Origin of the sequence: Psychroflexus salinarum, assembly GCF_042677225.1 — a bacterium.
Lineage (GTDB): Bacteria > Bacteroidota > Bacteroidia > Flavobacteriales > Flavobacteriaceae > Psychroflexus > Psychroflexus salinarum.
In genome coordinates, this window is the sequence record NZ_JBHTIV010000002.1 from 1 (window position 1) to 115,343 (window position 115,343).

The 115,343-nt window shown below is 34.9% G+C and carries 103 protein-coding genes, 2 other RNA genes and 1 riboswitch; of the genes, 60 read left to right on the forward strand and 45 right to left on the reverse strand.

Translation table 11 applies throughout. The features are described from left to right. Positions 1–177: 177 nt before the first annotated feature. Positions 178–903 (forward strand): MutS-related protein, encoded by a 726-nt coding sequence (locus tag ACFQ0R_RS00010; protein WP_449314334.1) that lies wholly within the window; start codon positions 178–180, stop codon positions 901–903. A gap of 112 nt (positions 904–1,015) precedes the next feature. Here ACFQ0R_RS00010 and ACFQ0R_RS00015 read toward each other — a convergent pair whose 3' ends face one another. Further along, positions 1,016–1,870 carry an HIT family protein gene (locus ACFQ0R_RS00015; RefSeq protein WP_379656314.1) on the reverse strand — a complete coding sequence of 285 codons (855 nt, stop codon included), beginning with the start codon at positions 1,868–1,870 and terminating at the stop codon, positions 1,016–1,018. Then, on the reverse strand, positions 1,858–2,973 hold the full coding sequence (locus ACFQ0R_RS00020; RefSeq protein WP_379656315.1) for an HNH endonuclease domain-containing protein: 1,116 nt from the start codon (positions 2,971–2,973) through the stop codon (positions 1,858–1,860). Before ACFQ0R_RS00020 ends, ACFQ0R_RS00015 begins: the two co-directional genes overlap by 13 nt. Before the next feature lie 281 nt (positions 2,974–3,254). Here ACFQ0R_RS00020 and ACFQ0R_RS00025 point away from each other — a divergent pair, with 281 nt between their 5' ends. From ACFQ0R_RS00025 to ACFQ0R_RS00040, 4 genes are all read left to right on the forward strand, one after another. After that, complete coding sequence (locus ACFQ0R_RS00025; protein WP_379656316.1) at positions 3,255–4,031, forward strand: DUF7829 domain-containing protein; 777 nt, start codon at positions 3,255–3,257, stop codon at positions 4,029–4,031. Between the two features lie 408 nt (positions 4,032–4,439). Then, entirely contained in the window at positions 4,440–4,838 is a 399-nt protein-coding gene (locus tag ACFQ0R_RS00030) for a hypothetical protein (RefSeq protein ID WP_379656317.1), read from the forward strand. Next, the gene (locus ACFQ0R_RS00035) at positions 4,828–5,025 is read left to right on the forward strand and encodes a hypothetical protein (RefSeq protein ID WP_379656318.1); all 198 of its coding nucleotides are present in this window, start codon (positions 4,828–4,830) and stop codon (positions 5,023–5,025) included. Before ACFQ0R_RS00030 ends, ACFQ0R_RS00035 begins: the two co-directional genes overlap by 11 nt. Positions 5,026–5,365: 340 nt before the next feature. After that, positions 5,366–5,986 carry a class I SAM-dependent methyltransferase gene (locus tag ACFQ0R_RS00040; RefSeq protein ID WP_379656319.1) on the forward strand — a complete coding sequence of 207 codons (621 nt, stop codon included), beginning with the start codon at positions 5,366–5,368 and terminating at the stop codon, positions 5,984–5,986. Between the two features lie 96 nt (positions 5,987–6,082). Here ACFQ0R_RS00040 and ACFQ0R_RS00045 read toward each other — a convergent pair whose 3' ends face one another. After that, on the reverse strand, positions 6,083–6,988 hold the full coding sequence (locus ACFQ0R_RS00045; RefSeq protein WP_379656320.1) for a hypothetical protein: 906 nt from the start codon (positions 6,986–6,988) through the stop codon (positions 6,083–6,085). A gap of 140 nt (positions 6,989–7,128) precedes the next feature. Beyond that, the gene (locus ACFQ0R_RS00050; protein ID WP_379656321.1) at positions 7,129–7,812 is read right to left on the reverse strand and encodes a DUF6799 domain-containing protein; all 684 of its coding nucleotides are present in this window, start codon (positions 7,810–7,812) and stop codon (positions 7,129–7,131) included. A 379-nt stretch (positions 7,813–8,191) separates the two neighbouring features. On the opposite strand from ACFQ0R_RS00050, the gene ACFQ0R_RS00055 reads away from it, so the two are divergent. Beyond that, positions 8,192–10,282: a M28 family peptidase gene (locus tag ACFQ0R_RS00055; RefSeq protein WP_379656322.1), complete on the forward strand. Its 2,091-nt coding sequence runs from the start codon at positions 8,192–8,194 to the stop codon at positions 10,280–10,282. Between the two features lie 202 nt (positions 10,283–10,484). On the opposite strand, the gene ACFQ0R_RS00060 is transcribed toward ACFQ0R_RS00055, so the two are convergent. Further along, a complete protein-coding gene (locus ACFQ0R_RS00060) occupies positions 10,485–10,904 on the reverse strand; it encodes an ABA4-like family protein (protein WP_379656323.1) in 420 nt (139 codons plus the stop codon). A gap of 347 nt (positions 10,905–11,251) precedes the next feature. Here ACFQ0R_RS00060 and katG point away from each other — a divergent pair, with 347 nt between their 5' ends. The 10 genes from katG to ACFQ0R_RS00110 all read left to right on the forward strand — a co-directional run bounded on the left by katG (position 11,252) and on the right by ACFQ0R_RS00110 (position 23,580). Then, positions 11,252–13,573, forward strand: coding sequence for a catalase/peroxidase HPI (gene katG, locus ACFQ0R_RS00065; protein ID WP_379656324.1), 2,322 nt, complete (start codon positions 11,252–11,254; stop codon positions 13,571–13,573). A 144-nt stretch (positions 13,574–13,717) separates the two neighbouring features. Next, positions 13,718–14,731 carry an endonuclease/exonuclease/phosphatase family protein gene (locus tag ACFQ0R_RS00070; RefSeq protein WP_379656325.1) on the forward strand — a complete coding sequence of 338 codons (1,014 nt, stop codon included), beginning with the start codon at positions 13,718–13,720 and terminating at the stop codon, positions 14,729–14,731. Positions 14,732–14,874: 143 nt separating this feature from the next. Beyond that, on the forward strand, positions 14,875–17,370 hold the full coding sequence (locus ACFQ0R_RS00075; protein ID WP_379656326.1) for a TonB-dependent receptor: 2,496 nt from the start codon (positions 14,875–14,877) through the stop codon (positions 17,368–17,370). Positions 17,371–17,396: 26 nt separating this feature from the next. Beyond that, on the forward strand, positions 17,397–18,350 hold the full coding sequence (locus ACFQ0R_RS00080) for an alpha/beta hydrolase (RefSeq protein ID WP_379656327.1): 954 nt from the start codon (positions 17,397–17,399) through the stop codon (positions 18,348–18,350). Further along, complete coding sequence (locus tag ACFQ0R_RS00085) at positions 18,350–19,258, forward strand: glycerophosphodiester phosphodiesterase (RefSeq protein WP_379656328.1); 909 nt, start codon at positions 18,350–18,352, stop codon at positions 19,256–19,258. The genes ACFQ0R_RS00080 and ACFQ0R_RS00085 overlap by 1 nt, the downstream gene beginning before the upstream one ends. 190 nt (positions 19,259–19,448) lie before the next feature. Beyond that, an RNA gene (gene rnpB, locus ACFQ0R_RS00090) (RNase P RNA component class A) lies at positions 19,449–19,774 on the forward strand. Between the two features lie 182 nt (positions 19,775–19,956). Continuing rightward, positions 19,957–20,520 carry an RNA polymerase sigma factor gene (locus ACFQ0R_RS00095; protein ID WP_379656329.1) on the forward strand — a complete coding sequence of 188 codons (564 nt, stop codon included), beginning with the start codon at positions 19,957–19,959 and terminating at the stop codon, positions 20,518–20,520. Then, complete coding sequence (locus ACFQ0R_RS00100) at positions 20,507–21,166, forward strand: hypothetical protein (RefSeq protein WP_379656330.1); 660 nt, start codon at positions 20,507–20,509, stop codon at positions 21,164–21,166. The genes ACFQ0R_RS00095 and ACFQ0R_RS00100 overlap by 14 nt, the downstream gene beginning before the upstream one ends. A gap of 89 nt (positions 21,167–21,255) precedes the next feature. After that, entirely contained in the window at positions 21,256–22,377 is a 1,122-nt protein-coding gene (locus ACFQ0R_RS00105) for a TonB-dependent receptor (RefSeq protein WP_379656331.1), read from the forward strand. 366 nt (positions 22,378–22,743) lie between these two features. Further along, positions 22,744–23,580: a bacteriorhodopsin gene (locus tag ACFQ0R_RS00110; RefSeq protein WP_379656332.1), complete on the forward strand. Its 837-nt coding sequence runs from the start codon at positions 22,744–22,746 to the stop codon at positions 23,578–23,580. Positions 23,581–23,826: 246 nt separating this feature from the next. Here ACFQ0R_RS00110 and ACFQ0R_RS00115 read toward each other — a convergent pair whose 3' ends face one another. Both ACFQ0R_RS00115 and ACFQ0R_RS00120 read right to left on the reverse strand, forming a co-directional pair. Further along, positions 23,827–25,290, reverse strand: a complete 1,464-nt coding sequence (locus tag ACFQ0R_RS00115) for an aminoacyl-histidine dipeptidase (RefSeq protein WP_379656333.1) — start codon at positions 25,288–25,290, stop codon at positions 23,827–23,829. A gap of 575 nt (positions 25,291–25,865) precedes the next feature. Then, complete coding sequence (locus ACFQ0R_RS00120) at positions 25,866–26,621, reverse strand: SDR family NAD(P)-dependent oxidoreductase (RefSeq protein WP_379656334.1); 756 nt, start codon at positions 26,619–26,621, stop codon at positions 25,866–25,868. 102 nt (positions 26,622–26,723) lie between these two features. Here ACFQ0R_RS00120 and ACFQ0R_RS00125 point away from each other — a divergent pair, with 102 nt between their 5' ends. The 7 genes from ACFQ0R_RS00125 (at position 26,724) to ACFQ0R_RS00155 (ending at position 34,127) form a co-directional block, all read left to right on the forward strand. Then, positions 26,724–27,683: a calcium/sodium antiporter gene (locus ACFQ0R_RS00125; protein WP_379656335.1), complete on the forward strand. Its 960-nt coding sequence runs from the start codon at positions 26,724–26,726 to the stop codon at positions 27,681–27,683. A 58-nt stretch (positions 27,684–27,741) separates the two neighbouring features. Next, complete coding sequence (locus ACFQ0R_RS00130; protein WP_379656336.1) at positions 27,742–28,848, forward strand: DUF2891 domain-containing protein; 1,107 nt, start codon at positions 27,742–27,744, stop codon at positions 28,846–28,848. After that, complete coding sequence (locus tag ACFQ0R_RS00135) at positions 28,845–30,068, forward strand: Nramp family divalent metal transporter (RefSeq protein ID WP_379656337.1); 1,224 nt, start codon at positions 28,845–28,847, stop codon at positions 30,066–30,068. The genes ACFQ0R_RS00130 and ACFQ0R_RS00135 overlap by 4 nt, the downstream gene beginning before the upstream one ends. A 79-nt stretch (positions 30,069–30,147) precedes the next feature. After that, positions 30,148–31,881 carry a gamma-glutamyltransferase gene (gene ggt, locus ACFQ0R_RS00140; RefSeq protein WP_379656338.1) on the forward strand — a complete coding sequence of 578 codons (1,734 nt, stop codon included), beginning with the start codon at positions 30,148–30,150 and terminating at the stop codon, positions 31,879–31,881. A gap of 112 nt (positions 31,882–31,993) precedes the next feature. Then, complete coding sequence (locus ACFQ0R_RS00145) at positions 31,994–32,470, forward strand: DUF1905 domain-containing protein (RefSeq protein ID WP_379656339.1); 477 nt, start codon at positions 31,994–31,996, stop codon at positions 32,468–32,470. 217 nt (positions 32,471–32,687) lie between these two features. Beyond that, positions 32,688–33,071 (forward strand): DUF4377 domain-containing protein, encoded by a 384-nt coding sequence (locus ACFQ0R_RS00150; protein ID WP_379656340.1) that lies wholly within the window; start codon positions 32,688–32,690, stop codon positions 33,069–33,071. 324 nt (positions 33,072–33,395) lie between these two features. Then, complete coding sequence (locus ACFQ0R_RS00155) at positions 33,396–34,127, forward strand: hypothetical protein (protein WP_379656341.1); 732 nt, start codon at positions 33,396–33,398, stop codon at positions 34,125–34,127. Between the two features lie 433 nt (positions 34,128–34,560). Here the strand turns inward: ACFQ0R_RS00155 and ACFQ0R_RS00160 are convergent, their stop codons facing one another. The 3 genes from ACFQ0R_RS00160 to ACFQ0R_RS00170 form a co-directional block, all read right to left on the reverse strand. After that, positions 34,561–34,800, reverse strand: coding sequence for a hypothetical protein (locus tag ACFQ0R_RS00160; RefSeq protein WP_379656342.1), 240 nt, complete (start codon positions 34,798–34,800; stop codon positions 34,561–34,563). Continuing rightward, complete coding sequence (locus tag ACFQ0R_RS00165) at positions 34,797–34,970, reverse strand: hypothetical protein (protein WP_379656343.1); 174 nt, start codon at positions 34,968–34,970, stop codon at positions 34,797–34,799. Before ACFQ0R_RS00165 ends, ACFQ0R_RS00160 begins: the two co-directional genes overlap by 4 nt. An 83-nt stretch (positions 34,971–35,053) precedes the next feature. Beyond that, entirely contained in the window at positions 35,054–35,881 is an 828-nt protein-coding gene (locus ACFQ0R_RS00170) for a hypothetical protein (RefSeq protein ID WP_379656344.1), read from the reverse strand. Between the two features lie 562 nt (positions 35,882–36,443). Between ACFQ0R_RS00170 and ACFQ0R_RS00175 the strand changes: the two genes are divergently transcribed. The 7 genes from ACFQ0R_RS00175 to ACFQ0R_RS00205 all read left to right on the forward strand — a co-directional run bounded on the left by ACFQ0R_RS00175 (position 36,444) and on the right by ACFQ0R_RS00205 (position 46,248). Continuing rightward, positions 36,444–37,751, forward strand: coding sequence for an aspartate aminotransferase family protein (locus ACFQ0R_RS00175; RefSeq protein ID WP_379656345.1), 1,308 nt, complete (start codon positions 36,444–36,446; stop codon positions 37,749–37,751). A 142-nt stretch (positions 37,752–37,893) separates the two neighbouring features. Then, a complete protein-coding gene (locus ACFQ0R_RS00180) occupies positions 37,894–38,826 on the forward strand; it encodes a carbon-nitrogen hydrolase family protein (protein WP_379656346.1) in 933 nt (310 codons plus the stop codon). A 15-nt stretch (positions 38,827–38,841) separates the two neighbouring features. Next, on the forward strand, positions 38,842–39,240 hold the full coding sequence (locus ACFQ0R_RS00185; RefSeq protein ID WP_379656347.1) for a VOC family protein: 399 nt from the start codon (positions 38,842–38,844) through the stop codon (positions 39,238–39,240). Between the two features lie 5 nt (positions 39,241–39,245). Beyond that, positions 39,246–41,990: an aminotransferase class I/II-fold pyridoxal phosphate-dependent enzyme gene (locus ACFQ0R_RS00190; protein ID WP_379656348.1), complete on the forward strand. Its 2,745-nt coding sequence runs from the start codon at positions 39,246–39,248 to the stop codon at positions 41,988–41,990. A gap of 4 nt (positions 41,991–41,994) precedes the next feature. Then, positions 41,995–43,656: a biotin carboxylase gene (locus ACFQ0R_RS00195; protein WP_379656349.1), complete on the forward strand. Its 1,662-nt coding sequence runs from the start codon at positions 41,995–41,997 to the stop codon at positions 43,654–43,656. 11 nt (positions 43,657–43,667) lie between these two features. Further along, complete coding sequence (locus ACFQ0R_RS00200) at positions 43,668–44,807, forward strand: C45 family autoproteolytic acyltransferase/hydolase (protein WP_379656350.1); 1,140 nt, start codon at positions 43,668–43,670, stop codon at positions 44,805–44,807. 82 nt (positions 44,808–44,889) lie between these two features. Then, positions 44,890–46,248 (forward strand): NAD-dependent succinate-semialdehyde dehydrogenase, encoded by a 1,359-nt coding sequence (locus ACFQ0R_RS00205; protein WP_379656351.1) that lies wholly within the window; start codon positions 44,890–44,892, stop codon positions 46,246–46,248. Between the two features lie 144 nt (positions 46,249–46,392). Here ACFQ0R_RS00205 and ACFQ0R_RS00210 read toward each other — a convergent pair whose 3' ends face one another. After that, positions 46,393–46,827: a hemerythrin domain-containing protein gene (locus ACFQ0R_RS00210; RefSeq protein WP_379656352.1), complete on the reverse strand. Its 435-nt coding sequence runs from the start codon at positions 46,825–46,827 to the stop codon at positions 46,393–46,395. A 307-nt stretch (positions 46,828–47,134) separates the two neighbouring features. Here ACFQ0R_RS00210 and yjjX point away from each other — a divergent pair, with 307 nt between their 5' ends. Further along, positions 47,135–47,662 (forward strand): inosine/xanthosine triphosphatase, encoded by a 528-nt coding sequence (yjjX, locus tag ACFQ0R_RS00215; protein ID WP_379656353.1) that lies wholly within the window; start codon positions 47,135–47,137, stop codon positions 47,660–47,662. Positions 47,663–47,727: 65 nt separating this feature from the next. On the opposite strand, the gene ssrA is transcribed toward yjjX, so the two are convergent. Next, positions 47,728–48,129: a transfer-messenger RNA gene (gene ssrA, locus ACFQ0R_RS00220) on the reverse strand. Between the two features lie 282 nt (positions 48,130–48,411). Here ssrA and ACFQ0R_RS00225 point away from each other — a divergent pair. Further along, positions 48,412–49,617 (forward strand): NAD(P)-dependent oxidoreductase, encoded by a 1,206-nt coding sequence (locus ACFQ0R_RS00225; RefSeq protein WP_379656354.1) that lies wholly within the window; start codon positions 48,412–48,414, stop codon positions 49,615–49,617. A gap of 248 nt (positions 49,618–49,865) precedes the next feature. Here ACFQ0R_RS00225 and ACFQ0R_RS00230 read toward each other — a convergent pair whose 3' ends face one another. From ACFQ0R_RS00230 to gcvT, 4 genes are all read right to left on the reverse strand, one after another. After that, positions 49,866–50,489, reverse strand: a complete 624-nt coding sequence (locus tag ACFQ0R_RS00230; RefSeq protein ID WP_379656355.1) for an NAD(P)H-dependent oxidoreductase — start codon at positions 50,487–50,489, stop codon at positions 49,866–49,868. Between the two features lie 85 nt (positions 50,490–50,574). Continuing rightward, positions 50,575–50,859: a 4a-hydroxytetrahydrobiopterin dehydratase gene (locus ACFQ0R_RS00235; RefSeq protein ID WP_379656356.1), complete on the reverse strand. Its 285-nt coding sequence runs from the start codon at positions 50,857–50,859 to the stop codon at positions 50,575–50,577. A 53-nt stretch (positions 50,860–50,912) separates the two neighbouring features. Then, positions 50,913–51,719: a sugar nucleotide-binding protein gene (locus ACFQ0R_RS00240; protein WP_379656357.1), complete on the reverse strand. Its 807-nt coding sequence runs from the start codon at positions 51,717–51,719 to the stop codon at positions 50,913–50,915. Between the two features lie 98 nt (positions 51,720–51,817). Next, on the reverse strand, positions 51,818–52,900 hold the full coding sequence (gene gcvT, locus ACFQ0R_RS00245; RefSeq protein WP_379656358.1) for a glycine cleavage system aminomethyltransferase GcvT: 1,083 nt from the start codon (positions 52,898–52,900) through the stop codon (positions 51,818–51,820). 176 nt (positions 52,901–53,076) lie between these two features. Here gcvT and ACFQ0R_RS00250 point away from each other — a divergent pair, with 176 nt between their 5' ends. Further along, positions 53,077–53,724, forward strand: coding sequence for a response regulator (locus ACFQ0R_RS00250; RefSeq protein WP_379656359.1), 648 nt, complete (start codon positions 53,077–53,079; stop codon positions 53,722–53,724). Here ACFQ0R_RS00250 and ACFQ0R_RS00255 read toward each other — a convergent pair. After that, on the reverse strand, positions 53,717–54,400 hold the full coding sequence (locus tag ACFQ0R_RS00255) for a hypothetical protein (RefSeq protein ID WP_379656360.1): 684 nt from the start codon (positions 54,398–54,400) through the stop codon (positions 53,717–53,719). The genes ACFQ0R_RS00250 and ACFQ0R_RS00255 overlap by 8 nt on opposite strands. Beyond that, complete coding sequence (locus ACFQ0R_RS00260; RefSeq protein ID WP_379656361.1) at positions 54,397–55,824, reverse strand: S41 family peptidase; 1,428 nt, start codon at positions 55,822–55,824, stop codon at positions 54,397–54,399. The genes ACFQ0R_RS00255 and ACFQ0R_RS00260 overlap by 4 nt, the downstream gene beginning before the upstream one ends. 97 nt (positions 55,825–55,921) lie before the next feature. Between ACFQ0R_RS00260 and ACFQ0R_RS00265 the strand changes: the two genes are divergently transcribed. From ACFQ0R_RS00265 to ACFQ0R_RS00285, 5 genes are all read left to right on the forward strand, one after another. Continuing rightward, entirely contained in the window at positions 55,922–56,431 is a 510-nt protein-coding gene (locus ACFQ0R_RS00265; RefSeq protein ID WP_379656362.1) for an RNA polymerase sigma factor, read from the forward strand. Next, the gene (locus ACFQ0R_RS00270; RefSeq protein ID WP_379656363.1) at positions 56,418–56,849 is read left to right on the forward strand and encodes a hypothetical protein; all 432 of its coding nucleotides are present in this window, start codon (positions 56,418–56,420) and stop codon (positions 56,847–56,849) included. The genes ACFQ0R_RS00265 and ACFQ0R_RS00270 overlap by 14 nt, the downstream gene beginning before the upstream one ends. Positions 56,850–56,856: 7 nt before the next feature. Next, positions 56,857–57,390: a DUF4252 domain-containing protein gene (locus tag ACFQ0R_RS00275; protein ID WP_379656364.1), complete on the forward strand. Its 534-nt coding sequence runs from the start codon at positions 56,857–56,859 to the stop codon at positions 57,388–57,390. 2 nt (positions 57,391–57,392) lie between these two features. After that, positions 57,393–57,929 carry a DUF4252 domain-containing protein gene (locus ACFQ0R_RS00280; RefSeq protein ID WP_379656365.1) on the forward strand — a complete coding sequence of 179 codons (537 nt, stop codon included), beginning with the start codon at positions 57,393–57,395 and terminating at the stop codon, positions 57,927–57,929. Between the two features lie 79 nt (positions 57,930–58,008). After that, on the forward strand, positions 58,009–58,377 hold the full coding sequence (locus tag ACFQ0R_RS00285; RefSeq protein WP_379656366.1) for a DoxX family protein: 369 nt from the start codon (positions 58,009–58,011) through the stop codon (positions 58,375–58,377). Here the strand turns inward: ACFQ0R_RS00285 and ACFQ0R_RS00290 are convergent. Both ACFQ0R_RS00290 and ACFQ0R_RS00295 read right to left on the reverse strand, forming a co-directional pair. Beyond that, the gene (locus ACFQ0R_RS00290) at positions 58,374–59,069 is read right to left on the reverse strand and encodes a hypothetical protein (protein ID WP_379656367.1); all 696 of its coding nucleotides are present in this window, start codon (positions 59,067–59,069) and stop codon (positions 58,374–58,376) included. The genes ACFQ0R_RS00285 and ACFQ0R_RS00290 overlap by 4 nt on opposite strands. Positions 59,070–59,074: 5 nt before the next feature. After that, positions 59,075–59,662 carry an acyl carrier protein phosphodiesterase gene (locus ACFQ0R_RS00295; RefSeq protein WP_379656368.1) on the reverse strand — a complete coding sequence of 196 codons (588 nt, stop codon included), beginning with the start codon at positions 59,660–59,662 and terminating at the stop codon, positions 59,075–59,077. Between the two features lie 101 nt (positions 59,663–59,763). Here ACFQ0R_RS00295 and glmM point away from each other — a divergent pair, with 101 nt between their 5' ends. Beyond that, positions 59,764–61,149 carry a phosphoglucosamine mutase gene (gene glmM / locus ACFQ0R_RS00300; RefSeq protein WP_379656369.1) on the forward strand — a complete coding sequence of 462 codons (1,386 nt, stop codon included), beginning with the start codon at positions 59,764–59,766 and terminating at the stop codon, positions 61,147–61,149. Positions 61,150–61,257: 108 nt separating this feature from the next. Here the strand turns inward: glmM and ACFQ0R_RS00305 are convergent, their stop codons facing one another. Next, on the reverse strand, positions 61,258–62,130 hold the full coding sequence (locus ACFQ0R_RS00305) for a lysophospholipid acyltransferase family protein (RefSeq protein ID WP_379656370.1): 873 nt from the start codon (positions 62,128–62,130) through the stop codon (positions 61,258–61,260). A 55-nt stretch (positions 62,131–62,185) separates the two neighbouring features. On the opposite strand from ACFQ0R_RS00305, the gene ACFQ0R_RS00310 reads away from it, so the two are divergent. From ACFQ0R_RS00310 to ACFQ0R_RS00330, 5 genes are all read left to right on the forward strand, one after another. Beyond that, the gene (locus tag ACFQ0R_RS00310) at positions 62,186–62,833 is read left to right on the forward strand and encodes a rhomboid family intramembrane serine protease (RefSeq protein WP_379656371.1); all 648 of its coding nucleotides are present in this window, start codon (positions 62,186–62,188) and stop codon (positions 62,831–62,833) included. A 70-nt stretch (positions 62,834–62,903) separates the two neighbouring features. Beyond that, positions 62,904–63,458, forward strand: a complete 555-nt coding sequence (locus ACFQ0R_RS00315; protein WP_379656372.1) for a PASTA domain-containing protein — start codon at positions 62,904–62,906, stop codon at positions 63,456–63,458. A gap of 37 nt (positions 63,459–63,495) precedes the next feature. After that, positions 63,496–64,533 (forward strand): RluA family pseudouridine synthase, encoded by a 1,038-nt coding sequence (locus ACFQ0R_RS00320; protein ID WP_379656373.1) that lies wholly within the window; start codon positions 63,496–63,498, stop codon positions 64,531–64,533. An 87-nt stretch (positions 64,534–64,620) separates the two neighbouring features. Continuing rightward, positions 64,621–65,382: a peroxide stress protein YaaA gene (gene yaaA, locus ACFQ0R_RS00325; RefSeq protein ID WP_379656374.1), complete on the forward strand. Its 762-nt coding sequence runs from the start codon at positions 64,621–64,623 to the stop codon at positions 65,380–65,382. Positions 65,383–65,388: 6 nt separating this feature from the next. Then, entirely contained in the window at positions 65,389–65,844 is a 456-nt protein-coding gene (locus ACFQ0R_RS00330) for a PH domain-containing protein (RefSeq protein WP_379656375.1), read from the forward strand. Here the strand turns inward: ACFQ0R_RS00330 and ACFQ0R_RS00335 are convergent. Continuing rightward, complete coding sequence (locus ACFQ0R_RS00335; RefSeq protein WP_379656376.1) at positions 65,829–66,188, reverse strand: DUF779 domain-containing protein; 360 nt, start codon at positions 66,186–66,188, stop codon at positions 65,829–65,831. The two genes, ACFQ0R_RS00330 and ACFQ0R_RS00335, sit on opposite strands and share 16 nt — an antisense overlap. A 119-nt stretch (positions 66,189–66,307) precedes the next feature. Continuing rightward, positions 66,308–67,807 (reverse strand): aldehyde dehydrogenase family protein, encoded by a 1,500-nt coding sequence (locus ACFQ0R_RS00340; protein ID WP_379656377.1) that lies wholly within the window; start codon positions 67,805–67,807, stop codon positions 66,308–66,310. A 111-nt stretch (positions 67,808–67,918) separates the two neighbouring features. Between ACFQ0R_RS00340 and ACFQ0R_RS00345 the strand changes: the two genes are divergently transcribed. Then, on the forward strand, positions 67,919–68,833 hold the full coding sequence (locus tag ACFQ0R_RS00345; RefSeq protein ID WP_379656378.1) for an AraC family transcriptional regulator: 915 nt from the start codon (positions 67,919–67,921) through the stop codon (positions 68,831–68,833). A gap of 119 nt (positions 68,834–68,952) precedes the next feature. Next, a complete protein-coding gene (locus ACFQ0R_RS00350) occupies positions 68,953–70,368 on the forward strand; it encodes an MBL fold metallo-hydrolase (protein ID WP_379656379.1) in 1,416 nt (471 codons plus the stop codon). Positions 70,369–70,419: 51 nt separating this feature from the next. Here the strand turns inward: ACFQ0R_RS00350 and ACFQ0R_RS00355 are convergent, their stop codons facing one another. Then, complete coding sequence (locus ACFQ0R_RS00355; RefSeq protein WP_379656380.1) at positions 70,420–71,109, reverse strand: phosphoadenylyl-sulfate reductase; 690 nt, start codon at positions 71,107–71,109, stop codon at positions 70,420–70,422. 131 nt (positions 71,110–71,240) lie between these two features. Here ACFQ0R_RS00355 and ytxJ point away from each other — a divergent pair, with 131 nt between their 5' ends. Next, positions 71,241–71,645 carry a bacillithiol system redox-active protein YtxJ gene (gene ytxJ / locus ACFQ0R_RS00360; protein ID WP_379656381.1) on the forward strand — a complete coding sequence of 135 codons (405 nt, stop codon included), beginning with the start codon at positions 71,241–71,243 and terminating at the stop codon, positions 71,643–71,645. Positions 71,646–71,666: 21 nt separating this feature from the next. Here ytxJ and ACFQ0R_RS00365 read toward each other — a convergent pair whose 3' ends face one another. Further along, complete coding sequence (locus ACFQ0R_RS00365) at positions 71,667–74,723, reverse strand: T9SS type A sorting domain-containing protein (protein ID WP_379656382.1); 3,057 nt, start codon at positions 74,721–74,723, stop codon at positions 71,667–71,669. 342 nt (positions 74,724–75,065) lie between these two features. Between ACFQ0R_RS00365 and ACFQ0R_RS00370 the strand changes: the two genes are divergently transcribed. Beyond that, positions 75,066–75,533 carry an ankyrin repeat domain-containing protein gene (locus tag ACFQ0R_RS00370; protein ID WP_379656383.1) on the forward strand — a complete coding sequence of 156 codons (468 nt, stop codon included), beginning with the start codon at positions 75,066–75,068 and terminating at the stop codon, positions 75,531–75,533. A 59-nt stretch (positions 75,534–75,592) separates the two neighbouring features. Here ACFQ0R_RS00370 and ACFQ0R_RS00375 read toward each other — a convergent pair whose 3' ends face one another. Further along, entirely contained in the window at positions 75,593–76,324 is a 732-nt protein-coding gene (locus tag ACFQ0R_RS00375; RefSeq protein ID WP_379656384.1) for a bacteriorhodopsin-like, read from the reverse strand. 96 nt (positions 76,325–76,420) lie between these two features. On the opposite strand from ACFQ0R_RS00375, the gene ACFQ0R_RS00380 reads away from it, so the two are divergent. Further along, positions 76,421–77,317 carry a Brp/Blh family beta-carotene 15,15'-dioxygenase gene (locus ACFQ0R_RS00380; protein WP_379656385.1) on the forward strand — a complete coding sequence of 299 codons (897 nt, stop codon included), beginning with the start codon at positions 76,421–76,423 and terminating at the stop codon, positions 77,315–77,317. On the opposite strand, the gene ACFQ0R_RS00385 is transcribed toward ACFQ0R_RS00380, so the two are convergent. The 3 genes from ACFQ0R_RS00385 to ACFQ0R_RS00395 are packed head-to-tail and all read right to left on the reverse strand — an operon-like array spanning position 77,311 to position 80,276. Continuing rightward, entirely contained in the window at positions 77,311–78,123 is an 813-nt protein-coding gene (locus tag ACFQ0R_RS00385) for an ABC transporter ATP-binding protein (RefSeq protein ID WP_379656386.1), read from the reverse strand. The two genes, ACFQ0R_RS00380 and ACFQ0R_RS00385, sit on opposite strands and share 7 nt — an antisense overlap. A gap of 1 nt (position 78,124) precedes the next feature. After that, entirely contained in the window at positions 78,125–79,147 is a 1,023-nt protein-coding gene (locus ACFQ0R_RS00390) for a FecCD family ABC transporter permease (RefSeq protein WP_379656387.1), read from the reverse strand. After that, positions 79,140–80,276 carry an ABC transporter substrate-binding protein gene (locus tag ACFQ0R_RS00395; protein ID WP_379656388.1) on the reverse strand — a complete coding sequence of 379 codons (1,137 nt, stop codon included), beginning with the start codon at positions 80,274–80,276 and terminating at the stop codon, positions 79,140–79,142. Before ACFQ0R_RS00395 ends, ACFQ0R_RS00390 begins: the two co-directional genes overlap by 8 nt. Before the next feature lie 114 nt (positions 80,277–80,390). Continuing rightward, positions 80,391–80,609, forward strand: a riboswitch (cobalamin riboswitch). A gap of 33 nt (positions 80,610–80,642) precedes the next feature. Between ACFQ0R_RS00395 and ACFQ0R_RS00400 the strand changes: the two genes are divergently transcribed. From ACFQ0R_RS00400 to ACFQ0R_RS00420, 5 genes are all read left to right on the forward strand, one after another. Next, entirely contained in the window at positions 80,643–82,478 is a 1,836-nt protein-coding gene (locus tag ACFQ0R_RS00400; protein WP_379656389.1) for a TonB-dependent receptor plug domain-containing protein, read from the forward strand. Between the two features lie 11 nt (positions 82,479–82,489). Then, the gene (locus tag ACFQ0R_RS00405) at positions 82,490–83,530 is read left to right on the forward strand and encodes a YncE family protein (RefSeq protein ID WP_379656390.1); all 1,041 of its coding nucleotides are present in this window, start codon (positions 82,490–82,492) and stop codon (positions 83,528–83,530) included. A 95-nt stretch (positions 83,531–83,625) separates the two neighbouring features. Further along, on the forward strand, positions 83,626–84,960 hold the full coding sequence (locus ACFQ0R_RS00410) for an O-antigen translocase (RefSeq protein WP_379656391.1): 1,335 nt from the start codon (positions 83,626–83,628) through the stop codon (positions 84,958–84,960). Next, complete coding sequence (locus ACFQ0R_RS00415; RefSeq protein ID WP_379656392.1) at positions 84,960–85,775, forward strand: glycosyltransferase family 2 protein; 816 nt, start codon at positions 84,960–84,962, stop codon at positions 85,773–85,775. Before ACFQ0R_RS00410 ends, ACFQ0R_RS00415 begins: the two co-directional genes overlap by 1 nt. After that, complete coding sequence (locus ACFQ0R_RS00420) at positions 85,765–87,372, forward strand: sulfatase-like hydrolase/transferase (RefSeq protein ID WP_379656393.1); 1,608 nt, start codon at positions 85,765–85,767, stop codon at positions 87,370–87,372. Before ACFQ0R_RS00415 ends, ACFQ0R_RS00420 begins: the two co-directional genes overlap by 11 nt. Position 87,373: 1 nt before the next feature. On the opposite strand, the gene ACFQ0R_RS00425 is transcribed toward ACFQ0R_RS00420, so the two are convergent. After that, positions 87,374–88,309, reverse strand: a complete 936-nt coding sequence (locus ACFQ0R_RS00425; protein ID WP_379656394.1) for a glycosyltransferase — start codon at positions 88,307–88,309, stop codon at positions 87,374–87,376. Continuing rightward, the gene (locus ACFQ0R_RS00430) at positions 88,306–89,190 is read right to left on the reverse strand and encodes a glycosyltransferase family 2 protein (RefSeq protein WP_379656395.1); all 885 of its coding nucleotides are present in this window, start codon (positions 89,188–89,190) and stop codon (positions 88,306–88,308) included. Before ACFQ0R_RS00430 ends, ACFQ0R_RS00425 begins: the two co-directional genes overlap by 4 nt. A gap of 267 nt (positions 89,191–89,457) precedes the next feature. Between ACFQ0R_RS00430 and ACFQ0R_RS00435 the strand changes: the two genes are divergently transcribed. Next, on the forward strand, positions 89,458–90,171 hold the full coding sequence (locus ACFQ0R_RS00435; protein ID WP_379656396.1) for a 2OG-Fe(II) oxygenase: 714 nt from the start codon (positions 89,458–89,460) through the stop codon (positions 90,169–90,171). A gap of 76 nt (positions 90,172–90,247) precedes the next feature. On the opposite strand, the gene ACFQ0R_RS00440 is transcribed toward ACFQ0R_RS00435, so the two are convergent. Continuing rightward, on the reverse strand, positions 90,248–92,386 hold the full coding sequence (locus tag ACFQ0R_RS00440; RefSeq protein ID WP_379656397.1) for a M3 family metallopeptidase: 2,139 nt from the start codon (positions 92,384–92,386) through the stop codon (positions 90,248–90,250). 10 nt (positions 92,387–92,396) lie between these two features. Continuing rightward, complete coding sequence (locus ACFQ0R_RS00445; RefSeq protein ID WP_379656398.1) at positions 92,397–93,086, reverse strand: cell division ATP-binding protein FtsE; 690 nt, start codon at positions 93,084–93,086, stop codon at positions 92,397–92,399. Between the two features lie 154 nt (positions 93,087–93,240). On the opposite strand from ACFQ0R_RS00445, the gene ACFQ0R_RS00450 reads away from it, so the two are divergent. Next, entirely contained in the window at positions 93,241–96,252 is a 3,012-nt protein-coding gene (locus tag ACFQ0R_RS00450) for a tetratricopeptide repeat protein (protein WP_379656399.1), read from the forward strand. 75 nt (positions 96,253–96,327) lie between these two features. Here the strand turns inward: ACFQ0R_RS00450 and ACFQ0R_RS00455 are convergent, their stop codons facing one another. The 9 genes from ACFQ0R_RS00455 to tamL all read right to left on the reverse strand — a co-directional run bounded on the left by ACFQ0R_RS00455 (position 96,328) and on the right by tamL (position 107,631). Next, on the reverse strand, positions 96,328–97,191 hold the full coding sequence (locus tag ACFQ0R_RS00455; RefSeq protein WP_379656400.1) for a sigma-70 family RNA polymerase sigma factor: 864 nt from the start codon (positions 97,189–97,191) through the stop codon (positions 96,328–96,330). Between the two features lie 168 nt (positions 97,192–97,359). Next, positions 97,360–98,559, reverse strand: coding sequence for a glutamate-5-semialdehyde dehydrogenase (locus ACFQ0R_RS00460; RefSeq protein WP_379656401.1), 1,200 nt, complete (start codon positions 98,557–98,559; stop codon positions 97,360–97,362). An 11-nt stretch (positions 98,560–98,570) separates the two neighbouring features. After that, positions 98,571–99,341, reverse strand: a complete 771-nt coding sequence (gene proB, locus ACFQ0R_RS00465) for a glutamate 5-kinase (protein ID WP_379656402.1) — start codon at positions 99,339–99,341, stop codon at positions 98,571–98,573. A 16-nt stretch (positions 99,342–99,357) separates the two neighbouring features. Continuing rightward, complete coding sequence (proC, locus tag ACFQ0R_RS00470) at positions 99,358–100,161, reverse strand: pyrroline-5-carboxylate reductase (protein WP_379656403.1); 804 nt, start codon at positions 100,159–100,161, stop codon at positions 99,358–99,360. 251 nt (positions 100,162–100,412) lie between these two features. Beyond that, positions 100,413–102,569, reverse strand: a complete 2,157-nt coding sequence (locus tag ACFQ0R_RS00475; protein ID WP_379656404.1) for a polyribonucleotide nucleotidyltransferase — start codon at positions 102,567–102,569, stop codon at positions 100,413–100,415. 139 nt (positions 102,570–102,708) lie between these two features. Further along, positions 102,709–102,978, reverse strand: a complete 270-nt coding sequence (rpsO, locus tag ACFQ0R_RS00480; protein WP_224454035.1) for a 30S ribosomal protein S15 — start codon at positions 102,976–102,978, stop codon at positions 102,709–102,711. Between the two features lie 99 nt (positions 102,979–103,077). Beyond that, positions 103,078–103,938, reverse strand: coding sequence for an acetyl-CoA carboxylase, carboxyltransferase subunit beta (gene accD / locus ACFQ0R_RS00485; protein ID WP_379656405.1), 861 nt, complete (start codon positions 103,936–103,938; stop codon positions 103,078–103,080). 16 nt (positions 103,939–103,954) lie between these two features. Next, a complete protein-coding gene (gene fbaA, locus ACFQ0R_RS00490) occupies positions 103,955–105,022 on the reverse strand; it encodes a class II fructose-bisphosphate aldolase (protein ID WP_379656406.1) in 1,068 nt (355 codons plus the stop codon). Between the two features lie 53 nt (positions 105,023–105,075). Then, positions 105,076–107,631 carry a translocation and assembly module lipoprotein TamL gene (tamL, locus tag ACFQ0R_RS00495; RefSeq protein WP_379656407.1) on the reverse strand — a complete coding sequence of 852 codons (2,556 nt, stop codon included), beginning with the start codon at positions 107,629–107,631 and terminating at the stop codon, positions 105,076–105,078. Positions 107,632–107,663: 32 nt separating this feature from the next. Here tamL and ACFQ0R_RS00500 point away from each other — a divergent pair, with 32 nt between their 5' ends. Beyond that, a complete protein-coding gene (locus ACFQ0R_RS00500) occupies positions 107,664–108,392 on the forward strand; it encodes a TrmH family RNA methyltransferase (protein ID WP_379656408.1) in 729 nt (242 codons plus the stop codon). A gap of 1 nt (position 108,393) precedes the next feature. Here the strand turns inward: ACFQ0R_RS00500 and porT are convergent, their stop codons facing one another. Both porT and ubiE read right to left on the reverse strand, forming a co-directional pair. Next, the gene (gene porT / locus ACFQ0R_RS00505) at positions 108,394–109,098 is read right to left on the reverse strand and encodes a type IX secretion/gliding motility protein PorT/SprT (protein ID WP_379656409.1); all 705 of its coding nucleotides are present in this window, start codon (positions 109,096–109,098) and stop codon (positions 108,394–108,396) included. Between the two features lie 2 nt (positions 109,099–109,100). Then, a complete protein-coding gene (gene ubiE / locus ACFQ0R_RS00510; RefSeq protein ID WP_379656410.1) occupies positions 109,101–109,832 on the reverse strand; it encodes a bifunctional demethylmenaquinone methyltransferase/2-methoxy-6-polyprenyl-1,4-benzoquinol methylase UbiE in 732 nt (243 codons plus the stop codon). 50 nt (positions 109,833–109,882) lie between these two features. Here ubiE and trkA point away from each other — a divergent pair, with 50 nt between their 5' ends. Beyond that, positions 109,883–111,283 (forward strand): Trk system potassium transporter TrkA, encoded by a 1,401-nt coding sequence (trkA, locus tag ACFQ0R_RS00515; protein WP_379656576.1) that lies wholly within the window; start codon positions 109,883–109,885, stop codon positions 111,281–111,283. 37 nt (positions 111,284–111,320) lie between these two features. After that, on the forward strand, positions 111,321–112,781 hold the full coding sequence (locus ACFQ0R_RS00520; protein WP_379656577.1) for a TrkH family potassium uptake protein: 1,461 nt from the start codon (positions 111,321–111,323) through the stop codon (positions 112,779–112,781). A gap of 53 nt (positions 112,782–112,834) precedes the next feature. Here ACFQ0R_RS00520 and ACFQ0R_RS00525 read toward each other — a convergent pair whose 3' ends face one another. After that, positions 112,835–114,295: a TonB-dependent receptor gene (locus tag ACFQ0R_RS00525; RefSeq protein ID WP_379656411.1), complete on the reverse strand. Its 1,461-nt coding sequence runs from the start codon at positions 114,293–114,295 to the stop codon at positions 112,835–112,837. Between the two features lie 108 nt (positions 114,296–114,403). Between ACFQ0R_RS00525 and ACFQ0R_RS00530 the strand changes: the two genes are divergently transcribed. Beyond that, positions 114,404–115,165, forward strand: a complete 762-nt coding sequence (locus ACFQ0R_RS00530) for an MBL fold metallo-hydrolase (RefSeq protein WP_379656412.1) — start codon at positions 114,404–114,406, stop codon at positions 115,163–115,165. The last annotated feature ends 178 nt before the right edge of the window (positions 115,166–115,343 follow it).

Consider the following 115,343-nt stretch of genomic DNA (forward strand, 5'->3'; position numbering starts at 1 on the left):
TTCTTTCAAATTGAATCTACTTTACAAGGTGAGTTTGGAATTTTTATTTGGGTGATTCTTGAGACTTTAAAAACAATTTTTCTACTTGAACCACTCGTACTATTTTGCGTTTTAAAAAAATTAGATACAAAAAGAGAAGAAATAGAATGTGTTTTTAAGTTTGTTGGGCATATAGATATGCTGATTTCCATAGCATCTTTGAGAAAAGGAATTGAATCATTTTGTATACCAAATATTAATGATGGTGACAAAATTATTGCTAATGATATTAGTCATCCCCTAATTTTAAATTGTACAATTAATAGTATTGAAATTGATGAAAAATCTATACTTCTTACAGGCTCAAATATGTCTGGAAAAACTTCTTTTATTCGTANTCTTACAATTAATACATGTTTTGCGAAATCAATGACTTTTCCATTGTTAAAAGTGTTTTCAGCTATCCGAATAAGTGATGATTTGATGAATGATAAAAGTTATTATTTTGAAGAGGTTTTAACTATAAAGGAAATGCTTAATGAGAGTGGAAATGGAAATAAAAACCTCTTTCTCTTAGATGAAATTTTTAAAGGTACAAATACAATAGAGCGAATTTCTGCTGGAAAATCCGTTTTATCAGCTTTAACAAAGAATAATAATAAAGTATTGGTTTCAACCCACGACATTGAATTAACTGATATGTTATCGGATGAATACGAATTATATCATTTTAGCGAAACAGTAAATGATAATAACATAGCTTTTGACTATAAGCTGAAAGAAGGAAAACTAAATAAAAGAAACGCAATTAGGATACTTGAAATTAATGATTATCCTAAAGAAGTTGTGAAAGAAGCAAATGGATTAGCTAAAGAACTAGACAAAACGTATTTGACAAAAAACACTACAGGCAACAGCACATAAAAAAAATAGCGGATTTAGTGCTGAAATGAGAGTTTTGGGTATTTTTAGAACCTAAAGTTTAACCGAAAAAATTGTGCATCTTAAGTCGCCACTTGTGTTATGCGCGGAAAGTTCAATACTCCTTCTTCTCAGGAATAACACCCCTAACTCCACCACGTGGATTTTCAACATCACCTTCATAACGAGGGATGATATGAATGTGTACATGAGAAATGGTTTGCCCGGCAGCTTCATTGATGTTAATGCCAATAGTAAAACCATCGGGATTGAATTGGTCTTGTAAGTCTGCTTTAATCAGGTTGACCAGAAACCAGCAGGCGGATTGCTCTCTAAAGCTGAGGTCGAAATAGTTGGATACTTTTCTTTTAGGAATAACCAAGGTGTGACCTTCAGAAACGGGAAACTTATCTCTAAAGGCAAAACAGCTTGCCAGTTCGCCAACTCCTTCTTTGGGTTCCAGGCGTTCAAAAAACGGACTGACTTCAGGTTTATTTTGGTTGAGATAGCAATACTGCTGGAATTCATAAATCTCCACATTGTCGTTTTTAAACACACTTTTAAAAGGCAAAATCACATTGGTTTGATAAGTGGGCACTTTATGAACAAAATGAGTTCTAAAACCAGCTTTTGTAATATCCCGTCTTACACTGAAGTAGGCTTTGCCTCCAAACTTTAAAAGTCTGGATACCTCATACAGGACTTTAGCCTGCTCCTGACTCTTAAGCACGTTCAGCACATAATGACAGAGAATGGTATCGTAAGTTTTAGTCGGATACTCAGGAAAATAATAGGGATCGTAGCCAATGACATCAATCCCTTTGGCTTTTAGTTCTTCTACATCCTTTCCAAATCCACAGCCAAAATCCAGCGTTTCACCTAGGATCAATTCCTTCTCGAGTAAAAGCCGAGTAGGGTAGGACATTTTATCCCTTTCTTTGGCGGTGCGGTGTGAGTTTATATTTTCCATTCTTCAAAGCCTCTATTTTCAATCAAATAATTACAACTTTCTTGAAGTTGTTCTATTCCTTTTTCTTTCCAAACAGAAAAAGGATGATTTCCAAGAAGTGCAATTTGAATTTCCTTTTTAAATCTATTTGATTGCTCTTTGTAAATAATATCCCAATAATCCAAGATTAAATCTTTCTGCTTTTCTATCATTATTGGAGGAGGTATTTTATCTTTCTTGCTATTTCTATTTAGAGACGAACTTGAAGGCAATAAGTTCCATAAATCATTATTTTTCCAAACTGAGAAAGGTATAACATGGTCAACATCGTACTTATTTAGCTTTTTACCTGTCCAAACACAATAAACTTTTCCTGTTTTCTCAAGAATACTTTTGTATAATTTTTTAGATTCTAAAATATCTCTTTCAGTTATTGGACTTTTCAAAACTTCACTGAGTACTTTTTCAGTAGATAAATTATTATTAGACGCATTTACTGAGAATTCAGCCCATTGGAACAATATGGAATCTTGCCCGTTGATAAAACTGCCAAGAAGCTTAAAAGCTTCATAATATTCAATTGGAATAGAAAAACTACCAAAATCGTTAATCAATCGTTCAATATCGATACCAGATGAATTACTTAGCCGTGTAGTATTCTCACGAACGTAAACAGAATAGAATTCATGATTTATTGAGCGGCCAATATATCTCATTGGCATCTTTGTAATTGTGTTTCTCAATTCTTTAGTTAACTTAAAAAAATCAGTTTTTAAGTCAGCAGGAATACCTTTGTTTTTTAAATCGTTATAGAAAGCCGAGAAACCACCTCTACTTTTATAGTTTTCAATCAGTTTTATAAACTGAAGTTCAAAGGCTAGATTTGCATTACTGTTAATTTGAGGAATTTTAGTTTTTGATTCTAAAATTGGATAATAATACAAAAGCCACTTTTCGATTAACAGTCCAGTTGGAATGTGAACACGATTTTCACGAATATCTATATATGGAGAATTATCCTGAATGATATCAATTGTTCCACGTAACAAAGCAAACTTATAAGTACTGCTCTTACTATCGCGTTCGATGATTTTACTGATATTAGAGAATATCTTTCTGTCCATTAATTTTAAAATATTTATTTTAAGCTATAACCGGATAAAAAATTCAAAAAGAATCTGAATTTAAAATGGTTAAATATTTGCTTTAAAACTAACTATTTAAGAAGCATGAACAAAACATTTTCAAACTTATAAGTTCAATTATTAAAAATTAGATTTTATTTCATACCCACCACTTAAACTATTTAAAAGTTTGGTATTTATTTTAAATTTATGACAAAAAACACAAGCTAAATTCAAGATCAAACGTTGGGGCATAACACTAAAAATCGAGTAGAGGCGAAGTGATCACATGGAGGAAGTACATCGTAGATAAATATGTCGAGAACCTGGAGTTGAGTTTACTCGGCAAGCCTTATAACTCTGAGTATATTCATGACTTTAGTTTCAATACCGAGGAGCAGGCTTATCTGGAATCAAAGTTCAATCTCAAAGCATTTCTCAACACCGAGACGCCTTTGATTGCGCTTATGAATGCAGATAAAAAGGACTTGGTCAACCACTTTTTGCTTCACACTGAATTCAAAGTCAGTGTAAATGAAGTAAGACGAGATCAAACCTTGTTTACCTACTATACAGGTTATTACCTGAGTAAGCCAAAGGCTGACCTGAGCGAGAACTACCTGATGTATCAGTACGAAATGACTAGCTTGTTTTCTAAAGGCTATATGGTAAAGGAGCAAGATTTTGAGTTTATGAAGCCGTATAGAGACTATACAGATCCAAGGCAATTGAAGTACATCATGTTTGCCTCTTATGTGCTCAAACTGGATGATAAGAACTTAGTCTATAGTCTGTCTCGTCATATAGAACTTATCACCAGCCTCACCAGCGTCAAGACGGGAAAGCAAATCGGGTTTTACAAAACCGTGAAAGATCAGATCCTAAGAACCAGCCTTGCCAAGAGTGCTTACCAGAATGAAATTATTTCCTACATAAGAAAACACAGGAAAACAGAGTATAAAGACATTGAAAAGCGACTTCTTGAGGAGAGGTTGAATGTTTCGGAACGCATACAAAATCCAGAATTGCTCAGTGTTTTGAATCTGTTGAATTTGTGAAGTGACAGGCTTCTCTTCACTCTCAGTTCGATCACCGTCAGTTCGAGCCCGCCTGAGGCGGGCAGGTGTCCCGACAGGTTTTGTCGGGATGTATCGAGAACTCGACCTAACGGATGTATTTTTTCTAATTACTTGGTGTTCTAGTATAAACCCAGTTCTCGATACATCCGCCTGAGGCGGACACTCGAACTGACATTTCGAGAACTCGACCCAACGCATACTCAAATCTTCTATTTAAAATAATGCTTTGAGAAATCAGTTCCGCCTGTCTTACTTTTCGATACATCCGCTTGTGGCGGACACTCAAAGTGACAGGCTTCTTGATACAACCGCTTGAGGCGGATACCCCTTTGGATTAGTTTTAAAAAAAAACACTAACTTTCCCCACCCAATTTAACCCCATCCATCATGTCTATTGAAAACACAGAATCCCAGCTCAACCGATTTGACTATTCTTATGAAAGAAAGTCTGAGCTTATCGAAATCAAACTGGGTTTCGGATTGAGAATGAATGTCCATTTTTCAGAAGATGGAAATATCAAAATAGAAGACAAACTGGTGAGTTGGAATATTTTGACCGGCGTCCTGGAGATGAGTATTAAGGGGGCTATAATATACAATTTTATCGGAACGGTCCTTCTCGGATTTCTTTTCCTATTCTATTTCTTTTCCGATTTTGAAGCAGAAAAATTAAGTCTCTTAGTCATGTTTTTGATTGTTATTTTTTGGCAAATTGTTTTTACAAGCTTTTACTTGATAAAAGCCGGCCACATGAAACACACCTTAATACGTTGGAATGAAAACTAAAAAAATACTCCGTCTGTCTTTAGGGTATGCTATTGTTCTGGGGTTTATAGCTTTAGGTTTTTTTATATTAACTAACTCTGATAGCCTTTTAGGTCAAAGTATTGGCCTTTTAAATATTATTCTTTTTGTAGGCTTTATGATTTGGTCAGTTTACAAATTAACCAAAAGTTCTAAAGTGAAGTTATAATTTCAAGTTGAAGTTATTGATCTTAAAATCATAAGACTAATTCAAATTAAATTAAGAATAATATTGGATTATAGAAACATAGTTACTCATCTAACATCCTATGCAAAAAAAGAAATTTAATTACTGGCAGATTATGGCATTTATAATAGTCTTCATTATTGCTTATACCATTTTTTCGGATTGGGAGCAGTTTAAAAAGGGACTTTTAGGCATGGCACCTTAAGTTTACTGATAACCAGGGTAACGATTTTGACTATTTTGAAGAAATGAAACTTCCTTTTTTATCTTCGAGGCCCTGCTTAATTAATGTAATTTTGTATTCCACATAAATTATATAAGAATGCAAGATTTTGACCGTAAGTCCCACTGGGAAACGATATACAAAACCAAGGAGTTGAAGAACGTGAGTTGGTTTCAACCTACTCCCGAAACGTCCTTGAGTTTCTTTGAGCAATTTGAGCTGCCCAAAACTGCCAGAATCATTGATGTTGGTGGGGGTGATAGCTTGCTGGTAGATCATTTACTGGACAGAGGCTTTAAAGATATCACTGTGCTGGATATTTCTGCGGAGGCTATCGACAGAGCTAAGCAGCGCCTTGGCGACAAGGCTAAGCATGTCAGCTGGATTGTTTCCGACATCACTAAATTTCAACCTACAGAAACTTATGACTTCTGGCACGACCGTGCAGTATTTCACTTTCTGACGGAGGACAACGAGATTTCCACGTATGTAGAAACGGCTCAAAAGGCTATTAAGCAAGACGGAGTTTTGGTGATAGGAACCTTTTCTGAACAAGGACCTACTAAATGTAGTGGTATTGAGATCAAGCAGTATTCAGAAACCAGCATGACTGAAACTTTCAAAACCAATTTTGAAAAAGTAGACTGTGTGACTGTGGATCATACAACGCCTTCAGGTTCGGTACAGAACTTTGTGTTTTGTAGTTTTAAGAAGAAGTAAACTCTGGTCAGTTCGAGCCCGCCTGAGGCGGGCAGGTGTCCCGACAGGTTTTGTCGGGATGTATCGAGAACTCGACCCAACGTGAGCTAACATCTTTTAATTAAATTTATAACTAACACCTACCATCCAGTAAAAGGTGTTTTCAAGATCTTCTTCAAAAACGGTTGAATCTACAGTTAAAGAAGCTGGGTTTTGTGGAACTACCAAAACAGGTAGAAACGATAGTATAAAAGGCCTGGCCACATACCACATAGGGATACTAAACTCAAAGGCCATAAGACCAAACTTTTCACTTTCATTAAGAACAACTGTTGTGGTGGTTGGAGTTGTGCTGCCTCCAGGGCCTTGACCTGAACTTGATCCCTGACTTCTTTGACTGCCAAAGCGATTATTTATATAATACTCTTCATAGAAATTTTGAGAACCTAAAAAGACACCTACAGTCGGAGATATTTGAAAATCTCTTTTTTTAGTAATAAAATTATGGCTTATTTCAGAGGATAATATAAAATCTGAACTGCTGTTATTGTTGAAAAAGGTAGTGAGTGCTAGTGATACATCTATAACATCAAAATCGTATCCAGCTGAAGCAGTGATATCCGCTTCCACTTCAGAAATTACATTATAACTGTCTGTATTAAAGAAGTATTTGGTGACTGAGAGGTCGCCTCTAAATTTTTCGGTAGTAATTTCATACCCCAGAGTGCCTAAAAACAGATCGATTCTACTTTCATTTGATTTAGTAAGGTAAGAAAGGGATCCAGTTGCATAAAGACCAGTTTTGTTGTAATAGGTAATGGACGGAAAGGCATAGGGGGCGCTAATAGAGTCTTTTCTTCCCATATAAACCGCATCACTTATAAAATTTAATCCCAAATAAAAGTATGACTTAGCCTTAGTTTTGTCTCGCTTTTCTGAAGCTGTTGTAGTTTGACAATATGATGTATGGTAACCTACAATAAGCAATAACAGAACACTAAATTTTAAGAGATAAAATTTCATCTGTTTGTTTTTATGGGTTTTTACTTGATAGATGTTACACTTGTATCATCCTGCTTATGAGTATGAACTTAATTGTTAAGATTCCTAATTACGGCGAGTTTAAAAGGGATTTTTAAGTAAAAATCCCTTTTAATTCTCATTTAAGAACCGCCTTTTTTTTGTTGTTTCTTAATCTGAGTTTTCTGAAGCTTTCGAGGTTTTTTCTGAGCTTTATTTTTTAGGTTAGATGTATTATTGATCATTTTTCTATGTTGAAAACTGTTTTTAAACCGTTCACCATTCATATTTAAACATTCTCCGTCTTGAAGACGTGCGCGTTTACGATCTTGTGTCTGATAGGATCCATCCGGATTAACAGTGGTACCAGTGCTGAGTTTTAATTGTTCCTGAACTTTATCCTGTGTTTGGTTTCTGATTTCATAGACTTCACCATCAATAAGCATAATTTGATATCTGTTTTGGTTACGCTCTTTAATTTGTTCTTGAGTTAAGCCTTTGTTTTCCTGTTGAACTTTGTACCGATACTGATATTCATTTCGGTATTTCACCCCATCTTTATCCAGACATTCACCATCTTTCAGACTCAATATTTGATAGTCTTTGGTCTTGTAGGTTCCGTCAGGATTTACCGTGGTTCCATCATTTAAAATAATTTGATCCCTTAATCGGGTTTGGTCACGATCTCTGATGTGTAAAAGATCCCCATCAACTAACATAACACGTTCCCGATCTCTGTCTTGTGTTTTGTCCTGCATCTGGTCTTGTGCATTTATAGACGATATACCTATAAATACGGTTGCCGCTAATAAAATTAATGTTTTCATCACGCTTATTTTTTAGAATTAATATCATACTAAAGATACCCTTTTTTAATGTTTAATTAACTGATATTCATAGGTTTATGTTATTTTTTTTCTTCGCAGGTAGCTTCGATACGATTTTCTATCGAAAATCACTCAGCCCCCAGTTTTAAGTTGGTCATTGAGAGTCCCTTTCATTTGTGTCAGTTCGAGCGAAGTCGAGAACTTGACTTCATCAATTTTAATTTTTTTCACTACTCACTACTCACTACTCACTCAAAAACTCAGCTACCAATTCTAAATTATTAAAAGAAAAAAGAAAAACAGTGCGTGATCAACGAGCAACTAAAAACGAAAAAAATTTATGTAAATTCATCGCCAGAATCTTAAAATTCAGCAACTCATGAGAGGACTTCTTTTTAGTTTAAGTTTAATTACAACACTTGCCATTCAGGCTCAGGACTTTACAGGATATAGTGACAAAGACGCTAAGGCACAGGAACAACTTGAAGCTCAGTTTAGAGAGAACATAGATAAAACTCGGTTTAAAACCCATCTCAAAACCCTTACCGAAAATCCACATATTGCAGGCACACCAGCCAACGAAAAAGTTAAAGACTACATCGTTAAAAGCATGAGTCAGGCCGGACTGGATGTCGAGACCTATCCTTATGAAGTCTATATGAGTAGCGGCCCTGGCGAGTCTATGGTTGAAATTATTTCACCAGAAGCTATAGTTTTGGATCAGCAGGAAAATGCATTGGATGAAGATCCTTATTCCAGGCATCCCGAGTTGGTGAAAGGCTGGAATGCCTACTCAGGCAGTGGCGATGTCACTGCTGAGGTGGTGTATGCCAATTACGGCACCAAAGCTGATTTTGAAAAGCTGGAGGAGCTTGGTGTATCCGTTAAAGGTAAAATCGTTATTGCCCGTTACGGCGGTAACTTCCGTGGCTATAAAGCCAAATTTGCCGAAGCTCATGGTGCAGCAGGACTTATCATTTACACCGATCCTAAAGATTCTGGTTTTACACGTGGATTGGTATTTCCGGAAGGTGTGTATTACAACGATAGTGGCATTCAGCGTGGCTCATTGCTCACTGCCGACTGGACTGGCGATCCGCTGACGCCCTACGAACCGGCTTTGCCTAGAGATCACAAAAACGCTCCGGATCGATTAGACCCCAAAGATGCTGGCTTGCATACGATTCCTGTAACACCGATTTCCTATGGTGCAGCCGACCATATTTTTAAACACATGAAAGGTGAGGTTGTCCCTCAAAACTGGCAGGGTGGTTTGCCCTATACCTACAGACTTCAAGGGGCCGCTGACTTGAAAGTGAGGCTAAAAGTCGATCAGCCTAAAGAATTTACTGAAGTTTACAATATCGTGGGTACGCTGAAAGGAAAAACGCATCCCGATGAGTGGATTATACTGGGTTGCCATTACGATGCCTGGGCGTTTGGTGCCACAGATCCTAACTCGGGAACGGCTATGCTTTTGAGCCTGTCTGAAACTTTAGGTGAAATGGCTAAAAACGGTAAACGTCCAGATCGTTCTATTCTTATTGCACATTGGGATGCAGAGGAGCACGGCGTGATAGGGTCCAGCGAATGGGTGGAGCAGTTCAAGGATGAGCTCAAAGCCAAGGCGGTTGCCTACATCAATCTCGATGCGGCAGTATCGGGCAAAAACTTCAGAGCTTCTGCAGCACCAAGTCTTAAAACCATCCTCGCCGAAGCTACCAAAAAAGTCGATTATCCTTACTCAGATGAAACGGTTTATGAACACTGGTCAAAAGAAAATGACGAACCAAGCATTGGCAATTTAGGTGGTGGTTCAGATCACATCGCTTTCTATATGCACGCAGGAGTACCTTCACTTAGTGGTGGTGCCAGCGGACCAACCCTATACCACACCAACTACGATGATTTTTTCTTTTACGAAAACTTCGTCGATCCCGAATTCCAGATGGGGCCAACGGTGGAGGCCGTTATGGGAACGCTCAGCTTACGTCTGGCTAATGCCACTTTGCTGCCTTACGATGTGGTGAAATACGCTACAGATCTGGATGCGCATTTTAACCATGCTGAAGAACAGGTGAGTAGTTTTTATTCTGATTTTGCTGGGTTCAAGGCTTCAACCGCTGCGATATCCAGCTTACATACTTCTGCCAACTTAGTGGCGAAAGCCTTTGAGGAACGTCTTAAAAACCAAAAGATAAGCAGGAAAAAAACGAAAAAACTGAATGCTCTGCTCCTGGATCTCGAAAAAAGCTTTTTGTATTCTGATGGTATGCCTTACGGAGACTGGTACAAATCTCTCTATGCTTCTTCAGACCCGTTTAGCGGCTATGCCTCCTGGATTCTGCCAGGCCTACAGTATCAAATTGAAATGCAAAACAAAGAAAAGCTTTCCAAATGGGATGAAATCTACGCTAAAGCGATAAGAGACCTGGATCAGAAGCTAGTTGATATTTTGGAGAAAATATGAAGTTGAGCGGAATGAAATAGTCGTGAGTCACTGTCAGTTCTAGTGATTCTTTAGCCTTTTTTAAGCCGAAGAGTCACTTGAACCTGACTGTACTTAAACTATAATTTTTAGAAGGATTAATGTTTTTTAGACCAGAGGACTTCTCGATACTATTTAATGCTCAACCACTTCTTTAGTCTGTATGTAAAGCCATGACTAGCTCCTAGCTTAGTTTTCTGGTCTTAGTTACTTTAATAATAAAGTACAGCAGGTATCCAACGGGGCCAAACATAAAGCAGAGCAGCAAACACGGGATGATCAAGAAATGATTAATATTCTGCTTTCGCGATTGATTCAATACCCAGTTACCGACAAGTAAGTCAAAGACCAGGTAGTGTACCCATCCAGTGAGGACAGCTTCATCTGAGGAAAACATTGCCTTGATCCCTTCTAGCTTACTAAAAGACTCCATGTCAAAACTGCCTAAACCTTTGATCACATATATAAGATACACAACAGCCATAGCTGCCGAAAAGGTATAAATGACAGGGTTTCTCCAGGACTTACCAGGGAAGAAAATGAGAATTAACCAGGCTGGTAGGACAATAGTATTAACGATCTGAAATACATCTGATGCAGTCATAAGTCTTAGAATTTTGAATCTAAATTTACATATTATTTTACAGGTTTCGGTTTACTGTTAACTATTTGTAGAGTGTAGAGTCCTGAATAGGATTGACCGTTCTGCTTTATGTACTGATTTATTTTTTTATCATTTGTAAATAGTTTTAAACGGTCAACGCTATTTAAATCAGGTCGGTTCATTTCTCAGTATTAAAAATCTATTAAACTGACAGCTAAAGCATTGATTCAATAAACCTTCTAACTATTACAAAATCTTATTCTTTTATCAGAAACAATAATTTTATCTAACACCTAAATTTGATTTTTAGTTTTAAATTTGATATTCAATTCAAATTAATTTAACCTATGAAAAATTTACTAATTGCAGTATTCAGTTTGTTTACAGTAGCTGTTTTTGCTCAACAGAGTGCTGAAGCTGAATATAAGACCTGTCCAGTCACAGGGATTAAGATTAAAGTGAAGGATGGAGAGAATCCTCACGCCAGCATGCAGGCTAATGCAACGAAAGAGCCAGCTGAGACTGAAAAAACCAAAAGAACTGGTGGTAAAGATTGGTGGCCAAATAGCTTAGACTTAAGCATATTAAGACAGCATACTTCAAAATCAAATCCAATGGGTGAAGATTTTGACTATAGAGAAGCTTTTGCTGCACTGGATTATGAGCAATTAAAAGCTGATCTGGTTGAAGTGATGACGACATCACAAGATTGGTGGCCAGCAGACTACGGGCATTACGGTCCATTTTTTATTCGTATGTCATGGCACAGTGCCGGTACTTACCGAACTGCAGATGGCCGCGGAGGTTCCCGTGATGGTCAGCAACGTTTTGCACCAATTAATTCCTGGCCAGATAATGCCAACCTGGATAAAGCAAGACGATTATTATGGCCGATCAAGCAGAAGTACGGTAAGAGTTTATCATGGGCAGATTTGATGATCTTGGCAGGAACTGTTGCTTACGAAGACATGGGATTAGAGATCGCAGGATTTAGTGGTGGTCGTGAAGATACATGGGAGCCAGCCAGTACTGTATACTGGGGCCCGGAAGACGAGATGTTGGCTAATGATAAGCGTTACGACGTTGAAGGAAATTTGGAACGTCCATTAGCTGCTGTGCAAATGGGACTGATATATGTAAACCCTGAAGGCCCAGACGGAAAGCCAGATCCTGCACTTGCTGCAAATGGCATTCGTGAAACTTTTGGTCGTATGGGAATGAATGATAAAGAAACAGTAGCTCTTATTGCTGGTGGTCATACTATTGGTAAGTCACACGGTGCTGCTGAGGCAAGCCATGTAGGACCAGAACCTGAAGCTGCACCAATCGAAAATCAGGGTTTAGGCTGGATGAGCTCTTACGAATCTGGTAAAGCTGAGCACACAATAACTTCTGGACTTGAAGTGATATGGACTAAAACCCCGGCAGAATGGAGTCAGGGTTACTTTAAGTCTCTATTCGAAAACGAATGGGAATTGACTAAAAGTCCTGCAGGAGGTTACCAATGGATTGCAAGCGATGCAAAAGCTGATTATCCCGATGCTCATATTGAAGGTAAGTTTCATAAACCTACAATGTTTACCACTGACCTGACGATGATCAAAGACCCTGAGTATTTGAAGATTTCTAAATTCTTTTATGAGAATCCAGAAGAATTCAATAAAACATTTGCTCAAGCCTGGTTTAAACTAACGCATAGAGATATGGGGCCAAAGTCCACTTATATAGGACCTGAAGCTCCAGCGGAAGACTTTCTTTGGCAGGATCCAATTCCTGAGGCAGATTATGAAATGATCACAGCAACTGATATTGATGCTTTGAAATCTGAAATTTTGAATTCTGGATTATCAACTTCAGAACTGGTAATCACAGCATGGAATTCAGCTTCTACCTACAGAGATTCAGACAGAAGAGGTGGAGCAAACGATGCGAGAATAAGACTAGAGCCAATGCGCAGCTGGGAAGCAAACAATCCAAAACAATTGGATAAAGTGCTTTCAAAATATGAGTCAATTCAGAAGAAATTCAACAAGAAAAATTCAACTAAGAAGGTATCGATTGCAGATTTAATTGTTCTTGGAGGTAATGCAGCTATTGAAGATGCAGCAGAACAAGCTGGACATAATGTCTCAGTTCCTTTCACTCCAGGAAGAACAGATGCTTCACAAAAGCAAACAGATGTTGAGTCAATGCAATTGCTTAAGCCAATGGCAGATGGATTCACCAACTATCAGGGTAAGCGGTATACACTTTCAACTGAAGAGTTGATGGTAGATAAAGCCCAGTTACTTACTCTTTCAGCACCAGAAATGACTGTGCTGGTAGGTGGAATGAGAGCCTTAGGTGCAAATTATAACAATACCGACCATGGTGTGTTCACTGATAGAGCAGGGCAATTAACAAATGACTTTTTTGTAAACTTGCTGGATATGAGTACAAAATGGGAGGCTAAAGATGAGTCTAGACGAGTATTTATTGGAAAAGACAGATCTACTGGTGAAATGAAATGGACTGCAACTCGCGCAGATTTAATTTTCGGATCTAACTCTGAATTAAGAGCTTTAGCAGAAGTTTATGCTACTGAAGATTCAAAGGAGAAATTCGTAAACGACTTTGTAAATGCATGGTCAAAAGTGATGGAACTAGATCGTTTTGATGTAAGAATGTAAATTGATTGCATTTATTATCCCAAAAGCCCTGCAATTTCAGGGCTTTTTTTTTTGTTTATTTTTAAATAATAAATTTAAACTTTTCATGATGCTGTATTAACCTGGGTAAGCCTCAATTTTAAGTGCTTTAGAAAAAAAATAAGCATGAAAAAAATAGGTTTAAGTTTGATAGTAATTTTAGTTGGTTTTCTAGGCTTTTATGTCTGGGCTACGTCTGGAGAATTGAGTTCAACTAAAGACCGCTATGTGATTTATAACAATACAGATTCAGTTGAAATCGAAAAGGATACACTTTCGATTATGACTTTCAATATTGGTTATTTATCTGGGATGACCAATAATAAAGCTGTAGAGAGAAGCGAAAAATTATTTAATGACAACGCCAAGTCTTTATTAGATCTTCTAGGGAATGAATCTGTCGATATTTTAGCAATGCAGGAGATAGACTTTGCAAGTTCCAGGAGTTTTGATATCGATCAACTTGAACTTATTCAGCGAGAAGGTGAATTCAGTTTTGGAGCAAAAGCGATAAACTGGGATAAACACTATGTTCCGTTTCCGTATTGGCCTTTACCACTTCAGTATGGTAAAATCCAATCTGGTCAAGCCATTGCAAGTAAGTTTAAAATCTTAACAAACGCTATCGATATCCTTGAAAAACCAATAGATCAGCCATTTTATTACAATGATTTTTATTTGGATAGATTGATACAAACGTCAAAGATTTTAGTTAATGGAAGAGAACTGACTGTCATGAACATACACCTTGAAGCTTTCAGTGAAGAAACAAGAGCTATTCATCTGAAGGTTGTTTTTGAAAAATTTAAAAAACTCGCCTCTCAAGGACCAACTATTCTATTGGGAGATTTTAATGAATCTTTACAACCTCTGGAAACTTCGCTGATGCATCCTTTTTATAAGGACCCCAATTTTGGTCATGCGATTTCAATAGATGAGTTATCCAACTTTGGAGATGAACACTTTACATTTAGTGCTGAAATGCCAAAAGTAAAGATAGATTACATATTTTACTCTTCAGAATTTATTGAACTGCTAGAGGCAAAAAACATAAGGAAAACGAAATTATTATCAGATCATCTTGCAGTGATGATGCGATTTCAATTTAAAGAAGTTAATGAAAATTTATCTGTGCGTTAATTCAATATTAGCTTTGATCAAGTAAAGTGTTTTGCCTTAATATTTTATTAACCTTTTCTCGTCTTGTGTTAACGTTTTAATGCTTTTCTCTTAAAGTTGACTCGGTTCTGTACGTCTACTTTTGGGAAAAACAAAAAACAACTATGAAACAGATTTATTTATTCGCCGTGCTTTTAAGCCTATTTAGCTTTACAGGTTTTTCTCAAACCTATTCAATTTCAGGACAAGTGAGGGATACAGACAAAAACCTGATTCCTGGTGCTAATGTGATGATTCCTGGACTTAACAAAGGAACTGTAACGAGTGCCAACGGCAAATTTGAACTTAAAAATATTCCAGAGGGTAGTTATGATTTAAAGATTACCTATTTAGGTTTTGAAACTATAGAACAATTAGTGGAAGTGACCGATAATGTTGAGTTATCAATTTCGTTAAAAGAAGCAAACTATATGCTGGACGGAATTATGGTTTCAGCTCAGAAGCGCGAGCAAAAGAACAAGGACGTACCTATTGCAATCACTTCCTATGGAGGGAAATTCTTAGAAAGCACCAATACCTTTGAGTATGATGCACTTTCAGAATTTGTACCAGGACTGCAGATTCAAATACAAAGTGTGAATAATCCTGGTATTGTGATTCGCGGGATTACTTCAGATAGTGGGGATTCGCGTGTGGAACCAAGAGTATCTGTATTTCAGGACGGTGTGTCTATCAGTAAATCCAGAGGTTCTGTAGTCGAGCTTTACGACATGGAACGTGTAGAAGTTCTGAAGGGTCCGCAAGGAACCTTATTTGGCCGTGGAGCTCAAATTGGTGCTGTGCATCTGATTCAAAATAAAGCTAAAAATCAAAAATCAGGGTTTTTAAAGGCTGCTTACGGAAATTATAATCAACGTATCATTACGGGTCATGTCAACACTCCTGTTGTGGAAGATAAACTCTTCGTCAGATTGGCAGGAATTTACAACGCAAGAGATGGTTATATTGATAATCTATCTGGTGGTGATCTTAATGGAAAAGAAACTTTAGCATTCAGAGGGTCATTGAAATATTTGATGGGTGAAAAAACCACCCTTGATGTCATTGCAAACTGGCAAAGAGATACACCTCCCGGAACTTCATTTAAAAGTGGACGCTTTGCACCAATAGGAGGCGATACCAATCCTAATACATTTGCTGATCTTGAAAGAGGAGAGGAACTTGGAGTTGATAGAGATGTCTGGGGACTTACAGCAATACTCAAGCATGATATTTCAGAAAACTGGGATTTAACTTCAATAACAGCATACCGAGAATTTGACTCTGATGAGGCTTTTGATGCTGATGGTACAGTAGCTCCAGTTTTATTTTTCAGAGAACAATCGGAAGGGAAACAATTTAGTCAGGAATTAAGATTCAATTTTGACACCAATGAAAACTTTAGAGGCTTTGTTGGAGCTAATTTCTTTGCCGAAGATGGTTCTCAGTCTGTTCCATTAGAAATTAACGAACAGAGCTTTGCGGCTTTACTGCTGGCTCCAGATAATTTTTTAGTCAACGGGATACCAACATTAATTCCTAATATTCCAAATGATCCTGCTTTTGGTCCGTTAGCAGGTGCACCTTTACAAGAATTCAATACAGAGAGATCAACAAATTTTGGTGAAAATTATTCAGGAGACCTATTTGTAGATGGCTCTTATGATATTACCGGCAAATTAACTGCAACATTAGGTTTGAGAGCTACCTGGGAGAATATCAATGCTGGACTGGAAGTAGAAAACGCAGATCAGCCTGCGTTTTTGGGTAACTTTGTAGGAAGTTTTCCAAACAATATTTTTGCTCCTACCAACGGCAGGCGAAAGGCCAGTGAAAACTTCACCTCTGCAGTTGGACGTTTTGCCTTGAATTATGATTTTAATGAAGAAGTCTCTGTGTTTGGAAATGTTGCCAGAGGTAGAAGACCAAACGTGATCAACGTCACTGCTACAGATGTAAATGTATTATCGGATGAGACTGTATGGTCTTATGAGTTAGGTTTTAAATCCTTATTCTTAAATAACAGATTACAATTTGATGCGAATGCGTTTTATTATGACTACCAAAATTTCCAAACGACAATCGCTACGCTAGATCCAGACGATGGTTTAGTTATTATTCCAAACGATAGCGGTAGTGCAACCTCTTATGGCTTTGAAACCTCATTCCAATATGCAGTAAGTAAAGACATCAGCTTTTTCGCAAACTATGGTTACATAGATGCTACATTTGATGATGTAGATGAGGACGGAAATGAGCAGGCGCTTGCAGGCAATCGTTTCCGGCTAACTCCAGAACACTCATTCTCTCTTGGGGGAAATATAGATGTTTCTTTGACAGATCGTTTAGAAGCATTTTTCTTACCTACTTATTCTTACAAATCTGAAGTTTTCTTTGAAGAGACCAATTTACCTAACATTTCGCAAGAGGGTTATGGATTACTAAATTTAAGATTAGGTTTGAGATTAGATCAAACTAAAGAACTGACCTTTTTTGTAACCAATGCTTTGGATGAGGAATTTATAATAGATGCCGGGAATACAGGTGGAGCATTTGGAATTCCTACTTTTATCGCTGGTCCGCCAAGATTCTTTGGAGCTCAATTTTCAGTCAGATTTTAATTAGCTTTAACCATAAAAATAGACTTATGAAAATCACCTTAAAATTAATAGTCATGAGCTGGATGCTGTGGATTTCTCCACAGCTTTCCGCTCAATCTATATCAAATTATAGTATTGAAACCATAGATGAATGGATTGAAGAACAAGAAACCGAGATTTTAGATTTAAAGAAAGACAACAACGCTATGATTTCCTGGGCTAAAGAACCAGAGACATTAACAGATCTGGTGTTTGTATATCTACATGGTTTTGGGGCAAGTAGAATGGAGGCAGAGCCAGTAATTTCTAAATTAGCCAAAGAATTTGAAGCCAATGTATTTTATGCAAGGCTCAAAGGACACGGCAGAAGTGGAGTGGAAGGATTTGAAGAACTGACCAAAGAAAAATACTTGGCTTCAGCTGAAGAAGCCTTAGAAGTAGGTCGGCTTTTAGGAAAAAAAGTGGTGCTGATAAGTACATCAACAGGCGGAACTCTCAGTTTACATTTAGCTTCCAGGCATAAAGATATCGCTGGATTACTTCTGTATTCCCCTTTTGTAGGTCTCAAAAACCCTATGATGGCACAGATTACAACACCTCAAGGGAGAGAGCTATTCAAATCTATGATTGGAGGTGAAGTACAAAAAATGGATCGCCCAGAGCCTGAGTCAAATTACTGGTCAACCGAATATCATATCAATGCTTATGTTGCACTGATTGGCATGCTCAAAGAAACAATGACTCCTGAAACTTTTAAAGCTGTGAATTGTCCTGTTTTTATGGCGTATTATTATAAAAATGAAGAAGAGCAGGATAAAGTAGTTTCTGTATCAGCCATGATTGACATGTACAATCAACTTGGAACTCCTGAAGAATTAAAACATAAACAAGCTTTTCCAGAAACTGGAAATCACGTGATTGCCAGTGAATTGAGGTCCAATGACTGGGTATCCGTTTTAGAAGAAAGTCAAAAATTTATTCAAGATAAAATCAAAAAGTAATGAAATACCTTATCATGTTATTACTTACCTTACCAACACTAAATGCTCAAGCTCAAAACGGTAAAGCTATCTCAAAATCGACAACATATAAATTTGATCTGCAGGGACATCGTGGCGCAAGAGGTCTGTCTCCAGAAAATACTTTGCAGGCGTTTCAAAAAGCCTTGGAGCTTGGGGTGAACACGCTTGAACTGGATTTAGCTATTACTAGGGACAAACAGATAGTTGTCTCTCATGAGCCCTGGATGAATGCAGACATTTGTTTAGATGCCGATGGAAATGACATCGAAAAAGCTAACGAAAAGTCATTTAATATTTACCAAATGACTTATGAGGAGGTGAAAGCCTTTGACTGTGGGAGCAAATACAACCCTGCTTTTCCTGAACAAGACTTAGAGTCTGCCTATAAGCCACTTCTTAAAGAGGTCCTGCATATGGCAGATAGTCTAAGCAAAAATCATGGTCAAAAAATCAACTACAACATTGAACTAAAAAGCCTGCCAGAGGGCGATGACGTCTACCATCCAACACCAGCTGAATTTGTCAGGCTGGTCATGGGTCTGTTGCAACAGGAAACAGATATGAATCGGGTGAATTTACAGAGCTTTGATTTTAGGATATTACGAGAACTCAACACGTCCTATCCGGAGGTTAGGCTTGCTGCTTTGGTTTATAACTCAGACCTTGAGACAGCCCTGGCAGATTTAGGATTTGTCCCCGAGATTTATAGTCCGTATTTTCCGCTGGTAAATAAAAAACTGGTGAATGATGCTCACGACTATGGAATGAAAGTAATTCCCTGGACGGTTAATGAGTACGAGCAAATGAAAACTCAACTAAAATATGGTGTTGATGGACTCATCACCGATTATCCCGATCTAGCTTTGAAGTTGAGGAAAAAGAAGTAGTTCTGAGTCATCCAGGAGCTTTTAGGTAGTAGGGAATAGGAGTTAGGAAAATTAATAATTCTTAATTCAAAATTTAAATTTACATTTTCCAATCCACGAAAAACCCAAAACGCTTAACCAAAAACAGTCAACGCAAAACGAATACACGAATAAACCACTACCCATATCCCAAAATTAAACTTACTTTTGCGCTGCAGGTCGCCCTATCGCTGTCTCGTCCCGATAATTATCGGGACAGGAGAGAGGAAAGTCCGGACACCATAGCACAACATAGCGGGTAACGCCCGTCGTCCGCCTTTGGCGGAAAGGACCAGTGCAACAGAAAGCAAGTACAGTTCGGCTGTAGTGAAATCGGTAAACTCTATGTGGTGAAATGTTATGTAAACCAAGGCTTGAGGGTTGTGCGCCCAATCTTGGAGGGTAAACAGATCGAGATTTTTGGCAACAAAAATCCTAGATAAATGATAGGGACCCAACTATTGGGGACAGAATCCGGCTTATAGACCTGCTTTTTTTTCTTTTCTGAATTTGCTCAGTACTTATTTTACTACCTCCCGATAATTACCTCAACCCCCGTATAACCTATGAGTGGATGTTTGGTGAGGATGAAACTTAAAACGCTTTAAAAATAAATTTAAACCTTCAGGCAACGCTGAAGGTTTTTTTATCGTCTATATTTATAGACACACATCTCAACTGTGAAACTGATAAAACTACATAAAGACTTAGAGCAAACCATTCAGGACGCTCAGCGCCATAATCAAAAGGCACAGTATCGTCTTTACAAGCAGTTTGCTCCCAAAATGCTGTCGGTATGCAGACTTTATATTTCAGATCTTCACCATGCTGAAGATGTGATGTCCACAGCTTTTGTAAAAGTTTTTAAACATTTGAATAGCTACGAAAACAAAGGCAGTTTTGAAGGCTGGATCCGTAGAATTATGGTGAGAACAGCCATAGATTTTTTAAGACAACAGAAACGTATCGAATTTTCTACAGATGTTGTAGAACAATTTGAAGTGGTCGAGATGCCATGCCTCACCGAATGGTCTGTGGATGAACTCCAGGGCTTTATAGACCAATTGCCTGAGGGCTATAAATTGGTGTTTAGCATGCATGTGATAGAAGACTATTCTCACAAAGCCATCGCCAAAACGCTTAACATTACAGAAGCCACCTCGAGATCGCAGTTGTTTAAAGCCAAGCGACTGCTCAAAACTAAATTAGAAACATATAGATCCTCCTCTCATGGACAAGTTTAAAAGCGATATACAGCATAAATTCAGTCAGCGGAACCTCCAGCCTACGGATGAAGCCTGGGGAAAAATCACCGGAGAATTAGCCACTTCTCGCACAAATAAAACTAAAAGCCTTTGGCTTTGGAGCGGTATTGCCGCCGGGTTTATCGGGCTTTTAGTTTTACTTACCCCACTGTATTTTTCGACAAGCACTAATGAAGCTGTGGTAAATTCAGAAAAAAAGGAAAGTAATGGAATTGTTAGTGCAAGAGAAAGTATGGCTTTAGTGAATCAACTAAAAAGCAGAGGAATACAGGTAGCATCAATCAGGCTGCCGGAATCTAGAGTTATAATAAAAAAGGCTAAACCTATTAGCACCAATACCTTAACACCTACCCAGCTAAAAGCTAACACCTTATTAGCTGAAGTAGAGCAGGAGCTGGAAAAAGAGCGGTTTAGTCAGCAGAACTTAAATGAAGTGGAAGCTTTACTGGCTCAGGCAAGGACCGATTTATCTTCAGAAAAAGAGCAACAAATTTTTGATCAACTAAGCGCTGAATCTCTGCTTGCTGAGGTAGATCTTGAAAATTCAGACTCTTTTAAAGACAAAATATGGAAATTGATAGAAGTGAATTTTAACGAATTAAAGTCTAGCCTAGGTGCTAGATAACCAAATCAAATTACAGCTATGTTGGCGCCCTTTTTTAAAAGCATAACTGTTTTATTTATTCAATGTTTAACCTAAAAAAAAAAGAAACTATGCCTATAAAAATTACAATCATCTTAGCCCTTTTCGCCAGTTTATGGAGTCAACAGCTTCTAGCACAAAACAGAGATTTTTCGATCTTTACTGAGAATGAAACTTTAGAGTTAAAACAGCTTTTCAACAGGATTGAAACTGAAGAAAAGAGCTTTTTGAGCATGAAAGTGAGTAAAATCAATTCCCAACTGAAAAAGGGAGACCTTTCATCTCCTGAAGCTGAGGAACTCAAGATGGAGGCTGCGAAAGAGTCTGCTATAAACATAGAAGAAGCACAGGAATTACTCATTGACTGGGCTTCATTTCAAAAAAGGAAATATGGCGAAGTAGATTTTGACCAGTTTGAAGACTATGATTCTTATTTGTCAATAATTGATGAACTGGGTTTAAATCCGTCAAGTTTTACCTTTAATCTCTTTGAACTTTCATCTAAAAAGGAAGTTTCACAGGATACCTTAAAAAACAGAGACCTTCCCTATTCATCCAGAACAAGTGGTTCAGTGTTCTCGAGTTTGTCTTTCAATAATGCGGTTTTGGAGGGAGGAAGTATAGACGATACCCCCTTCAAATTTGGAGGTAGCCGTAGCTTTGAGATCGGTTATGAATGGAGTACGCGAATTTTTAAAGAAAGCAATTTCTTAAGGATTAATTATGGAGTTTCAGTACAGTTTAATGGACTCAAGCCAAAGAACAATAACATTTTTGTAGAAAATGGGCATCAGACCAATTTAGAGCCTTTTGAGTTTGATTTAGACAAATCAAAATTCAGAATGGATAATTTAATCGTTCCGGTTCATCTTCAGTTTGGAAGCTCAAAAACAACAGTTCTGAATAACGGTAATAAGCGCTTTAGCGATCATGATTTTAAAGTGGGTCTGGGTGGATTTGCAGGTATTAATTTATTGAATACTCAGAAGTTAAAGTACAATAACAGCCGAACTGATGTGAAGCTTCGTGAGCGGGATGACTTCAATACCAATGATCTTTTGTACGGCCTCAGTGCTTATATAGGTTGGGAGAATGTGGCGGTCTTTGCTCAATATAACCTCAATTCCATTTTCAGCGATAACCTGACCGACTTGAATAATTTCCAGATCGGTGTGAGAACGCATTGGGATTAAGTTGATAAAATCAAAACCCAAAAGGCTCCTGTTGAACAACAGGAGCCTTTTGGGTTTCTTCTTTTCTAGACTCGGCGAATGTGACTCATGAAGAAACTTCTTTATATTTGAATGTATTCCGCTCAATTCGCTGAGTCTTTTGTTGAAGCTTACAGTTCTGATAGCAGAGCATCCTGTTACTTTTTTAAAATTCATATTTCAATTTTTATTCAGTAAAACCCATGGAAGAAGTCTGTCTCACTATGCAATGCTGTGTTTTTTAGGTGATCTGTTAAAAGTCTTAAAGATTAAACAATCTACTTTAAATTTAACGTATTGAATACATTTTTTTTAAATTTAGGGTTACTAACACATAAGACAATAATTATGAACGAATTAAGAAATGCGAATTTTGAGAATTACATTGGTCTATACCAGGGGTTTAGCGAGATGGCTTACCAGATGGTTGCTCATGTTTTGACGCTGGGCTATGCAGTGATGCTGGCCGGTTTATTATACTTTGTACTAACTATCAAATCGGTAGCACCAAAGTATAGAATATCCTCTGTTTTATCGGTTGTGGTCATGGTTTCAGCGTTTTTACTGCTCTATGCTCAATCCAACAACTGGACCAGTAGCTTTGTTTTCGACGCTGAGAGGGGGCTTTACTTTTTAGGTTCGGGAGAAGATTTATTTAATAATGGATACCGTTATCTCAACTGGCTGATTGATGTACCGATGTTACTTTTCCAAATCTTATTTGTGGTCAGTTTGACCAAATCGAAATTTAGCAGTATTAGAAATCAGTTCTGGTTTTCAGGTGCGTTAATGATTATTACGGGTTATATCGGTCAATATTATGAAGTGACGAATCTTCCTGCTTTCTTTATCTGGGGTGCTATTTCTACCGCCTTTTTTATTCACATTTTATTCGTGATGAATAGGGTGATCAAAGAAGGTAAAGAAGGAATTCCTGATAAAGGTAAAAAGATTTTACAGGGCATTTGGGTATTGTTCCTATTTTCCTGGTTCTTATATCCAGGTGCTTATCTAATGCCACATTTATTAGGTGTCGAAGGTGGATTCTTTAATGAAGCTGGAGTTGTAGGAAGACAAATGACCTTTACCGTTGCAGATATAGCTTCTAAGGTCATTTATGGTGTGCTTCTAACCAATTTAGCTATGGTTTTAAGTAAATCTGAAGGGTATAAGCAAGAAGCTTAGTTCCGCTTAAATCTATAAAAAAAAGGTTCCGGCTTAAAGCCGGAACTTTTTTTTTCAGTCATAACTTATCATTCCGACGACAGGAGGATTTTTCTCTCTCGATAATCAAAGCTTCCTCAGTCGCTGCCAAGGCTTCTTCCCAGCCGTAGGTATGACAATCAATCCAGTACGTAAACATAAAGTTAACGAATAAATTCCCCTCCTTTGGAGGAGTTAGGGGGATTCCCTATTTGGATTTGGGGCTTTTTACCCCTTTACCGGTATTTGTTTCAAGACCTCTTTCGTCAGTTTCCAGAACTTTTGGGTACTGGAAATGCTGGCGCGTTCGTCTGGTGAGTGTGCTCCACGAATGGTAGGGCCAAACGAAATCATGTCCATCTCTGGATAGTGGCTGCCTAAAATCCCGCATTCCAAACCTGCATGGCACGCAGCGACATTGGCTTTTTCTTTATTTTGTTCCTGATAAATGCGATCGACTACTTTTAGAATATCTGAAGATGGGTCTGGCGCCCAGCCTGGATAATCTCCAGATAAGTCGATTTGAAAGCCAGCCAAATCAAAAGCGGAGGACAGAGAATTTACCAAATCATCTTTGGAAGATGCCAATGAAGATCTTGTGAGACATAAGACTTCAATCTTTCCTCCACCAAGTGCTATTTTAGCAATATTATTGGAAGTTTCTACCAAGCCTTCAATATCAGGGCTCATTCTATAAACGCCGTTATGGGCGGCGTAAATCGATTTTAAAAACGCATCCTGTACATCACTACTCATAATTTTCTTTGGAAGTTCGGTTTGTTCAAGATGGAACTTCATCTCTGGCTCGAGGCTGGCAAATTCAGATTTTATTTCAAAGAAAAGTGTGTTGAGTGTGTCTTCAAATTTGTCTTTTTGATCTTGATGAACAATCACTACGGCTTCACTTTCACGAGGAATGGCGTTTCTAAGTCCGCCACCTTCGATAGAAGCTACTCTAGAATTGACTGTCGTATACCCTGTGTACAAAAGACGATTCATTAGCACATTTGCATTAGCCAGGCCTTTGATGATGTCCATACCGGAATGTCCCCCCTGCAGGCCATTTAGCTTTAGTCTGTATGCCAAGGAGTTCTCTGGAATGGATTCTTCAATATAAAATCGAGTAGCAGTCAAATCTACTCCACCAGCACAACCAATACCGATTTCATCATCTTCCTCAGTATCCAGGTTAAGTAAAATCTCACCATCCAGAATACTGCCATCCAGTTCTTTGGCACCTGTCATTCCAGTTTCTTCATCTATGGTGAATAAAGCTTCCAAAGCAGGATGAGGTATATCATCGCTTTCTAAAATCGCCATGATAGTAGCGACTCCAAGTCCGTTGTCGGCGCCGAGGGTCGTGCCATCTGCCTTCACCCAATCGCCATCTACATGCATGCGGATGCCTTCGGTATCAAAATCAAATTGGGTGTCGTTATTTTTTTGGTGAACCATATCCAGGTGAGATTGTAAAACAGTGGTTTTACGATCCTCCATTCCCGATGTCGCTGGTTTTTTGATGATGACATTTCCTACTTTATCCTGAAGGGTTTCCAGCCCTAAAGATTTCCCGAACTGCATCATAAATTCAATGACTTGTTCTTCTTTTTTGGAAGCTCTTGGCACTGCATTCAAAGCAGAAAAGTGTTTCCAAATGACTTTAGGTTCAAGGTCTTTTATAGTGGTGCTCATATTTTTGATTTTTCACAAAGTTAAGACCCTAAGTACAATAGGATGGTAAGGAATTGATAAAATTACCTTGAGGTCGTGGTTTATTGTGGTAGTATCATATGGTGCTATGGAAAAATCTTGTTCTCGCCCTTAGTTTATCCTGAGCTAAGTAGAAGGGCTCGAACTGACATACTACGATCATCTGTGAAATGTCCCCTCGAGTGAATCGACTTGGTTTTTGGTAAAAAAAACCATGTTGATTTGTATCGAGAGCTTATAGGAGTGAAGAGCTTAACCTCTGTTCTCGATACAATCCCGACGAAATTGCCGGAATCACTCGAACTAACAAGGTTATCGATTCAATTTTATTCCATTTCGTATTAAAAATCACTCTAACAGACAGGCTTCACGATAAAATTTTAAAGACACTAAAACGATAAACAACATACGAGCAACTTCAGGTGAACGCTGAGGTTGATAGAAAACTTAATCATCAAGATTCCCTGTAAACTTCGGATCCCAGCATCGAGCTAACTTTAAGGCTTTAAGCTGGTGATATCGCAAAACTTATAAGTTATTTCGACATAAAATCAGTATTAACTGGATTTATTGATCATTCCGCTGCTGGCCTGGGCTGTAGGCATGACGACTAAATCTGCGATATTAACATGGTAAGGTCGGGTGACAGTGAAGTGAATGATATCGGCGATGTCCTCGGGTTGCAGGGCTTTATAACCTTTGTAAACTTGCTCAGCGCGGTCATCATCTCCTTTGAATCTCACTTTACTAAATTCGGTTTCGACCATGCCGGGATTGATGGCGCCAACGCGGATACCGTGCTCATTCAAATCCATGCGCATGCCCTGATTGATCGCATCTACAGCGTGTTTGCTGGCGCAATATACATTGCCTTTGGGGTAAACTTCCTTACCTGCCGTAGAGCCAATGTTGATAATGTGACCCTCTTTATTCTCGATCATAGTCTGGATGATGGGCTGAGAAACATAAAGTAAGCCTTTTACGTTGATGTCCAGCATTGCATCCCAATCGGCAGAAGAGCCGTTTTGTATGAAATCTAAGCCGTGAGCATTTCCTGCATTGTTGACTAGAATCTGAATGTTTTTAAATTCTAAAGGGAGGGAGTCTAAAGCTTCGTTTACCGCTTTTTGATCTCTCACATCGAAGTTAAGGGTGGTGACTTCTGTATGTGATGACAGTTCAGATGCTAGTTGATCTAAACGTTCCTGACGGCGACCACAGAGGATAAGCTTGAAGTTTTCTTTGGCAAATCGCCTGGAGGTGGCTAAACCAATTCCACTTGTTGCTCCTGTGATTAATGCTATTTTAGACATAAGTTTGTTTTTTTATAAAAGTAAGAAAAAGCTTTCAAATTTATAAGTTGAGTTGAATTTTGAATGGGACTTTCAGACTAATTTAGCTTTAAAATATTTGAGATGGTATTAGAAATACTTTTGGTGGTTTTAGGTTTTGTGCTGTTGATTTTTGGAGCAGATGCTTTGGTGAAAGGTTCATCAGCATTAGCCAAACGGCTTAAAATGTCTGATCTGGCTATTGGACTTACCATAGTTGCTTTTGGAACATCGGCTCCTGAGCTGGTGGTAAGTTCTGTTGCTTCCTTAAAAGGACAGTCTGATTTGATTTTGGGAAATGTCATGGGAAGTAATCTATTCAACTTAATGATGATTTTAGGCATAGTAGCTCTCATCAAGCCCATAACAGTTCAGAGGAGTATGGTTTGGATTGAAATCCCAATATCTCTTGCAGTAGTAGTTGTGCTTTACGTGATATCCAACTCTTTTTTTGGAAACGGAACTGGTCAGGTTTCCAGACTAGATGCAGTAATTTTACTTACTCTATTTGCAGGATTTATGTATTATATCTATCGAGGACTTTCTTCTGAAATAAGTGTAGATGTAGCCGACAATAATCCTGCTCAAAACTACACTACAACAAAAATGACACTTTTGATGGTGTTTGGTCTGACTGGTTTGGTTTACGGCGGTCATCTGGTGGTCACTAACGCCTCTGATATGGCTTTACAATATGGAATCAGTGAGAAAGTGATTGGCTTAACCATAGTCGCCGCAGGAACATCGCTGCCAGAACTGGTAACTTCGGTTGTTGCCGCCCTCAAGAAAAATGCTGACATCGCTATTGGCAATGTGATTGGTTCCAATATTTTCAACGTTTTATTGATTGTTCCGATTAGTGCTTTAATAAAACCTATTGCCTACAACTCATCTTTCAATTTCGAAATGTATTTGCTTGCCGGTGCTACTTTATTTCTGTTTATCGCTATGTTTAGTGGGAAAGCTAAACGCTTAGATAGGTGGGAGGCTTTGATTTTGCTTGTTGGTTTTGTGATATATACAAGTTATATGATTTCAAAATAAACTTGAATTTTGAATGAATTACTTGGTTTGATTAACTTGCCTGTCAAAATTGAAACTTATGAAATGGACTCTACTTTTTTTATTGCCTTTGTTGTTTTGGAGTTGTCAAAATTCACCTGAAACTAAAGGAGGGAGTAAATCACCTTTTGAAAATAAATCTTTTCCTGAATTTGGTACTGTTGAAGCTGAAGAATTAGCTGAACTCCCTCTGGAATGTATTACCCAGGAATTTCCTAATAAATTGGGTCAGGTGTTGGGATCTGAAGAAGATCTGGCAAGGCCAAAAGACTTACGTCCTGCGTTTTACGGCTGTTTTGACTGGCATTCTGCAGTGCATAGTCAGTGGTCTTTGGTGAAATTGCTGAAAGACTTTCCAGAACTGAAGCAAGCCGATAGCATCAGAAGTGCTTTATCTCAAAGACTTACTAAAGAAAACATTCAAAAAGAAATTGAATTTTTCAAAACGGAACACAACCAAAACTTTGAACGCACTTACGGCTGGGCCTGGTTGTTTACATTAGCTAAAGAACTCAAAACCTGGGATGATCCACAAGCTGAAGAATGGCTCAGTAATTTGATGCCGCTTGTAGATATTTTGGAAGTAAAAACACAGGAGTTTCTACCAAAATTGGTGTATCCTATACGAGTTGGGGAACATCCAAATACCGCCTTTGCTTTGTCAATGACTTTGGATTATGCGGAGGTATTTGAAAAACCAGAGCTTAAAGCTTTGATTGTCAAACGTTCAAAAGAATTTTACCTGAAGGACAAAAACTGTCCTATAGAGTGGGAGCCAAGCGGCTATGATTTTCTATCGCCATGTCTGGAAGAAGTTTCCTTAATGGCTAAAGTTTTGCCTGAAAACGAATTCCAAATTTGGGCAAAAGACTTTATGCCTGGTTTGTTTTCAAAATATTTTTCTCTGGATGTTGCTGAAGTTAGTGACAGAAGCGATGGTAAATTGGTGCATCTGGACGGGCTTAATTTTAGCAGAGCGTGGAACCTCTATGAACTGGCTGACACCTACGAAGCCTTCTATCATTTGAAAACCGTAGGGGATCAACATTTTGCCAAAGCCTATCCAAATTTATTTGGAGATACTTATGAAGGGTCTCATTGGCTTGGGACTTTTGCTCTATATGCATTAGATCAGCGTCCTGAATGATTAAAAAACTCACTTCTTACTTTGGTCCAGGAACATTTGTGGCGGCTGCATTTATCGGCCCTGGTACGATCACGATTTGTTCCATCGCAGGCGTTAGGTTTGGAACAGACCTGATCTGGGCGTTGGTGTTATCGATTCTAGCCACTATCGTTTTACAAAACATGTCAGCCAGAATAGGGCTGGTGACTCAAAAAGATTTAGGAACGGCCATGCGTCATGTGGTAAAGCATCCTGTACTGAAAAGTATTTTAATGTTTCTAGTGGTCATTGCCATCGTATTTGGTAATGCGGCTTACGAAGCAGGAAACATTAGCGGCGCTGTGATGGGGTTTTCGGTAATTTATGCAAAAACACAAGTCAGCATAGGAGGTCATCAATTGGATTATTTGCCACTGATTATTGGGGTGATTTGCTTCTTTATTCTGAATATGAACAGCTATAAGAAAATTGAAAACGTTTTGATTGTGTTGGTGGTGTTGATGAGTTTGTCTTTTTTGACAACGGCGATCATTACCAAACCAAGTTATCTGGCTTTATTAAAAGGGGTTTTTCTTTTCAAAATGCCTTCAGACTCTTTAACCACTGTTTTAGCTATTGTAGGAACGACCATTGTGCCCTATAATCTGTTTTTACACTCATCCATAGTTCAGGAAAAGTGGAAAGATTTAAAAGGGTTGAAGTTTGCTAAATTAGATTCGGCTATAGCCATCGGTTTGGGTGGTTTGGTCTCCATAGCTGTGGTGGTAGCTGCTTCCAGATTACCAAAAGATCAATTGCTTTCTATTCTGGATATGGCCGAAACACTTGAGCCTTTATATGGGGTGTATGCAAAATATTTACTCGGCTTTGGATTTTTTGCAGCGGGCATCACCTCAACCTTGACGGCAGCTTTGGCTGCAGCCTATGTGTTGAAGGGCTGTTTGGGTTGGCAGATTGATAAATCTCACCCAAAATTTAAATGGACCTGGCGAGGTATACTTTTCCTGGGAGTTTTATTTTCTTCCTTAGGGATCAATCCGATAGAATTAATTCAAATCGCACAAGTAAGCAATGCTTTATTGCTGCCTTTTATAGCGATTATACTTTTAGCTATCGTTTCCAATCAGAAATTGATGGGAGAGTTTAAAAATACCTGGTTGCAAAATGCAATAGGAATTTTAATTGTTTTGTTTTGCCTGTTTTTGAGTTTGAAGAGTTTTTTTATGATGTATAATGGATAGTAATACATTACTTGATCTTTAACTTTTAAGCACTTTTCAAGTCAAAAAATATGATTCTTAGCCTCTAAAAATTAATCTCATGAATTTATATTTCAAGTGTTTTAGCATTTTATCAATTAGTTTATTAATGACAAGCTTCACTTTTGCCCAAGCAGACAGGGAAGCGAATGGACTGAACTTTGCCTCAAGGTCTGAAGTTATAGGCCAACACGGGATGGTGGCCACCAGTCATCCCTTAGCCACTCAAATTGGATTGGATATCCTGAAGCAGGGTGGAAACGCCATTGATGCAGCCATTGCCGCCAATGCGGCAACCGGGCTTATGGAACCCACCGGAAATGGAATAGGAGGTGATTTGTTTGCTATTATCTGGCATGAGAAAAGTCAGAAGTTGTATGCGATTAACGCTAGTGGACGTTCACCATTAGGTTTATCCTACGATGACCTGCTTGAGGAGCTAGATGAAATCGATCGAGAAAGTATACCGCCTTATCATTTGCTTTCGGTCTCAGTTCCTGGAGCTGTAGATGGCTGGTTTGAGCTGCATAAAAAATTTGGTTCTCTACCGATGAATGACATTTTGAAATCGCCAATCGACTATGCTGAAAACGGATTTCCTGTGACTGAAGCTATATCCATGCGATGGAGATCCAGTGTGCCTTTTTTGAAGTCACAGCCCGGCGCTTTTGAAAGTACATTCACCATAGATGGCCGCGGCCCTCAGAAAGGTGAGATTTTCAAAAATCCTGATCTCGGCAACACATTACGTCTCCTGGCTGAAGATGGGAGAGATGCGTTTTACAAAGGGGAAATCGCCAAAAAGACAGATCAATGGATGAAAGATAACAATGGTTACTTACGTTATGAAGATTTTGAAAATCATCATTCTGAATGGATTGAACCTGTCACCACCAATTATAGAGGTTATGATGTTTATCAGGTAGGAGGTAACGTTCAGGGAACAGCTGTTTTACAGATGCTTAACATTTTGGAAGGCTATGACCTTCAGACCATGGGCTACGGAACGGCAGAAACTTTGCATGCTTTTATAGAAACCAAAAAGCTGGTTTACGAAGACAGAGCCAAGCATTATGCCGATCCAGATTTTCAGGATGTGCCTTATGATATTTTACTGTCTAAAAACTATGCTGCTGAACGCAGACAACTCATTGGAGAAACCGCTATGCAAGATGTCAGTACAGGAGTTGACGTCATTGAAAATGGAGATACGGTTTACCTCACAACAGCAGATAGTGAAGGCAATATGGTGTCTTTGATACAAAGTAACTTTAGAGGCATGGGAACAGGCTTCGTTGTGCCTGGACTTGGCTTTAGTTTTCAGAATCGGGGTGAATTATTTTCCACTGATCTGCAGCATCCCAATGTATATGAACCAGGAAAAAGACCATTTCATACCATTATTCCAGGTTTTGTGATGAAAGACGGTAAGCCATTTTTTAGCTTCGGTAATATGGGAGGAGCTTACCAGTCGATTGGTCATGTGAGTATCCTGACCAATATTATTGATTTTGGGATGAATATTCAGGAAGCAGGCGACGCTGCTCGATGGGATCATTCAGGGTCTTCAGAACCAACTGGATCAGTAAAGGATAAATTGAATTCCACAGGTCAAGTGAACGTAGAGTCTGGAATTCCATATGAAGTTGTTCGCCAACTCCGTGCTAAAGGCCACAAAGTTGAGGTGGGTAATAGTTTCTTCGGAAGATATCAGGGCATTATGAAGGACCACGAAAAGGGCGTGTATTACGGCGCTTCAGAATCTCGAGTCGATGGACAGGCAGCAGGGTATTAGGATTTAGGTTTGTCTTGTAAATAGCTGAGGTAGCCGGGTTTTATTACACAAATATATAAGTTGGCAATAATATAAATACTGAACTGATAAACATCAAAATAACAACAAACGAATGAAATACATCGTTAAAAATGAAAAGCTGACATTGCAATACACCCCTGGCAATGGAGCTTGGACATATCAATTGATTATACCAAACACAAAAGAAATTAAAGGCAAATGGGGTGAATTAAAAGTTTCAGGAACTATAGATGGCTACGAAATAAAGAACAAGAACTTAGGACCAGTAAAAAATTCTGATAAGAAAATGTCTGTGAATTCTGAAATAAGGAGCACAATACACAAAACAGGTGGCGACACTGTGATTGTGACTTTATATCTTGAAAATCAAACGGATGACAATGATAATGCAGAAATTCTTGAATGTTTCAGGGATGCTCAGGTAGTTACCATTTTTGAGAATTTGAGTAAAAATCAACGTGAAGATATTTTTACTGAAATTAATACTGTTGCGACTGACCATCAAAAAGCCGAAAAAATAGTGAGCATTATTGAAAAACTTGGGAATAAAATGTATGAAACTGAATAAACACTATTCCAATTCCGCTATGCTTTATAGATAGATATCTTATTGAGTTGAAAAATTTATTATTCAAAACAAATTGACAGCTCCACCTGACTTTGCCGGCAGGCAGGCTAGAAGACTCATACTCATTAGTCTCGCATTAAATTACTCAAATTGTTGATCTTAATATAACCCTTATATTAGATATACATTTTACCTTTAATTCATAGATAGATCACCAATGAAAAAACAACTCTTAGTTTTAATGATTCTTGCAACTTTAATGTCATGTTCTAATGATGATGACAACCAATCTCAAATTCTTGAAATGAGAGTGAATCATTTTCAGAATACTGGACCTAGATTAGTACCTGTTTTGACCTATCTTGTTCAAGAAGGAGATAATATTGGAACCGACAATTGGACTAAATTCTACTCGACAATTGACGGATTTAATTACCAGCCTGGCACAATCTATACTTTATCTGTGAAGGCAGAACCAATAGACAATCCGCCCGACGACGCAAGTTCTATAAAATATACGCTTTTAGAAATTCAGTCAACACAAGAAGTTGATAACGAAACTCTCTTTAAAATAGATTTGAAAATGGAGAAAATTTTATAACGACAGACAGGGGTTTAGAATTGCTCAATCAAATTAGTATTGACTGTAACAATCTTTGCATCGAATTAGATTCCATATTGCAGAATCAGGATTTTGTAACCGGAACTTTTACGAGAATTTCCGCTAATGAAATAAAATTAATAGAACTCAATTAAAAAAATGTTGCTTACAAAGAGTATCTTCGAAGGAGCATTGTGAGCTAAAACTAAAGGTTTAAGGTTGATTCTTTAAAATTACGACTATAGCGAAGTATGTTTTTATTTCACATGCCACTAGACAAAGCAGCAAAAAGACTTGGTACACAATTTTCACAAGCGTCAAAAAATGAAGGTTCTCTTCTATATCTTTATTATTCTATTTTCAACTCAAACCTTTAGTCAACAGCTTACCGGATACTTATATGATCAAAATGGCAGGGTGCCTAACTTTCCTATATCAAATACGACCCAGGATCTAAATTTAACCTCAAACTCAGAGGGGTATTTTGAAATCCAGGCAAACGCGGGTGATTCTATTGTACTTAGATCGGTAGCCTACAAAACCTATATTTTTGAAGTACAAGCAAATCAGATTGGTAACGACATTGTGATTGAATTGGAGCCTGATAATTTAGATGAAGTTGTTGTTTATGGCTATAAAATAGATAGCAATACCTTAAGCAAGAACCTGAAGAATAGTATACAAAAGGATATTATCAAGAACCCTACACTTTATGAACCCTCTAAAGGAAATATTGGTTACTTAATTCATCGTCTATTCGGCTTATTTAAAACAAATAAAAAATCTAAAGACCAGCCTGTAAAAGAAAGATTGTTGGAGACTCAAGATTTTATTTTTCTTTTTAAAAGTGATGAAATTTTGAATACAGCCTTTTTGGTGGAGGAACTTAAATTATCAGAGAAGTATCAACATCTCTTTTTGGATTTTTTGGGTTCTAAAAAAATGAGTTTTCACTATCTTGACAAGGATAAAAAATTGGAGCTGATAGATTTGATTTATAAATATCATGCAGAATATAAGTCAGTAATCAACTCCTCTAAAAGCGATGACCAGTAGCGAAAAATCCCTTATAATTCAGAATGCGTATTGCTTTGTCTACTTCAGGTGGACTTTTACATGACTTATAAACCTTTACTTTCATATTTTTCTAAATACCGGATCCAAATTTAGTTTCAACAGAATTACTTATTCCTTCATTTACGATCAAAGATGCAAATTGAATTCCAGGCCTTATCGATATGAATAATATTTGACTATTTTTTCTCTTTTGTAGCTATAAGTTGAATTTTCGAAGCATTCATTATATTGAGAAGCTATTTTTCTAAGATTTTTTTCTTTGTATTCCAGATTTCTAAATTGCGATTCTGATATTTTTTTACAATTTAAATGATTGAGTAACTGTTGTCTGAAATTGTTGTTTTGCCTTATTTTGTACTTGTCACCTAGATATTTTTTATATATAAGTTCTTCTGTTTTAACGTCTTGTGTTTTATAAAAAATAACGAGTGAAAGTACCTTTTGAATATGTATATAGATTAGCCTGACCTTCTTCCAAAACTTTCAGCAGTAAATGCTGTTCTTTAACGTTAGGAAGCCTATCTCTACTTAAGTCGGAGAGAGGGTTTTCTGAAATATCAATATCGACTTTTACAGATTTATATTTAGCTTGACCATAGATTTCGAAACCTGGAATATCATTTTGGTCTAACTTTCTTTGATTGGCAGTCAATGTTTTTTTATGACTATTTGTTCTGGATTATTTTTCCAGTCATAATCCTTAATAAACCCTGAGGTGGTGTCTTTAAAGGTTGAAATGTAATAGCTTTTCTTAAAAGTATCCTGAGCCAAACAATTAACACTAAAGAAAATAAGACTAATGGATGGAATAAGAGTTTTCATAAAATAGATGTATTAACAGAATCAAAATAACAAGTTCTTGGTGAGATTTGTGTTTGAAACTTTAGGACTTCAATCTAGATTTATTAGTTATTACTTTTAATAAATTTAAAATCTGGTTCAGAGGTTTTAAAGGCTTTCGGAATAAATGGATTTTCTAGTGTAAAGATTCTACGTTCATTTAATTTTAAATCCTCAATCAATGTTCCGTAATAAGAATTGAAAATTGAGTCCATAACCTCGTTTTTATTAATTCTTTCTAAACCAACGTCTAGTCGCTCAGCAAGCTTTTTTTGATTTGGGTTGACATAAAATACCATAGGAAATGGATAATAAAACAAGATCCCATCGTTTATTCCCAGGTTATCAAATTTTGATGCTCTTCTTTCAAAAACGCTCGAAATTTCATTTGCACCAAAGGCTGTGTAATCAAATTCTTTATTCGAGAGCCTTTCAAACAGACTATCTAAGTTGCCTTTTTCTAAAACCGAATATCCGTTTTTTTCAAATATTTTGACATCGCTCCAGGTTTCTGGAATGCCATGAACAAGTTGTTTCAATTTAGTTTCTGAAGTTTTTGTATTGAACTTATCTAAAGCGCTTTGATGGACGATAGGTATTCTGTAACCCAATAAGTTTTTAGCTAATGGTTTTTCAATAACAAAAATATCCTGGTCTTTAAACTTTTGGTTTCCAGCAATAGTGACCAATAAGTCATAATTTCTTTCTGTAAATACTTTAGATTCTTCATCACCTGGTAACTCTGTAGAGTTTTCTTCTATTTTACATAAACCAAAATCATTTTCAGTTGCTTTTAAGACAGCCTGTAAAATTTCTCTTTCGTAGTCTTTTCTGATTTGAGTACGATTACCACTCCAAAACTTTAGTTCCTGAGTATCTATTTTTTGAGCCATATTTTCATGTTTTTAATTTTATTAAAATGACAAGACGTTATAAATAAAGAGAATAAAATAAAATTGAGTAGTATCTTTATCGGTAAAATTAATGATCGAAAATATGCTTAAATATTAAATTTTAGTAGCTAGTAATGTTTTATTGAAGTCTTAAGACGCTTAGTCTTCCTGATAATTATGAATATATCTTCATTTAGCGCATGGAGAAATGATATTTAATTCCCAAAGAATTTCGTTAAATTATTTAACAAGTAACTAATTGGAGTTGATTTTAGCTTTAAGTAAAAATTAAAGTTTGATTTATAATTTGTAAGATATTAGCAATCAGTTAAATAAAATTTTTTAAAGTTGTTTGTCGATGACTGATTTATCAATGCATTAACAAGTTTTTTACCATAAATTTAATTAAAAATATTTTTTATTCTTGATTACTTAAGTAAAAGCAATTTTGAATAATAAAATTTAATTGTATATTGAGAGACCTCTAAATTAGAGATTGGGTTCAAACCATCTTATTACAATCTAAATTAAAAATTATAATAAATTGAATAACTAAAATTTTATGACTCAAGAGCAAACTAAATCTCAGGAGCTCCTTGACAGGAGAAGAAACATCGTAGCCAATGGCGTTGGTGTTTTCAATACAGCCACTGTGAAAAAGGCTGAAGGTGCAATAATTACAGATGTAGATGGGAATGAATTGATAGACTTTGCTGGTGGAATAGGAGTTGTAAATGCAGGTCATTGCCCAGCACCTGTTGTGAAGGCTATTCAAGAACAAGCAGAAAAATACCTGCACACTAGCTTTAATGTGGTCACTTATGAGCCATACATAAAGCTTAGCGAGGAACTTGCAGAAATTCTTCCACATGGTGATCATACCAAAGTTATGCTTATCAGCACTGGTGCTGAAGCTGTAGAGAACGCTATTAAAATAGCACGTCAGGCGACAAAAAGACCTGCTGTAATATGCTTTACCGAAGCATATCATGGCAGAACATTAATGGGCATGAGTCTCACTAGCAAAGTAAATTATAAATTTTCATCAGGACCTTTTGCTCCAGAGGTTTATAGGATTCCTTTTCCGAATTTTTATAAATATCGAGGTTCAAGGGATATGGAGGAATTTGTGGAAACAGAACTTCACAGACTTAGAGAAAGTGCTCATAGTATGGTTGACATCAATAGCGTCGCTGCAATTATTGTAGAGCCAATACAAGGAGAAGGTGGCTTTAATCCAATACCTCAGAAGTATCTTGAGGGCTTGCGTTCTTTTTGTGATGAGCACGGTGTTATGTTAGTTTTTGATGAAATCCAAAGTGGTTTTTGTCGTACCGGTCATTGGGCTAGCTGGCAACATTATGGAGTTCAGCCAGACTTAAGTACGTATGCCAAATCAATGGGTTCTGGACTTCCTATTGCAGCTGTAGTAGGTAGAGCAGAAATAATGGATGCTGCAGAATCTGGAACAATAGGAGGTACTTACATAGGTAGTCCAATTTGTTGCGCTGCAGCTATAGCTACCATTCAATTTATGAAAGACGAAAACCTTAATGATCGAGCCATACATATCGGACATATAATTACAGAACGTATGCAAGGCCTTAAAAAAGATTGTCCTGAAATTGGTGATGTAAGAGGTTTGGGAGCTATGATAGGGATAGAATTTGTTGAAGACAACGACCCAGGAAAACCTCTAACCGACTTATGTTCAAAAATATTAAAGGGCTGTGCTGAAGACGGTTTAATTCTCATAAGTGCTGGTACCTTTAAAAATGTTTTAAGAATATTATGTCCACTGGTCATAACAGATGAACAATTAAATAGAGGTCTAGATATTCTTGAAAATCAAATAAGAAAACATACTTAGGAATTTATATATTATAGTGCTTTGAAAGAAGCTATAATATAATTTGGTGTGCAAAATTTTCAATAATTATAGTGTGTTTAAATACAATGAATAAAACTAATTTGGGGAAATAATTTTCCAGACAACAAAAAATAAATAATATATGAATCCATTTGCAATAGCTGGAATCCAAATGAAGACTTCAGCGGTCGTCTCCAATGTGGAAATGATGAAATTGAAACTTGATATCACTATGAGTCTTTATCCCTGGGTAAATATGGTGGTGTATAGTGAATTATGTGGTTACGGTCCATTAACACATACTGCTCAAGAAATTCCAGGAGAATTTGAAAAAGAAATGCAGGCGATGGCCAAAAAACATGGTGTTTGGTTACTACCAGGTTCTATTTTTGAGAAAAGCGAAGGTAAAATTTACAATACTGCTACAGTCATAAATCCTGAAGGTGAAATTGTGACACGATATAGAAAGATGTTTCCATTCTATCCTTATGAGGTAGGAGTTACACCAGGTTCAGAATTTTGTGTATTTGATGTGCCGGGTGTAGCAAGATTTGGTTTATCCATTTGTTATGATATGTGGTTTCCAGAAACTGTACGTACTCTAGCCGTTATGGGAGCAGAAGTTATCTTACATCCAACTATGACTGGAACTATAGATCGAGATGTGGAATTGTCCATTGTAAGAGCAATGGCAGCCGTTAATCAATGTTACTTCTTTGATGTAAACGGATTGGAGTCTGGAGGTAGTGGAAGATCAATAGTTTGTGGACCTGATGGTAGAGTTATTTACCAGGCCGAAGGCAATGAAGAAATTTTTCCACTTGAACTCAATATAAATCGTGTTAAGAGGAGTCGAGAACTCGGTATATTACGTTTAGGTCAACCCTTAAAAAGTTTTAGAGATCATATTGGTCAATTCAATATATATAAACCTGGTGCTCAATTACCTTATCTAAATTCACTAGGTCCACTCATTAAGCCCACAAGATTAGATAATTTGACTGAGTTGAAGATGAAAGAGCATGAATATAAACCCCCACACAATCCGACTGGATATAAGGGATTTGGTGGATAATTTAAAAAAAAAGCAATGGGAGGAACATCACCTAAAATAAAGAAACAACAAAAAGATTTTATAAGTTGGTTTGAAATTCCAGCCATCAATTTTCAGCAATCTGTAAATTTTTACAACCAGATTTTTGGAATTGATATGGAAACCAATATTGATGATAATTATGCAATGGCTTTTTTTCCTGTTAATAATGGAATTGGAGGCTCAATAGTAGCTGGTCCTGGTTCAACACCCGGAGATTCAGGACCGTTAATATATCTAAATGCTGGAAAAGATCTCAACTTGGTCCTTGGAAATGTTGAAAACGCTGGGGGTAGAATTGTAATGCCGAAAACGCTCATAAACGAGGAGGCTGGTTGTTTCGCCATTTTTATAGATCCAGAAGGAAACAAATTAGCACTTTACTCAAGCCAATAATACTTATGATGAATTCAAAACTTCAAATTTCCAATTGTTATAATATCAATCAACTCCGTCTAGAGTCGTGGAATTCTTTAAAGCTGGAATCTTCAAAACTTGGCGAGAATTCTAAAGGTTCAACTGAAGAGAAGAATCAAATTGAAAAAGTCAAAAAACTTCTCAAAAAGTTAGAAAGTATTGAAAGCTACTTTGCTCTCCCAGGAATTCATAGATTAGGATTGTTATTTGAAATGATGGAAAGGCAAGAATACACTGCTTTTGCTCATAAAATTTCTGAAATCACCAAGCTTCTTGTAAGTGATAAATACCGGAGTAACCCCAATGCGTTAGAAGATGAGGAGTTGAGTACAGAACAGCTGGAAGCCATCGATAAATACGATGGAAAGGGCAAAAATTACTTTGAGGTTCTTTTTGTAGAGGACATTTCTCCACAGGAGGAGAATAAACTGAGAAGTGATATAAAAGAGGTCTGCACTAGTAGTGATCAATTCAATTATGGGGTGGTTGTTCAAAAAACCTTTGAAGATGCCATGATAGCGTTGAAGTTCAACAGTAATATTCAGGCAGTAGTTATACGTTACGCCCCTCCGTACAAATCCAAGAAAATTACTCCGGTACTGGAGCCTTTTGTTCAAAGTATTCTGGATTTAGACATGAATTCAAAATCAGAAATACGTTTGGGCCCTGTACTTGGCAGATTGGTCAAGAAATTCAGACCTGAGATTGATACGTATTATGTGACGGATACCTCCCTGGGAAACCTTAGAGATAACACCTTAAAAACCTTCGATAGAATTTTTTACAGAGCGGAAGATGTTCAGGAATTACACCTGACGATTCTAAGAGGAATTTATAAGCGATACGAAACTCCATTTTTTTCGGCCTTGAAAGAGTATAGTAAGAAGCCCACTGGCGTATTTCATGCCATGCCTATATCTCGTGGTAATTCAGTTTTCAAATCCAGATGGATCAATGATTTTGGAAATTTCTATGGAAGGAATATGTTTTTGGCTGAAACTTCTTCAACCAAAGGTGGATTGGACTCGTTACTTCAGCCTACAGGAACTTTGAAGACGGCTCAAAAAATGGCTAGTAAAGCTTATGGCTCACTAAATACCTTTTTTGTAACAAACGGAACTTCGACTTCCAACAAAATTGTGGTGCAGGCCTTGGTAAAGCCAGGGGATGTTGTTTTAATCGACAGAGATTGTCATAAATCTCATCATTATGGATTAGTACTCGCTGGTGCATATCCAGTGTATCTGGACTCCTATCCGATAGAAAAATATTCGATGTACGGAGCAGTTCCTTTGCAACAAATTAAAGATAAGTTGCTGCAACTGAAAGAGGCGGGGAGAATGGAATTGGTCAAAATGCTATTACTTACCAATTGTACTTTTGATGGTCTTGTGTATAATGTTGAAAAAGTAATGGAAGAGATTTTGGCTATCAAACCAGATATGATTTTTCTCTGGGATGAAGCCTGGTTTGCTTTTGCTGGTTTTACTTACAGCTACAAGCAGAGAACAGGAATGTATGTAGCCGATAAACTCAGCAAAAAATATAAAACGGATAAATATAGGATTGAATACGAAGAGCATATCAAGGGTTTAGAAAAAGGTGAAGTCCCAAAACTTCCAGATCCAGATAAGGTGCGTATAAGAGTGTACTCAACCCAAAGTACGCATAAAACCTTAAGCAGTTTCAGACAAGGCTCTATGATCCACATTTGGGATCAGGATTTCAGAAAGAAAACACAGAATACATTCATGGAAGCCTACATGACTCACACTTCTACATCTCCAAATTATCAAATTCTTGCCTCTCTGGATGCTGGAAGAAGGCAAGTGCAGTTTGAAGGCTATGAGCTTGTGGAAAAAAGTATAGAATTAGCCATGGTCTTTAGGGCAAAAGTCAATGATCACCCAAAATTGAAAAAGTATTTTGATGTACTGACTGTAGGCGATTTTATTCCCAAGGAATACAGGTCATCAGGCTTGTCGGAATATTACAACCCCAAGTCAGGCTGGAATAGAATGGATGAGGCCTGGAAAAATGATGAATTTGTTTTGGATCCCACTAAGATTACCATACACATAGGAAGAACTGGAGTGGATGGAGATACCTTTAAGAATAAGTATTTGATGGATCAGTTTAGTATCCAAATCAATAAAACTTCCAGAAACTCAGTTTTATTGATGACCAATATTGGTACCACAAGAGGTAGCATCACTTATTTGACAAATGCGCTGCTGAAAATTGCCGATGAGTTGGACAGAGAGGAATTGTCACTGACATCAAAAGAAAATAAAATACATCAGGCTAAAATCAAATCGTTAACGCAGGATTTCCCGCCTTTACCAGACTTTAGTTATTTTCATAATTCTTTTCAAGCGGTCCCCGGCGTTCCTGGAGGGAATATCAGAGAGGCTTTCACACTAGCCTATAGTGAAGAAAATTACGAATACGTCCCTTTATCGGAGTGCAAATCTACTTTAGAAGGCGGAAGAACTTTGGTAGCCTCATCCTTTATAATTCCTTACCCACCAGGATTTCCTGTTCTGGTCCCAGGACAAGTGGTAAGCGAAGAAATCATTCATTTCTTAACTGTTTTGGATGTGACTGAAATTCACGGATATTCACCAGAACTCGGGTTAAGGGTATTTAAAGACAGTGTTTTGAATAGACAACAAACAGTAACTTCCATGGGAAGTAATAAAAAGAAAAATTTAATCGATAAAAAATAAATTTATGGACTCAAAAGATAAAAAGACAGGAGATCAATCTCATTCTAAGCAGGCTACAATCACCGGAAAGGATGAGACCAAAATTCCAGTTCGTGGAGATCAAAAGTCAAAAAGTAAGAAAGAGTCAGCATCAACTAAAGCTGGTGCATCCTCCAAAAGTAAATCAACTAAAGTTTCCCCTGGAACTGTTCAAAAGAAAAGAGGAAGACCTAAAAAAGTTGAATTGAATGGCATTTCAGACATCAGAAGGGCTTTTCATAAAAATGAAGAACCTTTATATTTTATAAGTGCCACCAACTTCAATCTTTTGGGAGCAGATGAGTGGATAAAAGGATTTAGATTCATCACTTATATCGAATGTTTTGATGGACAACATCCCAATGTGTTTTCTCCAAAAAACGAAATCCCTCACGATGATTTTGAAGGTATAGAAGATATTAATAACTACTTGTTGCAACACCCGGAAGTGCAGGATTACATCAAGACCAGAAGTGTTGATGGAAGAGCAGGAAAGGCGATGTTCCTCATGTTTAACGAAGAAACCGAAAGACTTGCAGAAAAGCTAGGCTTGGAAATTATGTTTCCAAAAGCTGAAATGCGAACTTTTCTTGACAACAAAGTCAATACCAATAGAATTGCAGAGAAAGCAGGGGTCGCTTGCGTTCCTTACGTGCTTTCTAATGTTAAAAATTACGATCACTTACGTGAAGTTTCTGAGCATTTAGGTAATGAACTGGTGATTCAAACGCCTTTTGGAGATTCTGGTCATACCACTTTCTTTATCTCAAATGAAGAAGAATACCTTGAATATGCAGATGAAATTGAAGAAGAATCTGAGGTGAAAATCATGAAACGTATTCGTTGCAGAGGATCAGCTATTGAAGCCTGTGTCACGAGACATGGTACTATAGTTGCGCCATTAATGACAGAATTGGTTGGTTTTGAAGAATTGACCCCTTACGAAGGAGGATGGTGTGGTAACGAAATATACCCAGATGCCTTTACGCCAGAGTTGAGACAAAAGGCAGTCGATTACACACAGCTTTTTGGAAATCAATTGAGAGAAGAAGGGTATAAGGGTTATTTTGAGCTGGATTTCCTCATAGATCAAGATAATGGAGAGATTTACTTAGGTGAGCTCAATCCTAGAGTTACCGGGGCCAGTTCCATTACCAACCATGCTGTGTTTGCCTTGGCAGATGCTCCTTTGTTTGTTTTTCATATTTTAGAATGGATGAACATTGATTATGCTCTGGATGTTGAAAAATTAAACAAGCGTTGGTCAAATCAGCAAAACATAGATAGCTGGAGTCAATTGATTGTAAAACACACTACAGATACAATTGAATACGTTACCGAGTCTGCAAAATCTGGTATCTGGAAAATGTATGATACAGGTCACATTCAGTTTGATAGGATGGATACCCACAGACGTGCTGTACAAAATGAAAATGAAGCTTTCTTTATGAGAATAGCCAAAGATGGCGATTACCTTTATGAAGGCGCAGATATGGGAATTTTGGTATCCAGAGGCAGGATGATGACAGACGATTTTGAATTGAACGACAGAGCCAGAAACTGGATAAAAGCGATACGATCTAAGTTTTCTTCAGTTGTCGTTGAAGATAAACGCAAGTCGAATTTATCCGGATCTTTGACTAAATAATAAATCTCTATATGCAGATTAATTTTAAGACGATTTCAGAACCTGGTTTGCCTGGCTTAAAATGGCAAAACGTGTTCTTTACGCATTGGGAGGCTTATAAAAAGTGGTTAATTGAAAATGAGAACGATGTTCCAACTGCAGATTTGGAAACTTCTCAGTTAGCTCTAAAAACTTACATGCCAGAGATATGGCCGACTTATGAACGACTCTGTCATCTTGTGGATGCAGATGAATTAGCTGCTAAATTTCTCACGGGCTATCAGCCCCCATTTTATGTTAGCGGCTGCTCAAATGCGATTTTGGAAGGCGAGGATTTTCAACTCGTTCGAAATTACGATCATCATCCAGACCTGTTTGAAGGCGTTCAAATCCTTACCAAATGGAATCAAAAAAAAGTCATTGCGACGAGCGATTGTCTCATTGGCGTTTTGGATGGTATCAATGAAGATGGTTTAGTCGTTTCACTAACCTTTGGGGGAAGAAAAATCACGGGAAAAGGATTCGGGATTCCCTTTATTTTAAGGTATATTCTTGAATTTTGTTCCAATGTAGACGAAGCTATAGATGCTTTAATTAGAATTCCTTCTCACATGGCTTATAACGTGAGTGTCGCAGACAAGTCGGGGAGGTATAAAACCATAAGAGTTGCACCCAATGAAAAAGCCGTTGTAACAAATTCTGCATACACTACAAATCACCAAAAGAAAGTAGATTGGCCGGAGATCGCTAGGTTTAATAAAACGGTTGAAAGGTCTTTATTTTTGAGTCATTTACTGGAAGAAGATGATCTTTCAGCAGATGATTTAGTTGCTGCATTTCTCAGAAAACCTCTCTATAATGATCTTTTCAAAGAAGGGTTTGGCACTTTATTTACAGCGGCTTATCAACCTAATTCAGGTCGGGTTGAGTTGCATTGGCCAGACAAGAAAATAAGTCAAAGTTTTGATGATTTTGAGGAAAAGGAGGAGTGGATTCAGCTCAAGCAAAGAAAGAGAAGGGTAAAAAACAATCAGTTTGCAATGCCATATAAAGGCCATACTGCCAAAAACATAACCTATTCCAATCCTTATTTGGATAAAGTTGCACCAAAAAAATCCAAGGAAATTACAAAAGAGTTTTTAAAAGAAGTTTGGTCAACTATAAAGTCATAAATTTAATTGTTCATCAACCAAAACTTTTTATTCAAATTTGAAAATATTTCAAAATTGAATGAGTTTTTTAAAACTAAAGCAAATGAAATTTCAAAGCAAAAATCCTTACGATGGAAAAAACATCGCAGAATATACTTCACTTACTTCCGAAGAGCTTAATCAAAAACTAGAAGATTCTTCTGAAGCATTTAAGCATTGGAGAAAAACACCATTATCTGAAAGAACAGGACTTCTTAAAAAAGCAGGCCAAATACTTAGAGATAATGTAGATGAATATGCTGAGGTTATTACTTTAGAAATGGGGAAACCTATCTCTGAATCCAGATCTGAGATTGAAAAATGCGCCTGGGTTTGTGATTATTATGCAGAACATGCTGAAGAATTTTTGGCACATGAAGAAGTTAAAACCGATGCTTCAAAAAGTTATGTGCGACATGACCCGATAGGGACAGTGTTTGCCGTGATGCCCTGGAACTTTCCATTTTGGCAGGTGTTTAGATTTGCCGCTCCAACATTAACTTCTGGAAACACAGGCTTGTTGAAACATGCTTCCAATGTTTTTGGTTGTGCTGAGAAGATTGAAGAAGTGTTTATTAAGGCTGGATACCCTAAGGCTGTGTTTCAAAATTTGATCATTCACCACGATGAAACTGAAAGTGTTGTTTCTCACGATGCTGTGAAAGCTATTACACTCACCGGAAGTGAGAGAGCAGGTTCTTCAGTAGCTCAGTTGGCTGGTAAGTATATTAAGAAGAGCCTTTTAGAACTTGGAGGAAGTAATTCATTTATAGTTTTGGATGATGCAGATATAAATCAGGCTGTTGAAACTGCCATCAAAGCTAGGATGATGAATAGTGGTCAAAGTTGTATCGCTGCGAAGCGGTTTATTGTGATCGATTCAGTTTATGATGAATTTGTATCCAAATTTGTCAAAGCTGCAAGTGAACTTAAGTCTGGAAATCCTAGTTTAGACAAAACGCAAGTTGGACCACTCGCTCGAAAAGATCTCGCAGTTGAACTTCAGAAGCAAGTTCAAAAATCCATAGAAAAAGGGGCGGAATTATTGCTGGGAGGAAAGCAAGAGGAATGCTTTCATGAACCAACTATTTTGGGAAATGTAAGACCAGGAATGCCTGCTTTCGATGAAGAAACCTTTGGTCCACTAGCAGCTATGATCAAAGCTAAAACCATAGATGAAGCATTTGAGCTTTCTGAAAATTCAAAATTTGGACTCGGAGTCTCAGTATTTACGAAAAATACTCAAAAAGCTATGGAAATGGCAGATAGAGTAAGTGATGGGGCTTATTTTATAAATGAGCTTGTAAAATCAGATCCGAGACTTCCATTTGGCGGAACAAAGATTTCTGGCTACGGAAGGGAATTGGCGAGAGAAGGAATGATGGAATTTGTGAATAAGAAAACAGTTTATGTAAAAGTTTAACTGATAATATTTTATGAATAAAACGGTTAGATAAACTATAAAACCCCTGTAGACATTAAGTTTACAGGGGTTTTATATTAATTTGAATAATCCAAGATTCTATAATTGATGCAGTAGGGTGAAATAAGAAATAGGCACAGAAGATTATCTCATTTTCTTGATTTCCTTATTGTAATCTTCAGCAAGACTAGTTTTTTGATTATCGGTAAGAACTTTTCCTGCTACTTGGAAAACCTCATGTTCTTCTTCATCTAGATGATGAATTACCTTGTGCTCAAGTGCTTTTGCAATCTTTAACCAGTTAGACGCATTCATTTTTGTATTTTCCAGTTGCTCCATTAGTTCATCCATCTCGTGGTGTTCTGCAACACTATGTCTAGCTTTTTCCTGAGTAAGGTCTTTCTTTATTAGAGGTATGTAGAAGTGTCTTTCTTCAGCATCTGCATGAATTTTTAATTCATGTTTCAATTGATCAAAGATTTTTTTTCGTTCTTCAGTATCACCGTGGGTTTCTACCAATTTAGCAACGAGATGGCGCTGTATTTCGTGTTCCTGGCGTAAAGCTTCAAAAATTGTCATGATATAAGATTTTTGATTCAACTTCTAAGTTAGAAATTAATAGGTTAAGAAAAACTCAAATTTAGATTTCAACTGATAGTTTAAACCCGTTCTAAAGAAAAGTTATTTTTGTCAGTCTCGTTTATATTCACTTCCTGAAGTTCTCTTAATTCAAAATTTTGGTATGTTTAAAATTATAGCCGGGTGGTGTTATAATTCAAGCCTTTGGAGGCAGAAGTTTAAGTGTTGAAACTTTAAACGATAAGAGAAGGCAATTTTCCGTATTTAAAAAATATAAATAAAAAAAGACGTATAAATTCAAATGTTCATGAAAAAAGTAATTATCGCCTCAAAAAACCCTGTAAAAATACAGGCAGCAAAAAATGGATTGGAACAGATGTTTCCCAATCAGGAATTCGAATGTATGGGTGTATCTGTCCAGTCAAATGTGTCCGACCAGCCTATGAGTGATGAGGAAACCTTTCGCGGAGCAAAAAACAGAGCTGACAATGCTGTTAAAACTTACAAGGACGCCGATTTTTATATTGGTATAGAAGGAGGGATAGCAAATATCGAAACTGAAATGCAGGCATTTGCCTGGGTCTTTATTAAATCCAAAGAGAAGTACGGTAAATCCAGAACAGGAACCTTTTTTCTCCCTAAACAGGTGGTTGACTTGATTAAAGCAGGGAAGGAGCTTGGTGAGGCAGATGATATAGTCTTTAAACGCGATAATTCTAAACAAAAAAGTGGAGCAGTAGGCATTTTGACAGGAGGTACAATAAACAGAACAGGCTATTACACAGAGGCTGTCATTTTAGCCTTGATTCCTTTTAAAAATGAAGATTTGTATTAAAAATACAACCAAATTTGTCACCTATAAAACAAAACCCCCATATACACTGGGTATATGGGGGTTTTTTGTGGAGTCGGGGAGACTCGAACTCCCGTCCAAACAAGCAATTCAATAGTTTTCTACACGCTTAGTCTTCTCTTAGGTTTTCGAGATAAAGCTGGCTGAAGACCACCTACTTTATCCTTATCCTCAATTAGAATTTACCAAAGCATCAAGGCCCTACTTTGGCTATATTTACTTTACCGGTGCCTCTGTTGCAAACGCCGTAAATCAAGGCTTTTGCGAGACATCTTAGCCCGTTACCTTGTAACGGTTAAGCATATCCTACTGTGATTCGGATTATGCAGCCAAGGCGTAGTTATCTTCGCCGTTTAAAAAAGTGTGAAATATGAGATTTACGAGCTATATCCCAGCGCTCGGCGTGCTTACCATTCAATTGGTCTTGCTGTCAAAACCAAATCGACCCCAATTTAAATGTGTGAAGCATAACAATTGCCATCACGTCAATGAACATGTTTGTTTAGGCCTTTAACCTTTTAGGAAGCTTTTGCTTCCCAAAGTTTAGGACTATCCGCCATATCTTTTTCACCTTTAATTAAGTAGCAAAAAGTATGCCGTTTCTATCCCTAACGCAGGCTTACGTCAAATTAAGGCATCCGAGCAAAACCAGCGTTTCGTTTCCAAAACAGGAATGCGAAAATAGATATTAATCCTATATTTGAAGCAAAAATCATCTTAAAATAATTAATATGAAAATAGGACTTATAAAAGAGCGGAAAACTCCACCAGATAGACGTGTAGTGTTTTCACCACAAAAAGCCAAAGAAGTCCAGAGTCAGTTTAAAGATTTACAGTTCGTTGTAGAACCTTCAGACATTCGCATATTTTCAAATGAAACTTATGAACAGCAAGATTTAAGTTTGGAAAGTGACTTGTCAGATTGTGATATTCTACTTGGTGTGAAAGAAGTGCCTATTGAAGCTCTGATTCCAAATAAGTCCTATTTCTTCTTTTCCCATACTATCAAAAAACAACCTTACAATAGAGATTTACTTAAAGCAATAATCGATAAAAATATTCAACTTTATGATCATGAGGTTATAACGTCTAATAAAGGGGGACGACTCATAGGTTTTGGTCGTTATGCTGGCTTAGTTGGAGCGTATAATGGTTTTAGAGCTTTAGGATTAAGAGATAAACTTTTTGATTTGCCCAAAGTTGAGAGCCTGGATGATCTAGATGCCTTAAAAAGAGAATTAGGCAATATAAAAATCTCAAATCTTAAAATTTGTCTTTCAGGATTAGGAAAAGTCGCAAAAGGGGCTAAAGAAATTTTGGATTTTTTAAAAATTAAACAAGTCACTGTAGAGGAATTTCTGACTAGCTCTTACCAAGAACCTGTTTTTACTGTAATTAATGTGTTGGATTATAACAAAAGAAAGGATGGAAAGCCTGGTAAGATTTCCGAGTTCATCTTAGATCCAACGCCGTATGAATCGGATTTTATGAGATTTGCTAAAGTCACAGATTTCTTTATTGCGGGACATTTCTACGGTGATAATGCACCTTATTTATTTACCAGAGAAGATGCCAAACATCGTGACTTTAAAATCAATCTCGTTGCTGATATCAGTTGCGATATCGATGGCCCTGTTGCCTCAACCATAAGAGCTTCTACCATCGCATATCCGTTTTATGGTTACCATCCACAAACTGAATCTGAAGTTGCTTATGATGCCAAAGAGGCCATTACAGTCATGGCTGTAGACAATCTGCCCTGTGAATTGCCTAAAGACGCTAGTGAAGGTTTTGGACAAATGTTTGCCGAACACGTGGTTCCTGCATTTTTCAACAATGATTTAGATGGAATTTTAGAACGGGCTAGAATGACCAAAGATGGGAAACTAACCCCTAGATATGCTTATTTACAAGATTTCGTAGATGGGAAAGAATAATTTAAAATTTATAGCATAAATCTTAAACCCCACAGGTTTTAAAAACCTGTGGGGTCTTTCTACAAATCATTTTTTTGAATTTTTCCTTAGATTTTTCTAACAAAAATTAAGTAGTATTCCTAATGAGGTCAGAATTCAGAATAACCAAAATGAAAATTAAGTTTAATGTATGAATATAACACTTTTGGAAGTGAAGAAATAGTTCTTGACTCTTGAGATCAATTCAACCTTAATCTAAAATCTAACCTCTAAAACTCAATAATTGTCTCTTCCTGAGGTCGTCTCACTTTTTTGAAATCGGCAAATTTATCATCTTTTGCTCGATAACCTACTGGAAGAACTAGTGCTGAGGATATTCCTTTTTCTTTCAAATTTAAAATATCATCATAAGCATGACTTTCGAAACCTTCCATCGGGCAAGCATCAATTTTTTCTGCAGCGCAAATCGTTAGTAAATTCCCCATAGCCAAATAAGCTTGATTTATCCCCCAAGCTTTTATCTGCTGGTCATTTCTGTTGGTAAAATCTTTGATCAAAAAATCTCTAAAAGGTTTTACGATCTCATCTTCCGCTTCTCGAATTTCTTTTTGCAATTCAAAATTATGATTGATGAATTCCTCATCCACCGTGTTTTCAATACAAATTACCAAAACATGCGAAGCCGTTTTCACTTGAATTTGATTGTAACTATGCTCAAATAACTTATTTTTTAAGTCTTGGTTTTTAACGATAACCAGTCTTAATGGTTGTAGACCATAAGATGTAGGCGTCAAATTAAAGCCTTTTTTTAAAAGCTCAATTTTATTTGAATCTATGGATTTGGAATCGTCAAATTTCTTTGTTGCATATCTCCATTCTAAAGCATCAATCATATTCAAAATAATTTTTGAACAAATATAGAATTAAGATTCTTCCAGTGTTTAGCTATTGAAATAATTAACTCAACTTTTGTTAAAATTAGGCGGTAATGATTTCTTCAATTTTTTCTGCCAGTTTAAAGTCCTTGTCAGTTACCCCATCAGCATCATGAGTGGATAAAGAAATTTCAAGGGTGTTATAAACATTATACCATTGAGGATGATGCTGCTGTGCCTCAGCTTCAAAAGCAATTCTTGTCATTGCAGCAAAAGCTTCTTTAAAGTTTGCAAATTCTAGGGTAGTATGGATGGCATTTCCATTGAAAGTCCAGCCTTCAAACTTTTCTAATCTTGATTCAATTTCTGCGTCTTGTAATGGTTTCATAAAATTTAATTTTGAACACAAGTTACAATATTAGCTGTAGAATAAAATAGAGATTATGAAAGTTTCACAGAATTCTTTACAACTTCATCTATATTTATTTGTAAATTCTCAGGTAGTATGTTTTTCTTTGGAATAACAGCAATGTACCGGTCCTCGTTGGAATTATACACATTTTTGAATATTGGATTTTCAAGATTTAATCCTCTTAAGATGTCGTGCACCAATTCTTTATGATGAATCAAATCTTTACTACCAAGGTGATAAACTCCCTGTAGTTCTCTGTTGATTATGTAATGAATTTGCTGGGCAAACTTATCATGGGTAGTTGCATTCATAACGACGTTTGGAAAAACTTCAATAGGTTCTTTCAACTCATGCATAAGCTTCAGCTCTTTCAACCTAGGGGAATTATGCCCATAAATCATGGGAAGCCTTACAATATTATATAGATGATTAGGGAGCCTGAGTAATGCATTTTCTATTTTTATTTTAAACCTTCCATACACACTATCAGACAGTGTTTTATCATATTCATAAGATGGGTAGTTTGTAAATACATCAAATACGTTTGCGGAAGAAATAAAAATCAATTTTTTCTGAAATTTGATGAGGTAATCAATAATTTCAAAATGGCTGTGTATTTGTGCAGTGAAATCACCCCTTATAGCAGAAATAATTAAATCTGGGGCAAGTTCCTTCAACAGAAGACTTATAGTTTCAGTTTCTGTATCCCATTGAAACATTCTCTTATTGATGTCGTGAGCCTCGTTGTCTGTCGCATAAGTTCCATAAACATCGTAATAAGGAGATAGTTCCTTATAAAGGACGCTGCCTAAAAAGCCACTAGCTCCTAAAATCAATATTTTTTTTGAGTGTTTAATAACTTTGTGTTTTTTAAGTAAATAAATTGAGCCATTCCTAGTCTAGAAATGGCTCAATTCTCTAGCTTTTTATATAGCTAAGCTTTGTAAAAAGGAGGCTTTACAATAACTGCTTTTACTTGTTTTTTTCTAATTTGGATAAAAATTTCATTTCCAAATTTTGCATATTCTGTTTTTACATAACCCATGCCAATCGCCTTTTTGAGACTAGGAGACATAGTTCCAGAGGTGACATGGCCTATTTTTTCACCTTCAGCATTAAGAAGTTCATAACCATGTCTTGGAATTCCTTTGTCAGTAACTTCAAACGCAACTAGTTTTCTTGAAGGTCCATTTTCTTTTTCTTGTTTTAATGCTTCAGCATTGATAAAATCTTTGGTGAATTTGGTTATCCAGCCCAATTTAGCTTCAATAGGAGAAGTTGTTTCATCAATATCATTTCCATAAAGGCACATTCCCATTTCTAGTCTCAATGTGTCACGAGCAGCTAGACCGATAGGTTTTATACCAAATTCTTTTCCAGCTTCTAGTACAGAGGTCCAGATCTGCTCTGCATCTTTATTTTTGAAGTAAATCTCGAAACCTCCACTACCTGTGTAACCAGTGGCTGATATGATAACATCCTGAGCTCCTCCAAATTCTCCAACTTCAAAGTGGTAAAACTTAATGTCTGATAAATTTAATGGAGAAATACTTTGCATAGCCTCTACTGCTTTAGGCCCTTGGATAGCTAATAGAGAGTAATCGTCTGATAAGTCTAACAATTCAGCATCAAAAGTATTGTGAGATTTGATCCAGTCCCAATCTTTCTGAATATTGGAAGCATTGACAACCATCATAAATTTTTCTTTATGAAATTTGTAAATGATGAGATCATCTACAATTCCTCCTGATTTATTTGGCATGCAGGTGTACTGAGCCTGACCGTCAACTAGGGTAGAAGCATCATTGGAAGTTACTTTTTGAATAAGTTGTAGAGCTTCCTTGCCTTCAACAAAAAATTCTCCCATGTGTGATACATCAAAAACACCAAGATGCTGGCGAACAGTTTCATGTTCTTCATTTACACCTGTGTAAGATACTGGCATTTCATAACCTGCAAAAGGAACCATCTTCGCTCCTAATTTATGATGAATATGATTGAGTGCTGTAGATTTCATATGCAATTTTTTTTCGTTTGCAAATTTAAGATTAAAATAAAGATTGAGCGCTTATGAAATATTATTTCATCCTTTGGTAATTCTATTTAATTTTTTTTTAATAAGATATTTAAATATAGATGTAGTATTAATACTACTTTTTGTATTTTAGTGAAAATTTAAATAGCCAATTTAATTTGAAGAAAATATCAAAAATTATTTTAGCAGATGATCACGACGTTGTAAAACACGGAGTTGAGGCTATTATCCTTCAGAATATTTCTAATCCAGAAATTATAAAAGTTGCTTCAACTAATGAGTTGAGAAATCAACTTTTAGCTCATAAAAATATTGATTTAGTTATTTTGGATATTAAAATGCCTGGGGGAAACACTGTTGACATTGTAAAAGACATTAAATCTAATTACGAGGACACCAAAATACTTATGTATTCTGCCCATGATGAACCTCAATACGCTGTGAATTTCATAAGAAATGGAGCTGATGGTTATCTTAGCAAATCTCAGCCTTTACATAAAATAGCTTTAGCTATCAAGGTATTAGAAAATGGAAAACGTTTTATAGATGAAACTTTTGATGTTGATCTTATAAATAAAATGGGTGAAAATGACCTGTCATTATCCAATTTGCTTTCTCACAGAGAGTTTCAAATATTGTCATTACTAGCTGATGGGAAATCTAACATAGATATTTCTGATGAGCTCAATCTACAAAAATCTACAGTAAGTACATATAAAAAGAGAATTATGCAAAAGCTAAATATTGACAACAATATTGGACTGGTAGACGCATACAGAACAGACTTTAAGATTAAAGCTAGTTAGCTAAGTTAAGACTCAAACTAAGGCCTGTTTTTTCTTCTTTTAAACTTATCTCTGCATCCAAATAATCACATATAGAGTTTAAAATTTCTTTTTGTTTTAGACCTTTAATTTCACTTTCAACTAGTTTATAGGTTTCAGCTTTATCTATTGAGGAATTAAACCTAATTAACAATTTTTCTTCTTTTGATTCAATAACAATAGAATCAATTTTCAATTTCAGTTTATAAAAACAGACAAGTATGCTGCTTATTAAATATTTGTTGAGAATGAGGTCTGTTTTCAGCTCAGCTTTAAGTTGACCACTAATGAGATTTTTGTCAAAATCAATATCAAAATTCTCAAAGCTTGAAACGATGACATCCTTTGCAGGCCAAAATTCTTTTTGCTTTTCAAGTTTTGACCTGGCATCAGCAATTATCTGTATAGCTTCTTTATTTAGTTTGGAAGTTGAATTAGTGATTACTCTTGCAGTTTCTTTTAAATTTTTATCAGCTTTTTCATCTAACTGAGAGTTGAGAATTTCTGTTGAGAACTTAAGGTAACCCAAAGGGGTAGTTATGTCATGAGCGACAATCGAAACTAAAGATTTAAAATCATCTTGAAGCTTCAAAAGCTTTAGCTTCAAAATTACATGTTCTTCAAGATGCTTTATTTTTTTGAGTTTTTTAGAGATCAAAATGATAAAGAATTTGAATCTATGTACATCCGTTGGTATGATGGTTCAAACATTTGATTTTCTCCAATGATTTCAACGGGAATTCGATTTTTTTCTTGCCATGAAGAGGGAGCAAATCCAGGGCTTATTTCCTGTAAAGCTCTATTAAGTAAGACTTCCTGTACATTCCCAAGAGTGCCAAGGTTTTCGAAATTTTCACTTTGATTAATATCAGGTGGGAGACCATCAAAAAAATCTGTAAAACCATCTTTATTAGCTGTTTTAAGGATTAAAGGCTGGATAGCGTAAGTATGATTTAAATTTACATCTCTTCTTGAGTAGTCTGGGGAATCATATAATGTTGCTGAGCCTTCAAATTTTCCTTCGGTTGTGCTTCCAATTTGAACCACATTTATATATGGATTTAAAGCATTTATGAGAAGTTCACTAGCAGAGGCTGAAGATTCCGTGGTGAGAACATAAACTCTAGATAAATTTAAGCTATTGATTGTTTCTCCTGTAGAAATTTCATTGTCAAATATTAAATTTTCTTCCTCAAAATTTTCATTAAATATTTGCTTTGCAAAAATTTGACCATTGAATTGTCCAGTAATCATGCTTGATAAGTCTTTAGCAGTCTCTATACTTCCACCAGAATTGTATCTCAAATCCAAAACTAAATCGGTAATTCCTTCAGAAGCAAAATTTGAAAAGACAGTGTTCAGCTCAGCATTAAACGGTGTTCTGAAGTTATTGTACATTAAGTAACCAACCTTCAGGCCATCGACATCAAGAACTTTATGTTCATGGATAGGGTTTTCAGTAAGTTGAATTTTACTTAGGCTTACTTCTTCATCTCTAGATGTCAGCACACGATCTTGTAAATCTGCTAAACCAATTGTGTAACTATCTGGAGAAAGAAGAAGATTGAAATTTGTCTGTGGAGTAAAGAGATTACCATCTATTCTATTAAATATAACGCCACGTTCCAAACCTGCCACATCTGCGGGGGAACCTGGCACCACATATCTTATATAACCAAAAACTGTATTTGTTCCTTCATACTGAATTAAGCCAAATGCCATACCGTTAGACCTGGAAATACCATCCAGGCTTTGTTCCAAGGTTACAAAATCTGATACGATAAAGCTAAAACGATCTTGGTCTGCGAGAAGAGAGAAGAAAAAATCTACAGGAGAATCTATCTTGTTAAGAAAGTTTCTGTAATCTGTAATGTTATTATTATCAAAACGATCATTAGCCAAATCCGGAGAGTCACTTTTATACACATAAAATAAATTCATCGCTTTCCAAATGAAGTCTTTGATGTTTTCTTGATTGGCCAATTCATTTATGTTTGAAATATTATCATCTCTATCGTCTTGGCAAGAATAAAGAAGAAGTAGTGATAGCGAAGAAGCCACTATAAATCGGAATAATTTCATTTTCAATAAATATTTTAGATAAAAATAGTCAAATTTACGACAGATATGGATGATGTAACAAATCATTTATTGTGTCGTCTTCTATAAAATAGGTTTTATGACTTCTGAAATTTATTCGCAACAAGTTTTACCACTACAAGATAAAATCTTTAGGTTTTCTCGTCGCCTTTTATCTTCAGAAGTAGCAGCTAAAGATGCAACTCAGGACGTTCTTTTAAAGTTATGGAAGTTAAGAAAGCAATTAAAAGACATAAAGAATATTGAAGCTTATGCTATGACTACAACAAAGAATTTATGTTATGACGTATTGAAGTCCAAACACAATAGAACATTGGAACTCGTACATAGCAATTATACAAACGCTGGTTCTTCACTTACTTCAGAAATAGAGGCGAGAGATGAAGCAGAGATAGTTGCAAGATTAATAAGTGAGTTACCGGAACAGCAAAGGGCTATTATTCAGTTGAGAGATGTTGAGCAATTTTCTAATCAAGAAATTGAAGAAATAATGGGTTTGAACTCAACATCGGTACGTGTAGCACTTTCTAGAGCAAGAAAAAAAATCATTAATGAATTGAAAAAAACATCAGCTTATGGAATTCAGTAAAGCTTATATAAATAAGTTATTAAACTTATATGAAGAAGGAGAGACAAGTCTAGAGCAGGAGAAAGAGCTGAAGTTATACTTTTCTTCTGATGACTACGACAAAGATTTTGAAGCTTACGCTTTTCTTTTTAAGTATTTTGAAAAAGAATCTAAAACAATGAGTCCTCAACTGAAAACAAAAGATAAAAAATCCTCCAACCATTTTTGGATCAACATTGCAGCAAGCATTTGCATTGTTTTAGGGGGACTTTGGTATTACGAGTATTATGTAAATAAACAAGAAATGAAAGAAGCAAGGCAAGCTTTTAAAACCACTCAAAATGCTCTTAATTTTTTGTCTATTAATATGAATGAAGGCTTAGAAAAATTGGAATATGTAGAAGTATTCAGCACACAAAAAAATAAAATAATTAAATAATAAAGCTATGAAACGAATTAAATTATTAGGTCTTACCGTGGCCATCGCTTTTCTGAGTACCACAGTTGTAGCTCAAGATTTCAGTAAGTATGATAACGTGAGAGAGATTAACTCTATCGTGGTCAATAAAAGTATGTTTAAACTCATGAGTAAATTAGACTTAGATAGTCAGGATGAGGATGTAAAAGCTTATCTCGAACTTGTAGAAAATCTTGACGATATCAAGGTTTATACTACCGAAAGTCTTGAGTACGGGAAGCAGCTTCAATCTGATTTTGATGCTTTGAAGTCTAAAAACAATTTAGAAGAGCTGATGAGGGTTAAAAGTGATGGAAAGAATGTGAATTTTTACATTAAGCCAGGGAAGTCAGACGACTACGTGAATCAACTTTTGATGTTCATCAATTCTTATGAAGCATCAGATACTCAATCTGTACTTATGCTCATAAACGGTAATATCGATTTAAAAAACATCTCTAAGCTTACAAGCCAGATGAATATTCCAGGGGGAAAGTCTTTGGAAAATCTTAAAGACCAATAGTCATGAAAAAGATATTTTTAATAGCACTTATAGGTATTACGCTGGTGGCTTGTAATTCCAAACCAAGTCTTCAGGAATATCTTGTGGAAAAAGAAAATTCTACTGAATTTATTTCTGCAAGCCTACCAACAAATATTTTATTTCAAAATCTAGATAGCTTATCTTCAAAAGAGAAAAGTAGCTTACAGAAAATTGAAAAAATAAATTTACTAGCTCTTACAAAAAGTAAAGGAGCACCTATTCTAGTAAGAGAACGCGCAAATATTAAGACTATTCTCAATCAGTCAAACTATGAACCGCTACTGAATTTCAGTAGTGGAGGTAGAGAAGCCAGATTGCTTTATGCAGGTAATGATAGTGAAATCGATGAACTTATTTTTTTCGGATTTGATTCTGAAATGGGATTATTGCTATTGAGAATGAGGGGAAATGATGTTGAGGCCAGTGACATATATCAAATTACTCAATCTGCCCAAAAATTAAATATGAATGCTTTACCTGGTGGGTTTGGAAATCTTATTGGTAATCTAGAAAAATAAGAGGTTTTTTACATTAAAATTATGTTAGATTACCTTAATTTTTGAAAATTATTTGGATATTTATAAAAAATAATAAACTATGAGTACACTTATTATAATTTTCAAAATAATAATCGCACTAGGAATTCTAAATGTCTGGTTATTAAGATTTAACAAGAAGACAGAATGGCGTGGAGGAGGAGCAGGAAGTATGAACGAAGAATTTGAAAAATATGGGTTGCCAATATGGTTTGTCCCTGTAATTGGTTTTCTGAAACTTTTATTTGCAATTTTACTTATTGTAAGCATTTTTGAAACCGGTTACGATTTAGCTTTTATTGGCTCTGTTGGGATGGGAATTTTAATGATTGGTGCAATTGCAATGCATATAAAAGTTAATGACGAGTTGAAGCGTTCATTACCAGCGTTTTTAATGCTTCTGATGTCTGCAGTGATAGCATTTGCCTAGCGTTGAGTCTCTAGATTTGTAATATTGATTGGTATTCCAAGGACAGTTTTTTGAGTTGATACAATCATACCAGACTGGGTTTCGACCCAGTCTTTCCATTTTGCCTTCAGACCACCTATGGGGATTATTGAAACCCACATTTTAAAAGAAGTTGGTCTGAAATTTTCATCAACTTTCCATAAATAAGAATCACCAGGAGTCGAACCTCCAGAGGTATAAGTTACCAATAGGCTTTTACTACCATCTTCTTCTTCAACTATTCTTCTTTCAACATTATCTTCCATTAATTTATAAGGAGCTATCAGCCAAAAAGAATCATTATTAAAATTTTTGATTGAAGTTTTAATTAATTCTTCATGATCTGAATTTTTGGATTCAATTACTTCGCTTTTAGAATAGTCATCCAAATTCAATTTCACTTTATACTTATCAGATTTGACTATGACGTAATTTTCAGACTTATGCCATTCATAAGAATGTATTCCTGCAAATGTCCAACTTATCATTTTGGTATTTTGAAAGGCTTGATAATTTAATTCTTTCAGAATATTTTTTGCAAACTCATCAGCTTCAGCTCCCTGTTTGCCTTCAGGAAGTTTTTCTGATATGATAAAACCGGCAATAGTCAAAATCAGGATTAGGCTTAATAAAGCTATTCCGATGATCTTGAGGACTTTCAACAATCGTTTCATGAAATTTATTTCTGTTCGTTAATTTTTGATTTACAAAAAGCTCTTATATCTTCAAAGAAACTTTTAAATTCTGTTTCAAATTCATCTTGATGGGTCAAGTAGATTTCAACCCCTTTGTGAAGCTGAGTTTCGTGTTTGGTTTTGTTATTCATCTGCTTCAAGATTTTTGTTAAATCTTCGATATTAGCATAACTAAGTAACCAATTGTGTTCTATCATGTAGGGTACAACCTTGCTAATTTTTTCGGGAAGCAAATGTTCATTAGTTTTCAAAAGTAAATAGAATTCTTCAGCAAAAATTGGCAGCTTCACATCGCTATACTCACCCCAGTGTTTAGCTAATATGTGATCGTAAATCATATCTATTACTACACCATTATAATGTCTAAGTTTGTCGAAAAAACGGTGAGCTCCTTTAGAAACTAAAGGGTGGTGATCGGTAAAGTCATCTATAGCTCTATGAAGTAAAATTCCTTTCTGTATTTCTTCAGGATATTTCAGGTAAGATTTCCCTTTAATTTCATCTGCCATGAAATTTCCTAACTTTAGAAAGTCATCATTTCCGGAAAGATATATGTGAGCTAAATAATTCATTGCTCTAAAGTATATTATTAAGCAGTTTTAGCAAATATTTTATGAGTTAAATCTTTTGACTTGTATATTTACGACTAAAAAATTTCATCAAAACCAAAATTATGACACTTATTAAATCTATATCTGGAATTCGAGGAACTATAGGAGGAAAGGTAGGAGACAATCTAACCCCACTTGATGTGGTAAAATTTTCTGCTGCATACGGACAGTGGATAAAGACTCAAAGAAATAAAGATAACTATAAAGTCGTAGTTGGAAGAGACGCAAGAATTTCTGGAAAAATGGTACAATCTCTTGTTATGCAAACTTTATCTGGCATGGGGATTCATGTTGTCGATTTAGAGCTTTCTACTACACCAACTGTGGAAGTAGCTGTGAAAATGGAACATGCGGATGGAGGAATTATTCTTACAGCTAGCCATAATCCTGAACAATGGAACGCTTTAAAACTTCTGAATAAAGATGGTGAGTTTTTAAATGCAGAAGAGGGAGAGCAAATTTTAAAATTTGTAGAACTGGAAGATTTTGAATTTTCTGAAGTTGACGATTTAGGTAAAATCACTCATCATAATGCTTATATAGATCTTCATATTGAAGAGATATTAAATTTAGACCTGGTAGAAGTTGACCGTATTAAAGATGCAAATATAAAAGTAGTAGTAGATGCAGTAAATTCCACAGGGGGGATCTCTATTCCACCACTTTTAGAAATGCTGGGGGTAGAAGTTGTGAAGCTTTATTGCGAGCCTAATGGGGATTTTCCTCATAATCCAGAGCCACTAGCCAAGCACCTTACTGAATTGTCTGAAAAAGTAAAAGATCAACACGCAGATTTTGGTATCGCCGTAGATCCTGATGTTGATAGACTAGCTTTTGTTGATGAAAATGGTGAAATGTTTGGAGAAGAATATACCTTGGTAAGTATAGCGGATTATGTTTTAAGTAGAAAAAAAGGCTCAACTGTAAGTAATTTATCTTCTTCACGTGCCTTGAGAGACATTACAGAAAAGTATGGTTGTGAGTATTTTGCAAGTGCTGTTGGTGAAGTAAATGTTGTTGCCAAAATGAAAAAAGTTGATGCAGTAATTGGAGGTGAAGGCAATGGAGGTGTTATATATCCTGAGTTGCACTATGGGAGAGATAGCTTAGTTGGGGTGGCTTTATTTTTGAGTTTGCTTACTGAGAGAAAAATGAAAGTGTCCGAATTAAGACAGACTTACACTTCTTATTTCATGGCAAAAGAAAAAATTGAATTAACACCAGGCCTTAACGTAGATTCATTACTGAATAAGATTCAAGAAAAGTATCAAGATGAAGATATTTCATCAATAGATGGAGTGAAAATTGATTTTGAAACTAATTGGGTTCATTTGAGAAAATCAAATACTGAACCTATTATAAGAATATATACAGAAGCTAAAAGTCAAAAAGAAGCTGATGAATTGGCTCAACGCTTTATTGCTGAACTTGAAGAACAAAGCAAATAGCCAATTAATAACATTAATTTCAAGTAGAAGTTCCCATTACTTAGCTTTGAAGTAAAATAAGGTAAATTTAGATAGAATACCCCAAAGACTTTGTCCTGGGGTATTTTACTAAATTTTTCTATGTTTCCAGCGTTTATGTGTCCAAAGGTAATATTCTGGAGCTTCGTGAATTTGTTTTTCTAATAGTGTAAGAAAACGGTCTGTAATTTCGTAGTCTGGAATTAGTTTAGGCTGGTCGGTGATAAGCTCGAAACAACATTTATAATGACCACGCTTTACTTTAGAAATTTTAGTAAAAACGACTGCATGGTCTAATTTTTTAGCCATCATTTCTGCTCCTGTATACACAGGAACTTTTATTCCCATAAATTCTTTCCAATGAAAAGCTTTATCTCTTTTTGGAGATTGGTCTGATATAAAACCGCTAACAGTTAGTTCTCCTTTTGCATTGACATCGTTTAATACTTTTACTGTTTCTTTAGTAGTGATTAGAAAAGTATCATATTTAGCTCTAATACGTTTTACTAATCTGTCAAAATATTTGTTATTCAATCGCTTATAAATACCGTAACCCTTATGATTTATAAAAGTTTGTAAAATAAAAATCCATTCCCAGTTTCCATAGTGACCTAAAATCAAAATAACACTTTTGTTGTTTTTTTCAAGATCTGAGAAAATAGACAAATTCTCTAATTCAAAACGCTTCTCAAGTTCTTTTTTAGACATTGAAATTGATTTAATCGACTCAAATATCATGTCACATAAATGTTTGTAAAACTTCTTAGCGATAGCCTCATGTTGTGACTTTGAGTATTCAGGGAATGCAAGTCTTAGGTTACTAATAACTACTTTTTTACGATAAGCAAACAAATTGTAAACTAAGATATAAACGGCATCAGATAAGAGATAAATAACTTTAAAAGGCAGTTTTGAGATTACCCATAAAAATGGATACACTAAAACATAAATCAATAATTGCATTAAGGCTAATTTTGTGCAAAGATAGGTATATTTGGCCTTTTGAGATTCGAAAATTATGGGTGGACTAGATTTTATAGTGATTGCGATTATTGCAGCAAATGTTTTGATTTCTTTTAAAGGCTTTAATGATTATGACTTTTTCAATCGCTATAAATTTGAAGTGTCATCCATCAAAGCTGGTGATAAAATCAGAATATTAAGTTCTGCTTTCCTTCATGTAGATACAACCCACCTCTTTGTCAATATGTTGACATTGTATTTTTTCGCTTCCAGTGTTGTAGCTTTTGTAGGAGCTGGTGGTTTTCTTTTGGTGTATTTTGGAAGTTTGGTCCTAGGAAATTTACTCTCACTTCAGTTTCATAAAGATGAGTCCAATTATACAGCAGTAGGGGCCAGTGGGGCAGTAGTAGGTGTTTTGTATGCTGCTATTTTACTCCAGCCTGATATGATGTTAGGCTTGTTCTTTATCATTCCAATTCCAGCTTATGTATTTGGTATAGGCTATTTGTTTTATTCTATTTGGGCGATGAAAGCCCGAAGAGATAATGTTGGCCACGATGCTCATTTTGGAGGAGCTATGGGAGGTTATTTTATTACGCTTTTGCTTTCGCCTTGGGTTTTACAAGAACATTTGCTCATGGTAATCTTGCTAGCCATTCCTATTATTGTACTTTTTGTGCTTCAGAAGCTGGGGAAACTATAATTTTATATATTCACTTACGTTATTTTTTATTCTAGGTTTAGCATAGCTTATATTTGCAAATATTTTTCTTATGAAATTCTTCAAATTTATTTTTAGTAAAGTTTTTTTGCTTCAGTTAATACTAGCAATAGTGCTAATTTTTGTGTTAGTGTTTGGTACGCTAAAATATTTGGATATTATGACCAATCACAATGAAACTATCGTTGTTCCAGATTTATCAAAATTTGAATTGGACATTGTTGATAAAAAACTGGAGGAAATGAATTTGAGACGTGAAGTTTTAGATTCTGCAAATTATAACCCAAATTATCCACCATATTCAGTGTTGGATCAAGTTCCGAAACCAGGAAAGACAGTAAAGGAAAATCGTAAAATTTACTTAACACTCAATCCTTCTGGATATATTGATGTAGAAATTCCTAAAAACCTAATAAGAAAAACAAGAAGACAAGTTGAGCCAACTCTAATAGCTTTAGGTTTTGAGATAGGTGATATCATCAAGAAACCTGATATTGCTAAAGGTGCAATTTTAGAATTGAGACATAAAGGAGAAACCATAAAGGCTGGTGATAAGTTGCCTAAAACGAGTACAATAGACTTAGTAGTGGGAGACGGCAGTTTATAGACTGTTTTTTCTTATAAAGTTCTAAACCACAATCACAATGCAAGCACACGATAATCTAGATGAGAATGATGACCTTTATGAACATCATAGCTTTACAGCAACCAAAGGCCAAGAGCCACTGCGGGTAGACAAGTTTTTGATGAACTTCATTGAAAATGCCACACGTAATAAAGTACAACAGGCGGCTAAAGACGGCAACATCTATGTTAACGGCATTGTTGTTAAACAAAACTATAAAGTGAAAGCGGGTGACGAAGTAAAAGTTCTTTTGGCGTATCCGCCTTATGAAAACTTGCTTACTCCAGAAAATATACCTTTGGATATTGTATATGAGGATGAAGCACTTCTTGTAGTCAATAAACCAACTGGTATGGTAGTCCATCCAGGCCATGGAAATTATTCAGGAACGCTTATAAATGCGTTGATTTATCATTTTGATAATTTGCCAAACAACAGTAGTGATCGCCCAGGGCTAGTCCATCGTATTGATAAAGACACAAGTGGTTTACTGGTGGTTGCCAAAACAGAATCTGCGATGGCTCATCTCACAAATCAATTTTTCCATAAAACAAGTAAGCGAGAGTATGTTGCTCTAGTTTGGGGAAATATGAATGAAGATGAAGGAACTATTGAAGGAAATATTGGTAGAAACCCTAAGAATAGACTTCAAAATATTGTCTATTCTGGAGACGAAGTCGATCAGGGAAAGCATGCAGTTACTCATTACAAAGTCATAGAACGTTTAGGCTATGTCACTTTAATATCCTGCCAACTCGAAACAGGCAGAACTCACCAAATTCGTGTACATCTCAAGCACATTGGTCATACACTTTTCAATGATGAGCGCTATGGAGGAGATAGGATATTGAAAGGAACAACCTTTACAAAATATAAACAATTTGTAGATAATTGTTTTAAAATTCTTCCTCGTCAAGCTCTGCACGCAAAAACTTTAGCCTTTGAACATCCAGTTTCCAAAGAGTGGATGGAATTTGATTCTGAAGTGCCTTCAGATATTTCAGATTGTATAGAACGGTGGAGAAATTATGCTAAAAATAGCAAAGAGAATATTTAGGATAAGAGAAAGTAATAGTTTTATCTTATTTTATTATTTAGATTTATATATCACTTTTTAAAATTATTTTAATTTTAAAATAAAAAAATGAAATTAGTAGTATCTCCCGCAAAATCGCTTAATCAAGAAGATAAACTTCCAACAGATAAATACACAATACCTGTATTTGAGGAATTAGCTGGTAAAGTCAATCGTAAGTTATTAAGAATGACAAAAGATGAGATCGCTGAACTTATGAGCATAAGTGATAAACTTGCCGATCTTAATTATGGTAGATATCAAGAATTTGAAGATAAACATACTAAGGAAAACTCTAGACCTGCTATATATATGTTTGATGGCGATGTCTATACAGGGATAGATGCTTATACGATTCCAGAAGAGAAAATTGACAGATTGCAAGATTCCCTTAGAATTTTATCAGGAATGTATGGAGTCTTAAAACCTTTAGACCTTATGCAGCCTTATAGATTGGAAATGGGTACTAAATTATCCATTGAGTCTAATGAGGATTTATATGAGTTGTGGAAAGATAAAATCACTTCTCAACTCAATTCTGAATTGGAACAAGGGGAACTTTTTATAAATCTGGCCAGTCAAGAATATTTTAAAGCAATTGATTCCAAAAAGCTTGATGCTGAAATTATTAGTCCAGTTTTCAAAGATTTCAAAAATGGCAAGCTTAAAATTATAAGTTTCTATGCTAAAAAGGCTAGAGGACTTATGGTAAGATATATTTTGGATCATGACATCAATACCTTAGAAGGTATCAAGGGATTTGATTATGAAGATTATCATTTTTCTGAAGAACACACAACGAAGACATCGGAGCCTGTCTTTATAAGATAACTGTTAGTGAAGAAATTTAAAAGTGCAAAAGATACTAGTTCAAAAGCGATAATTTTAGGCTTCTCGCTTCTCTTTATGATTTTAATAGGAGAAAGTTTTCTTTTTGTTGATTTTTCTGTGACTTATATAATTGTTTTTGATTCTGTCATGTTGTTTATATGGTTGCTAATTCTTTGGATTTATTTTGATACAAGCTATAAGATAAAGAACAGAAAGTTAATTATAAGAAGCGGTCCATTTTACAGTAAAATCAAAATTAATTGCATCAAAAAAATAATTGTAGGTAAAACATCATCTTCTGGTTCCCAACTTGCTACAGCGAGAAAAGGTCTAGTTATTTATAATAATAAAGATAAAGAAACCTACATCTCTCCAAAAGACAATGCTGAATTTGTGGATTATATCATAGATATAAAGCCTTCAATTGAAATAGAAAAATACGAGCGTCACATATTGAAATAATGCTCTTCTTCTTTTGTGAGGAGTCTAGATTTAACAATAAATCTATAACCCTCTGGAATTTCTAATGAAAAGCTGGATCCTCTGCCTTCGGTTATATCTACAGTAAGATGTGTATGTTTCCAATATTCAAATTGTGCTTCATTCATATAGAATTTAACTCCGCCAATTTCACCCATAAAAATATCTGATTCATCTAGATAAAAATCTTCTTTGGGTAACAACATAGGTGAAGAACCATCACAACAACCACCACTTTGATGAAAAATGACTTTACCATGTTTAGTTTTGAGTTTCTTCAATAGTTTCTCTGCTTTTTCAGTTATATCTACTCGTGTATACGCCATATCTATTTTATAAAATTAAAAGCCAAACATCTCAATCTTTTAAGTTACTAGAATCAAATTCAGTATAAATTTAAAAAATCAAGATGTATGGTAATTATTATTTTAAATAATCCAATCTTCTAAAAGAAGCCAAGTTTGTTCTTATCGTAAGAGATGAGCATATTCTTGGCTTGGCGATAGTGATTGAGCATCATCAAGTGGTTTTCACGACCAAATCCAGATTTTTTATAACCACCAAATGGAGCATGAGCTGGATAATCGTGGTAACAATTGACCCAAACTCTCCCAGCTTTGATTGCTCTTGGAATTTGATAAAGTTGGTGAGCATCTCTTGTCCAAACTCCGGCTCCAAGACCATAAAGAGTGTCATTTGCAATTTCTAATGCTTCGGCTTCATCTTTGAACTTACATACTGCTAACACAGGGCCAAAAATTTCTTCCTGAAACACTCTCATTTTATTATGACCTTCCAAAATGGTTGGCTGAATATAAAAGCCATCGGCATATTCTCCACTGGCTTTGAAGGCTTCTCCGCCACAAAGAACTTTCGCACCTTCTTCCTTACCTATGTCCATGTACGATAAAATCTTCTCGTATTGATCATGAGATGCTTGAGCACCAATCTGGGTGTTTATATCGAAAGGGTCGCCCTGGATGATGGCTTTAGTTCTTTCGACAACGCGTTCCATGAACTTATCGTAAATATCTTCTTGAACCAAAAGGCGAGACGGACAGGTACAAACCTCACCTTGATTAAATGCAAATAGAACAGCACCTTCAATGCATTTGTCTAGGAATTCATCATCATGATCCATAACAGAATTGAAGAAAACATTGGGTGATTTACCACCTAGTTCCATTGTTACAGGGTTTAGGTTTTTGGAAGCATATTGCATGATGAGTTGACCCGTAGTAGTTTCGCCAGTAAAGGCAACTTTATTGACTTTAGAGCTTGATGCTAATGGTTTGCCTGCTTCAGGACCAAAACCATGAATGACATTTAATACTCCAGGGGGTAATAAATGACCTATTTTTTCCATTAGAAAAGTAGCTGAACTTGGTGTTTGTTCGGCAGGTTTTAACACTACACAGTTTCCTGAGGCTAGGGCAGGAGCTACTTTCCAGGCCAGCATCAACATTGGGAAATTCCAGGGAATAATTTGAGCGACTACACCTAAAGGTTCTTTTATGATTAATGACAAAGTGTTTTCATTTAGTTCCGTAGCACTTCCTTCTTCGGCCCTTATGACGGAAGCAAAATATCGAAAGTGATCTACAGCTAATGGAATATCCGCATTTACAGTCTCTCTTATAGCTTTGCCATTGTCATACGTATCAATAGCTGCAAACTCATTGAGATTTTCTTCTATAACATCTGCAATCTTTTGTAAAATAGAAGCTCTATGAGCTGCAGAAGTATTTCCCCAGGCTACTTTTGCTGCATTGGCAGCATCTATAGCCTTTTCTACATCTTCTTTTTGAGACCTTGGATATTTTGCAATTAGCTGATTATTGGTTGGAGATGTATTCTCAAAGTATTGACCACCAATGGGGTCTACAAATTCCCCGTTGATAAAATTGCCATACTTTTCTTTGAATTTTGGTTTTGTGTGATTCATAAAATAATGTATTTAAAAATTAGAATTAGTTAAATTTAGAGTATTACAGTTGATTATAATATAATAATACTACTTTTAAATATCATTATTCTCCTTTGTTTAAGAATGTCTATGAACTCCATTTTACAAACTCATAAAAGTCTAAGGAAGATTGAAACTCTGGTAGAAAACAGAACAATTTATTCTGCTGAATTTGCCGAGATGAATATTTATGAAACACATCAAAAAGCAGAGCAAGTCTATTTAGAATTTGATTTTCCTATTATAGCAACTATGATTTCAGGTAGAAAAGTCATGCATTTGAAAAATAAAGCGACTTTTGATTTTTTACCTGGCGAGTCTGTTGTTTTACCAGCAAAAAATAAAATGATCATTGATTTTCCTGAAGCAACTATAGATTCTCCAACACGATGCATGGCATTAGGAATCGATTCAGAGAAAATTCAAGAAACTATAGATATTTATCAAAATGCTACTGAGATTGAAGAAAGTTTTGCAATGAGCTCTAATTTGAATCTTTCTCCATTACATCTGAATAACAATTATCAAGTTCAACACCTTGTTGATAGACTTTTGCAAACTTTCACGAGTGGTCATAAATACAAAGACGCTCTTTTGGATGTGATGATCAAAGAATTAATTCTTCGTCTTCTTCAAACTAATGCGCGAGCAGCATTACTTGATGAAACTTCCTGTTTGTTTGATAATAACAGAATGGCTTTTGTCTTGAAATACATTCGAGAACATTATAGGGAAGATATTAGTGTTGAAAATTTAGCTGATAAAGCTTGTATGAGTTCCTCACATTTTTATAAGACTTTCAAAAATACTCTTGGAGAAACTCCTATGGAATACCTAAATGGTGAACGCCTGAAACAAGCCAAAAAACTTATCAGGACTTCGTCTTCTAAATTATCTGAAATTGCCTTTTCATGTGGTTTTAATAGCTCTAGTTATTTTAATACACAGTTCAAAAAACAAGAAGGGATGACTCCAAGTCAATTCAGGAAGACAATTTTACATTGATAGTATTCAAAAACTGATATTTATCATATAATACTGATTTTGAGTCTGTTTTGTAACTTTAGTATCTTTCGTTATTCTGCTTTCATCTTAATTTAGCTTCATAATAAAAAAAAGAAATTATGAAAGTTGAACAAATTTATACAGGATGTATTGCTCACGCAGCTTATTATGTTGAAAGTAAAGGCGAAGCTGCTATTTTTGATCCACTAAGAGAAGTGCAACCTTATATTGATAAAGCGAATGATGATCATGCTCAAATCAAATACGTTTTTGAAACACATTTCCATGCTGATTTTGTAAGTGGTCATTTAGATTTAGCCAAAAAGACTGGAGCAGATATAGTTTTTGGCCCAACTGCTAAGCCGAGTTTTGAAGCACTTATAGCTGAAGATAATCAAGAATTTAAAGTTGGAGATTATACTATTAAAGTGATCCACACTCCAGGACATACTTTGGAATCAACAACTTATTTGTTGATTGATGAAAATGGAAAAGAACACGGAATAATAACTGGTGATACCTTATTTATTGGAGATGTAGGTCGTCCAGACTTGGCACAGCATGTCATTGCAGACCTTACTGAAGAAAAACTTGCTGCTCATCTTTATGACTCTCTAAGAAATAAAATTATGCCGTTGTCTGATGATTTAATTGTATATCCTAACCATGGTGCAGGAAGTGCATGTGGTAAAATGATGAGCCAGGAAACTACAGATACTCTCGGAAATCAAAAGAAAACAAACTATGCTTTGCGACCAGATATGACCAAAGAAGAATTTATTAAAGAACTTCTTGATGGACTAGCACCACCTCCAGGTTACTTTCCTAAAAACGTTCTTATGAACATCCAAGGCTATGAAAGCATAGATGATATTATAGATAGAGGAGAACAACCTTTAGAACCAAATGCTTTTGAGGCCGCTGCAAATGAAACTATGGCTTTAATACTAGACACTCGAGAAGCTCAAGATTTTCATAAGGGATTCATTCCAAATAGTGTAAATATTGGATTGGATAATAATTTTGCTCAGTGGGTTGGAGAACTTATACCAGATATTAAGCAACAAATCCTTTTAGTTACAGATCCAGGGAAGGAAGAGGAGAGTATTATCCGATTGGCTAGGGTAGGTTACGACCACGCTATAGGTTATTTGAAAGGTGGTATGGATGCTTGGAAAGAATCTGGAAGGGAAATAGATACAGTAAATAGAATTACTGTAGAAGAATTAGAAAAAAGACTTAAGGATAATTCTGCAAAAGTTTTTGATGTACGAAAGAAAAGTGAATATCAATCTCAACACATAAAAGGAGCAGAAAACACACCATTAAATGAATTAAATAAACATCTGGCAGAATTTCCAGACAGTGAATTTATTATTCACTGCGAAGGGGGCTATAGAAGTATGATTGCTGCCTCTATATTAAAACAACGTGGGATCGATAATGTAGTCGATGTCATAGGTGGTTTTGAAGAGGTTTTGGAAAATGATGAGATTCCAAAATCAGAGTATGTTTGTCCTTCGACACTTCTGTAAGGTTTTGATTTTGTTAAATAAAAAAGCTCCAATTCATTGGAGCTTTTTTTATTATAAGTGTAATCCACACTCAGTTTTTGGATTGTTGTTCCAGCGTCCGCTTCTGTCTTTTCCTGGAACTGTACAATGTTTACACCCTATGGAATGATAGCCTTTACTTACTAAAGGATGAAAAGGTAGATTGTGTTTTTTTATAAAATTGTCTCTTTCTTCTTTACTGAAATCCAGGAGAGGGTAAAATTTTAATATTTCACCTCTTTGTTCAAAAATATCCAGAGAATTTCTGTGGTCACTTTGCCACTCCATTAAACCAGACACCCAAACTGTATATTTATTTTTAATTATTTCTAAAGGTTTTACCTTATTTATTGAACAACAGAAGTCGGGGTTTTTTGACCAAGTTTTATCATAAGTTGTAAACTCATGTTCATGTTTTAAAGCACTTACAGACTTTACATTAAGATTGTAAGTTTCAGTGAGTTTCTTTTTGTAGCTTAAGGTTTCATCAAAATGATAACCAGTATCTATAAAGTAAATAAGCTGATCTGTATTTATTTCAGAAAAAAGCTTTAGTAAGAAAGCAGAAGTGGCAGCAAAAGAACTGGTAACCATTACTTCAGCTTGATCAAAATCATCATATAAAGTTTTGATACGATCTAAGATGCTTAAAGATTTATATTTTTTATTTAATTGTTTTATTTCTTGACTGGAAACGATTCTCTTTTCTGCAATTTCACTCATTCTATCTCTAGATATTTTAACTTCGCGAATATAAGTAACTGATTAGTTTTAGGCTTTACTTTGTATTGATAACTTTGATACAGAATTTCTTAAACTCATTATTCAACAATAAATTTAAATACATAAGATATATGGGGTTTTTTGACCAACTTTTTAATACAAAATCTACTAAAACTACAGACGAGGCCAAAACTTCCAATTTTACCTGGAGAACATTGGAAGACATAACACAACTAGATGCAGTAGAAAAGCTTTCAGAAGAAAAATTGGTTGTTATTTTTAAGCATTCTGTAACCTGTGGTATCAGTAATATGGCTTGGCATCAATTTCAAAATGAAATTGATTTCAATAATGACGATATCGAGATGCTATATTTGGATCTTTTAGCACACAGAGATGTTTCGAATGAAATTACGAGACGTTTTCAAGTCTTACATCAATCTCCACAAATTTTGGTTATAAGAGATGGAGAAGTCCTTCATCACGCTTCTCATTCTGCAATAAGATTATCAAATATTAAGCACTTTTTATCTTAAGATAAGAAGTGCTTAGTTTGTTTAGTTATTTATGACAAGTTTTTTTGTAGTTGTGTAAGACCCGTTTGATAGCTTCACTAGATATATTCCAGTAGAAAGAGAACTTGTATTCAATCTTACTTCTGAATTAGATACGCGATTACTAGTGACCTTCATTCTTTTACCTATCATTGAATAGACTTCAGTCTCAATTTCATTACCTAAGATGGCATCATATTTAATATAAACAGCTCCAGTGCTAGATGGATTTGGGTATAATTGAAAATCGCTTTCAACCTCAATGTTTTCTGTTCCTAATGTTACAGGCTCAAAAGTGATTTCAAACCTATCTGAAGAGCTGGATTCTGAAATGGAGCTGTCCACATTAAAATCAAATTTATTATCTCCATCATCGAGCTTTAAAATATCGCCTGTATAATTGTCTTTTATATAAACCTCATAACCTTCGATTTCAGTTAAGCTAACAAGCATTGTGTAATCCTGACTAGTATAATTTCCAATCCAAAATTTTAATTTTTCACCTACCTCTGGATATTGTCTTTTTTCAATAGCTAAATAATTGGCTTGATTCGACAAAATACTGAATGACTCTTCATTATTCCAAACCTTTGTAGCGTCATTTTGATTCACCTCATTATCATAATTGTCATTGAATTTGAATCTAACTCCATCAACGATTTGACTATCTTTTTTTCTTATTAGAGTTAAATCAATTTTTCCGATTTGTTCAGGAATACTAAAGACTTCATTTGAAATTGAATTATCAGTTTTATGTTTTTCTTTGAAAACCAAAGATGGTTGATTTTGTTCACTAGCAGAAGGTGCAGTTTCAATAAATACAGATTGATTTGGTTGGATATATCTATAATTATCTTGTTTATTTGAATTTAAATTTTTTCCAGATGGTACATATTCAACAGGTTCAGAATCTAAATCTACAGTTATATATCCACCTCTTGTTTGTAGTGCTGGCGTCCAGGCGTAATAAAAATTTCGTTTCAAGTTTGAGGAACTTTCTATCATTGCTCTTTTTAAATCTACCTGAGCTTGATAAGGATTCCCAATAAGTGAAAATCCATTTGGTGTTTTGTTTAATTCATGAGAAAGATCTACATCACCAGTGACTATTTCTCCAGTACTTCGCAGTGTTGTAGAACCTGTATATGCAGAGTTGCTAGAATATATATTAGTACTTCTGTCGCCTCTTATAAGAATACTATAAGCTTTTCCTGCTTCTAATGTATTTTGATCTGTATTAGAAATCGCCAGCCAATTTCCTGAATTTATATTCCAGGTAAATAAAGAGGGATTGCCTGTTAATGAAGCGTCAAATCCTTTGTTTCCTTGTTTACTTCCTGTTATATGAGTTCCGTAACCTGGATTTGGATTTTTATTTGAATTGTAATTATTCTCTGTGTTGTTGACATTTTCTTGCCAGTTATCTCTAATGGATCCAGTAGTATTTACAGATGAGCTTAAATACCTGTATGCTCTATTAGAAGATGGTAAATAACGCTCAATCCTTACAGCGCCAATAATTCTGCTAGATCCTACTACTTCTTTAAGTATGGCAGTACGTGTGGAATCAGATTTAAAAGTGATCAGATTTTCTTCTGGAGTAGTTCCAGAATGATTGGTAATTAAATTTCCATTAAGCAATTCAATATTTTTATAAACATCTATTGAACCATTTTTTAATTCAACGTTGTCACTGTTGTCAATAATAAGAGAACCTACTTCAGCCTTAGAATTAAGATTAATAGTTTGAACTTGTTTACCATTAAACTCTATAATACCTTCTTTTGAATTCAATTTCCCTTCGATCTTTAAATCACCTTGAAGTTTTATAGAGCTTATGTTGTTAACTACAGCACCTTCATTTACAAAAATGTCATAGATAACAAAATCATCATTTATGGTTGGATTGAATCTAGTTTCAGGTATTAAAATACTACTTTTATTTGTTAGCTTACCTGACCAGTTATCAGAATCTTCTGCGACTACGGACTTTGAGCCAAGCCAAACGACAACATTAGAGTCGTTTTTGCACTTATCTTTTGTCACATTTCCATTTAATATCCAATTATTTGGAATTTTGTTAAAACGTTTTACGTAAATACTGCTATTAGAATTTGCTGAAATTTTCCCAGCGTAACCATTAAATTTTTTAATGTCAATAGAATTACAACTAAAATCTGTAAAAATCTCACCTCTTAAGGTAAGGTTTTCAAATTTTGCTTCACCCAAAAATTTAATTTTAGCATCGTTCTCTACTGTTGTGTTTTTAGAAAACTCTAAGCCAGCACTAGCCTTTAATAAGCCATTCCATAAGTTTACGTCTCCATCTATTTCCAAAAAACCATTAGCTATAGTTACTGCATCATTACTATTACTATTGTAACCTTCCTCAAATTTTAGCTCACCAGATAATTTTGCAAGATTATTATTTATTAATTTTTTCTTGAACTCTGATATTCCGGCTAAAGTTAACTCACCTTTATTATCTACATTACCGTTAAACACCACTTCTCCTTGTGAGTTGAAGGTCATGTTTTCACCAATATTTGTATATTCGTTTTGCTTAATTTCTATTATTGAAGTATAATCGTTGAATACATTTCCAGAATTGAAATTACTATATCCAATTACAACTAATTCAGAATTATTAAGGTTTTGAAGTGATCCGCCATTGAAAGTGAAAATAGATTCCATTTCACCATAATTAAATATTGAAGAGTTTTCATCTAATACCAATGATTGTCCAAATTCAAATGTACCGTAATTATAGATTGATTTGGAACCTTCAAAATTTAAACCATTAGATTTAAAGCTTACTTCTTCTCCAACGCAAAGAGTTATGTTGTTTCCTAATTTATTCCAGTTCATCTCATAGTCAAAATCTCCCTGAAAGCAAACCGTCTTATTACGAGATTCTTGATAATTATCATAAGGAAAACTGTCATTTTTATCAGTGATGACTACATCACAATTACAATCTGATTCAATAGTCTGTGAATAAGAATTTGTATAAATAATTCCAACAAAGAGAATCATAGTTAAATACAAAGAGTTTCTCATGATTGAATTTTTTTGCAAAAGTATGGTTTCATGCTACTTTAAGAATATTCAATATTGCCTCTGATATTTTATAATTGCCTTTTTAAAGTTAAATTTTTACAAATGTATTTATTAAGAAGTCAGTGTTTGAAGGTTATACACTACTATATCGTTTGCGTTATAAACCCAATTGACGATGTAACTCTATTTTTTTATTCAAAAAAGCAATATTAGTTAACTATAGTGCTATAGTATACTTTTATGTTCTACAATTTGATTTACTTATAGACATATTTTAATTCAAGATAAAATTTAGTTTAAATGAGCTTTATTTATTTTAATTTAAGCTTAAAAATTTTATTTATGTCCCAACAGAAATTAATAGATGCAGTAAAAAGTCAAAATTTGGAAGAAGTGAAAATAGTTTTAGAGCAACATCCTTCCCAGATTAATATGACAGATGAAAGGGGTTTTACTCCATTACTTTTCGCAACTTATATGGATAATTTGCAAATAGTTGAAAAACTACTTGAATATAACCCTGATGTAGATGCTCAAGATGTCACTGGAAATACTGCCCTTATGGGGGTAAGTTTTAAAGGAAATCTTGATATGGTGAAATTGCTATTAGATAATGATGCTGATATTAACTTAACCAATAAGAATGGAGCTACAGCCCTAATATATGCGGTAAGCTTTAATAGGCTAGATGTCGCCAAATTATTAATTGAGCACAAAGCTGACTTAACTATTAAAGATCAAGATGGACTTACAGCTAAAGATCATGCTAATAAGTTAGGATTTAAAGACATTGAAAAAGCAATTCATTAAAATTTAAACATAAAAAAAGCCGAATCGTGAAGATTCGGCTTAAATATATTAACACATTATTACTTAGAAGACTTAGTTGCTAGAGCAAATATGACAAGACCGAAGCCTATTTTATTTACTGCATCACCAATGTTATAAACAACATCCATAAAAGATGCATCAACACCAAAATCAAATCCAAATAAACCTCCAGGTGTACCCAAGATGTAACCTATTGGATAGATTGCCCATCCTACAAGTACAAACCAACATAGGATATTGTGTGCTTTCAATACTTCTCCTCCAGCTGAGGTTGCTAACTTTTTAGCTTCACCAAACCAAATGATGTAAACAATAATAAAGTAAGCAATACCTGAAGCTAGACCCCATTGCCAAGATAAATCTGGCTGCACAGCTTCTCCAAAGTAACCAGTTACAAGCATAACCACTGACCAGAAAATTAATTTCCACATCAACGATTTTTTAGCGCCAGCTACTCTTAAGATTAAGAAGAATTCAACACACATAAGTGGTACGGTCAATACCCAGTCTACATATCTAAAGAATGTAGGGGATTCTCCAAAAGCATCCCAGTAATCTCTCATGTAGAAATAGTGAACTGCTGCGATAAAAGTAATTAAACCAGATACTAGTACTGACGTTCTCCATTTTTTATCAAACTGGCTCAATGATAAAAAGAAGAAGGCAGAAGCGGCCATCATAGCCATACTACCTACAAAAAAAGTAAAACCAACGTAGTCGTCATTTGCGATCTTTGAGACGTCAGCCATTAAGTACATAAAAGTTCTCATAGTATTAAATTATTTAAGTTTGTTCAACCAAATGTATGTAAAAATTAAACAACTAATTTTGTATTTAAGAAATTTTTTAATTTATTTTCGCATTATATGAAACAGAATAACACTAAATTTTATAATTACATAATAATACTAACTTTTTTAGCTTTATCGGGTTCCTTGATTTTAAAATCTAATATTCAGTATCTTATAGCTTTGTTAGGGATATTTAGTTTTGGAATTTTACATGGTTCTAATGATCTTTTTGTTATAGAAAAATTAAGTAAAAAGCATAAACAAAACCAGTTTCTGAAATCTTTATTTACTTATTTAGGCATCGTCTTAGGATTTGTTGTTCTATTTTATTTCATCCCTTCAATTGCATTAATTGCTTTTATACTTATAAGTGGATACCATTTTGGGGAACAGCATTTTCATCATAAAATTTCGAATAAGGCATCCACTTTAGCAACTTTGTTTTATTTATGTTATGGTTTATTGGTGCTATTTCTGCTTCTTTATTTTAATGTCAAAGAAGTAATTGTAATTATTGAAGATATGACAGGTCATCATTTTCCTGAAGTTGTATTTTTTTATGTATTTATTTTTTCATTGATAATAAGTTTGAGTTTTTTCTTAATTTTATCCAGGACTAATCCCGATTTAAAAGCCTCATCATTTCGGAATATTTTCTATTTGATTATATTTTCTGCCTTATTTTACATAAGTGATGTAGTATGGGGATTTGCCACTTATTTTGTTTTATGGCACAGCTTACCATCCCTAAAAGATCAGATCAATTCGCTATATGGTAAGTTTGAAATCAAAAACTTTATTAAATACTTCAAAAAAGCATTTCCATATTGGTTGGCTTCCTTAATAGGCATGGCAGTTGTTGTTTGGCTGTTTAAGGACACAAAAAATTTCTTGTCCTTACTATTTGCATTTATAGCAGCCATAACGTTTCCTCATGTTTTCATTATGCGGAAACTCTTTAATCGTCATTGATTATCACTTATTTTCATTCTGAATGTTTTAGTGACTTCATCAAATACAATGAAATCTGCCGGGAATAAGCTTCTGAAAGCTCCTCTCTGAATTAATTCTGAAGGAGTTCCAAAACTCACTTTCTGTTCATTAATCAAGATGATTTTATCACACAGCTGAAGTGCTAGATTAATTTCGTGTGAAGCAAATAGAATGCTTTTTTGAGAAGTTTTTACGATAGACTTTAGCAATTGTAGGACGTAAGCTTTATGAAACATATCAAGATGAGTTGTAGGTTCATCCATCAAAATCAGTGGAGTATCCTGAGCCAATGCTCTGGCGATTAATACTTTTTGGAATTGCCCGTCACTCAATGAATCACACAATTTATCTTTCTTCTGAATCAAATCCACTTGGCTTAATGCTTTATTGACTTTTTCAATATCCTGCTCGCTTAAATGCCCCAGCCAATTGGTATAGGGATGTCTGCCTAAAGCAACCAATTCCATAACCGTCAATTGTCTGGAAACGGGTTCGTTGGTTAAAACTAGACTTAGAAATGCACCCAAATTATTATCATGAAGTTCTGATAAGAATTGACTGTCAATTTTTATATCTCCAGACAGGGAAGGGATTTGACCTGATAAAGTTTTTAGTAATGTAGATTTACCTGAGCCGTTGACACCTATTAGAGCTACAAGTTCTCCTGCTTTTATTTCAAAATTAATAGCTTCAGCAATAGATATCACGCCTTTTTTTTCTTTGTAACCAATGTTTAAAGAAGCAGTAGAGAGTAAAATTTTATCGCGATTAAATTCAGAAGACATATTAAAAATTGAGTTTGCGTTTCCTTAATAAAAGCCAAATCACCACTGGAGCACCAAATATTGAGGTGACTGCATTTATAGGTAATGTACTCTCAGTTCCTGGTAATTGGGCAATAATATCACATAATAGCATCAGTATTGCTCCGCCCAAAATAATACTTGGCAATAAAACTCTGTGATCGTTGGTAGGGATAAGTTGTCTTACTAGATGCGGCACAGCCAATCCTACAAAAGCTATAGGACCAGCAAATGCAGTAGCACTTCCAGCTAAAATAGAAGTTGAAATAATAATAAGAATTCGATTTCTTTTCAATTGAACTCCCATACTTCTGGCATAATTCTCACCAAGCAATAAAGCATTGAGATTTTTAAGACAAAAAACGGCAAAGCTTAATCCGATAAACCAGCAAAGAGATAAAATTCCAACTTCCTGCCAGGATAAATTGCCTAAACTTCCGAAAGACCAAAAGATATAAAGCTGAAGATCATCAGAACTGCTAAAATAAGCTAAAACGCTTACTATTGCAGAAGTAAGGCTTGCAACCATTAATCCGATAATAAGTAAAGTCATGGTATCTTTTACTCGCTGGGCGGTAGAAAGCACTGCCAGCATGACAAGTAAACTCCCACTACTAGCCGATAATATAATAGCCCATTTTGAAAATAAAAACTCACCTAAAAATCCTGATAATAAACTTGCTCCCATGATCAAAAAAGCAACACCCAAACTTGCACCGCTACTCAACCCAAGGACATAAGGTCCTGCCAATGGATTTCTAAATAAAGTTTGCATTAAAAGTCCACTGACGGCAAGGCCAGACCCAATAAGAATGGCAGTTATAGTTTTTGGAAGTCGATAATTTACAATGATATATTCCCATGTAGAGTTTTCAATCGATAAACCAGCCAGGCTTTTTAAAATATCTTGAAATGGAATGGAGACTGACCCCAAAGATAAGCTCAAAACGATCCCAACGAATAATACGGTGAATAATAAGATGTGATTTACAAATGATTTACTCAAGGCTTAAGGGCTTAAAAAAAGTGAATTCTTTGTTTTGTAAAAGTTTTGGATGGAAAATTTTGATCAAATCTTTTAGAATTAAATCCGGTCTGTTTGGACCCAATTCGTAAAATAAAACACCACCAGTTTCGCCAGTTGTTCTGGCCATTGTATATATATTTCTCTCTGAAAACGCTTTAAATTCTTGATAATGAATATTGCTTTCTAAAAGTTGTGAGTAGGAAGTAAACTGACCGGGAGAAATCCAGAATTCTGCATTCTTAGCATCTTCCAAAACCCTTTCAAATGAATAAGCTACACTGCCTTTACCTTTAGTGTTCTTGTAGATATAATTGGCATTGGCATCCTCAAAAAATTGACCATTCCAGCTTGTTCCATAGGGTAAATACCAGCGATCCTGATGCATGGCTCCAGAAATCACACTAGGGTTTTCTTCTGCTGATCCAGCTATTTTTTTCAAGGAAATATAATCTTCTTTTACATTATTAAACGCTTGGATAGAAAGTTCTAGTTTACCCAAAAATGCACCAAAAAATTTAATCCATTCTGCTTTTCCTAAGGCATCGTTTTCTAGCCAATCTCCATTATAAATGATTGGTATTCCTGATTTTTGAATTTGTTTTAAAGTTTTATTTTGCCCTTCAATAGCAAAGCTAAAAACTACATCAGGTTTTACAGACAAAAGAATCTCAGTGTTTAAAACTTCGTTTTTCCCAAGTTCTTTTATTTTTCCCTGTTTAATATATTTTCTAGCTTCTTTAGAAGAGATGAAATCGAGATTTGGGAAACCTACAAGTTTATCCAGTTTGTCAAGGGTTATAAGAGAGGGGATATGGGTCGTAGATGTAGTGACCAGGCTTTCAATCGGTAATTGAATTTTAGCATCGTAAGTTACGTTTTGAGGAATTTTACCGTCTTCTTCGACCAATACATAAACCAAATCTTTTTTAGCATTTTGCCAAGGAGAATTCACAATCACCTTTGTGAATCCAGAATATTTATGAATTTCAAATCCACTAGCATATTCAATTTCAACCTCAGTATAGTTTTTATTGTTAGTAGTGGACTCTTCTACTTTTTTACAAGCAAAAAAACATAAAATGACAATAAAAATTAATAGTGGTTTCATTTGAGTTGAAATTTTGACAAAAGTATGATTAATTATTTTGAATGTAATCCATCACTAATTTTCAGAATTTTGAAATTCGAGTTAGAAATGGTATGCTTTCTTTAAGAAATGTATACTTTTGCAATGCATTTTGGTTCTCAAAGGTTGTTTCAACTTTTGATGATTAAAAGGGAATTTCGTGAAAATCGAAAGCTGTTCCCGCAACTGTAAGCTAAGTACGCCTTAAAAGTGTATGATTTGTTCCTCAACTTCATAACCACTGTTCTTCAAAGTAGGATGGGAAGGTTGAACAAAGACGCAAGCCAGGAGACCTGCCTCAATGTGTAAATTTTAAACAAGACTTTCGGGATAAAGGTCAAGTGGTGTATGAGGTATTCAATAATTTTTAGCGTCTTGGCGTGTCTTTTTACAACGTTGGGTTTCGCTCAGTTTGATTCCATCCAGAAATTGGATGAAGTGTTTGTAGTAGATCGTCAAATCAATAGATTTTCTACAGGTCAGCTTATTTTTAATTTTTCCAGTTCAAATCTTCAAGACTCGCCTGGAACGTTAACTGATGTTTTACAACAAAACACTAGTATTTTCTTCAAGCAAAATGGCTTCGGAATGGTGTCTTCACCAACATTTCGTGGAACAACCGCACAGCAAACAGCTGTGGTTTGGAATGGATTCAATATCAATTCTCAGTTTAATGGTCAGACCGATTTCAATACATTACTTGTTGATGGTTTTGATGAGCTTTCTGTTAGACCTGGTGGAGGAAGTGTGATTTATGGAACAGGAGCAATAGGAGGGAGTATTCATCTCAAAAACAAGATGAGATTTAATGGAGAAACCAATCTAACTCTAAGCGCAAGAGCAGGAAGTTTTTCAACTTATCAAAACTTATTAAAAGCTTCAACTTCCAATGATAAATGGAGTTTATCCTTGGCTTTATCCCGACTTTCTTCTGAAAATGACTACGATTGGCCCGGGACCTCACGACAAAACTTAAATGGTCAATTTGAACATTATAATGCTAATTTAAGTATAGCCAGAAAACTGAATCAAAACAACAGAATAACTTACCACGGGATGTATTTCAACGGCGATAGAAATTTCTCGTTATTATTTCCATCAGATCCACCATCGGCCTATTTCAACGAAGACCACAGACATCTTTTGGAATGGGAAAGTCAGTTTTCTAAAGTAACTTCTGTCCTAAAACTTGCTTTTTTTGATGAGTTTTTTGAATATACTTCAGATTCCAGAAATCCAAGACCTACAGGAGCCTCAGCTCAAACTGCTCTTGCCCGTTATAGTATATTTTATCCTTATAAAAACTTTAATTTCAACATTCTCACAGAATATAATTATAGCACTGCAAGTGGAGATAATGTCTTATCTGAGAGCAGAAACATTGCCAGTTTTGCTTTTTTGACCAAACACCATTGGAAAAAATTGACTTCAGAAGTAAGTGTAAGACAGGAATATTCAGATGTTTACGATAGTCCATTTTTATTTAGCGGAGGCTTGAATTATAAGTTCTCAGAAGTGATTTCAGCCAAGGCAAATGTGTCTAAAAACTTTAGAATTCCAACCTTCAATGATTTGTACTGGGAGGGAAGCGGAAGTACAGATTTACTTCCAGAAACTTCTAATCAGGTAGAAGCTTCAGTCATACTTTCAGATGTTAACAATACACAGCAATTATCGTTTACTGGGTATTACAATGACATTACCAATCTTATTCGTTGGATTCCTAATTCAACTAATATTTGGCAACCCGAAAATGTGGATGAAGTCGAAACTTATGGACTCGAAGCCAACTTAAGCAGCAGTTATGAGTTTGGTATGCATACTTTTGACTTGAGATCGCTCTATGCCTATACGATTTCTGAAAATAAACAAACTGGCTTTCAACTTACGTATGTGCCAAAGCATAAAGTCACCAATAGCTTGACTTATAACATTGACCGATTTTCAGTAGATGTTCAAAATTTATACAACGGTGAAGTTTTTACAAGATCCAATAACAGTGCGGGTGATGTTTTGGAGGATTATTGGCTTTGGAATGCTGGGATTTCCTATGCATTTCCAAATCTTCAAAATTTAAAATTATCAGCTCAAGTCAAAAATATTGGAGATATAGCTTACCAAACCGCAGAAAACAGACCCTTGCCGGGCAGGCATTTTTTTATTCAAACGATAATTAATTTTTAAAACAAAAGTAAATGAACAAGTATTCAACCGTATTTCTAGCCTTATTCTCAATAATCATCTTCTCATGTAGCAGCGATGATGACAGTTCAGGTCAAGTTATTCCAGATGGTGATTTTGCAAACGGAACCCTTATTTTAAATGAAGGTACCAGTGCAGGAGGCTCTGTCTCATTTTTGAGCCAAGATTTACAAGAAATCGACAATTCTATATTTGAAGATGTAAATGCAGGAGAAGGATTAGGATTGTTTTTACAGTCTATATTTTTTGATGATGACAAAGCCTTTATTATTTCAAATGGCTCGAACATCATCACAGTTGTGAATAGATATACATTTGAATTGATTGGAACTATAGATTCAGACCTTAGTGTTCCGAGATATGGAACTGTTCATAATGGAAAAGCTTATGTTACCAATCAGGCAGATTTTACAACTACTGAAGATGATTTTGTAGCAATAATCGATCTTGAAACATTTGAAGTAGAGCAAACTGTAATAGTAGGAGCAATTTCTGAAAAGATAGTCAATTACAATGGTAAACTTTTTATACAAAATGCAGCTTTTGGCAGTGGCAATAGAATATCTGAATTCGACACTAGATCCAATACTATAGTTGAGACATTTACTGTTAGCGAAGAATTGAGTTCTATGCAACTGTACGAAGGGAATCTTTTCATTTTAGATATTGAAGGAGTAAAAAAAATAAATTTGGACAATCTTGAAGTTGAGGCGCTCTTTGAAAAACCAGAAAACTTAACATCAATACAAAATTTGAGAGTTGTTGATGACCAGTTTTACTATACCTCAGGAACTGAAGCTTTTTCTTCCGCTTTAGATGCTACAGAATTGTCATCAGTTCCAATTTTTGATTATGGTAGTGATTCAGCATTTGGATCGTTTTATGGTTTTGATGTAAATGATGATCAAATTTATGTGGGTGATGCTGGGGACTTTGCTTCCAATGGAACGGTCTTCGTGTATTCTACATCTGGTCAGCTTCTATCTGAAAAAACCGTAGGAAATACAGCACCGAACAGTTTTTACTTTCAATAGATTTAAAACCTTCATCCTTTTATAAGAATGGCTTTATGCAGACATGTGTAAAGTCATTTTATTTATGAGATTCAATTTTTTCAAAAAAAAGACTTATGTCTTTTAAAATTGTAATTTCGATAATTAAAAGATCCAACTCGAACGTGATAAAACGGCTAAAAACTGTCATCCAGCAATCTACTTTTTTGAAAGTTAGCTCTTTCAACAGTCTATCGGTGGTAGTTAAAATGATAGCTGGCTTAGGCGTTTCTAAACTCACGGCACTTTATCTTGGTCCACAAGGCATTGCTTTACTGGGGAACATGAGAAATGGCCTAGAACTGTTTCAAAAGTTTTCAACAGGTGGATTAGATAACGCAGTTGTAAAATATACCGCAGAATATAAAAAAGATTTAAAAATATTCTTTCCTTTTTTGTCAACCTTAATAGGGGTAGGATTTGCCGTTTGTGTTTTAACAATGGGTTTTATTTTTATTTTTTCTGAATATATCAATGCGCTTATTTTCAGTTCTAAGGATTTTGTTTTTGTAATCAAATTGTTGGCATTTGTATTACCACTTCATGTGATGAATATTTATTTGATGGCCATTTTGAAAGGCTTTAGTGAATTCAATAAAGTGATCAAAATAAATATAGCCTCTCATATTTTGAATCTTACATTATTTGCTATTTTACTTTATATTCAAGGTTTAGAGGGCGCCTTATTAGCTGTCGTTTTAGTGCCTTCTGCAATGCTTTTTTTTACATTATATCACGTAAAAATTTATTCTGAGAAACTAATGGCATTTTCGTTTAGCCAGTTTTCCACACCCATGCTAAGGAATTTGGGTCAGTTTGCATTTATGACTCTTATTTCTAGCGCTACTTTTCCATTTGTTTATCTGGGAATTCGTAATTTTTTGATAGATACTATTGGCGAGGCAGAAGCTGGTTTCTGGGAGTCCACTCAAAGAATATCAAATTATTATTTGCTCTTTGTGTTGTCGCTATTGAATTTATATATTTTACCAAAGCTTGCAGAAGCCCAATCCAAAGAAAAATTTAGAGACATTATTTTTTCATTTTATAAACAAATTTTGCCCATTTTTATTTTGGGTTTGCTTATCGTCTATGTACTAAGAGATTGGATTGTACGTTTAATCTTTTCAGAAGAATTTATACCAGCAACTGACTTATTTTTGTGGCAAATGGTTGGAGATTTTTTCAGAGTTTTAGCCTTGGTCATGGTGTATCAGTTTCACGCCAAAAAAATGATGTGGCATTATATCCTTACGGATTTATTTTTAGCCCTAAGTCTATATTTTTCAGCCTTATACTTTATATCCAAAGTCGGCCTGCTAGGTGTAGTTATAGGTCATGCAATAACATACATTATTTATTTTTTAATTATTTTATTCCTCTTTAGGAAGCCTCTTATTTATAATCAGTAATGAAAACCAACCCAGCATTGGAGATTTTGATTTCTACTATGAACAGAAAAGACCTTTCGTTCTTAGAAGCGATGTTTCCAGTCTTGGACTTAGAGCAATATCAATTACTTATCATCAACCAAACTAAACTTGATAAAGAATTAGTTTCTCATGATAAAAGAATTCGAGTTATCAATTCTAAAGAATTTGGGTTGAGTAAAAGTCGAAATCTAGCCATTGAAAATTCAATAGGAGATATTTTAGTAATTGCAGATGATGATATTGAATATTTACCTGGCTTTGAACAGATTATTCTAAAAGCTTATGAAACCTATCCAGAAGCAAGTTTGATTTCGTTTCAATTTTTGGATGAACATAAAAAGTTCACTAAATTTTATCCTAAAAACGGGGGTTATATAAAATCAACAAAACAGTTTTTAACTTCTTTTGAAATGACTTTTAAGTCAGAAGTCTTTCGAAAATATAAAATTTGTTTTGATGAGCGTTTTGGAATAGGGGCTACTTTCCCCTGTTCTGAAGAGCAAGTTCTAAGACATCAAATTTTAAAAAAGGGTCTTGGAGTTGCCTATGTGGCTGAACCTATTTGCATTCATAATGGCTTAACGTCTGGGTTAAAATTAAGTGCTGCTTCTATTTTAGAAGCCACCACAGCATACAAATTTATACAATACAATAACTTAGTGTATTTATGGTTAGTAAAATATGTTTTTTTTCTATTTAGACATACTCATATATCTTTTTTTGGTCAAATCAGAGCTTATCAAATGGGCGTGAAAGCAATTTCGAAACTTAAACGATTAAGAAATGAAGATTAATCTCAAGCCTTTTCTGTTTTGGATAGTTCCTGTATGGATTAGTTTTCTGTTCGAATTGTTATTTGCTGATTTTAGATGGTATAATTTCCAGAATTTGGTAGAGCATTTTGTGTATTTATCTTGTATATGGCTTGCTTTAAGTATGATTAAAATCCAAAAAGCAAAAGCCATTTTAAATTCACTAGCCTTTATTTTTTTTATCTATGGTTTGTGGTTTGAAACCTCCTTTTTCTATTTGTTCAGTACCTATTTTTCGGCTTCTTCTATTTTTATTTTTTTTGAAACCAATACAGCTGAAATTTCAGAATTCTTAAATCTTTATATTGATGTTAAACTATTAATTTTCAGTGGATTGTTGCTGGTTATTTTGATTTCGTATTTTATAAAAATCAAAAAACCTGCCTTGGTTTTGTCGAAAAATTTTCCCTTTAGTTTAAAAATAGGACTCATTATAATTTTTGTAGTTGGGCTCAAATGGAGTGGTTATATTGTAGCCAACTTTCCCTTTCAAGTACTGAAAGGAACACTAAGTTATGTTTACGAAACTTATAAATTTTCTGATCTAAATTTAGATCAGAGGCTTGGTCATTTTGAAAACGTTACATTCGGAGGAAATTCAGAATCTCACACCTTTGTCCTTTTGATAGGGGAATCAACCACCAGAAGACAATTGGGCATTTATGGATATGAAAGGGAAACTACTCCTTTGCTCTCTAAGATGAAGGAAGAATTATTGATTTATAATGATGTTATAAGTTCAGAGTCTCACACTATAGAATCCTTGGAAGATGCACTTATTTTTAAAGATTTTCAAAATAAAACTGAATCTTCTGTCATTCAACTTATGAATCAAGCTGGGTTTAAAACTTATTGGTTATCCAATCAAATGCCAATAGGAATGTACGAAACCTTCCTTACCAAAGTTTCCAAAGCTTCAGACCATTATATCTACACCAATACTACACGTTGGGGTTCTGTAACACCTTTTGACGAAGTACTACTCCCATACCTAGATAAGGCCCTGGAAGACGAAGCTTCTAAAAAATTTATAGTCATTAATTTTTTAGCAACGCATTCCAATTATAATTTGAGATATCCAGATCAATTCAAGAAATTTCAAGATAACCCCAAGACCCCTTTTCCTTCTAAAGAAAATTTTGAACTTATCAACCACTATAACAATTCTATTGTGTACTTAGACTTTTTGATACATAGCATCATAGAAAAAGTAAAGGCAAAGGATGATAGAAGTTATGTACTATATTTTTCAGACCACGGCGAAGAAGTTTTTTTTGAAAGAGAGTTTGTAGGACATGTTTCATCAGATATTCCTACAAAATCTATGTTTGAAATCCCGTTTTTTCTGTGGACTTCTCCTGAATTTGATTCAGTATATAATTTTGAATTTAAGCCGGACAGGCCATATTCTTTAAGTAGCTTTATCCATTCTTTGAGTGATTTATCTCAAATAGACTTTTCTAAACATGAAACACAAAAAAGCATTTTTTCTGAAGATTTTAAACCGAAGAAGAGAATAATTTCAAACGGTATTGATTTTGACCTTTATTTTGAAAGGCTGAAGGATTCTATGAACTAACTTATCTAAAAGCTGTTAAATAGATATTTTTTTTAATAAGCAGCAATTGAATCTTTTTGAAAAATCTCAAGACATTTGGTGAGAGTTTCATCAAAAACACTTGTTTTTGAGTAAGGTTGATTCGGTCAATGTCATTCACAACCGTTTTCCATAGCTCACTTCCATCCATTTTGCATCTTACAACTAATGCATACCTAAAAACATCTAGGTATTTTTTGAGGGATAGGTTGTCTTTTTCTAGGTCTTCAAATTTTGAAATAAAATACAAGCGATCTTCGTTGTATTTTGATTTGGCTAAGTTGTTTTCACTGTCTTTGTAATATCGCATGCCAACCCTAGGATGATAGGCGACTAAAAATTTTAAAGCGGCCCTGGCAAAAAAATCTAAATCCTGCGCTGTTCTCAATTTTGCATCGAAAGGACCAATCTCTTGAAACTTGTCTTTGCTAAAAGCAGCCGATGAGGTCCAAATAATAGGGTTGACCAAGCTGGATTCAAAATAATCACCTATAAGTTGTGGCTTACTACCTAAGTCAACGTTAAAATCTGCCTTGCGGATGGTTTTGTTCTGCATCATAATTTCATAAGCATCGCAATAGATACCAGCATCTGGAAATAATTCAATAAGTTGTTTTAGAGATTTTAAATGATGGGGGTACCAATAGTCATCAGCATCTAGCAAGGCGATGTATTGACCTTTAGCCTCAAAGATGCCTTTGTTTCTGGCTACCGAAACACCTTGATTTTTTTGAGAGATTACTTTTAATCTTGAATCTTTTACAGACTTTACTTTTTCTAGGCTACTGTCCGAAGAACCATCATTTATTACTATGATTTCAAAATCATTATATTCTTGTTTTAATACACTATCTAAAGTTTTTAGTATATAATTTTCTTTATTAAAAAGAGGGATAACAACAGAGAAGAAGTGACTCATTGTCTGTTGATTTTACAGAAATAGCCTAATTTATAGATATTGAATAAGGTCACAGTGTTTCTATCTGATGTCAATCTATTTCTGATATAATTTTCAAAACAAATGAATGTACGAGCGAAAATTCCTTCAAGTTTAAGAGATTTTATTTTTTCAAAAACATTCAAAATTTGAATTTCATCAGAGGGAATCAATTTTGAATCGTAGATAGTTTTCAAATTTCTTAAAGAAAATTCATTTTTATCAATAAACACAGAATCCTCATCTATGTCTTTGTGAATAACCGGATTGTTTATATGTTCTATATGACTTCGCTTTTTTTTCAATTCATATGCAAATAAAGTGTCTTCATGTCCGTATTTGGTGAGAATTTCATTAAATTTTATTTGCTCAAATAGCTCTTTCTTAATAAGTAGATTGTTTGTTAATGTTGATAAATAAGGCTTTTTTAAGCGTTCTACTACCGTTTTGTCTTCTTTGTAGTAGCCATATTTCCACCTCAATTTATTCTTATGTTCTATAGAATACTCATGCTTTCTTCCGCCATAAATGGCCTCAGTTTTTTTAGTGATTTTTGATAAATAGTTGGTCAAAAACGAATTGGAATTTGGCATTACATCGCAATCTAAAATAAGTAAATATTCAAAATTAGCATGTTCTGCTAATAAATTAATAATTCTGCCTCGACCTAAATTTTGGTCTAAATACCTATAATTTAGATTAAATTCTTGAGCTACTTTTCTATTTTCTTCAACAAAGAAACTTGAATGATCATCAAAAACTATGATTTCTATAGTTTCATTCAAGACCAAAGATTGATGATATAATTCTTTTATCAGTGGAGAAATATCAAAATTGTATGCAGGAATTAATATAGAAAGCATATCAAATTAGGTGTTTTTTTGGAGTACATGAGTGGTTGCATATCTCAGCCAGGTATTTTAAGGAGTATCTATGCAACATTTGAATTCATATTTGGTATATCTGTACAATTCTAGATTTTAACTAACTTTACAAAGTTAACCAAATTCATATGTGTTATTAAAAATCGACAACAAATAGCAAAGCATATTTACAATCATCTTGATAGCAATCGAGAAGAGATTGTACGTCAATTCCAAAATAATACAAATACGATCCCTTATTTCTATTTGGACGAGTTACTTCCTGTTGAATTTGCCAAACAACTTTTTGATGTGTTTCCAAAGAGTTCTGAGATGATGCATAAAAAAAGCATTAGAGAAGATAAGTATGTAGGTTTTAAAATGGATAAGTACAATGCAATGCTCGAGGAGTGCATCTATGCCTTTCAGGATTTAAGAGTTGTAGAATTGATTTCTGAAATATGCGGAATTGAATCAGCACTTCCAGATGAACATCTCTATGCAGGAGGACTCTCTAGCATGGGCAAAAATCAATTTTTGAATCCTCATTTAGACAATTCACATGATAAAGATAGAAAGCTTTGGCGAGTTTTAAATCTCTTATATTACATCACACCATCTTGGGAAAAAGCTTATGGTGGAAACTTAGAGTTATGGCCAAATGGATTAAATAAGGAAGCCATTACTATACATTCTAAATTTAATCGATTTGTAGTCATGGCAACACATCAAGAATCTCTTCATTCGGTTTCACCTGTTACACACGAAGGTTTTCGATGTTGCATATCCAACTATTACTTTTCAGAAAAACCATTTCGCGAGGACGATGAATTTCACGTCACATCATTTCGAGGGCGACCAGAAGAAGCTTTAAAAGATAAAATCTTGAAGCTAGATAGTAGCATTCGAATGGGAATTCGAAAAGTGTTCAAAAAAGGGATCATCAAGAATCCTCATGTTTACAAAAAAGATGAAGATTAATCCTTTGCGTTGGACTTAATTCCCAAGGGCTTACCTCAAAAATTCAAATGAATAGGACTGCATACTTTCAAATGCTTTAGTTTTCTTTTGGAACAGGAAAACCTCTATCTCTCATCAACGCATCAATTTCTGCATCTTTACCTCTAAATAATCTGTAAGCCTCAGCAGGATCAATTGCATTTCTTGGAGCAAAAAGGAATTCAACCAATTTGTTGGATAAGGTTTCATCATAAAATCCGCCTTCAGCTTCCGCGAAGGCTTCAGCTGCATCAGAAGTTAGTACATCTGCCCATAGGTAACCATAATAACCTGTGGCATAACCTTCACCTGAAAAGACATGTCCAAAGTGTGGAGAGCGATGACGCATCACCAATTCTTTTGGCATTCCTAAGTCGTCCAAAGTTTCCTTTTCAAAAGTTTTAGGATCTATTTCACTCGGATCTGTTGTATGATACTTCATGTCCATAATAGCTGAAGCTAAAAACTCAGTAGTGGCAAATCCCTGATTGAATTTTGAAGCTTTCTTTATTTTTGCTATAAGCTCTTTCGGCATCGGTTCGCCTGTTTCATGATGCTTTAGATAACTGTTGATCACTTCATCTGTATAAATCCATCTTTCTAGCAACTGAGATTGAAATTCAGTATAATCTCTTACACCACCATTCAATGTTGGATACTTTACATCTGCACTCAAGAAGTGTAAGGCATGACCGAACTCATGAAAGAAGGTTTCAGCATCATCCCAAGAAACCAAAACGGGTTCACCTTCTCCAGCTTTTACAAAATTTGAATTATTTGACGCCAGAACATTGGTTTCACCATCGAAACTAGTGTAAGAACGGTAAGTAGTTGCCCAAGCTCCGGATCGTTTTCCCTTTCTTGCATATGGATCTAGATAAAACAAGCCTACGTGACTACCGTCTGTAGATTTGGTAACTTCAAATACTTTCACGTTCTCATGAAATACAGGAACACTTCCATCTGTAATTTCAGAAAATTCAAAATCAAAAAGTCTTCCGGCCACATAGAAAATGGCATCTGTAAGATTGTCTAAAACCAGGTAATTCTTGACTTCTTCCGAGTCAAGGTCATATTTTTCTTGTCTTACTTTTTCTGCGTAATAGCGGTAATCCCAGGCTTCTATTTCAATTTCAGCATTTTCGTCGTTGGCTACTTCTTGCATATCCTCAACTTCTTCCTCAACTCTTGCTATTGCAGGAGGCCACACAGCCATCAATAAATTCATGGCATTCTCAGGATTTTTTGCCATTCTATCCTGAAGTCTCCATTGTGCATAATTATCATATCCTAATAACTTTACGCGCTCATCTCTAAGCTTCAATATTTTCTTTATCAACTCATTATTATCGTACTCATCTTCGTTATCACCTCTGGAGTAATAGTTTCTCCAAACTTTCTCACGCAACTCTCTTTCATCGGAATAAGTAAGAAAAGGATCCATAGAAGATCTCGTATTTACAATAGCATATTGGCCTGGTTTTTCTTGCCTTTCGGCTTCTTTTTTTGCAGATTTAATAAAAGAATCAGACAAGCCACTTAGTTGGTCTTCATTTAGAAAAGTGACATAGTTTTCCTCGTCGTGAAGTATATTGTTTGAGAAATCTGTATAATATTTAGATAATTCTTTATTGATTTCAGCATAACGGGCTTTGTCTTCATCATTTAAATTTGCCCCATTCATTTCAAAAGACTTATAAACTAACTCAACAACCCGTTGCTCTTGAGGTTTTAAGTTTTCTTCTAAACTATTATCGTGAACTGTTTTTATTCTTTCGAATAACTTCTCGTTTTGGCGAATTTTAGACTGGTAATCTGATAATTTTGGAGATAATTTTTGTTGAATTTCTCTGAATTTATCAGAAGATAAGTTACTACTCCAGATTCCATAGTATGTATAAACTCTGTCCACTAGTTTTCCAGCTCTTTCCATAGCTTCTATGGTATTTTCAAACGTAGCGGGTTCTGTAGAATTTGCAATATCCTGGATTTCTGAAAGATGTTTTTCTATAGCATAATCCATCGCTGGCTCCAGATCTTCAAGATTCATGGATTCAAAATTTGGAACTCCTTGATAAGGACCATCCCATTCTTTAAGAAGTGAATTTTCTTTCATTGAGTTTTCTTTAGATTTTTGTTTGCATGCTATACTTAATGTAAGCAAGCTCAATACGATTAGCTTCGAATAAATTTTCATAAATTATAGTTTATTGCTGTTGTTGTTTTTGGACGACTTCAAATAGGCGTTGACCATCACATTTTAAAGTTTTTGATGGAAACTTTAATAATAAGGCATAATCATGAGTTGCCATTAAAATTGTATTTCCGTTGGCATTAATTTCTTGAAGAACCTGCATGACTTCTACAGAAGTTTGAGGATCTAGGTTTCCAGTCGGTTCATCTGCAAGAATAAGTTCTGGATCGTTTAGCAAAGCTCTAGCGATAGCTACTCGCTGTTGTTCTCCGCCAGAAAGCTGATAAGGAAATTTAAAACTTTTAGTTTTCATACCTACTTTATCAAGAACTTCATCAATTTTTTGTTGCATCTTGGATTTGTCTTTCCAGCCAGTTGCTTTCAGAACAAAAAATAAGTTTTCATTTATATTTCTATCATTTAGTAGTTTAAAATCTTGAAAAACCACTCCAAGTTTTCGCCTTAAAAATGGGATTTGCTTGTCTTTAAGGTTTTTCAATTCGAACCCGACAATTTGTCCAAAGCCACTCTGTAAGGGTAAATCCGCATAAAGTGTTTTCATAAAACTACTTTTACCAGTTCCTGTTTTACCGATGAGGTAAACAAACTCTCCTTTTTTTATTTCGATATTAACATCGGATAAGATAAGAGTTTCTCTCTGAAATATGCTGGCATTACTAAGTTCAAGAATGGTTTCTGACATGTGAATTAATAGAAAAAAATTGTAGGCTATAAATATAGGATTATTTAGTTGAGCAATAAAAATCAATCTAAGATTTAGTTATAATTAAAAATAACCTTCAACGTTATATGTGTATATATTTTATCTTTGATTGATACTTAAAAAACGATTTACAATGCCTAAAATTTTCTTTGCATTTATTTTTATAGCTTTTACATCAGCTCAAGCACAGCAATCACAGAAATACGCGGATGCGCTTGGTAAATACCAGGAGGCAATTCAGTTCTACGATCAAAATCAATTTGAGATTGCTAGTAAAACTTTCCGTGAAATTTATTCTGAAATAGAAAGCGATCAGCTTAAAGCAAATATTGATTACTACATAGCTAAATGTGCTATCGAATTGGGGAAACCTAAAGCTGATGAGTTGATGGAAAGATTCATCGCCAATAATCCCACAAGCTTAAAAACAAACAAAGCATACTTGGAAGTTGGTAATTATTATTTTCAGAATAAAGATTTTAATAAGGCAAATGAATGGCTAAGTCAAGTAAATACGAGCTCACTTTCAAGAGATGAGCTTAAGACTTATCAGTTTAATTACGGGTATACAAATTTCAGAACCAAAAATTATAGAAAGGCTCAGCAATTATTTGATAATGTGAGAAACGATAAAGAGTACGGCGCTCAAGCCAAATACTATATTGCTTTTATCGCTTATGAAGAAAATGAGTATGAATCAGCTTCAGAACTATTTGATGAGGCCAGGAGTGAAGGGGTAAGAGGTAATAATATTTCTTATTTCCAAAGTGATATGAACTTTAAACTTGGGAATTTTGAAAAAGCTATTGACTTAGGCCTGGAACAATTGCCTAAATCTAATGTTAGAGAACGCTCACAACTTAATAAAATTATAGGTGAAAGTTATTTCAACCTGAAGCAGTATACCAAGGCAATTCAATACTTGAAAGAATATAGAGGGGATAGAGGGAAATGGAATAATACAGATTACTATCAGCTTGGCTATGCTTATTATGAAACCGGAGATTACGAATCTGCTATTGATGAATTTTCTAAAATTTTAGATGGGCAGGATGTTGTTGCTCAGAATGCTTATTATCACTTAGCCAAGGCATATTTAAAAACCGATAAGAAAACTCAAGCTCTTAATGCCTTCAAGAATGTCACTGAAATGAACTTTAATGATAGTTTAAAAAAAGATGCTTATTTAAACTATGCCAAGTTAAGTTACGAAATAGGAAATCCTTATAGATCTGTACCAGAAGTACTTCAGTCTTATATGGAAACATATCCTAGTTCTGAGGATGTAGATGCAGTCGGAGATCTTTTAATTGATTCCTACCTTACCTCTAAAAATTATGAAAAAGCTATCTCAATGTTAGAAGATAGCAAGGATTACAGCAATAAAGTCGCTTATCAAAGAGTAGCATATCATTATGGGATTGAACTTTTCAAGGACAATCAACTTCGAGAAGCAAAAGAGTACTTCAATAAATCTTTATCCGAACGCTTGGATTCTGAATATACAGCTAAAGCAACCTATTGGAAAGCTGAAGTCGATTATTCTCTTGGTAATTATGATGAAGCTCTTGTAGGTTACAAAGAATTTAAAGGGATGTCAAAAGCTGAACAGCTTCCAGAATATTATTCAATAGATTACAACATAGCATATTCTTATTTTAAAACAAAAAATTATAGATCATCTATCTCATTCTTTGAAGATTTTATTGAAGTGGAAAGACCATCACAAAGACTACATGATGCTCATGTAAGGTTAGGCGATGCTCACTTTGCACTTGGAGAATACTGGCCTGCAATGGAATCCTACAATAGTGCAATTGCAATGACAGAATACAAAAGCGATTATGCTTTTTTTCAAAAAGCGTATAGCTATGGATTTGTTGATAGAAATGAACAAAAAATTCAGAATTTGAATGCTTTTGTTGAAAAATACCCTAGCTCTATTTATGTAGATGATGCCTTATTCGAACTTGGAAATACTTATGTCGCCGAGCAGAAAGATGAACAGGCTATTAAGGTTTACCAAAGAATTTTATCTAATTATTCAAAAAGTTTGTATTATCCTCAGGCTCTTTCTAAACAAGCTCTGATTTACTATAATCAAGAAAGTTACAACGAAGCATTATCTAAATTCAAGCAATTAGTTAGAGAATTCCCGAATTCTCAGGAAGCTTTACAGGCCGTACAAACCGTACGTTTGATATATATAGATATTGGAGAGATAGACCAATATGCAAGTTGGGTGAATACTCTAGATTTTGTTGAAGTAGCAGATTCTGATATTGAAGAAGCCACTTATGAATCAGCCGAAAATAAATTTCTAGATAATAACACTCAAAAGGCAATTTCTGGATTCAAAACTTATTTAAAAGAGTTCCCTAATGGAAAAAATAGTTTAAAGTCAAACTTCTACTTAGCTCAATTACTTTATAATGAAGGAGATCTACAAGAGTCACTTCCATATTATAAAGCTGTAGTAAATAGTCGTTCTAGTGAATTCACTGAAGAATCATTAAGAAGGTTGTCGCAAATCTATTTATCAAATGAGAATTATGATGAAGCTATCCAAAACTTGTCAAGACTCGAAACCGAAGCTAGTTTTTCTCAAAACATACTTTTTGCCCAGTCCAATTTGATGAAAGCATATTATGAAACTGAAAATTATGATAAGGCTCTCATCTATGCTGAACTGATTTTGTCTAAAGATGTAAAGGATGAAGAAGTATTAAGTGATGCCAAGATATTTATTGCTAGATCTTCATTGAAAGTTGGTGATGAAAAGCGAGCAGAATCCGCATACGAGGATGTTTTAGATATGGCTACAGGTAAACTTAAAGCCGAAGCTTTATACTACGATGCTTATTTTAAAAACAAATCAGGTGATTATGAAGCATCCACAGCTGTAGTCCAGGATCTTACAAAAAATTATTCTAGATATAGAGAATTTGGAGTAAAAGGATTGTTATTGATGGCGAAAAACTTCAATGCTTTAGGAGATAATTATAATGCTACTTATATTCTTGAAAATATAATAAAGAATTTCGATTCTTTCCCTGAAGCAATTTCAGAAGCTGAGGAATTGCTTAAAAGTATAAAAACAGAAGCTGCAGAGACCAATTCTTCTGTTGAAGTAAATCAAAATTAATAAGAGTATATAACCATAAAAAAAGCCCTCAACGAGGGCTTTTTTTGTATAAGTTATTATTTAAAATCAAAAAAATTATCCTAAGTAAGTTTTGAGGATTGTACTTCTCGATGTATGTTTTAACCTTCTAACACCTTTTTCTTTGATCTGTCTAACACGTTCTCTGGTAAGTCCAAACGTTTCTCCAATTTCCTCAAGAGTCATAGGTTGTTGGTTTCCTAAACCGAAATAGAGTCTTATTACATCAGCTTCTCGAGTTGTCAAAGTTTCTAAAGCTCTTTCAATTTCTGTTTGGAGTGACTCATGCAATAAATCATTTTCTGGATTTGGAGATTCACCAAATTTCAAAACATCATATAAATTGGAGTCTTCACCTTCAATAAGTGGAGCATCCATAGATAGGTGACGACCAGAATTTTTTAATGATTCTTTTACATCATTAACCGTCATTTCCAATTCTTTTGCAATTTCATCTGGACTAGGAGGCCTTTGATGACGTTGTTCCAAAATAGCAAACGTCTTATTAATTTTATTGATCGATCCAATTTTGTTCAGCGGTAATCTCACTACACGAGATTGTTCAGCTAAAGCAGAAAGTATAGATTGTCTAATCCACCAAACAGCATAAGAAATAAATTTGAAACCTCTAGTTTCATCAAAACGTTTAGCTGCCTTTATCAATCCTAAGTTTCCTTCATTAATAAGATCTGGTAGGGTGAGCCCTTGATTTTGGTATTGTTTAGATACCGATACCACAAACCTTAAGTTTGCTTTTGTCAATTTTTCTAGAGCAAGATCGTCCCCAGCTTTGATTCTTTGAGCTAATTCTACCTCTTCTTCAGCTGTAATTAAATCTACTTTTCCAATTTCTTGGAGATACTTGTCTAGGGATGCAGTTTCTCTGTTGGTAACCTGCTTGGTAATTTTAAGTTGTCTCATTTAGATATGTCCTCGATTATCATTTATCTACATATCATTTTACGACTTAAAGAGAAGAAATGTTACAAGCGACTAATAAATATTTTGAATCAAATTCAAATTGAAATGAAAAGAGTCTGCTTATCATTGATAAGCAGACTCTTAGAATTGAAAAATAATTTATAAAAATTATTCTCTTATATGCCCATCACCCCAAACATAATATTTGTTGGTGACCAATTGTTTGAGACCTAAAGGACCTCTGTGGTGAAGTTTATCTGTAGAGATAGCAAGTTCTGCGCCAACTCCCATTTGTCCACCATCAGTAAAACGAGTGGAAGCATTCTGATAAACTGCAGCACAATCTATTTGTTGCATGAAATTCATCGCTTTATCGTTATCCTTAGTAATAATAACAGATGAGTGCCCACCTGAATATTTGTTTATTTTTTCGACTGCTTCATCAAAAGAATCAACAGAGCTTAAAACAATTTTTAAAGCTAAAAATTCTTCTTTCCAAGTATCTTCTGTCGGAAGAGTAGGGTAGTCTATAACATCTTTAACTTTATTATCAACTAGAATTTCAACATCGTATTCCTTGTCTAGAATTTCAGCTAATTCTTTCACTTTAGAATTAAAATCTGGAAGATGAGAATCAATTAGAACTTTGTCTAATGCATTACAACCAGAAATTTTATCAGTTTTAGCATTAATGATTACTTTTTTGGCAACATCCCAATCAGCATCAGGAGCAACATATAGGAAATTGTTACCACGACCGCTTATCAAAACAGCACAGGTTGCTGTTTTCTTGACAAAATCTATCAGTTTTTCACCACCTCTAGGGACAATCAAGTCCATTTTTTCAGGAGGATTACTTAAGAATTCTCTTGTTTCCTCTCTATTGAGGTGAAGCAGTTTAATCCAGTCTTTAGATAATCCATTTTCTTCTAAAGCTTGATGCCAGCATTCTTCAAGAATAATATTACTATGATTAGCTTCTTTACCACCTTTAAGGAATATTTTGTTATTTGCTTTAAAAGCAAGTACAGCAGCTTCGATAGTGACATCTGGTCTGGATTCGTAAATAATCATTATAGTTCCGAAAGGATCCGTTTTATTTACAATTTTTAAGCCGGTGTCTAGAGTTCTTTCAGAAATCGTATTTCCTACAGGATCTTCTTGTTCTTTTACTTCTTTGATAGCTTGAATCATGCTATCAACTTTCTTTTGATCAACAACAAGCCTGTCGTAAAGAGCTTGATCATTTCTATTGAAAGACTCTAGGTCTTTTTTATTTTCTTCAATTATTTCATTTCTTCTTTTATCTATAATAGTCATCATAGATTGAAGAACATTATTTTTGGTTTTAGTATCTAATAATTTCATATTCTTTTTTTTTAAACAGTAAATTTAGTACCAACTTCTTTGCCTTCAAGTATATCAATTATGACATTTTCGTCTTTACCATTAGCAATATAAGTAGGTATGTTTTTACTTGCTGTCATTTTTGCAATTTTGAGTTTAGACTCCATGCCGCCACGGCCTTCGCCTTCTCCTTTTTCGTTTTCTTGAACGTATTTTTCTACATCGTCGTGTACACGAACATGTCTTAATAAATCTGAATCTTCATGGTCTGGATGACCAGTATATAAACCTTCAATATCTGTGAGCATAATTAACATATCCGCTCCAACCAATTCTGAAACTAAACTTGCTAGTTCATCATTATCAGAAAACATTGACATAGATAATGATACTGCATCATCTTCATTTGCTATAGGAATAATACCTTCTGTTAATAAACCTTCATAGCAATTGATCATGTTTTCTCGATATTTACCAGGGGCAAAATCTCTTTTTGTTGCCAAAATTTGTCCACATCGCATACCGAAGTCATGAAACATTGTGTAATAATGTCTCATCATTCTTGGTTGTCCAACAGATGAATATACTTGGCGTCGAGTTGTTTTGTCTTCAGAAGAACAAGAGCCAAGAACTTCTTTACCAGCAATAGCTGAACCTGAAGATACGAGAATTGTTATGATATCTCTTTCATAAAGATAAGCGATTTGTCTGACCAAATTTTTAAGTATCGGTCCAACAATTCTATTATTTGTGTTGGTCATTACATTTGTTCCAACTTTAACTACAATACGTTTTTTATGCATTTTATCAGAGTTTAAGTTATTCATCACCAAGTTCTACTGCTCTATTAAATGCTGCATAAGCGGCATCCTGAATAAGCTGTTTTACATTGTTATCATCCATTGAATCTAGAGCTGCTCTAGTAGTACCTCCTTTAGAAGCTACTCTATCCATCCACTTTTCTGGAGATAAATCAGACTCATTAAATAAGTGAACAGCCCCTTCGAATGTGTTACTTACAAGCACTTTGGAATCGTTATCTGAGAATCCCATTTTTTTAGCTGCTTCCAACATTGAAGCCATGAAATAGAAAATGTAAGCTGGACCACTACCAGAAATACCAGTAGATTTATTAATGAAATCTTCATCTTTCACGCGTATAGATTGTCCAGTCGTATCTAAAAGATTTCTTATCATGAGAAGCTCTACTCTTGAGACTTCTTTAGATTCAGTATAAGATGTAACACCTTTTCCAACTTTTGCCGGAAGATTAGGCATAGTTCTCACAACTTTTTTCGCATTCAAACCATTTTGAATATTTTCAATAGTGACACCAGCCATCAATGAAACAAATATTTGTTGATCATTAATCATCGGTTTCATTTTCTCAAACAATTCTTCACTATGGTAAGGTTTTACTGCTATAAATACGACGTCTGCACCTGGTAAACAATCTTGTAGATTGTCGAAAGTGTCGTAATATGTTACTTCACTTAGTTTATTTAATAGATCTTTTGATATGTCATATATCATCAAATTTTTTCTGTTAAGTAATGGGGATTTAGCCATTCCTTCTGAGTAGGTTAACCCCATATTACCTGCTCCGATAACTAATACTTTCATTTTAATTTTTTAAAGATTTATAAAAAATAATTATAACGTAAAGTGCAATCATCATGCACAATTACTAATTTACTGATATTATCTTTTCATTTTGTATTATTAAACATGTTTTAAGAGAAAATATGTTTTAATGATACTAAGAATAAACAAAACCTATGGTTTATTGATGAAAATTTGTCAGTTGCGCTAGTTTGTCAGTAAAAAAAAACGGTTTAGAATTTTCTAAACCGTTTTTAAATAATAAAAATTGATTAAGACTTATTGTCTTCATCTTCTTTTTTTGGACTTCTTTCAGGTTTTGAAAGAAGTGCTTTTCTGGATACTTTAGGTTTTTTGGTTCTAGGATCTACTCCAAAATATTTCACATCCATTACATCACCAAGTTTTACAACATCAGCAACATTTTCGGTGCGTTCCCAGGCAAGTTCAGATATGTGAAGTAAAACTTCATTTCCTGGGGCATCGTTATATTCTACTACTGCTCCAAAGTCTAAAACTTTTACTACAGTAACTTCATAAACACTTCCTTTTTCTGGTTTGAAAGTAACTGAATCAATTTTGGCAAGAACTTTATCTATACCTTCTTGATTTGTTCCAAGGATTTCAACAATCCCTTCTTCTGTCACAGGATCTTCGTTGATAACGATTTCTGTTCCAGTAGATTTTTGTAATTCTTGTATTACCTTACCACCTGGTCCAATTAACGCGCCAATAAATTCATTCGGTATTCTTCTAGTAATGATTTTTGGAGCATGAGCTTTTACATTCTTATTTGGTTCTGAAATCGTATCAGTCAATTTCTCCAAAATATGTAATCTTCCAGCTTTAGCTTGTTTCAAAGCTTTTACTAGAATTTCATAAGGTAAACCTTTGACTTTAATATCCATTTGGCAAGCAGTAATTCCATCTGCAGTACCTGTGACTTTAAAGTCCATGTCGCCAAGGTGATCTTCATCACCTAGAATATCTGAAAGTACAGCATGACGATCTCCATCAGAAATCAATCCCATAGCAATACCGGATACAGGTTTTGTCATATCTATACCAGCATCCATCATCGCCATAGTGCCAGCACAAACCGTTGCCATAGAAGAAGAACCATTAGATTCCAAAACTTCAGAAACCACTCTTATTGTATAAGGATTACTTTCCGGGATCATTCCTTTAAGAGCACGTTGAGCAAGGTTACCATGACCAATTTCTCTTCTTGAAGTTCCTCTTATCGGGTAAGCCTCTCCAGTACAAAAAGGAGGGAAGTTGTAATGTAGATAGAATGTCTCTTCTCCTTGATGAGTAGGCATATCTATTGTATTGGCTTCTCTTGACGTACCAAGTGTTACAGTAGCAAGCGCTTGAGTTTCACCTCTTGTAAATATTGCAGAACCATGAACAGAAGGTAAATAATCAGTTTCACACCAAATTGGTCTGATTTCATCAGTTTTTCTTCCGTCCAATCGTATGCCTTCAGCAAGTGTAAGTTCTCTTACAGCTTCCTTTTCTACTTTGCTGAAGTATTTCTTGATTAGCTTCTCGTTTTCTTCCAATTCTTCTTCAGAAAATAATGCTAATACTTCTTCTTTAACGGCAGAAAATGCTTCTCCACGATCTCTTTTACTATGTCCGCCTTTAGCGATATCATATATTTTTTGGTAAGCAGCTTCGTGAACTTTTTTCTCGATAGCTTCATCCTCTTTCGCAGGATTATATTCTCTTACGGGTTTTTTACCAAAAGCTTCAGCTAATTTTATTTGAGCTTCAACTTGTTTTTTGATGTGTCCATGAGCAAATTGAATTGCTTCTGCCATTTCTTCTTCTGAAATTTCATCCATTTCACCTTCTACCATCATCACAGAATCTGCAGAGGCACCGATTATCATATCGATGTTTGATTCTTCCAATTGACTGCGGCTTGGGTTGATGATAAATTCTCCATTTACTTTACCAACTCTTGCTTCAGAGATAGCACATTCAAAAGGTATATCAGATAACTGAATCGCTGCTGAAGCAGCAAGTCCAGCTAATGCGTCTGGCATAACTTCTTCATCATGAGACATTAACTGAATCATGACCTGAGTTTCAGTTCTGTAATCTGAAGGGAAAAGCGGTCTTAATACACGGTCAACTATTCTCATTGTAAGAACTTCACCATCGCTAGGTCTTGCTTCTCTTTTAAAGAAACCGCCTGGGTAACGACCTGCAGCTGCAAATTTTTCTCTATAATCAACGGTTAATGGAAAGAAATCCAAAGTACTTTCTTTGTATGAAGATACTACAGTACACAATAACATAGCGTTGCCCATTTGAACAACTACAGAGCCGTGAGCTTGTTTTGCTAATTTTCCCGTCTCGAGCTTGATTTCTCTACCATCTCCGAGATCGATGATTTCACTAAATGTTTTTGGAATCATAAATAATGATTTAAAGGTTATACGTTTTTTCTTTAATATGTGTTGTTGCGTTGTAGTTTAGAAAAAAATGTAAAACCATTTGAAGTCGTTCCAAGGAACGCTTTTAAACTAAAAAAAGGGGCGAATTTGCCCCTTTGATTTATTTTCTTAATCCTAATTCTTTTACAATTGCTCTGTATCTCATAATGTCTTTTTTCATGAGATAGTCAAGAAGATTTCTTCTTTTACCAACCAATTTTACCAAAGATCTTTCAGAATTATAATCTTTTCTATTCGTTTTAAGGTGTTGAGAAATGTGCTCTATTCTCTGCGTCATCAATGCAATTTGACCTTCTGCAGAACCTGAGTCTTTCTCGTTCTTACCGTGTTTAGCAAATAATTTGCCTTTTTCTTCTAATGTTAAGTACATGCCAATATTATTTCAATAATTTTTATGCTAGAATAGGTTTTCTATTCAATCCTGCAAAAGTAATCTTTTAAATTTAATTGCAAAGTAAATCTTCCAAATTTATGCTCTTACAGGCTGATTCATAATAAGATCAATGTATAGATTAATCTTATTTTTTAGTTCCTTTCTGTGAGAAATGAAATCCAAAAAACCGTGTTCTTTTAAAAATTCTGAAGATTGAAAACCTTCTGGTAAATCCTTACCAGTTGTATCTTTTACAACTCTGGGTCCTGCAAAGCCAATAAGTGCACCTGGTTCAGAAATATTTATATCTCCTAGCATGGCAAAAGAAGCTGTTGTACCACCCGTTGTAGGATCTGTACATAAAGAGATATAAGGCAATTTTGCATTTGCAAGTTGAGTAAGCTTGATAGATGTTTTTGCTAATTGCATAAGTGATAATGCTGCTTCCATCATTCTAGCTCCGCCAGATTTTGAAATAATTATGAGTGGACAATTATTCTTAATAGCATGATCTACAGCTCTCGCTATTTTTTCACCTACAACAGATCCCATTGATCCACCAATAAACTTGAAATCCATAGCTGCAATTACAACTTTTTTCCCTTTAGACTTTCCAATACCTGTTCTGATAGCATCATTAAGACCAGTTTTCTCTTCAACCTCTTTTAATCTGTCCTTATATTTTTTGGTGTCCTCAAACTTTAAAGGGTCCTTAGATTTCAATTTAGTATCTAATTCTTCAAATTTCCCGTTATCGAAAAGAATATCGAAATACTCTGTACTGCCTATCCTTACATGATAGTCATCTTCAGGACTTACAAAAAAGTTCTTCGCAAGTTGTTCTGCATCGATTATTTTTCCAGTTGGAGATTTATACCACAAGCCTTTAGGAACATCTTTTTTGTCCTCAGTTGCTGTTTGAATTCCTTTTTTCTTTCTCTTAAACCAAGCTGCCATAGTCTATTGGGCTAAATTATAATGTGTTGATATTATTTAAATCTTTGAAAGCTTTTTCTAATCTAGTTATGAATGTTAATTCACCTTCTCTTAACCACTTTCTAGGGTCGTAATATTTTTTATTTGGAACATCATCACCTTCAGGGTTACCTATTTGAGTAGATACATAATCCGCATTAGTTTTCATGTAATCTCTTATGCCTTCTGCGAAAGCATATTGTAAATCCGTGTCGATATTCATTTTGATGACGCCGTAGCCAATAGCTTCCTTTATTTCTTCAACTGTTGATCCACTTCCTCCGTGGAAGACAAAGTCAATATGATTTTCTTCTACCTTGTAATTTTTGGTAACATATTCCTGAGAATTTTTAAGAATTTTTGGAGTAAGTTTTACGTTACCTGGTTTGTAAACACCATGAACATTTCCAAAAGCAGCTGCTATTGTAAATTGATCTGAAACTTTACTTAATTCTTCATAAGCATAGGCAACTTCTTCTGGTTGAGTATATAACTTTGAAGAATCTATATCTGTATTGTCAACTCCATCTTCCTCGCCACCAGTAACACCTAGTTCTATTTCTAATGTCATCCCCATCTTTTTCATGCGTTCTAGATAGGTTTTACATATTTCTATATTCTCTTCAATTGGTTCTTCTGAAAGGTCAATCATATGAGAACTGTATAATGGTTTACCGTGAACTTTAAAGAATTTCTCTCCTTCGTCTAGTAATCCATCAATCCAGGGTAAAAGTTTTTTTGAACAATGATCTGTGTGGAGTATAACAGTAGCTCCGTAAGCCTCTGCTAAGTCATGAACATGTTTTGCACCAGTAGCGGCTCCTTTTATTGCTGCAAGTTGATCATCATTTGATAAGCCTTTTCCAGCATTGAACTGAGCACCTCCGTTTGAAAATTGGATAATAACGGGAGAATTTAACTTAGCTGCTGTTTCAAGAACTGCATTTATAGTATTAGAACCCACAACATTTACAGCCGGTAGGGCATAATTATTATCTTTAGCGTGTTGAAAGATTGCCTGAACTTCTTTTCCTGTAGCCACGCCTGGCTTTATATTATGACTCATAACTTTCAGTATTTTAATATTATTGAAATGTAAAATTAATAAATATAAATCTACTAGAATGGATAATTGATTCCGAAGTTGAAAACAACATTATTGAAATTGTAATCTTTAAACCATTTTGATCCCTCACTTCCAGGGTTATAAGTTTTAAATCCCAAATCCATTCTTATAACAAAGAACTCGATATCGTAGCGTAAACCAAAGCCAGACGCAATGGACAATTCGCTTAAATCTTTTAAGCCATCGAAGGTAGCTGCAGGATCCTCAACATTATCAAATACATTCCAAATATTACCCGCATCTATAAATAATGCGCTATTCAAACTTCCGAACAGATTAAACCTATACTCAGCATTAAAAGATAATTTGAAGTTAGCTTCATTAAAATCATTAACTGCATTTGTGCTTCCTGGGCCTAGATCATAAGGCCTCCATCCTCTGTTATCATTTGGGCCACCACCAAAAAAACTTCTTGGAAAAGGAATAGAATTAGCGTTTTTATAGGGAATCGCAATTCCTCCGTAAGCACGAGTTGCAATAACTTGTTGATTGCCTAAATCCCAATGTTTGATGAAATTAAGCTCTGTTTTAACATATTGAGAAAACTGAACACCAAAAAGTCTGTAATTTCCTGCTTGTGTTTCCTCAAGTTTTAATTGATCTGCAAACAAAGACAGTAAATTTCCTGCCCATTCTATTTTACCACGGAATTGGGAAAAATCTTCGTCGTAAATATCTCGTCTTGAACTATAATCGTACGTAAAATTTGAGGCTACAATAAGATTATTTTCAGTTAACCTTTCTCTTCGTTCAATAAGTGAATTTGCGACTTGTTGATCTTCATTATTCAAATTGATGTTCTGATCGCGGATGTCTCTAATAAATCCTTGCGTTCCTTCAGGTATTATTAAATCCAATTGGCCTTCAGAGTTTTCAAAAAGAAAATCAGGATTGACATCGTTTATGTTGTTTCTTGAAATCTGATTTAATTCTGAATATGAATTTCTAAATACATTGAAGAAGTTTTCAGCATTCAAATTATTTACAAACTGAATGTTCATTAAATCAAATTGATAAGATGTTCTGTCTTTTGGTTTCCAGCGGTAACCAAAAGTTGCATTTAGGTTTCTTCTATCCAATCCAATATTTTGCTGCGTGCTGAAACCAACGCTGGCAGATGTAAAGGGAGACATGGTATTCTTTATAAGTGAACGAGTAGGAAAAGGAAAAATGATTCTAGGGAAATTCAGCCTCAAATCTGCACCATATTCTAAAATATCTAGAAATTGATCTTCTGAATTACCAAGGTCTCTTGAGGAACCAAAATTTCCTCTTCCAGAAAGCTCAAGTGTTTCTGCTCCTCTAAAAATATTTCTCGACAATACGGAGGTATTAAAACCAACACCAAATTGCTGAATATTACTCTGACTTATATCAATGCTGAAATTTGTTGAAAACCTCTCTTTTGGGGTAAGTAAAACATTTGCAATTAATCCAACGCCTGTAGAATCTCTAGGGTCTTCTTGGTAAAGAATATTCGGGTACTTGAAAATGCGTGTTTCAGATATTCTATTGTTGGTTCTTGCTCTGTCGATATCTCTGTAAATGCTGTCTTTTTTGATAAAAATGAAATCAGATAATACCTTAGGGTTTAGTTTTAAATTACCAAATGAGTATATATTAGAATTTTTATACCTCACAGAGTCTTCAACTTTCGTTGTTGTTCCATCATAATCTGCAAATACATTTACTTCACTGATCCTGTGAACTTTAAAAGGAGTAGAGGCAACAGTATCAGCAACATCTACTAGTCGGTTTTGTATGTTGAGCTCTAGGTTTATTTTTTGATTGTTATTGAGTGTATCAGCATAAAAGGAAATGAATTCTTTTTCAAAATGATAGAGACCATTATTTCTGAAAAAGGTATTAATGAAATCTCTGTCATTATTAAACTCTTCTGTATTGTAGGGTTTTCCGATTTTTATCTTATTTCTATTTTTTATAAGCTGGTACAAAGAATCTGCGGCCGGAGATTCTATATTCTCAGAAATAGTATCTATAACATATAAACTTCCTGGTTCGATTTTGTACTGAATTTCGACAGTCTGTGCCAAAGAGTCTTTCTTAATTTCGTATTCAGCTTCCGCATTAAACCATCCATGATTCCAATACCATGACTCCAGCCTGCGTAAAGACGATTCTGTTTTATTCTCGTCGAATAGAGCAGGAGGTTCACCAGTATTCTTAATAGAGTTATTGATGCTTCCCCATGTCTTTTTTAGTTGGATAACCTGCCTTCTTGATAAAAGGGATACCAATCTATCTTCTCTTTTTTCTCTCTTTGAAACCCAATTGATAAAGCGCATTTCTGGATTGGTTTGGGCTAAATTATAGATTTGTAATTTCAGTGGAAAACCAAGAAGCTTTGTATTTGCTTGTTGGGAAAGCTGTCTGGCAATTTCATTATTACTCACCAAAGTATCAGCACTGGTGATGGTTTGTTTTGTGATTAAAAATTCATCATTCTTTAGTTTTCTGGTGATGTTACAAGAAAAAAATAAGAATAGTATTAAAAGAATTAATGGTAGTTTTGTGAGTCGGTAGTTCAAATGTATGATGTTTTCAAAAAATATAATTTCAAATGCTTAGCAAAAATCAAATTAAACTTATAAAAAGTTTGAACAAAAAAAAGCACCGTTTAGAGCACGGTCTCTTTGTTACTGAAGGCGTAAAAGTAATCAAAGAATTTTTAAAAAGTTCATTCAAGCTAAGAGCATTATATTCAATTGCAGATATATTTCATATTGAAGAAGGAGAAAGTCATATTATTTCTGAAAAAGATTTGGATAAGATCACAAACCTCAAAACCTCGCAAACCGCTTTAGCTGTTTTTGAAATCTCAAAACCTGTAACACCTTCAGATAATTCTCAGCTTACGCTTGCTCTTGATGGAATAAGGGATCCGGGAAATCTTGGAACTATCATAAGAATGTGTGATTGGTTTGGAATTGAACAATTGATCTGTTCACCAGATACTGTAGATTGTTTCAACCCTAAAGTGGTTCAGGCTACTATGGGTTCCCTTACAAGAGTAAATGTTATTTACGCAGATTTAAATCATTTTTTGTCAAATACTTCAGCTCACATTTATGGAGCTTTTATGGATGGTGAAAGTGTTTATGACTCAAAGTTAGTGACTGAAAATACAATTATAGTTTTAGGCAATGAAGCTAATGGGATAAGTTCTACAGTTCAATCACATATTGATAAAAAGGTATCAATACCAAGCTATGGGCAATCTAATGGGGCCGAGAGTCTTAATGTGGCAATGGCTGGTTCAATACTATTGAGTGAATTTAGAAGACGATAAGTTATTGAAAAGTAAAATTGATAAAAATCCCTCTGGTCTTTACAGACTCAATATTAGAAGTATATGGACTATTGGGGTCTTCATCTCTAACTAGTTCATTTCCCATTCCAAAAACACCTCTTAGGGAAGGAGTGAATTTAAAATATTCAAAATAAAAATCGACTCCAAATCCAACCTCATAATAATAATTTTGCGTTTTCATTCTAAATTGTCCCGCAGTGTTGTCTTGAGGGTTGTCTTCATTGCTAGATAAATTTGTAGAAATAGAAGCACCGCCTACCACAAAAGGTTTGAAATTATTGATACGCTTGGCCGAAAACTTTAAAAGCAAGGGTATGTGAATATAAGAGGAGTTAACGTCTCTTACACTGTTGCTTTCAGCTACATCTGGGAATGTAAGGGTTCTATTGGCAAAAACTACTCCTGGTTCTAATCTTAAATCCAGATATTCATTAATTCTCAAATTTCCAATCAGCCCCACATTAAAACTAGGATTTTTACCTACTTCTAGATCATTATTTGTCTGTTCATTGAAAGTGTTATTGTATTTAATTTGAAAATCGTAAGCATTAAATCCTAGGAAATAGCCCCAGGACCAGCGTTTCTTATCGATATTCTCTTTGTTTAGAACTTTCTCTTTGTCAAAAAGTTGAGCATGGGAAAGATTGAAGCCTAAAAAGAAAATAAATATAAAAAATAGCCTCATAATTATTTTTTAGATGCAGAGTAAATTGTAGAAACACCAAATGTTTGTGGGTGATTTTCTACATCTGTAAACCCAATTTTCTTTAAAATATTGTTGAATTTTTCTCCAAAAGGAAAAACTGAAGCACTTTCGCTTAAATATTGATATGCACTTTTATCTTTTGAAAACAGCTTTCCAATCGCAGGGAGAATATAATTAGAGTACAGTTTATATCCTTGTTTGAAAGGAAATTTGGTTGGGACTGAAGTCTCCAGCACTACAAAAATACCCCCAGGTGAAAGCACTCTATAAATTTCGGAAAGTCCTTTTTCTAAATCTTCAAAGTTCCTAACTCCAAAAGCTACAGTTATGGCATCAAAAGTATTATCAGAATAAGGTAAATTTTCTGAATCTGCTTGAACCATTTCTATGCGATCGTCTAAATTTTTAGCATTGATTTTATTTTTTCCAACCTGTAACATTCCAGCTGAAATATCTAAACCCACAATTTTTTTTGCATCAGAATCGGCCATGGCAATTGCAAGATCTCCTGTTCCTGTCGCAACATCAAGGATGTATTCAGGTTTAGTCTTCTTGACCATGTTAATGAGTTTTCTTCTCCATTTCTGGTCAATACCGAAAGAAATCACCCGATTAAGGCCATCATAATTTTCTGAAATATTATCGAACATCTGTTCAACTTGTTTCTTTTTCTCTAGTTCAGAATCCTTGTATGGCTTGACATTCTTGCTCATGTAATTTTTTTTTGCGAAGATACATCTTCTTAGGAATACACTTTGTCAATATAACTTCTCTTAATACTTCTTTTTTAATTTTTTACATTAATTTTGTCACCATGAAAATAATAATAGCTGGTTCTGGAGAAGTAGGATTTCACTTAGCAAAACTTTTTTCTTACGAATCTCACGCCATTACTCTTATTGATCTAAATGAAGAAAGGCTGGAATACGCCAACAAGCATCTGGACATTAAAACTTTATTGGGGGATGCAACTTTGCCTAGTACATTAAAGGAAGCAGATATTACAAATGCAGATATGCTTATCGCTGTAACCTCTAGTCAATCTATCAATATTTCGGTTTGTGTTTTTGCTAAGCAAATGGGAGCAGGAAGAACTGTGGCTCGGGTCTCTGACCAAGAATTATTGGATGCTGGAGATGATATAAATATGACGGCTCTTGGCATTGATGAAATGATTTCTCCTGAAGCCCTGGCTGCAAATGAAGTCAAAATGCTTCTCAATCAATCTGCATTTACCGATACTTTCAAATTTGATGATGGCGCTCTTACTATGATGGGGCTTACATTAAGGTCTAAAGCTCCTTTTATTGGCAATACAGTACAAGAAGCTGCGGACATATTTCCCGGTCTGCATTTTGTACCTATAGCTCTACAGCGCTACGGGACTCAGTACACAATTATTCCTAGAGGCGATACAGAATTTATGAGAGGCGACAGGGTCTATTTTATTACAGATTCTGAAGGTGTTGAAGAATTATACAAATTGACTGGCGCTGAAAAACGTTCAATCAGGAAAGTGATGATTCTTGGAGGTAGTAATATCGGTAGAACATTAGCAAAAGATCTTTGTAAAGGAAATTTTTCTGTGAAGGTTATAGAAAAAGATCATAAAAAGGCTTTGGACTTGGCAAATATTTTACCAAATGCTTTGGTTATAAATGCCGATGGAAGGGATGTTGAAATTCTTAAGGAAGAAAATATTAGTAAAATGGATGCTTTTGTCTCCGTAACAGAAGATTCAGAAACTAATATTATTTCATGCCTTGTCGCCAACTCAAAAGGAGTAAGGAAAACCATAGCTCTAGTAGAAAATATGGATTATTTTCAGCTAAGTCATTCAATAGGTATTCACTCTTTGGTTAATAAAAAATTACTTGCAGCAAATAGCATTTTTAGATATTTGAGAAAAGGTGAGATTGTAGCTATGACAAAGCTGAATAATATGAATGCAGAATTGCTTGAGTTTGTTGTAAAGCCAGATTCTAAAGCAACCAATAGCAAAATCAAGGATATTAATTTCCCAAGGACAGCAGTTGTTGGTGGGGTCATTCGAGATGGTAAAGGAATAATAGCTTTAGGTGACTTTAAAATTCGAGAAGGAGATAGAATTGTAGTGTGTACGCTGCCAAAATCTATCAAGAGCGTAGAAAACTTATTTTGTTAACGTGTCGAATTTAAACCTAAAAATAGTAGCTCATATCATGGGTGTCCTCCTTGTATTTAATGGAGGGTTCATGATAATTCCTTCCGTGTATAGCTGGATAATAGGTGAGGCTGTGGCACTTGATATAGGTGTTTCTGCTTTGATATCTATTTTCGTTGGACTTATGGCAATGTTCACAACTAGACATCATGATAAAGACATAACTCAAAAAGAGGGCTATCTTATAGTAAGTCTTGGTTGGTTGTTTATGGTTTTAAGTGGAATGCTGCCATATGTGATGTCTGGTGAAATTGTTGGCATTGAAAATAGTTTTTTTGAAACTATGTCTGGTTATACCACGACAGGAGCTTCAATTGTAAATGATATTGAGGCATTACCTCAGGGTATATTGTTATGGAGAAGTTTTACACACTGGATTGGTGGCATGGGTATTATTGTTTTGGCAGTTGCAATTTTACCTTTGTTTGGAATAGGAGGGATGCAGTTATTTTCTGCCGAGTCTCCTGGTCCAAGCGCAGATAAAGTAAAGCCTAAAATCGCAGATACTGCAAAGCGACTATGGCTCATATATTTTGGATATACAGTTTCTGAAACTATACTGCTTAAAGTTGCTGGAATGGATTGGTTTGACGCCACAAATCATGCCCTTAGTACACTGTCAACTGGAGGATTTTCAACAAAAAATGCAAGTATAGCCTATTGGAACGATTCTCCGCTAATTCAATATATTATTATACTTTTTATGTTCTTGGCAGGTACAAACTTCGTTGTAAGTTATTATGCGTTTAAAGGGAAAATCAATAATGTATTACATAACGAAGAATTTAAGTGGTTCTTCTTTTTTATTGTAAGTTTTACAGCGATCACTTCGCTTTCTATTTACTTTTTTGCTGATACGAGTTTAGCTAGTATTGATTACCCGATGGTTTTGGGACCGGCAGAAAGTGCATTTCGACACGGTATTTTTCAAGTTTTGGCCATTATTACAACTACAGGTTTTGTGACCGCAGACTATACACTTTGGACTCCGCTACTTACAATTCTATTTTTTGGTCTTTTTTTCTTAGGTGGCTCAGCAGGCTCCACTTCAGGAGGTGTGAAAATCATAAGGCATTTGATTATGATAAAAAATGGATTTCAGGAATTCAGAAGAATACTTCATCCTAATGCGATTTTACCAGTGCGTTATAAGGGGGCGTCTGTAGATCAAAAAATTGTTTACAACATACTTGGGTTTTTTATACTTTATTCCCTGTCCTTCATAATTGGGGCTGTTGTTTTCGCAGGAACAGGATTAGATTTTGAATCTGCTATAGGTGCATCAGCATCCTCTTTAGGAAATGTTGGTCCGGCCTTTGGAGATTTAAGCCCTGTTGACAATTACGCATCGCTGACAGCTTTCGGAAAGTACTGGAGTTCGTTTCTTATGTTGATTGGTCGTTTAGAGATATTTACGGTTCTGATACTTTTCACTCCTTATTTCTGGAAAAATACCTAAAAAAAAATCTGCTAAATTTTAGCAGATTTTTTTTGTGACAATTAGGTTTTATATCAATATCCAACTTTTTCAGTAGTCTTTTTATACTCTCTTTGGAAAAGTTCTTGCTCTTCAATCATTTCTGCAGTCTTCTCTGGTACAGCTTTTTGCCATCCTTCATCACCATTCGAGATTTTTTGTAAAATATCTCTAGAAAAATATCCTAAAATATTTTTATTGTAATTTTCAATATCTACAACTCTGCCGTTATATTTAAAGAACTTGTAAAGTTCCTTCATTCTAGGATGGACCTTTAAATTATCGCTATTGGTGATTTTTCCAGTTTTAGGATCCTTGTATGGATATAAATAAACTCTTAAATCTTTAAAGAAGAGCTTACCAAAAGCTTCAAGAATTCCTCCACTAAGGTGTCTATAGTATTTCTCATCAAATACATCAATCAGATTGTTGACACCCATTGCCAATCCCATCCTTTCTTTAGTGTAATTTGAAAAATATTCAACTAACTTATAATATTCTTGAAAGTTGGAAATCATTACCGTATGACCTAATGCACAAAGCAGTTTAGCCCTGTCCATAAAGTCTTCTTCATTAATCTCTCCTTCAGATCTTAAATTGGAAAGTGTAATTTCAAAAACTGGCTGAATATTACCTTCTTTAACTTTCTTCTCTTTTTTGAATAACTCTAGAGATGTTTCAAAAATGTCCATATTGACTTTAGTCACAGGTCTGAAACTTCCTCTTAAGGCTAAAATATTTTTCTTATAAAGAGCTTTTGCTGGTAGAATGTTATTACCATCTGGAGCAAACATGACAGCTTCAGTCATTCCGTTTTTGACTAGTTGTAGACTCATTAGTCTATTATCGACGTCTTTAAAGACTGGACCAGAAAAATTGATTGTGTCAATTTCAATTTGGTCTTTATGTAGATGATCGTAAAGCTCGTTAAGTATCTGTTTGGGATTGTTATGAGCATAATAAGCAGCATAAACAAGGTTAGTACCTAAAACTCCTAAGGTATTTTGCTGAAGTCTAGCATCGTTTTCTTTGAAACGAATATGCAAAACTATCTTATTATATTCAGATTTTGGTGTCAGTTGATATTTGATTCCAACCCAGCCATGTCCTTTATAACGTTTTGCAAAATCGATAGTTGCTACTGTATTGGCATAAGTAAAAAATAATTTGTTAGGATGCTTGTTTCGATGTATCCTTTCTTCTATGAGGTTAGTCTCATGATCCAGCATTTTTTTAAGTCTGCTTTCAGTAACATAGCGTCTATCTTCTTCTACTCCATAAATAGCATCACTAAAATCTTTATCATAAGCACTCATTGTTTTGGCAATCGTTCCAGATGAACCTCCAGCTCTAAAGAAATTTCTTACTGTTTCCTGTCCTGCACCTATTTCAGCAAATGTTCCATAGATATTTTCATTTAAATTGATTCTGAGGGCTTTATCCTTAATTGAAGGTGCACTTTCAAAATCTTTATCACCCATTATTGTAATAGACATAAGTAGAAGTTTTATGAAGTCTTAAACAGTTTTTAAACTCTAAACAAATGTAATTAATACTCCTAGCTTAAGAAAAAAAAACTATAGTTTTGTATCAAAAATAACGTTTTGAAGGTAACATTCTTAGGTACAGGAACATCTCAAGGTGTTCCAATTATAGGTAGTGAACATCCAGTATGTTTAAGTGAAGATTCAAAAGATAAGAGATTGAGAGTTTCAGCTCTTCTAGAGTGGGATGATTACTCATACGTAATAGATTGTGGACCGGATTTTAGACAACAAATGTTATCTAACAAGGTTAAAAAAATAGATGGTATTTTATACACACACGAACACAATGATCATATGATTGGTCTTGATGATGTGCGACCTTTCTATTTTAGGCAAGGAAATATTTCTATTTACTGCCATAAAAGAGTTTTGAAAAGCATAAAACATAGATTTGAATATGTGTTTGAAACAGAAAATAAATATCCCGGCGCGCCCACACTGGATGTGAACATTATAGATGACTCTCCATTTATAATCGGGAATAAAAAGGTTACACCCATGAACGTATACCATCCGGAACTTCAGGTATATGGCTTTAGAATTGATGATTTTGCATACGTAACCGATGCTAAAGTTATTCCAGATAAAGAGTTGGATAAGCTTAAGGGTGTAAAAACTTTAGTTCTTAACGCTTTAAGGAGAGAAGAACATAGATCTCATCTTAATCTAGAACAAGCTATAGACGTTGTTAACTACCTTAAGCCTGAAAAAGCATATTTTACTCACATAAGCCATCACATGGGCTTTCATGAAGAGGTTCAAAAAGAACTTCCTGAAGGCATGTATTTAGCTTATGATAATCTCCAAATTGAAGTCTAATGACAAAAAATTTATATTTATACCTTTTCGTTCTCAGCGCATTAGTTGCAGTATTTCTATACTTCAACAGCAAGAAGATTATTGATGACCAAGAAAGTACCATTCGTGAGCTCAATGCTAAGATTGAAAAATTAGAAGATAAAAAATAAACTTTTCATAATTAAGCCTTTGTTTTAGA

Bases quoted from the DNA above. Each gene is read 5' to 3' on its own strand.
- ACFQ0R_RS00340 (WP_379656377.1), bottom strand. From the start codon at position 67,807: ATGAATCACACAAAACCAAAATTCAAAGAAAAGTATGGCAATTTTATC.
- ACFQ0R_RS00305 (WP_379656370.1), bottom strand. From the start codon at position 62,130: ATGCAATTATTGATTTATGTTTTAGTGTATCCATTTTTATGGGTAATC.
- ACFQ0R_RS00085 (WP_379656328.1), top strand. From the start codon at position 18,350: ATGAAATACCTTATCATGTTATTACTTACCTTACCAACACTAAATGCT.
- ACFQ0R_RS00475 (WP_379656404.1), bottom strand. From the start codon at position 102,569: ATGATTCCAAAAACATTTAGTGAAATCATCGATCTCGGAGATGGTAGA.
- ACFQ0R_RS00235 (WP_379656356.1), bottom strand. From the start codon at position 50,859: ATGAAACCATTACAAGACGCAGAAATTGAATCAAGATTAGAAAAGTTT.
- katG (WP_379656324.1), top strand. From the start codon at position 11,252: ATGAAAAATTTACTAATTGCAGTATTCAGTTTGTTTACAGTAGCTGTT.
- ACFQ0R_RS00400 (WP_379656389.1), top strand. From the start codon at position 80,643: ATGAGGTATTCAATAATTTTTAGCGTCTTGGCGTGTCTTTTTACAACG.
- ACFQ0R_RS00455 (WP_379656400.1), bottom strand. From the start codon at position 97,191: ATGAGACAACTTAAAATTACCAAGCAGGTTACCAACAGAGAAACTGCA.
- ACFQ0R_RS00040 (WP_379656319.1), top strand. From the start codon at position 5,366: ATGCAAGATTTTGACCGTAAGTCCCACTGGGAAACGATATACAAAACC.
- ACFQ0R_RS00320 (WP_379656373.1), top strand. From the start codon at position 63,496: ATGCAAGCACACGATAATCTAGATGAGAATGATGACCTTTATGAACAT.
- ACFQ0R_RS00460 (WP_379656401.1), bottom strand. From the start codon at position 98,559: ATGAAATTATTAGATACTAAAACCAAAAATAATGTTCTTCAATCTATG.
- ACFQ0R_RS00100 (WP_379656330.1), top strand. From the start codon at position 20,507: ATGGACAAGTTTAAAAGCGATATACAGCATAAATTCAGTCAGCGGAAC.
- ACFQ0R_RS00080 (WP_379656327.1), top strand. From the start codon at position 17,397: ATGAAAATCACCTTAAAATTAATAGTCATGAGCTGGATGCTGTGGATT.
- ACFQ0R_RS00365 (WP_379656382.1), bottom strand. From the start codon at position 74,723: ATGAGAAACTCTTTGTATTTAACTATGATTCTCTTTGTTGGAATTATT.
- yaaA (WP_379656374.1), top strand. From the start codon at position 64,621: ATGAAATTAGTAGTATCTCCCGCAAAATCGCTTAATCAAGAAGATAAA.
- ACFQ0R_RS00425 (WP_379656394.1), bottom strand. From the start codon at position 88,309: ATGAGTCACTTCTTCTCTGTTGTTATCCCTCTTTTTAATAAAGAAAAT.
- ACFQ0R_RS00180 (WP_379656346.1), top strand. From the start codon at position 37,894: ATGAATCCATTTGCAATAGCTGGAATCCAAATGAAGACTTCAGCGGTC.
- ACFQ0R_RS00385 (WP_379656386.1), bottom strand. From the start codon at position 78,123: ATGTCTTCTGAATTTAATCGCGATAAAATTTTACTCTCTACTGCTTCT.
- ACFQ0R_RS00355 (WP_379656380.1), bottom strand. From the start codon at position 71,109: ATGAGTGAAATTGCAGAAAAGAGAATCGTTTCCAGTCAAGAAATAAAA.
- ACFQ0R_RS00520 (WP_379656577.1), top strand. From the start codon at position 111,321: ATGGGTGTCCTCCTTGTATTTAATGGAGGGTTCATGATAATTCCTTCC.
- ACFQ0R_RS00430 (WP_379656395.1), bottom strand. From the start codon at position 89,190: ATGCTTTCTATATTAATTCCTGCATACAATTTTGATATTTCTCCACTG.
- ACFQ0R_RS00055 (WP_379656322.1), top strand. From the start codon at position 8,192: ATGAGAGGACTTCTTTTTAGTTTAAGTTTAATTACAACACTTGCCATT.
- yjjX (WP_379656353.1), top strand. From the start codon at position 47,135: ATGAAAAAAGTAATTATCGCCTCAAAAAACCCTGTAAAAATACAGGCA.
- ACFQ0R_RS00310 (WP_379656371.1), top strand. From the start codon at position 62,186: ATGGGTGGACTAGATTTTATAGTGATTGCGATTATTGCAGCAAATGTT.
- ACFQ0R_RS00225 (WP_379656354.1), top strand. From the start codon at position 48,412: ATGAAAATAGGACTTATAAAAGAGCGGAAAACTCCACCAGATAGACGT.
- ACFQ0R_RS00190 (WP_379656348.1), top strand. From the start codon at position 39,246: ATGATGAATTCAAAACTTCAAATTTCCAATTGTTATAATATCAATCAA.
- ACFQ0R_RS00370 (WP_379656383.1), top strand. From the start codon at position 75,066: ATGTCCCAACAGAAATTAATAGATGCAGTAAAAAGTCAAAATTTGGAA.
- ACFQ0R_RS00175 (WP_379656345.1), top strand. From the start codon at position 36,444: ATGACTCAAGAGCAAACTAAATCTCAGGAGCTCCTTGACAGGAGAAGA.
- ACFQ0R_RS00155 (WP_379656341.1), top strand. From the start codon at position 33,396: ATGAAGGTTCTCTTCTATATCTTTATTATTCTATTTTCAACTCAAACC.
- ACFQ0R_RS00165 (WP_379656343.1), bottom strand. From the start codon at position 34,970: ATGAAAACTCTTATTCCATCCATTAGTCTTATTTTCTTTAGTGTTAAT.
- ACFQ0R_RS00420 (WP_379656393.1), top strand. From the start codon at position 85,765: ATGAAGATTAATCTCAAGCCTTTTCTGTTTTGGATAGTTCCTGTATGG.
- ACFQ0R_RS00105 (WP_379656331.1), top strand. From the start codon at position 21,256: ATGCCTATAAAAATTACAATCATCTTAGCCCTTTTCGCCAGTTTATGG.
- ACFQ0R_RS00380 (WP_379656385.1), top strand. From the start codon at position 76,421: ATGAAACAGAATAACACTAAATTTTATAATTACATAATAATACTAACT.
- fbaA (WP_379656406.1), bottom strand. From the start codon at position 105,022: ATGAGTCATAATATAAAGCCAGGCGTGGCTACAGGAAAAGAAGTTCAG.
- ACFQ0R_RS00075 (WP_379656326.1), top strand. From the start codon at position 14,875: ATGAAACAGATTTATTTATTCGCCGTGCTTTTAAGCCTATTTAGCTTT.
- ACFQ0R_RS00445 (WP_379656398.1), bottom strand. From the start codon at position 93,086: ATGTCAGAAACCATTCTTGAACTTAGTAATGCCAGCATATTTCAGAGA.
- ACFQ0R_RS00315 (WP_379656372.1), top strand. From the start codon at position 62,904: ATGAAATTCTTCAAATTTATTTTTAGTAAAGTTTTTTTGCTTCAGTTA.
- ACFQ0R_RS00115 (WP_379656333.1), bottom strand. From the start codon at position 25,290: ATGAGCACCACTATAAAAGACCTTGAACCTAAAGTCATTTGGAAACAC.
- ACFQ0R_RS00500 (WP_379656408.1), top strand. From the start codon at position 107,664: ATGCTTAGCAAAAATCAAATTAAACTTATAAAAAGTTTGAACAAAAAA.
- ACFQ0R_RS00345 (WP_379656378.1), top strand. From the start codon at position 67,919: ATGAACTCCATTTTACAAACTCATAAAAGTCTAAGGAAGATTGAAACT.
- ACFQ0R_RS00135 (WP_379656337.1), top strand. From the start codon at position 28,845: ATGATTAAAAAACTCACTTCTTACTTTGGTCCAGGAACATTTGTGGCG.
- proB (WP_379656402.1), bottom strand. From the start codon at position 99,341: ATGCATAAAAAACGTATTGTAGTTAAAGTTGGAACAAATGTAATGACC.
- ACFQ0R_RS00015 (WP_379656314.1), bottom strand. From the start codon at position 1,870: ATGGAAAATATAAACTCACACCGCACCGCCAAAGAAAGGGATAAAATG.
- ACFQ0R_RS00375 (WP_379656384.1), bottom strand. From the start codon at position 76,324: ATGAGAACTTTTATGTACTTAATGGCTGACGTCTCAAAGATCGCAAAT.
- ACFQ0R_RS00050 (WP_379656321.1), bottom strand. From the start codon at position 7,812: ATGAAAACATTAATTTTATTAGCGGCAACCGTATTTATAGGTATATCG.
- ACFQ0R_RS00205 (WP_379656351.1), top strand. From the start codon at position 44,890: ATGAAATTTCAAAGCAAAAATCCTTACGATGGAAAAAACATCGCAGAA.
- ACFQ0R_RS00405 (WP_379656390.1), top strand. From the start codon at position 82,490: ATGAACAAGTATTCAACCGTATTTCTAGCCTTATTCTCAATAATCATC.
- ACFQ0R_RS00195 (WP_379656349.1), top strand. From the start codon at position 41,995: ATGGACTCAAAAGATAAAAAGACAGGAGATCAATCTCATTCTAAGCAG.
- ACFQ0R_RS00290 (WP_379656367.1), bottom strand. From the start codon at position 59,069: ATGAAACGATTGTTGAAAGTCCTCAAGATCATCGGAATAGCTTTATTA.
- ACFQ0R_RS00230 (WP_379656355.1), bottom strand. From the start codon at position 50,489: ATGATTGATGCTTTAGAATGGAGATATGCAACAAAGAAATTTGACGAT.
- ubiE (WP_379656410.1), bottom strand. From the start codon at position 109,832: ATGAGCAAGAATGTCAAGCCATACAAGGATTCTGAACTAGAGAAAAAG.
- ACFQ0R_RS00150 (WP_379656340.1), top strand. From the start codon at position 32,688: ATGAAAAAACAACTCTTAGTTTTAATGATTCTTGCAACTTTAATGTCA.
- porT (WP_379656409.1), bottom strand. From the start codon at position 109,098: ATGAGGCTATTTTTTATATTTATTTTCTTTTTAGGCTTCAATCTTTCC.
- ACFQ0R_RS00265 (WP_379656362.1), top strand. From the start codon at position 55,922: ATGACTTCTGAAATTTATTCGCAACAAGTTTTACCACTACAAGATAAA.
- ACFQ0R_RS00060 (WP_379656323.1), bottom strand. From the start codon at position 10,904: ATGACTGCATCAGATGTATTTCAGATCGTTAATACTATTGTCCTACCA.
- ACFQ0R_RS00270 (WP_379656363.1), top strand. From the start codon at position 56,418: ATGGAATTCAGTAAAGCTTATATAAATAAGTTATTAAACTTATATGAA.
- ACFQ0R_RS00440 (WP_379656397.1), bottom strand. From the start codon at position 92,386: ATGAAAATTTATTCGAAGCTAATCGTATTGAGCTTGCTTACATTAAGT.
- ACFQ0R_RS00200 (WP_379656350.1), top strand. From the start codon at position 43,668: ATGCAGATTAATTTTAAGACGATTTCAGAACCTGGTTTGCCTGGCTTA.
- ACFQ0R_RS00120 (WP_379656334.1), bottom strand. From the start codon at position 26,621: ATGTCTAAAATAGCATTAATCACAGGAGCAACAAGTGGAATTGGTTTA.
- ACFQ0R_RS00130 (WP_379656336.1), top strand. From the start codon at position 27,742: ATGAAATGGACTCTACTTTTTTTATTGCCTTTGTTGTTTTGGAGTTGT.
- ACFQ0R_RS00110 (WP_379656332.1), top strand. From the start codon at position 22,744: ATGAACGAATTAAGAAATGCGAATTTTGAGAATTACATTGGTCTATAC.
- glmM (WP_379656369.1), top strand. From the start codon at position 59,764: ATGACACTTATTAAATCTATATCTGGAATTCGAGGAACTATAGGAGGA.
- ACFQ0R_RS00145 (WP_379656339.1), top strand. From the start codon at position 31,994: ATGAAATACATCGTTAAAAATGAAAAGCTGACATTGCAATACACCCCT.
- ACFQ0R_RS00280 (WP_379656365.1), top strand. From the start codon at position 57,393: ATGAAAAAGATATTTTTAATAGCACTTATAGGTATTACGCTGGTGGCT.
- accD (WP_379656405.1), bottom strand. From the start codon at position 103,938: ATGGCAGCTTGGTTTAAGAGAAAGAAAAAAGGAATTCAAACAGCAACT.
- ACFQ0R_RS00450 (WP_379656399.1), top strand. From the start codon at position 93,241: ATGCCTAAAATTTTCTTTGCATTTATTTTTATAGCTTTTACATCAGCT.
- ACFQ0R_RS00350 (WP_379656379.1), top strand. From the start codon at position 68,953: ATGAAAGTTGAACAAATTTATACAGGATGTATTGCTCACGCAGCTTAT.
- ytxJ (WP_379656381.1), top strand. From the start codon at position 71,241: ATGGGGTTTTTTGACCAACTTTTTAATACAAAATCTACTAAAACTACA.
- gcvT (WP_379656358.1), bottom strand. From the start codon at position 52,900: ATGAAATCTACAGCACTCAATCATATTCATCATAAATTAGGAGCGAAG.
- ACFQ0R_RS00210 (WP_379656352.1), bottom strand. From the start codon at position 46,827: ATGACAATTTTTGAAGCTTTACGCCAGGAACACGAAATACAGCGCCAT.
- ACFQ0R_RS00170 (WP_379656344.1), bottom strand. From the start codon at position 35,881: ATGGCTCAAAAAATAGATACTCAGGAACTAAAGTTTTGGAGTGGTAAT.
- ggt (WP_379656338.1), top strand. From the start codon at position 30,148: ATGAATTTATATTTCAAGTGTTTTAGCATTTTATCAATTAGTTTATTA.
- ACFQ0R_RS00415 (WP_379656392.1), top strand. From the start codon at position 84,960: ATGAAAACCAACCCAGCATTGGAGATTTTGATTTCTACTATGAACAGA.
- ACFQ0R_RS00035 (WP_379656318.1), top strand. From the start codon at position 4,828: ATGAAAACTAAAAAAATACTCCGTCTGTCTTTAGGGTATGCTATTGTT.
- ACFQ0R_RS00045 (WP_379656320.1), bottom strand. From the start codon at position 6,988: ATGAAATTTTATCTCTTAAAATTTAGTGTTCTGTTATTGCTTATTGTA.
- ACFQ0R_RS00125 (WP_379656335.1), top strand. From the start codon at position 26,724: ATGGTATTAGAAATACTTTTGGTGGTTTTAGGTTTTGTGCTGTTGATT.
- ACFQ0R_RS00410 (WP_379656391.1), top strand. From the start codon at position 83,626: ATGTCTTTTAAAATTGTAATTTCGATAATTAAAAGATCCAACTCGAAC.
- ACFQ0R_RS00070 (WP_379656325.1), top strand. From the start codon at position 13,718: ATGAAAAAAATAGGTTTAAGTTTGATAGTAATTTTAGTTGGTTTTCTA.
- ACFQ0R_RS00030 (WP_379656317.1), top strand. From the start codon at position 4,440: ATGTCTATTGAAAACACAGAATCCCAGCTCAACCGATTTGACTATTCT.
- ACFQ0R_RS00295 (WP_379656368.1), bottom strand. From the start codon at position 59,662: ATGAATTATTTAGCTCACATATATCTTTCCGGAAATGATGACTTTCTA.
- ACFQ0R_RS00275 (WP_379656364.1), top strand. From the start codon at position 56,857: ATGAAACGAATTAAATTATTAGGTCTTACCGTGGCCATCGCTTTTCTG.
- ACFQ0R_RS00260 (WP_379656361.1), bottom strand. From the start codon at position 55,824: ATGAAATTATTCCGATTTATAGTGGCTTCTTCGCTATCACTACTTCTT.
- proC (WP_379656403.1), bottom strand. From the start codon at position 100,161: ATGAAAGTATTAGTTATCGGAGCAGGTAATATGGGGTTAACCTACTCA.
- ACFQ0R_RS00395 (WP_379656388.1), bottom strand. From the start codon at position 80,276: ATGAAACCACTATTAATTTTTATTGTCATTTTATGTTTTTTTGCTTGT.
- ACFQ0R_RS00335 (WP_379656376.1), bottom strand. From the start codon at position 66,188: ATGGCGTATACACGAGTAGATATAACTGAAAAAGCAGAGAAACTATTG.
- ACFQ0R_RS00525 (WP_379656411.1), bottom strand. From the start codon at position 114,295: ATGTCTATTACAATAATGGGTGATAAAGATTTTGAAAGTGCACCTTCA.
- ACFQ0R_RS00185 (WP_379656347.1), top strand. From the start codon at position 38,842: ATGGGAGGAACATCACCTAAAATAAAGAAACAACAAAAAGATTTTATA.
- ACFQ0R_RS00285 (WP_379656366.1), top strand. From the start codon at position 58,009: ATGAGTACACTTATTATAATTTTCAAAATAATAATCGCACTAGGAATT.
- ACFQ0R_RS00020 (WP_379656315.1), bottom strand. From the start codon at position 2,973: ATGGACAGAAAGATATTCTCTAATATCAGTAAAATCATCGAACGCGAT.
- rpsO (WP_224454035.1), bottom strand. From the start codon at position 102,978: ATGTACTTAACATTAGAAGAAAAAGGCAAATTATTTGCTAAACACGGT.